This is a genomic window from Paenibacillus sp. 11B, assembly GCF_030487755.1.
In the GTDB taxonomy this organism is placed as follows: domain Bacteria; phylum Bacillota; class Bacilli; order Paenibacillales; family Paenibacillaceae; genus Paenibacillus; species Paenibacillus vandeheii.
This window is the reverse complement of sequence record NZ_JAUKNS010000005.1, coordinates 57,672-173,014: the sequence shown is the minus strand read 5'-3', so window position 1 is coordinate 173,014 and position 115,343 is coordinate 57,672. Positions and strand designations below refer to the sequence as shown.

General features: G+C 46.1%; 102 protein-coding genes and 2 pseudogenes (1 of these 104 only partly in view). 81 read left to right on the top strand and 23 right to left on the bottom strand.

The window, feature by feature from the left end; genetic code table 11:
* Nucleotides 1–21 precede the first annotated feature (21 nt).
* Entirely contained in the window at nucleotides 22–1,155 is a 1,134-nt protein-coding gene (locus tag Q0V21_RS22920) for a DctP family TRAP transporter solute-binding subunit (protein ID WP_301880763.1), read from the bottom strand.
* A 113-nt stretch (nucleotides 1,156–1,268) separates the two neighbouring features.
* Between Q0V21_RS22920 and Q0V21_RS22915 the strand changes: the two genes are divergently transcribed.
* The 14 genes from Q0V21_RS22915 (at nucleotide 1,269) to Q0V21_RS22850 (ending at nucleotide 18,242) form a co-directional block, all read left to right on the top strand.
* Nucleotides 1,269–2,906, top strand: coding sequence for an ATP-binding protein (locus Q0V21_RS22915; protein ID WP_301880762.1), 1,638 nt, complete (start codon nucleotides 1,269–1,271; stop codon nucleotides 2,904–2,906).
* On the top strand, nucleotides 2,866–3,582 hold the full coding sequence (locus Q0V21_RS22910) for a response regulator (RefSeq protein ID WP_079349963.1): 717 nt from the start codon (nucleotides 2,866–2,868) through the stop codon (nucleotides 3,580–3,582). Before Q0V21_RS22915 ends, Q0V21_RS22910 begins: the two co-directional genes overlap by 41 nt.
* Nucleotides 3,583–3,834: 252 nt before the next feature.
* Nucleotides 3,835–5,268: an NAD-dependent malic enzyme gene (locus tag Q0V21_RS22905; RefSeq protein WP_079349962.1), complete on the top strand. Its 1,434-nt coding sequence runs from the start codon at nucleotides 3,835–3,837 to the stop codon at nucleotides 5,266–5,268.
* A 25-nt stretch (nucleotides 5,269–5,293) separates the two neighbouring features.
* Complete coding sequence (gene dctA, locus Q0V21_RS22900) at nucleotides 5,294–6,598, top strand: C4-dicarboxylate transporter DctA (RefSeq protein ID WP_301880761.1); 1,305 nt, start codon at nucleotides 5,294–5,296, stop codon at nucleotides 6,596–6,598.
* Nucleotides 6,599–6,776: 178 nt separating this feature from the next.
* Nucleotides 6,777–6,941 (top strand): PadR family transcriptional regulator, encoded by a 165-nt coding sequence (locus Q0V21_RS22895; RefSeq protein ID WP_301880760.1) that lies wholly within the window; start codon nucleotides 6,777–6,779, stop codon nucleotides 6,939–6,941.
* Between the two features lie 1,196 nt (nucleotides 6,942–8,137).
* On the top strand, nucleotides 8,138–8,782 hold the full coding sequence (locus tag Q0V21_RS22890; protein WP_301880759.1) for a DUF4183 domain-containing protein: 645 nt from the start codon (nucleotides 8,138–8,140) through the stop codon (nucleotides 8,780–8,782).
* A gap of 82 nt (nucleotides 8,783–8,864) precedes the next feature.
* The gene (locus Q0V21_RS22885; RefSeq protein WP_301249277.1) at nucleotides 8,865–9,149 is read left to right on the top strand and encodes a DUF4183 domain-containing protein; all 285 of its coding nucleotides are present in this window, start codon (nucleotides 8,865–8,867) and stop codon (nucleotides 9,147–9,149) included.
* A 253-nt stretch (nucleotides 9,150–9,402) separates the two neighbouring features.
* The gene (locus Q0V21_RS22880) at nucleotides 9,403–10,629 is read left to right on the top strand and encodes a WXG100 family type VII secretion target (protein WP_301880758.1); all 1,227 of its coding nucleotides are present in this window, start codon (nucleotides 9,403–9,405) and stop codon (nucleotides 10,627–10,629) included.
* Nucleotides 10,629–11,441 (top strand): hypothetical protein, encoded by an 813-nt coding sequence (locus Q0V21_RS22875; RefSeq protein ID WP_301880757.1) that lies wholly within the window; start codon nucleotides 10,629–10,631, stop codon nucleotides 11,439–11,441. Before Q0V21_RS22880 ends, Q0V21_RS22875 begins: the two co-directional genes overlap by 1 nt.
* Nucleotides 11,442–11,754: 313 nt before the next feature.
* Nucleotides 11,755–12,237, top strand: coding sequence for a hypothetical protein (locus Q0V21_RS22870; protein ID WP_079349957.1), 483 nt, complete (start codon nucleotides 11,755–11,757; stop codon nucleotides 12,235–12,237).
* 65 nt (nucleotides 12,238–12,302) lie between these two features.
* Nucleotides 12,303–12,785 (top strand): hypothetical protein, encoded by a 483-nt coding sequence (locus Q0V21_RS22865; protein ID WP_301880756.1) that lies wholly within the window; start codon nucleotides 12,303–12,305, stop codon nucleotides 12,783–12,785.
* Between the two features lie 454 nt (nucleotides 12,786–13,239).
* Nucleotides 13,240–13,719 carry a hypothetical protein gene (locus Q0V21_RS22860; RefSeq protein ID WP_301880755.1) on the top strand — a complete coding sequence of 160 codons (480 nt, stop codon included), beginning with the start codon at nucleotides 13,240–13,242 and terminating at the stop codon, nucleotides 13,717–13,719.
* Nucleotides 13,720–14,203: 484 nt separating this feature from the next.
* On the top strand, nucleotides 14,204–14,872 hold the full coding sequence (locus Q0V21_RS22855) for a hypothetical protein (protein WP_301880754.1): 669 nt from the start codon (nucleotides 14,204–14,206) through the stop codon (nucleotides 14,870–14,872).
* Nucleotides 14,873–15,104: 232 nt separating this feature from the next.
* Nucleotides 15,105–18,242 (top strand): DUF3427 domain-containing protein, encoded by a 3,138-nt coding sequence (locus tag Q0V21_RS22850; protein WP_301880753.1) that lies wholly within the window; start codon nucleotides 15,105–15,107, stop codon nucleotides 18,240–18,242.
* 309 nt (nucleotides 18,243–18,551) lie between these two features.
* Here the strand turns inward: Q0V21_RS22850 and Q0V21_RS22845 are convergent, their stop codons facing one another.
* Nucleotides 18,552–19,550 (bottom strand): hypothetical protein, encoded by a 999-nt coding sequence (locus Q0V21_RS22845; RefSeq protein ID WP_301880752.1) that lies wholly within the window; start codon nucleotides 19,548–19,550, stop codon nucleotides 18,552–18,554.
* 162 nt (nucleotides 19,551–19,712) lie between these two features.
* On the opposite strand from Q0V21_RS22845, the pseudogene Q0V21_RS22840 reads away from it, so the two are divergent.
* The 3 genes and pseudogenes from Q0V21_RS22840 to Q0V21_RS22830 all read left to right on the top strand — a co-directional run.
* Nucleotides 19,713–20,810 (top strand): annotated as a pseudogene (locus Q0V21_RS22840) (DUF3427 domain-containing protein); the annotation flags it as partial.
* 46 nt (nucleotides 20,811–20,856) lie between these two features.
* A complete protein-coding gene (locus Q0V21_RS22835; RefSeq protein ID WP_301880751.1) occupies nucleotides 20,857–21,666 on the top strand; it encodes a hypothetical protein in 810 nt (269 codons plus the stop codon).
* A 17-nt stretch (nucleotides 21,667–21,683) separates the two neighbouring features.
* A complete protein-coding gene (locus tag Q0V21_RS22830) occupies nucleotides 21,684–23,543 on the top strand; it encodes a DUF2075 domain-containing protein (RefSeq protein WP_301880750.1) in 1,860 nt (619 codons plus the stop codon).
* A 68-nt stretch (nucleotides 23,544–23,611) separates the two neighbouring features.
* Here Q0V21_RS22830 and Q0V21_RS22825 read toward each other — a convergent pair whose 3' ends face one another.
* Nucleotides 23,612–23,953, bottom strand: a complete 342-nt coding sequence (locus Q0V21_RS22825) for a helix-turn-helix domain-containing protein (protein ID WP_301880749.1) — start codon at nucleotides 23,951–23,953, stop codon at nucleotides 23,612–23,614.
* Between the two features lie 141 nt (nucleotides 23,954–24,094).
* Here Q0V21_RS22825 and Q0V21_RS22820 point away from each other — a divergent pair, with 141 nt between their 5' ends.
* From Q0V21_RS22820 to Q0V21_RS22780, 9 genes are all read left to right on the top strand, one after another.
* Nucleotides 24,095–24,610: a HEPN domain-containing protein gene (locus tag Q0V21_RS22820; protein ID WP_301880748.1), complete on the top strand. Its 516-nt coding sequence runs from the start codon at nucleotides 24,095–24,097 to the stop codon at nucleotides 24,608–24,610.
* 579 nt (nucleotides 24,611–25,189) lie between these two features.
* Complete coding sequence (locus Q0V21_RS22815) at nucleotides 25,190–26,305, top strand: WXG100 family type VII secretion target (RefSeq protein ID WP_301880747.1); 1,116 nt, start codon at nucleotides 25,190–25,192, stop codon at nucleotides 26,303–26,305.
* 12 nt (nucleotides 26,306–26,317) lie between these two features.
* Complete coding sequence (locus Q0V21_RS22810) at nucleotides 26,318–26,629, top strand: hypothetical protein (RefSeq protein WP_301880746.1); 312 nt, start codon at nucleotides 26,318–26,320, stop codon at nucleotides 26,627–26,629.
* Nucleotides 26,630–26,724: 95 nt separating this feature from the next.
* Nucleotides 26,725–27,174 (top strand): hypothetical protein, encoded by a 450-nt coding sequence (locus Q0V21_RS22805; protein ID WP_301880745.1) that lies wholly within the window; start codon nucleotides 26,725–26,727, stop codon nucleotides 27,172–27,174.
* A 47-nt stretch (nucleotides 27,175–27,221) separates the two neighbouring features.
* Nucleotides 27,222–27,458 (top strand): hypothetical protein, encoded by a 237-nt coding sequence (locus Q0V21_RS22800; protein ID WP_301880744.1) that lies wholly within the window; start codon nucleotides 27,222–27,224, stop codon nucleotides 27,456–27,458.
* A gap of 41 nt (nucleotides 27,459–27,499) precedes the next feature.
* Entirely contained in the window at nucleotides 27,500–27,718 is a 219-nt protein-coding gene (locus Q0V21_RS22795; RefSeq protein ID WP_301880743.1) for a hypothetical protein, read from the top strand.
* A gap of 228 nt (nucleotides 27,719–27,946) precedes the next feature.
* Nucleotides 27,947–28,273 (top strand): nucleoside triphosphate pyrophosphohydrolase, encoded by a 327-nt coding sequence (locus Q0V21_RS22790; RefSeq protein WP_301880742.1) that lies wholly within the window; start codon nucleotides 27,947–27,949, stop codon nucleotides 28,271–28,273.
* Entirely contained in the window at nucleotides 28,257–30,707 is a 2,451-nt protein-coding gene (locus Q0V21_RS22785) for a DEAD/DEAH box helicase family protein (RefSeq protein WP_301880741.1), read from the top strand. The genes Q0V21_RS22790 and Q0V21_RS22785 overlap by 17 nt, the downstream gene beginning before the upstream one ends.
* 547 nt (nucleotides 30,708–31,254) lie before the next feature.
* Nucleotides 31,255–33,168 carry a 3'-5' exonuclease gene (locus Q0V21_RS22780; RefSeq protein ID WP_301880739.1) on the top strand — a complete coding sequence of 638 codons (1,914 nt, stop codon included), beginning with the start codon at nucleotides 31,255–31,257 and terminating at the stop codon, nucleotides 33,166–33,168.
* A gap of 166 nt (nucleotides 33,169–33,334) precedes the next feature.
* Here Q0V21_RS22780 and Q0V21_RS22775 read toward each other — a convergent pair whose 3' ends face one another.
* The 3 genes and pseudogenes from Q0V21_RS22775 to Q0V21_RS22765 all read right to left on the bottom strand — a co-directional run bounded on the left by Q0V21_RS22775 (nucleotide 33,335) and on the right by Q0V21_RS22765 (nucleotide 35,480).
* On the bottom strand, nucleotides 33,335–34,099 hold the full coding sequence (locus tag Q0V21_RS22775; protein WP_301880738.1) for a MerR family transcriptional regulator: 765 nt from the start codon (nucleotides 34,097–34,099) through the stop codon (nucleotides 33,335–33,337).
* A pseudogene (locus Q0V21_RS22770) lies at nucleotides 34,074–34,999 on the bottom strand (DUF2268 domain-containing putative Zn-dependent protease). Before Q0V21_RS22770 ends, Q0V21_RS22775 begins: the two are co-directional and overlap by 26 nt.
* Nucleotides 35,000–35,201: 202 nt before the next feature.
* Nucleotides 35,202–35,480, bottom strand: a complete 279-nt coding sequence (locus Q0V21_RS22765) for a hypothetical protein (RefSeq protein WP_301880737.1) — start codon at nucleotides 35,478–35,480, stop codon at nucleotides 35,202–35,204.
* Nucleotides 35,481–35,792: 312 nt separating this feature from the next.
* On the opposite strand from Q0V21_RS22765, the gene Q0V21_RS22760 reads away from it, so the two are divergent.
* From Q0V21_RS22760 to Q0V21_RS22730, 7 genes are all read left to right on the top strand, one after another.
* Nucleotides 35,793–36,533, top strand: coding sequence for a hypothetical protein (locus Q0V21_RS22760; RefSeq protein ID WP_301880736.1), 741 nt, complete (start codon nucleotides 35,793–35,795; stop codon nucleotides 36,531–36,533).
* Nucleotides 36,534–36,560: 27 nt separating this feature from the next.
* Complete coding sequence (locus Q0V21_RS22755; protein ID WP_367620548.1) at nucleotides 36,561–37,328, top strand: hypothetical protein; 768 nt, start codon at nucleotides 36,561–36,563, stop codon at nucleotides 37,326–37,328.
* Nucleotides 37,329–37,494: 166 nt separating this feature from the next.
* Nucleotides 37,495–38,793, top strand: coding sequence for a galactokinase (locus Q0V21_RS22750; protein ID WP_301880734.1), 1,299 nt, complete (start codon nucleotides 37,495–37,497; stop codon nucleotides 38,791–38,793).
* A 286-nt stretch (nucleotides 38,794–39,079) separates the two neighbouring features.
* Nucleotides 39,080–39,361: a hypothetical protein gene (locus Q0V21_RS22745; protein ID WP_301880733.1), complete on the top strand. Its 282-nt coding sequence runs from the start codon at nucleotides 39,080–39,082 to the stop codon at nucleotides 39,359–39,361.
* Between the two features lie 339 nt (nucleotides 39,362–39,700).
* Complete coding sequence (locus tag Q0V21_RS22740; RefSeq protein WP_301880732.1) at nucleotides 39,701–39,952, top strand: hypothetical protein; 252 nt, start codon at nucleotides 39,701–39,703, stop codon at nucleotides 39,950–39,952.
* A gap of 66 nt (nucleotides 39,953–40,018) precedes the next feature.
* The gene (locus Q0V21_RS22735) at nucleotides 40,019–41,377 is read left to right on the top strand and encodes a Tle-like phospholipase domain-containing protein (RefSeq protein ID WP_301880731.1); all 1,359 of its coding nucleotides are present in this window, start codon (nucleotides 40,019–40,021) and stop codon (nucleotides 41,375–41,377) included.
* Nucleotides 41,378–41,417: 40 nt separating this feature from the next.
* A complete protein-coding gene (locus tag Q0V21_RS22730) occupies nucleotides 41,418–41,714 on the top strand; it encodes a WXG100 family type VII secretion target (RefSeq protein ID WP_079349939.1) in 297 nt (98 codons plus the stop codon).
* A gap of 92 nt (nucleotides 41,715–41,806) precedes the next feature.
* On the opposite strand, the gene Q0V21_RS22725 is transcribed toward Q0V21_RS22730, so the two are convergent.
* On the bottom strand, nucleotides 41,807–42,337 hold the full coding sequence (locus Q0V21_RS22725) for a hypothetical protein (RefSeq protein ID WP_079349938.1): 531 nt from the start codon (nucleotides 42,335–42,337) through the stop codon (nucleotides 41,807–41,809).
* 148 nt (nucleotides 42,338–42,485) lie between these two features.
* Here Q0V21_RS22725 and Q0V21_RS22720 point away from each other — a divergent pair, with 148 nt between their 5' ends.
* Nucleotides 42,486–42,857, top strand: coding sequence for a hypothetical protein (locus Q0V21_RS22720; RefSeq protein ID WP_079349937.1), 372 nt, complete (start codon nucleotides 42,486–42,488; stop codon nucleotides 42,855–42,857).
* 98 nt (nucleotides 42,858–42,955) lie between these two features.
* On the opposite strand, the gene Q0V21_RS22715 is transcribed toward Q0V21_RS22720, so the two are convergent.
* The 3 genes from Q0V21_RS22715 to Q0V21_RS22705 are packed head-to-tail and all read right to left on the bottom strand — an operon-like array spanning nucleotide 42,956 to nucleotide 46,711.
* Nucleotides 42,956–44,119 (bottom strand): Ger(x)C family spore germination protein, encoded by a 1,164-nt coding sequence (locus tag Q0V21_RS22715; protein ID WP_301880729.1) that lies wholly within the window; start codon nucleotides 44,117–44,119, stop codon nucleotides 42,956–42,958.
* Nucleotides 44,116–45,618 (bottom strand): spore germination protein, encoded by a 1,503-nt coding sequence (locus Q0V21_RS22710; protein WP_301880728.1) that lies wholly within the window; start codon nucleotides 45,616–45,618, stop codon nucleotides 44,116–44,118. The genes Q0V21_RS22715 and Q0V21_RS22710 overlap by 4 nt, the downstream gene beginning before the upstream one ends.
* The gene (locus Q0V21_RS22705) at nucleotides 45,578–46,711 is read right to left on the bottom strand and encodes an endospore germination permease (RefSeq protein WP_301880727.1); all 1,134 of its coding nucleotides are present in this window, start codon (nucleotides 46,709–46,711) and stop codon (nucleotides 45,578–45,580) included. The genes Q0V21_RS22710 and Q0V21_RS22705 overlap by 41 nt, the downstream gene beginning before the upstream one ends.
* A 196-nt stretch (nucleotides 46,712–46,907) precedes the next feature.
* Between Q0V21_RS22705 and Q0V21_RS22700 the strand changes: the two genes are divergently transcribed.
* The 5 genes from Q0V21_RS22700 (at nucleotide 46,908) to Q0V21_RS22680 (ending at nucleotide 54,002) form a co-directional block, all read left to right on the top strand.
* A complete protein-coding gene (locus tag Q0V21_RS22700; protein ID WP_285077690.1) occupies nucleotides 46,908–47,801 on the top strand; it encodes an NAD(P)-dependent oxidoreductase in 894 nt (297 codons plus the stop codon).
* A 244-nt stretch (nucleotides 47,802–48,045) separates the two neighbouring features.
* The gene (locus Q0V21_RS22695) at nucleotides 48,046–48,777 is read left to right on the top strand and encodes a nuclease-related domain-containing protein (RefSeq protein WP_094937141.1); all 732 of its coding nucleotides are present in this window, start codon (nucleotides 48,046–48,048) and stop codon (nucleotides 48,775–48,777) included.
* Nucleotides 48,778–49,161: 384 nt separating this feature from the next.
* Nucleotides 49,162–50,064 carry a hypothetical protein gene (locus Q0V21_RS22690; protein WP_301880726.1) on the top strand — a complete coding sequence of 301 codons (903 nt, stop codon included), beginning with the start codon at nucleotides 49,162–49,164 and terminating at the stop codon, nucleotides 50,062–50,064.
* 277 nt (nucleotides 50,065–50,341) lie between these two features.
* Entirely contained in the window at nucleotides 50,342–52,180 is a 1,839-nt protein-coding gene (locus Q0V21_RS22685) for an ABC transporter ATP-binding protein (RefSeq protein ID WP_301880725.1), read from the top strand.
* A complete protein-coding gene (locus Q0V21_RS22680) occupies nucleotides 52,161–54,002 on the top strand; it encodes an ABC transporter ATP-binding protein (RefSeq protein ID WP_301880723.1) in 1,842 nt (613 codons plus the stop codon). The genes Q0V21_RS22685 and Q0V21_RS22680 overlap by 20 nt, the downstream gene beginning before the upstream one ends.
* 105 nt (nucleotides 54,003–54,107) lie before the next feature.
* Here the strand turns inward: Q0V21_RS22680 and Q0V21_RS22675 are convergent, their stop codons facing one another.
* The gene (locus tag Q0V21_RS22675; RefSeq protein ID WP_301880722.1) at nucleotides 54,108–55,082 is read right to left on the bottom strand and encodes an NADP-dependent oxidoreductase; all 975 of its coding nucleotides are present in this window, start codon (nucleotides 55,080–55,082) and stop codon (nucleotides 54,108–54,110) included.
* Nucleotides 55,083–55,254: 172 nt separating this feature from the next.
* Between Q0V21_RS22675 and Q0V21_RS22670 the strand changes: the two genes are divergently transcribed.
* Nucleotides 55,255–55,818 carry a TetR/AcrR family transcriptional regulator gene (locus Q0V21_RS22670; protein WP_301880721.1) on the top strand — a complete coding sequence of 188 codons (564 nt, stop codon included), beginning with the start codon at nucleotides 55,255–55,257 and terminating at the stop codon, nucleotides 55,816–55,818.
* A gap of 123 nt (nucleotides 55,819–55,941) precedes the next feature.
* On the opposite strand, the gene Q0V21_RS22665 is transcribed toward Q0V21_RS22670, so the two are convergent.
* On the bottom strand, nucleotides 55,942–57,930 hold the full coding sequence (locus Q0V21_RS22665) for a DUF4832 domain-containing protein (RefSeq protein WP_301880720.1): 1,989 nt from the start codon (nucleotides 57,928–57,930) through the stop codon (nucleotides 55,942–55,944).
* A gap of 642 nt (nucleotides 57,931–58,572) precedes the next feature.
* Here Q0V21_RS22665 and Q0V21_RS22660 point away from each other — a divergent pair.
* From Q0V21_RS22660 to Q0V21_RS22640, 5 genes are all read left to right on the top strand, one after another.
* Nucleotides 58,573–59,673: a Gfo/Idh/MocA family protein gene (locus Q0V21_RS22660; RefSeq protein WP_301880718.1), complete on the top strand. Its 1,101-nt coding sequence runs from the start codon at nucleotides 58,573–58,575 to the stop codon at nucleotides 59,671–59,673.
* 11 nt (nucleotides 59,674–59,684) lie between these two features.
* Nucleotides 59,685–60,575 carry a carbohydrate ABC transporter permease gene (locus tag Q0V21_RS22655; RefSeq protein ID WP_079349924.1) on the top strand — a complete coding sequence of 297 codons (891 nt, stop codon included), beginning with the start codon at nucleotides 59,685–59,687 and terminating at the stop codon, nucleotides 60,573–60,575.
* Between the two features lie 12 nt (nucleotides 60,576–60,587).
* Nucleotides 60,588–61,421 carry a carbohydrate ABC transporter permease gene (locus Q0V21_RS22650; protein WP_285077710.1) on the top strand — a complete coding sequence of 278 codons (834 nt, stop codon included), beginning with the start codon at nucleotides 60,588–60,590 and terminating at the stop codon, nucleotides 61,419–61,421.
* 70 nt (nucleotides 61,422–61,491) lie between these two features.
* Complete coding sequence (locus tag Q0V21_RS22645) at nucleotides 61,492–62,835, top strand: ABC transporter substrate-binding protein (protein WP_301880716.1); 1,344 nt, start codon at nucleotides 61,492–61,494, stop codon at nucleotides 62,833–62,835.
* Between the two features lie 258 nt (nucleotides 62,836–63,093).
* The gene (locus Q0V21_RS22640) at nucleotides 63,094–64,122 is read left to right on the top strand and encodes a LacI family DNA-binding transcriptional regulator (RefSeq protein ID WP_301880715.1); all 1,029 of its coding nucleotides are present in this window, start codon (nucleotides 63,094–63,096) and stop codon (nucleotides 64,120–64,122) included.
* A gap of 137 nt (nucleotides 64,123–64,259) precedes the next feature.
* On the opposite strand, the gene Q0V21_RS22635 is transcribed toward Q0V21_RS22640, so the two are convergent.
* The 3 genes from Q0V21_RS22635 to Q0V21_RS22625 all read right to left on the bottom strand — a co-directional run bounded on the left by Q0V21_RS22635 (nucleotide 64,260) and on the right by Q0V21_RS22625 (nucleotide 66,780).
* Entirely contained in the window at nucleotides 64,260–64,865 is a 606-nt protein-coding gene (locus tag Q0V21_RS22635; protein ID WP_301880714.1) for a DUF4179 domain-containing protein, read from the bottom strand.
* Between the two features lie 97 nt (nucleotides 64,866–64,962).
* Nucleotides 64,963–65,544 (bottom strand): RNA polymerase sigma factor, encoded by a 582-nt coding sequence (locus tag Q0V21_RS22630; RefSeq protein ID WP_079349920.1) that lies wholly within the window; start codon nucleotides 65,542–65,544, stop codon nucleotides 64,963–64,965.
* A gap of 330 nt (nucleotides 65,545–65,874) precedes the next feature.
* Nucleotides 65,875–66,780, bottom strand: a complete 906-nt coding sequence (locus Q0V21_RS22625) for an AraC family transcriptional regulator (protein WP_079349919.1) — start codon at nucleotides 66,778–66,780, stop codon at nucleotides 65,875–65,877.
* Nucleotides 66,781–66,967: 187 nt separating this feature from the next.
* Here Q0V21_RS22625 and Q0V21_RS22620 point away from each other — a divergent pair, with 187 nt between their 5' ends.
* The 3 genes from Q0V21_RS22620 to Q0V21_RS22610 are packed head-to-tail and all read left to right on the top strand — an operon-like array spanning nucleotide 66,968 to nucleotide 69,574.
* Nucleotides 66,968–67,609: a carbohydrate-binding family 9-like protein gene (locus tag Q0V21_RS22620; protein WP_301880713.1), complete on the top strand. Its 642-nt coding sequence runs from the start codon at nucleotides 66,968–66,970 to the stop codon at nucleotides 67,607–67,609.
* A 50-nt stretch (nucleotides 67,610–67,659) separates the two neighbouring features.
* Nucleotides 67,660–68,508 carry a sugar phosphate isomerase/epimerase family protein gene (locus Q0V21_RS22615; RefSeq protein WP_053784037.1) on the top strand — a complete coding sequence of 283 codons (849 nt, stop codon included), beginning with the start codon at nucleotides 67,660–67,662 and terminating at the stop codon, nucleotides 68,506–68,508.
* A 55-nt stretch (nucleotides 68,509–68,563) separates the two neighbouring features.
* Nucleotides 68,564–69,574, top strand: coding sequence for a Gfo/Idh/MocA family protein (locus Q0V21_RS22610; RefSeq protein WP_079349917.1), 1,011 nt, complete (start codon nucleotides 68,564–68,566; stop codon nucleotides 69,572–69,574).
* Nucleotides 69,575–69,731: 157 nt separating this feature from the next.
* Here Q0V21_RS22610 and Q0V21_RS22605 read toward each other — a convergent pair whose 3' ends face one another.
* Nucleotides 69,732–71,405 carry a bifunctional metallophosphatase/5'-nucleotidase gene (locus Q0V21_RS22605; protein ID WP_301880712.1) on the bottom strand — a complete coding sequence of 558 codons (1,674 nt, stop codon included), beginning with the start codon at nucleotides 71,403–71,405 and terminating at the stop codon, nucleotides 69,732–69,734.
* 273 nt (nucleotides 71,406–71,678) lie between these two features.
* Between Q0V21_RS22605 and Q0V21_RS22600 the strand changes: the two genes are divergently transcribed.
* From Q0V21_RS22600 to Q0V21_RS22580, 5 genes are all read left to right on the top strand, one after another.
* On the top strand, nucleotides 71,679–72,629 hold the full coding sequence (locus Q0V21_RS22600; protein WP_443146440.1) for a phosphate/phosphite/phosphonate ABC transporter substrate-binding protein: 951 nt from the start codon (nucleotides 71,679–71,681) through the stop codon (nucleotides 72,627–72,629).
* 168 nt (nucleotides 72,630–72,797) lie between these two features.
* Nucleotides 72,798–73,598, top strand: coding sequence for a phosphonate ABC transporter ATP-binding protein (phnC, locus tag Q0V21_RS22595; RefSeq protein WP_079349914.1), 801 nt, complete (start codon nucleotides 72,798–72,800; stop codon nucleotides 73,596–73,598).
* Nucleotides 73,595–74,458 (top strand): phosphonate ABC transporter, permease protein PhnE, encoded by an 864-nt coding sequence (gene phnE / locus Q0V21_RS22590; RefSeq protein WP_236703666.1) that lies wholly within the window; start codon nucleotides 73,595–73,597, stop codon nucleotides 74,456–74,458. Before phnC ends, phnE (Q0V21_RS22590) begins: the two co-directional genes overlap by 4 nt.
* A complete protein-coding gene (phnE, locus tag Q0V21_RS22585) occupies nucleotides 74,455–75,261 on the top strand; it encodes a phosphonate ABC transporter, permease protein PhnE (RefSeq protein WP_301880711.1) in 807 nt (268 codons plus the stop codon). The genes phnE (Q0V21_RS22590) and phnE (Q0V21_RS22585) overlap by 4 nt, the downstream gene beginning before the upstream one ends.
* Before the next feature lie 238 nt (nucleotides 75,262–75,499).
* Nucleotides 75,500–75,913, top strand: a complete 414-nt coding sequence (locus Q0V21_RS22580) for a hypothetical protein (protein ID WP_301880710.1) — start codon at nucleotides 75,500–75,502, stop codon at nucleotides 75,911–75,913.
* Nucleotides 75,914–76,007: 94 nt separating this feature from the next.
* Here Q0V21_RS22580 and Q0V21_RS22575 read toward each other — a convergent pair whose 3' ends face one another.
* Entirely contained in the window at nucleotides 76,008–78,815 is a 2,808-nt protein-coding gene (locus tag Q0V21_RS22575; protein WP_301880709.1) for a chitinase N-terminal domain-containing protein, read from the bottom strand.
* A 205-nt stretch (nucleotides 78,816–79,020) separates the two neighbouring features.
* Complete coding sequence (locus tag Q0V21_RS22570) at nucleotides 79,021–79,497, bottom strand: RNA polymerase sigma factor (RefSeq protein WP_218671925.1); 477 nt, start codon at nucleotides 79,495–79,497, stop codon at nucleotides 79,021–79,023.
* Between the two features lie 206 nt (nucleotides 79,498–79,703).
* Between Q0V21_RS22570 and Q0V21_RS22565 the strand changes: the two genes are divergently transcribed.
* The 8 genes from Q0V21_RS22565 to Q0V21_RS22530 all read left to right on the top strand — a co-directional run bounded on the left by Q0V21_RS22565 (nucleotide 79,704) and on the right by Q0V21_RS22530 (nucleotide 92,648).
* Nucleotides 79,704–80,417 (top strand): response regulator transcription factor, encoded by a 714-nt coding sequence (locus tag Q0V21_RS22565; RefSeq protein ID WP_024628875.1) that lies wholly within the window; start codon nucleotides 79,704–79,706, stop codon nucleotides 80,415–80,417.
* Complete coding sequence (locus Q0V21_RS22560) at nucleotides 80,414–81,877, top strand: sensor histidine kinase (protein ID WP_079349909.1); 1,464 nt, start codon at nucleotides 80,414–80,416, stop codon at nucleotides 81,875–81,877. Before Q0V21_RS22565 ends, Q0V21_RS22560 begins: the two co-directional genes overlap by 4 nt.
* Nucleotides 81,874–83,031, top strand: coding sequence for a hypothetical protein (locus tag Q0V21_RS22555; protein ID WP_079349908.1), 1,158 nt, complete (start codon nucleotides 81,874–81,876; stop codon nucleotides 83,029–83,031). Before Q0V21_RS22560 ends, Q0V21_RS22555 begins: the two co-directional genes overlap by 4 nt.
* 246 nt (nucleotides 83,032–83,277) lie before the next feature.
* Nucleotides 83,278–83,982: an ABC transporter ATP-binding protein gene (locus Q0V21_RS22550; protein ID WP_079349907.1), complete on the top strand. Its 705-nt coding sequence runs from the start codon at nucleotides 83,278–83,280 to the stop codon at nucleotides 83,980–83,982.
* A complete protein-coding gene (locus Q0V21_RS22545; protein WP_301880708.1) occupies nucleotides 83,979–85,349 on the top strand; it encodes an ABC transporter permease in 1,371 nt (456 codons plus the stop codon). Before Q0V21_RS22550 ends, Q0V21_RS22545 begins: the two co-directional genes overlap by 4 nt.
* A gap of 73 nt (nucleotides 85,350–85,422) precedes the next feature.
* Nucleotides 85,423–86,514: an efflux RND transporter periplasmic adaptor subunit gene (locus Q0V21_RS22540; protein ID WP_301880707.1), complete on the top strand. Its 1,092-nt coding sequence runs from the start codon at nucleotides 85,423–85,425 to the stop codon at nucleotides 86,512–86,514.
* 556 nt (nucleotides 86,515–87,070) lie between these two features.
* Nucleotides 87,071–89,503 (top strand): glycoside hydrolase family 6 protein, encoded by a 2,433-nt coding sequence (locus tag Q0V21_RS22535; protein WP_301880706.1) that lies wholly within the window; start codon nucleotides 87,071–87,073, stop codon nucleotides 89,501–89,503.
* A gap of 727 nt (nucleotides 89,504–90,230) precedes the next feature.
* On the top strand, nucleotides 90,231–92,648 hold the full coding sequence (locus tag Q0V21_RS22530; RefSeq protein ID WP_483312384.1) for a rhamnogalacturonan lyase: 2,418 nt from the start codon (nucleotides 90,231–90,233) through the stop codon (nucleotides 92,646–92,648).
* Nucleotides 92,649–92,881: 233 nt separating this feature from the next.
* Here the strand turns inward: Q0V21_RS22530 and Q0V21_RS22525 are convergent, their stop codons facing one another.
* Complete coding sequence (locus Q0V21_RS22525; RefSeq protein WP_079349903.1) at nucleotides 92,882–93,484, bottom strand: histidine phosphatase family protein; 603 nt, start codon at nucleotides 93,482–93,484, stop codon at nucleotides 92,882–92,884.
* Between the two features lie 222 nt (nucleotides 93,485–93,706).
* Here Q0V21_RS22525 and Q0V21_RS22520 point away from each other — a divergent pair, with 222 nt between their 5' ends.
* Both Q0V21_RS22520 and melA read left to right on the top strand, forming a co-directional pair.
* Nucleotides 93,707–94,669: an AraC family transcriptional regulator gene (locus Q0V21_RS22520; protein ID WP_079350017.1), complete on the top strand. Its 963-nt coding sequence runs from the start codon at nucleotides 93,707–93,709 to the stop codon at nucleotides 94,667–94,669.
* A 180-nt stretch (nucleotides 94,670–94,849) separates the two neighbouring features.
* The gene (melA, locus tag Q0V21_RS22515; RefSeq protein WP_079349902.1) at nucleotides 94,850–96,355 is read left to right on the top strand and encodes an alpha-glucosidase/alpha-galactosidase; all 1,506 of its coding nucleotides are present in this window, start codon (nucleotides 94,850–94,852) and stop codon (nucleotides 96,353–96,355) included.
* Between the two features lie 133 nt (nucleotides 96,356–96,488).
* On the opposite strand, the gene Q0V21_RS22510 is transcribed toward melA, so the two are convergent.
* Complete coding sequence (locus tag Q0V21_RS22510; protein WP_301880705.1) at nucleotides 96,489–97,139, bottom strand: hypothetical protein; 651 nt, start codon at nucleotides 97,137–97,139, stop codon at nucleotides 96,489–96,491.
* A 71-nt stretch (nucleotides 97,140–97,210) separates the two neighbouring features.
* On the opposite strand from Q0V21_RS22510, the gene Q0V21_RS22505 reads away from it, so the two are divergent.
* The 8 genes from Q0V21_RS22505 (at nucleotide 97,211) to Q0V21_RS22470 (ending at nucleotide 102,538) form a co-directional block, all read left to right on the top strand.
* Entirely contained in the window at nucleotides 97,211–97,570 is a 360-nt protein-coding gene (locus Q0V21_RS22505) for a PadR family transcriptional regulator (RefSeq protein ID WP_301244364.1), read from the top strand.
* Nucleotides 97,567–98,259 (top strand): permease prefix domain 1-containing protein, encoded by a 693-nt coding sequence (locus Q0V21_RS22500; RefSeq protein WP_301880704.1) that lies wholly within the window; start codon nucleotides 97,567–97,569, stop codon nucleotides 98,257–98,259. The genes Q0V21_RS22505 and Q0V21_RS22500 overlap by 4 nt, the downstream gene beginning before the upstream one ends.
* Entirely contained in the window at nucleotides 98,256–98,813 is a 558-nt protein-coding gene (locus Q0V21_RS22495) for a DUF4825 domain-containing protein (RefSeq protein ID WP_301880703.1), read from the top strand. The genes Q0V21_RS22500 and Q0V21_RS22495 overlap by 4 nt, the downstream gene beginning before the upstream one ends.
* Before the next feature lie 132 nt (nucleotides 98,814–98,945).
* Nucleotides 98,946–99,716 carry an amino acid ABC transporter substrate-binding protein gene (locus Q0V21_RS22490; RefSeq protein WP_024628860.1) on the top strand — a complete coding sequence of 257 codons (771 nt, stop codon included), beginning with the start codon at nucleotides 98,946–98,948 and terminating at the stop codon, nucleotides 99,714–99,716.
* Between the two features lie 109 nt (nucleotides 99,717–99,825).
* A complete protein-coding gene (locus Q0V21_RS22485; RefSeq protein WP_113054586.1) occupies nucleotides 99,826–100,485 on the top strand; it encodes an amino acid ABC transporter permease in 660 nt (219 codons plus the stop codon).
* 62 nt (nucleotides 100,486–100,547) lie between these two features.
* The gene (locus Q0V21_RS22480) at nucleotides 100,548–101,303 is read left to right on the top strand and encodes an amino acid ABC transporter ATP-binding protein (protein ID WP_301880701.1); all 756 of its coding nucleotides are present in this window, start codon (nucleotides 100,548–100,550) and stop codon (nucleotides 101,301–101,303) included.
* A gap of 465 nt (nucleotides 101,304–101,768) precedes the next feature.
* On the top strand, nucleotides 101,769–102,257 hold the full coding sequence (locus tag Q0V21_RS22475; RefSeq protein WP_024628857.1) for a hypothetical protein: 489 nt from the start codon (nucleotides 101,769–101,771) through the stop codon (nucleotides 102,255–102,257).
* 11 nt (nucleotides 102,258–102,268) lie between these two features.
* Complete coding sequence (locus Q0V21_RS22470; RefSeq protein ID WP_024628856.1) at nucleotides 102,269–102,538, top strand: hypothetical protein; 270 nt, start codon at nucleotides 102,269–102,271, stop codon at nucleotides 102,536–102,538.
* 282 nt (nucleotides 102,539–102,820) lie between these two features.
* Here Q0V21_RS22470 and Q0V21_RS22465 read toward each other — a convergent pair whose 3' ends face one another.
* On the bottom strand, nucleotides 102,821–103,198 hold the full coding sequence (locus Q0V21_RS22465) for a hypothetical protein (RefSeq protein ID WP_079349895.1): 378 nt from the start codon (nucleotides 103,196–103,198) through the stop codon (nucleotides 102,821–102,823).
* A gap of 179 nt (nucleotides 103,199–103,377) precedes the next feature.
* On the opposite strand from Q0V21_RS22465, the gene Q0V21_RS22460 reads away from it, so the two are divergent.
* Nucleotides 103,378–103,719: a DUF4190 domain-containing protein gene (locus tag Q0V21_RS22460; protein ID WP_079349894.1), complete on the top strand. Its 342-nt coding sequence runs from the start codon at nucleotides 103,378–103,380 to the stop codon at nucleotides 103,717–103,719.
* A gap of 133 nt (nucleotides 103,720–103,852) precedes the next feature.
* Here Q0V21_RS22460 and Q0V21_RS22455 read toward each other — a convergent pair whose 3' ends face one another.
* Both Q0V21_RS22455 and Q0V21_RS22450 read right to left on the bottom strand, forming a co-directional pair.
* On the bottom strand, nucleotides 103,853–106,039 hold the full coding sequence (locus Q0V21_RS22455; protein WP_301880699.1) for a YhgE/Pip domain-containing protein: 2,187 nt from the start codon (nucleotides 106,037–106,039) through the stop codon (nucleotides 103,853–103,855).
* Nucleotides 106,040–106,126: 87 nt separating this feature from the next.
* Nucleotides 106,127–106,705, bottom strand: a complete 579-nt coding sequence (locus tag Q0V21_RS22450) for a TetR/AcrR family transcriptional regulator (RefSeq protein WP_079349892.1) — start codon at nucleotides 106,703–106,705, stop codon at nucleotides 106,127–106,129.
* Between the two features lie 261 nt (nucleotides 106,706–106,966).
* Between Q0V21_RS22450 and Q0V21_RS22445 the strand changes: the two genes are divergently transcribed.
* From Q0V21_RS22445 to Q0V21_RS22405, 9 genes are all read left to right on the top strand, one after another.
* Nucleotides 106,967–107,596, top strand: coding sequence for a TetR/AcrR family transcriptional regulator (locus Q0V21_RS22445; protein ID WP_301880698.1), 630 nt, complete (start codon nucleotides 106,967–106,969; stop codon nucleotides 107,594–107,596).
* Nucleotides 107,593–108,558 (top strand): alpha/beta hydrolase, encoded by a 966-nt coding sequence (locus tag Q0V21_RS22440; RefSeq protein ID WP_301880697.1) that lies wholly within the window; start codon nucleotides 107,593–107,595, stop codon nucleotides 108,556–108,558. Before Q0V21_RS22445 ends, Q0V21_RS22440 begins: the two co-directional genes overlap by 4 nt.
* A gap of 276 nt (nucleotides 108,559–108,834) precedes the next feature.
* The gene (locus tag Q0V21_RS22435; RefSeq protein ID WP_094939836.1) at nucleotides 108,835–109,044 is read left to right on the top strand and encodes a tautomerase family protein; all 210 of its coding nucleotides are present in this window, start codon (nucleotides 108,835–108,837) and stop codon (nucleotides 109,042–109,044) included.
* 56 nt (nucleotides 109,045–109,100) lie between these two features.
* On the top strand, nucleotides 109,101–110,018 hold the full coding sequence (locus tag Q0V21_RS22430; protein ID WP_053784167.1) for an ABC transporter permease: 918 nt from the start codon (nucleotides 109,101–109,103) through the stop codon (nucleotides 110,016–110,018).
* Between the two features lie 12 nt (nucleotides 110,019–110,030).
* Nucleotides 110,031–110,909 carry a carbohydrate ABC transporter permease gene (locus Q0V21_RS22425; RefSeq protein WP_024628844.1) on the top strand — a complete coding sequence of 293 codons (879 nt, stop codon included), beginning with the start codon at nucleotides 110,031–110,033 and terminating at the stop codon, nucleotides 110,907–110,909.
* 42 nt (nucleotides 110,910–110,951) lie between these two features.
* Nucleotides 110,952–111,989 carry a response regulator transcription factor gene (locus tag Q0V21_RS22420; protein WP_301880694.1) on the top strand — a complete coding sequence of 346 codons (1,038 nt, stop codon included), beginning with the start codon at nucleotides 110,952–110,954 and terminating at the stop codon, nucleotides 111,987–111,989.
* Nucleotides 111,989–113,824, top strand: coding sequence for a cache domain-containing sensor histidine kinase (locus tag Q0V21_RS22415; protein ID WP_301880907.1), 1,836 nt, complete (start codon nucleotides 111,989–111,991; stop codon nucleotides 113,822–113,824). The genes Q0V21_RS22420 and Q0V21_RS22415 overlap by 1 nt, the downstream gene beginning before the upstream one ends.
* A 30-nt stretch (nucleotides 113,825–113,854) precedes the next feature.
* Nucleotides 113,855–114,622: an SDR family NAD(P)-dependent oxidoreductase gene (locus Q0V21_RS22410; protein WP_024628841.1), complete on the top strand. Its 768-nt coding sequence runs from the start codon at nucleotides 113,855–113,857 to the stop codon at nucleotides 114,620–114,622.
* Nucleotides 114,623–114,656: 34 nt separating this feature from the next.
* Nucleotides 114,657–115,343: the 5' portion of a DUF4962 domain-containing protein gene (locus Q0V21_RS22405; protein ID WP_301880692.1), read on the top strand. Its footprint extends 1,683 nt past the window's final position; 687 of the gene's 2,370 nt are visible here — the first part of the coding sequence; its start codon is at nucleotides 114,657–114,659; its stop codon lies off the right edge, out of view.

The window sequence follows — 115,343 nt, the reverse complement described above, 5'->3', positions numbered from 1 at the left end:
AGTCCCGCACCATGTATCACGTTACTGTTGGTCTGACGCAGCCCAAAAGGAAGAAGGACTGACCGCAGAGGTGTCGGTGTCCATCCATTCGAGGGGCTGCGTTCCGTATTGCTTCTGAAGTCGTCTGACTTCATCGAGCAGCTTGCTTCCAATGGAGGTTTTGTACTGATCATACAAAGGCTCCCAAGCGGTTCGCCATTCCTGCAGCGTGGAGTCATCCAGCTGGATAATCTGCATGGCAGAGGACGTTTGGATACGGCTCCACTGCTTCCGATTCAGTTCGACGGCATTGCGATTGGCCCATTCGGTCGTTTCCTGCATAGCACTTTCAATCTGTTGCTGAAGCGGGTCAGGAAGCCCTTCCCAGAAATCCCGGTTCATCAATACGCCGTAACCCAGATAGCTGTGGTTCGTAATCGTCAGATGATGCTGTACCTCATAGAGGCGCTTGGAGTAGATATTCGAGATTGAATTTTCCTCGCTATCTACGGTCCCTTTCTCCAGATTTTTATAGATCTGATTGAAGGGGAAGGTGTACGTTGCAGCTCCGAGCATGCGATACTGTTCCTCAATGACACGACTGGGCTGAATGCGCATCTTGAGATTGCGCACGTCTGCCGGATGCACGATGGCCGAATTACTGGAGGTGAACTGGCGAAATCCGTTTCCCCAGAAGGCCATAGCGATCATGCCGTTATCCCCGGCTGATTTCCGAAGCTCTTCTCCAATCTTCCCCTGGAAGGCAGCCATGACGGCCTGTTCGTTTGGAAAAGCAAAGGGCAGGTCCATCACCATCCATTGCGGAATAATCTCGGAGATATTGGAGAAGCTTGGGGCAATCATCTGCACGTTGCCGTCCTGCAGCGCCTCCATCTCGTTGCTTTCGTTATATAACATGCCGTTGGGAAAAAGCTCCACGTGAACGCGTTTGCCTGTTTTTTGCTCAACCAGTTGCTTGAATTTCTCCGCAGCCTGTCCCTTGGGTGTATTTTCCGCTACCACATAACTGAATTTAATGACAATATCCTCATGCAACCCCGTTTGTTCATAGTCGTAGACGACGGGCTCGGCGGTTAAGTGGGAATAGAAGCCGATCACCGTCGCTGTAAGCAGCCCGAACATGACAAACAGGCCGATCCCCCAAAATGATTTCATAGTATGCATCCCTCCGGTTGCTCAGCAGGCTGTTTATAGTTTATCATACGCTAAAGGATTTGTTGCAAGCGGTATCAATTCTTATTCTGTTAATCAGGTACTGGAGGTACATCGTGCGCAAAGGACTCCGGATTAAAGGAAAGATTACGATTCTGTCGTTTGGCATTGTGCTGTTTGCCCTCTGCATCGGAGGCATTATTTTGACCGGACATATTGCTGCGTTAAAGGAGGATGAGCTGGGACAGCGTTTGCTGATTACGGCTCGCACCGTTGCGGAGCTTCCAGCTGTGGCGGAAGGTCTGGAAAAGACGGACAAGCGCCCGACGCTTCAGGATCTGGCTGAACGTATTCGAATTGTGAATCATATGGACTACATCGTCATTATGGATATGAATGGAACTCGCTGGACACATCCGGCAGACCGGATGATCGGAACCTCTTCTGGCGGAATGGATGAAAGGGCCGCCTTTGCCGAGCATACGTACCTGTCGAAGGCTCAGGGGGAGGAAGGTATTGCCTTGCGGGCATTTGCGCCAGTCATGAACGCAGAGCGAGAGCAGGTGGGTGTTGTGCTTGCCGGCAATCTGTTGCCGACACTGAGTGCCGTTATTCACGGAATGCGGAGTGAAATTTATGTCATTTCGCTTCTTACACTGCTGTTCGGTATTTGGGGCTCCTGGCTGCTTGCAATCCATATCAAACGGCGAATGTTCGAACTGGAGCCCGAGGAGATTGCGAGGCTGCTTGTTGAACGGACGGCCACCTTTCAGGCGATGCATGAGGGTATTGTGGCGATTGACAGCCAGGAAAAGATTACGATTTTTAACGACAAGGCCAAGGAAATGCTGCGTGTTGCCGGAGATGTCATCGGGCGTCCCGTTCAGGAGGTGCTGCCGGATTCAAGACTGCCAGCCACACTTCGGAGCAACCGTCCGCTTTATAACCATACGGATTTTGTCGGCCCTGCCCATATTGTAAGCACGCGGGTTCCGATCACGGTGAAGGGAAAAGTGGTGGGTGCGGTCTCGATCTTTCAGGACCGGACGGAGGTCACACGCATGGCCGAGGAGCTGACCGGGGTAAAAGAATTTGTGGAGGCGCTGAGGGTGCAGAGCCATGAATATATGAACAAGCTGCACACGGTTGGCGGACTGCTTCAGCTGGGGGATGAGCAGCGAGCTCTAGCTTATCTGTATGAGGTGGTCGAGCAGCAGGAGGGCTTGCTGCGTCTGGTGAATCAGCGCATCCGGGTGGACAGTATCGCTGGCTTGCTGCTCGGCAAGATCAGCCGTGGAAGGGAGCTGGGCATCGAGGTCCGTTTGGACAACCATAGCTGGCTGGAAGAATTGCCGTCTGCGTTGGATCATCATGACATGGTGGTCGTTCTGGGTAATCTGCTGGAAAACGCATTTGATGCGCTGCAATCTAATACAGATGGACATAGAGAAGTTTTTATTAGTATTGAACAAAATGAAGATGTTTGCTCCGTGCTGATTGAGGATAACGGCCTTGGCATGAGCAAGGAGACCCTGACGCACTTGTTCGAGCTGGGCTATACGACAAAGCAGGGCAATCATCGGGGCATCGGCATGCATCTGGTGCACAGTATTGTGGATGAGGCTGGCGGCAAGGTTGATATTGACTCCGCAGAAGGCGAAGGCACGAGTATTATGATTACGTTGCCCATGTGGCGAGATTGGGAGAAGGGGTATGATGAAGAAAAACAATCCAACAACCGTCGTGCTGATTGAAGACGATTCGATGGTGCTTGAAATTCATAGGCAATTTGTGGAGCGGGCAGGGCCATTTCAGGTCATCGGAACAGCCTCCAACGGACGGGAAGGCATGGAATTGATGCGCAGGCTGAAGCCAGACTTAGCGATTCTCGATATGTACATGCCTGTGCAGGACGGCTTGACCACGCTTAGTCAGCTGCGCAGCGAGGAACTGAATATCGACGTGATTGCGATTACGGCCGCTAATGATCTGGAGACGATTCGCAGGGTGCTGCAATTGGGGGCTGTGGATTATATTATGAAGCCTTTTCAATTTGAGCGAGTCAAGCAGGCATTGGAGCAATATGCGGCCAAGAGGGGCAGTCTCACAGGCGAGATCTCCCTATCACAGACCGAGCTGGACCGTTTGCTGTATGGACAGGAGGCAGTGGAATCCGTAGTGAAGTCGGAGGAGCAGGATCTGCCTAAAGGTCTTCAGGCCATGACGCTGCGTCAGATTGTTCTATATATGGAGGAGCAGACGGGTTCCCGCTCGGCGGAGGAGGTTGCAGAAGGCACAGGTCTTGCCAGAGTAACGGCACGCCGATATTTGGAGTATCTTCAGAAGCAAGGCCTGCTCTTGCTGGATGTGCAGTATGGCGGTGTAGGCAGGCCAATCAATCGTTATCAGTTCAAGGGCAATCCCCGGTAGGTGGGAAAGGCAACGCTCAACGAAGCATGAGGAAGGGGAAAGGTTAGGAGCAACAAGACACACAATATAATATATAGCGGAAATTACCTTCTCGGATATCAAGAATCGCCATGTGTGGCGGTTCTTTTTTTTTGTGATGCGAGCGAGACCAAAATAAACAAAAAGAACAAAAAGGTCAAATTATTCCCAACTCTTTATGTAAGCGATATCATTTTGTCAATGATATAGATCACAAAAGGAGATGGGCATGAGATGAGTATTCCGGCAGGTACCAACACAAGCATTATTCTACGCCTGGAGCTGGATCGGGGTATGGCCTCCTTCGGGGGAATTGCTACCGCAATCAGCGAAGCAGGCGGAGATATTATAGCTATTGATGTCGTTCGGAACGACAAGCTGACCACAACGCGTGATCTGACGGTAAATGTGACGGATAGCAAGCATAGAGAGCTGATCGTGGAATTGCTCGGCAAGCAGGAGGGGGTCAGGGTCGTTCATGTCTCGGATCAGACGATGCTGATGCATCTAGGCGGCAAAATTGAGATGAATCCGAAATATCCGATCAAAAACCGGAACGATCTGTCCCGTGTCTATACGCCTGGCGTTGCCCAGGTATGTACGGCGATTGCAGAGAAACCATCGCTGGCTCACCAGCTTACCATTAAGCGCAATACTGTAGCTGTTGTATCTGACGGTTCAGCTGTGCTGGGGCTAGGCAATATTGGGCCTGAGGCAGCTATGCCCGTGATGGAAGGCAAAGCGATGCTGTTCAAACAAATGGCGAATGTGGACGCGTTCCCGATCTGCCTGGATACGCAGGATACCGAGGATATTATCAAAATTGTCAAAGCGCTCGCCCCAACGTTCGGCGGGATTAATCTGGAGGATATTTCGGCTCCTCGCTGCTTCGAGATTGAAGAGCGGCTGATCGAGGAGCTTGATATTCCTGTCTTTCATGACGATCAGCATGGAACCGCGGTCGTACTGCTGGCGGGCCTTCTGAACGCATTGAAGCTGACGGGCAAGCAACTGGAAGCCTGCAAAATTGTTGTCTGTGGTCTGGGCGCTGCCGGAACCGCCTGCGCCAAAATGCTCGCCGCAGCCGGGGCCACGAACATCATTGGTGTCGACCGCGAGGGCGCGATCCAGCGCGGGGCACGTTATGAGAATCGGGGCTGGCAATGGTTTGCCGAGCACACCAATCCGTTCGGAGAAGCTGGAAGGCTGGCTGACGTAATTGTCGGGGCAGATGTATTCATCGGTGTCTCCGGGCCGGGCGTACTAAAGGTGAATGACCTGAAACGCATGGCCCCGGACCCGATTGTGTTTGCCATGGCGAACCCCACACCGGAGATTTCACCTGAGGAAGCCGAGCCTTATGTGCGGGTTATGGCAACGGGTCGATCGGATTATCCGAACCAGATTAATAACGTACTGTGCTTTCCAGGCATGTTCCGGGGATTGCTCGATTGCCGGGCTGCCCGTGTTACCGATGAGATGAAAGTAGCGGCAGCCAAAGCGATTGCTTCGGTTGTGAAGGACGAAGAGCTGAACGAAACCTATATTATCCCGAGTGTGTTCAATCAGGCGGTTGCTGAGCGGGTGAGCGAAGCAGTCATTGCCGCGGCACATGAATCGGGCGTAGCTCGCAGAAAGCATGACAAGGCCGTACCTGTGCTGAACTGACAGCGTGAACAAGGAGGTTGTAACGATGAAAAAGAAGAAGCTGTGGAAAAATCTGTCCATTCAGGTGCTGACGGCGATTGTGCTGGGGATTATATTCGGCATCGTGCTCCCGCAATATGCCAGCCAGATGAAGATCATCAGTGATATTTTTATCAAAATGATCAAAATGGTCATTGCTCCAATCGTATTCATGACCATTGTTATTGGCTTTGCCAATATGGGCGATATGAAAAAAATCGGGCGGATTGGCGGCAAAGCGCTGCTGTATTTTGAAATTGTCACCACACTGGCCATGGCCATCGGTGTCACGGTTATGTATTTGGTTCGTCCCGGCGAGGGCATGAGCACACAGGGAGTGAAGTCGGATGCAGTGGCCAAGTTTCAGGAGCAGGCCGCGGAATCCAGTCACGGCTTCCTCGATTTCCTCGTCGGCATCGTGCCGGACAATGCCATTGGTGCTTTTACCGGGGGGGATATGCTGCCTGTCCTGTTCTTCTCCGTACTGTTCGGTCTTGCTATGGCGGGAATCGGAGAGAAAGCGAAGCCGGTGACCCATTTTCTTGAAAGCGCTAACGAAATCTTCTTCCGCATTGTTGCGATGATTATGAAGGTGTCTCCGTTCGCTGCGTTTGGGGCGATGGCTTACACGATTGGCAATTTCGGTGTAGGCTCCCTGTTCTCCATCGGTAAAATGATGGGCTCGGTCTACTTGACCATGTTCCTGTTCATCGTTATTGTTCTTGGCCTCATTGCGCGAATGAGCGGATTCAGCCTGTTCAAGCTGCTGCGCTTTATCCGGGAAGAACTGCTGCTCGTGCTGGGGACTTCATCTTCCGAGTCGGCCTTGCCGCGTGTTATGAACAAACTGGAGAAGTTCGGGTGCTCCAAGCCGGTCGTCGGTCTGGTCGTACCCACCGGGTATTCCTTCAACCTCGATGGCACATCGATCTACTTGTCCATGGCGGCTATGTTCATTGCCCAGGCGTATGGGGTTGAGCTGACGATCACTCAGGTGCTGGTGCTGCTCGGTGTGCTGATGCTGACCTCCAAAGGCGCTGCAGGTGTTACCGGTTCCGGGTTCGTCACGCTGGCTGCAACGCTCGCGGCCATTCCGAACAACGTCATTCCGGTTGAAGGCATGGCTCTGCTGCTCGGCGTAGACCGCTTTATGTCCGAGGCCCGCGCCATTACCAATATCGTCGGCAACAGCGTAGCTACAGTCGTCATCGCGAAAAGCGAGAATGAATTCACCTCGCTGGAGGAGCAGGAACTGAAGCCGCGATCAGTGCCCTCGCTTAAAGGGGAAAGTAATACGGATGTGGCAATCTGATGAAGAAGTAGAGTTTACAATTAGGTATAGCAATGACAAAGCAGGACGTCGTATTTATTACGAGGTCCTGTTTTTTGGGGTTAGATGAGGTTGAGACGGTCGGAAGTAATGGAAAAAAATGATTTTTGCTATATTTGTTTTTTATGCTATTTACATAGAATTAAATAGTAGGTGGTGTGTGAAGCTGAGAAATGAAATGATTAAAGGTTACATTGATGGCATTGTACTGTCTGTTCTTAGCAAGCAGGACGCATACGGCTATGAAATTTCCAAAACGGTGCATGACGAGACCAGCGGACAGTTTGATTTGAAAGAGGGCAAGTTATGCCCTTTTTTATCGTGACACTTGTGGGTGACTAATAGCGAATCAATACGGCGTACATAACCGATATATCGAGCTTATGCTTATTGTTTTAATTACCGTGAGTGCATTTAAGCGCCTGTATTGTGTTTACACGCAAACATGTGGATCGCCTCTGCTTGTTATTTGTGCCGCTGTTATTCACTTTAGGATATCTGCAAGCTTACTTTCATGTGATGTATCATTATTGGGGTGAGGATTTACGTTCACTCTGTTTGAGAAGTTATTTTTTAGTGGCGTGCATCATTCGTCTGACGGGGTTGAGTTCACGTTATTCAGCGCTTTGTTCATGGTTGCGCAGGCGCTCGTCATTTTCGTTATAAGTAAAAATCGTTATATCTCCCTACTTCCGTTTGTCTTTTCCGCTTTGTATGCATTGGTTCATATGCCGATGTTCAGTCTTTATTATGCATTTTTTACGTCTGACCGGTTCAGTTCCTCGGTAACTCAGGGATACGGTGTATTCATGGAAGGCAATGTGCAGCGTTTGATGGAGATAGGGATGATTTGCTTATAGGTGCATTAATGTATGTGTTATTCAAGGTGTGGGGGAAGTTGATGGCAAAAAGGAAGTTAATTTCCACTTCATAGACGAGTATGCGGGGAATTGAACATGCACTGATGCACAAATCAGGTATCTAAAAGGATGTTGCACATCTATCAGATTACCTATGATCAAATGAATCCTCCGGTTGATTCCAATCACTCTGCTAACTTATTTCAACATAGGGATATATCCTCCGTTCAGGTTGATGGTAAAGATGGGATGCAGCGAATTGAGGTATGGACTATGGCAGAGGCTCTTGCCTCATTTTTATTGGGCTTCCATCATAGTCATTAGCACACTCTCCGAATGTGCTAATGACATATATATAGGGCATACACACTGTGTGCATCGGCCTAAGGGAGTGACTATTTTGAAGTATCTGAAAAAGAGGATAGCTACGCCTAAACGATTAAGATCCAGACGTTCAATATCGAAATGCAGAAACAAGTCCCCGGGAAAACGCAGGAAGTGCCATATTATCCGTAAACCCTGTCGGAGAAAGCGTCGCTCCCTCCGACCGAAGCGTCCAATTAGACAACTGAAAGTAGTCTGTGGCAAAAAAATCATTGCTTTGCCGAGGGGGATTGGCGTCAACCCGGTATTTCCGGAGCCTGGGTCCCGGCTCGCTCCGATGAGACAACATGAACCGGAGACGGTCGGACCGCCCGGAATGCAAGGTCTAGTGGGGGAGCAAGGTGCCCAAGGCCTCGTCGGTCCGCGCGGCGAACCAGGCCAGCCCGGTCTACCTGGAGCGCAAGGCCCCGCTGGCTCTCACGGCGAGCAAGGCGGACCCGGTGTGTCCGGAGCGCAGGGCCCCATCGGCCCTCAGGGAGAGCGAGGCGACCCGGGCGTGCCCGGAGCGCAAGGTCCTGCTGGCCCTCAGGGCGAGCAAGGTGAACCGGGTGTGCCCGGAGCGCAAGGCCCCGCTGGTCCTCAGGGCGAGCAAGGTCCGCCGGGCAGCATACCCGGAATTGAGATCATTCCTACGGTAAACCGTTACTTCTATTTTCCAGACACCGATCTTAATTTATCGGACTCGGTTACGATCCCCGTGGGGGAATTCGTGAATGACGATGGTCGGAGTGTATCCGAATTTGCAGGAATAGGACTTACCAGTATTTACAATCTTTATATCAACGGGATCGTACAGCCAGGTAACTCATATGACGTAAGTAAGGTTATGCTGTTTTTCCCTTCACAAGGTGGTGTGCTCTTTGCAGAAACGCCGATCATTCTGGAGATCATTCAACTAACGGCGCATGTAATAAATGGTTAAAATTGGTCAAACCTCCTCATGACTATGCCTTCACTACTTATGAATCTACCACATATACTATGTCAGGTAGGAGGTGAGAAACATGCCACTTGTGACACCATTTCAGAACAGTTTAAGATTTGCTGCAACCATTGGCGATGGAACGGGTACTGGAGCAACGTTTGCGATTGCTGCGACTGCTTTTACAAGCGACGCGGGTACAGCTGCAACGGCATTTCCAGGCACGTTCAATTATTACAATCTTTATATTAACGGCATTATGCAGACAGCAGATACTTCCACCGTTACAACCACTACAATTACGATTCCCGGTGGAGACGCACTGAATGCTGGAATTCCAGTTGTCGTACAATTCGTCGTGTCTTAATGCTTGCCTGAATCATGCTGCATCATTACCTTGTTCGACTTCTATCGCAGATAGAAGTCGTTCTTTTTTTGTACAAGGCAAAAGTCGACTCTAAGGGAAGTATGCACTAATGCGCAAAATAGCTGCCTAAGGGATGTTGCCTAATTACCGGATAACCTTTGAGAAAATGAATCCTCTGTTTGATTCCAATCCCCGTTCTGACTTGTTAAAATTTAGGTACATATACTACGGTCAGGTTGGCGGTGAAGACGGAATGCAGCGAATCGAGGTACATCCCGATGTATTAGAGGAAAAAGCTCGGTTGGTTCAGCAAAAGAAGCTGGAACTGGAGCGAATGGTCCGAGAGCTTGAAAAAGCAATCTACCTGTTGCAATCGGAGTGGTCTGGTGTGACAGGGGAACGTTTCTTTTGGGATTTTATGCAGGTAAAAGAAGTCTTCCCTGCTACACTGGGTCTATTAGATAAAATCCAGAATGAGTTTACCTTTATTGCAAGAAATTTCAGGACAGCGGATGGTTCGGGTGAGGTTGCTATATATATACCTGAAGAATTGAAACGAAATTTCGGTGTTGGACTGCTCGACAAGTCGGTTGGAGAGACCGTAACTGGAATTGGACAGACAGCAGAGGCGCTCTTCTATGATCCATTCGGCACGGTCGCCAGTGTGGCCTATGCTATGACCTTGGGCAGAGTGGTCGATGTTGGGCGAGGTATTAAGTTTGCTTGGGATGCAGCCTGGGGAAACGGAACAGCCAGGTCTGATGTAGGTCAATTTGTGGATGAGCAGAAGAAACAGGTGGATGAGAGTGGGGCCGGGTACTATAGTGGTTCTGTAATGGGGCAGGTATTGGCCTATGCCTTTGTTGGCAAGGCGCTTCGTTCGGTGGAGAATAAACATAGCGATCTGGGAGGATCGGGTAGAGGCAAGTCGAAGTCAGGTGGGATTTTTAAGTATAACGAAAATTTAAAACTTACTGAGATCCAACAAAAAAAGATATCTGAGTACATTGGAGTGAATTCCGATGAGCTTATAAGTTCAGGACTTGCCAGTGAGGACACATTAAAAAAGATTCTGAAAAATTTAAAAGAAGGATCAAAATCCGGTAGGGAAGGTTTTAGACTGGAAGCAAATACTGCTAAGTTATTACTTGATAATAAAATAAAAATAACAGAGGCTGGTACAACTTATAATGCTAAGGAATTAGGTGGTAGGATAGGGGAAATTGATCTGGGGACATCGAATTATATTATTGAATGTTTCAATGCTACTGGGGGTAAATCAAAATCAATAAGTGATTTTTATAAATACTTTGAAGGCGATGTTAAGCAGCCACATATAAATCCTGAACATAAAGGAGTTATTCTATATGCCCCAAATGGTATTGATACTGTGAAAGCAAAAAATATAAGTTCAATTGGTGTTCAAATTGTAACATCTCCAGAGGAATTAATTAATACCCTAAAAGGAGACAAAAGATAATGTCACAATCCAATATAGTAATGTACATGGAAGAAGAACTTAGTATTGAGAAATTAAACAGTGTGCTGTCTGAGTTTGGTGCCAAAGATCAAATATCCTCTTGGGGAATAGAAAGATCCAACAGTTGGATATGGGTTAACTATTATATTCTTAAAGATAATGATGAGATAAGGAATATGTGGTTTGATATTTCTAAGGATAAGGTTAAAAATACTAATCTGAAAACTGCATTATTTATTCAACCTAGCAAGGATCGGAATGCTGCCTTTTTAGCGTTATCTTTTTGTAAAGAGATTTACTCAATCCTTGATAAAAGCAAAGATGTGTTTATATATCATGGTGATAGTGGATTATTTGTTAATGATGAGATAGAGAATCTGAAATTTAAAAACACTCAACAATTTTATGACTCTAGACTAATTAATGATGAAATAATCGAAGGTATTATCCAATGTTTAAACGAAGAGTTTGTCGGTGGAATAGAGTGTATTGAAGAAGACGGTGGATGGGATGGAGAGGAGTTGCAATACTTAGATTTATTTAGGAACCTTTTTGAGATGAGAGACGATCTAAAAGTTCAATCTTTAAATAAGTCTCTTAAAGAAAAGATAAATCATGTAGATGAGTTGATTTTGAGATTATTGGTTATAGATGATGAAAAATTATTGATAACTGCTGGGGATGAGAATAGAGATTTACCTATTAACAGTTGGTGGTGGCATCTTGATAAAGTGGATTCAAGAATACTCAAAGTACATATAAAGGAGGGATTTGTTAGTTACCAAGGCCAAAATAATGATAATGATCGATAAGTATGTTCTAAAATCATTTAAATAGAAAAAAATGAAATACTTGAACCACAAAATGATTTTGAAAAGAGTTTTTTTGTTCCAGTTGCAACAGAATCTTTTTTTAAGGATTGCTGGAAACCCGCTGTTGAAGTATTAAATTTAAAATGGATAGATCCCTTTTCAACTGGTGTTTATGTAGAAGAGGAAGATGTTTGTTTATATAGGTTAGAGGATCTATATTTTATGAGTGTAGTGACTAAATAAACTAAGAAAATATATTTCAGGTATTTCATTAAATATCTAATCAAGAAGAATTGCAAGAGGGCTGTTTGAGATGAGTTCTGTCATTTTCCTAAAAAAGTTAGAAAAGTATTCACCTGAAAAAGCCATTGAGGATTTTAAGAAAGCAGCGCAAAAAGCGAATATGTTTTGCATCTTGATAAAAGATAAATACCGTGATGATCTCTTTATATCTGTTGAAGGGACTCTATCAGAAGTTGATGGATCTACTTTTAAAAGCATAGATAATAAAGACAACTTAAAGTATTTCACATTTAATGTTAATCAAGTAGAAGAAGACTCAATTGATAGTTTCACTTGGCTTACTCAAGACGAAAATTACTTCTGGGCTTTAGATATTGAAAATATAAATCATGAGTACAAGTTTATCTTTAGATTCGTTGTAGAGTATTTTAAAGATAACGGCGAGGATTATTTATGGTTTGATGATGCCGAATGGTACTACACGGCTGAGGATATTCTAAAATTAAGTCAGATGCCGTATGACTCTAAGTGGTGCAGTGAAAAGATTGTCTAGTTTTATACATTTAAAAACAACGGGGTATTAATAGGGATTAAACATCGGCAAGGAGTATTAAAATAGTGGGAACTTCCGCGTTTATATTAATGGATCGAAAAAAATATACAACTGAAAAGTTATTGTCAGATTCTATAGTTGCAGCTTTTAATGCAGATGCTATGCTCAACTTTCACAATAGTAAAAATTATTCAACAGATGGTCATTTTCTCTCAACTACCATGAACATAAGCCATAAATTAGTGAAAGAAAATAACTATTCGTTTATCTTCTACGTGGATGCAACCGATAATCCGGGATTGGAATTTTACTATAATGACGACGTTGGACTAGAAGCAGACAGAGATCTTTTTCAGGTGGGTTGCATAGAAGAAATATATGGTGTTCAGGAACTTGTTTTTGAGTTTATATACCACTACCTTAAGTTAAATCCTGATGATTATTTTTGGGTAGCAGACTATGACTGGGTTTACAGTTGGGAGGATATGAAAAAATTAAAGGTTCTACCGTACGACCCGGATTGGTGTTATAAGAATCCGCCATCTTAAAGAATATTAACAGGTAACACGTAGAGAAATATTAAACAGCCTATTCCAACTTAGTTACTAAGTTGGAACGGGCTTATTTACATAGTCTGATTCAAGGTTAGTTGCGTTTAATATGATTCCCTTGGTGATGGCGTTTACTCATAACCATCCAACTAACGGGCCTTTCAGTCTTGAAGATATAGCCACTGCAGTAGATTTTAATATGGCTGAAATAAGAGCTGTTTCACCGAATGGTACTAATTTGAGTATGAGGCGAGGGGCAGAATGATGGAAAGAAAATGCTGATGACATAGGGAATATATTCGCTAATGTTCAAAAAGAGTTAAGAAGTGATCCAAGAGCACAAGAATATTTCAAAACCGGTAATAAAGACGCAGTGTGGGATATGCTATTTAACAGAGTTGCCGAAAAAATAGGTGGGGAATACACAAAACATTAAAAGGTAGGTTAAAAAATGAATAAGGATTTTCTTTACACTAAGCCATATGTTCCAGGAATGATAGACGACACACCAGTGGACCTGGAATCGTGGTTTATAGATGATTCAAGAGAGAGGATGGAAGAGAGATTAAGAAGCATATCTCTGAATGATCTAATCATTGAGTTAATTAATATATTTAAAGATGGCGAGCCGAATTATCAAGTTCTCTTAGGTTTATTAGGTGAAAAAGTTGTTAAGGAAACTCGAGGAGAAAGTACAGTCTATTGCCTAGGTGATATTTTGCGTTCTAAGGACGATATAAAGAGAATTGAGATTGAAATTAGTGATGAGGGTCTGAATATAAAGAAAATGAATATGTTTGTTAATCCAGCCGTGCTTTTGATACTTCAAAAGGAGATAACTAACCTGCGTGTTGATATTCACACTCAAAAAACAAGCGATTACTTATCAATTTCTATTAAAGATAAGATGATCACCTTATTTTCGATTTAAGACAGAAGACCTTCATACTACCGTATAACCCTAAATGGTGCAGTGAAAAGATGGTATGAGTTGTACACATCTATGCATGATTTAAAGTCACATCATTGAGCACTTCTACAAGAACTATAAGTGGAAGTGTTTTTTCTGTGGACGGGAACATAACACATGTGTTTGGGGAGGAGAAATAAATGGACTACGAATTGTTTTTACAATCTAATTTGGATAAAAAATCAGTAGGAGAAATGCTAGAAAGATTTACTACTGATATCAATAGCAAATCCAACGTATGCGAACGATTTTTTTGTTATAGTTGGAAGGGAAAAGCTCTACTCGTCCAGTATTAAATAAGATATAGGCTAAGATGTTGAAAAGAGTTAACTCATGACAATCATGAATTAACTCTTTTTAGTTACCAGTTCAAATGAATCGAAATAGTTTGGAATGCTTTATAAATAACAAAAGGCGCTTCTTACTATTAACAAAACTAGGAGGAATGTATAACCATGAGACTAAAAAACGATTTATAATCGTTGGATGCTTAGCTTTTGCAGTTTTACTAGTTCTAACCTATAGCTTTTATAAAGAAAAAAGAATGTATGAAGAGTATTTAACGATGAATGTACGACAAGATATGGTTGATATGAAGAGTGCGATTTTAAACAATGAATCCTATTTTAAACGCATACTGGAGAAAGAGAAAATAACGAACGAGATGATAGAAGATGGAGAACAAGCGAGGCAGCTAACTTATAACTTGATGAATATGATGCAGAGTATTAATAAGAATAATTTGATGAATCAAAGCTTTAGTGAAGAGATGACTATGCTAACCAGACCTGCCAAATCATTAACAGGCGAAATAGATCGAAGTGACACGTTACCCCTAACGCTTCAACGTATGCTAATGACTTTCGACCGTTTGGATGCCACAAGTTACCCTTTAACACCGGAACTTAAAGCACGAATTGTGGAGTATCGACAGTTAAACAATCGATGGTTGAAAGTAGTTGGGGAACCTGAATCAACGGAGATTAATGAAAAAGATTGGCCACAATTTATGAGTGATCTTGAGAAGGAGAATAGAGTTTATTTTCAAGAACAAAGTGTGAATCACGTTGATGATATATGGAGAGACTCACTAAATCCGAGATATGAATGGTAATTAAGAATGAAACTTGAAACTAGATATCAGATGCAGATTCAAAGTGGAATACTCCTGCCGTTCAGAGGCAATAGGAAGAACTCCACTTTTTTAATATCAAATCAACTAATGAAATTTCTCCCATACTGGACGATAATATAGTAGAAGTAGTACTTACCTATACCGATTATATAGCTCACCATATACATAGAGAACTATCCACAACCATCCTACACCCACACGAGGTACATTCATGAAACAAGGCATATATGAACAGCTTATCAACACCATCACCAGGCAGGAGATTTCTGCGCTGGACCCGGATGTGTATAACATTGGGACTGAGAAGCTGGATGCAGAGGAAGCACGCAAGCTGCTGTCCACGTATTTGGCGGCGGTAACGCTGCGAGCGCTTAAGATTGTACGGGAAAAGACGGAAGATAAGACGGTAGTGTTGGCGCAGATCCGAACGTGTAATGAGATTATTGCTACCCTGAAAGGCACGCTGGGGGAAGAAGAGTACAACGAATTGCAATTGGATGAGCAGGGGGAAGTGTTGACCCATGTGTATTCCAAGCTGAACAGCATTCGTGCGGTCCGGGATACCAAGATCGTTCGTCCAGATACGCCCATCTCCCAAAGCTCTTTATTCACAGGTGCAAAGTCCGAGCCGAGTATGTTATTGGAGCTGCAAAAGGAGATCGTGACCGCCGACCGGATCGATTGGCTGGTGTCATTTATCAAATTCAGCGGGCTTCGCCTGCTTCTGGAACAGCTTCAACAATTTACCGCGGGCGGTGGGAAGCTGCGGATCATCACAACTACATACATGGAAGCAACTGACCTTAAGGCCATTACTGAACTTAGCAAACTACCTAACACCGAAATCCAGATTTCCTATGATACCAAAGTGACTCGGCTGCACGCCAAAACGTACATTTTTCACCGTGATACTGGATTCACTACAGCCTATGTCGGCTCTTCCAACTTGTCCAACCCGGCGCTGACCAGTGGGATGGAGTGGAACCTCAAGGTGACGGAGAAGGATTCACTCGACGTGCTGCGCAAGATTGAAGCGACCTTCGAGAGTTATTGGAATGACCGCGAATTTACGCGGTATGTAGCTGAAGATGAGGGACATGAGGCACAGTTGAAGGCGGCTCTGAATCGTAAAAAAGATCAGTCCAACCACTTTCACCTCGACATCCAGCCTTACGATTATCAAAAAGAAGTGCTGGAACAGCTGCACGCCGAGCGTACACTGTATGGACGAACCCGCAACCTCATCGTCGCCGCCACTGGCGTTGGTAAAACGGTCATCTCAGCCTTCGATTACAAGCGGTTCCGCGCAAGCCATGCGGGAGCCAAGCTGCTTTTTGTTGCCCATCGGGAAGAAATCTTGAAGCAAAGCCGGGACACATTCCGGTATATTCTGAAGGATATGAACTTTGGCGAGCTGCATGTCGGGAATCACCGAGCGGAGGCGCTGGATCACTTGTTTGTTAGTATTCAGAGTCTTAACTCCATGAAGCTGACGGAGATCACCAGCCAAGACTATTACGATTACATCATTGTGGATGAATTCCACCATGCCGCAGCGCCTTCTTACCAGAAGCTGTTGTCTCACTATGAACCTAAGATTTTGCTAGGACTCACTGCCACGCCTGAACGGATGGATGGCAAAGACATTACCGCTTACTTCGATCATACGATTGCCGCCGAGATCCGTCTAACCGATGCCATTGACCGCAAGCTACTGAGTCCTTTTCAATATTTTGGCGTCACCGATACTGTCGATCTATCTCAGGTAAAGTGGTCGCGTAAAGGCTACGATATGAACGAATTGGAGAAGCTCTATACCCATAACAAAATCCGTGCCAACCAAATCATCCAAAGTCTGAACAAATACGTAACCGATCTGGACGATGTGAAGGGGCTTGGTTTCTGCGTAGGGGTGGATCATGCAATGTATATGGCAAAAATATTTAACGAAGCCGGCATTCCATCCATGGCCCTGCATGGTGGGTCGAGCGAACAGGAACGTCATGCTGCAAAAGGACAGCTGGTTAACGGGGAACTGCGCATGATCTTTGTCGTGGATCTGTACAATGAGGGCGTGGATATCCCTGAGGTCAACACCATTTTGTTCCTGCGTCCTACCGAGAGTTTGACCGTATTCCTGCAACAGTTGGGACGTGGACTACGGATGGCGGATGGCAAAGAGTGCCTGACCGTGCTCGACTTCATTGGGCAAGCGCATCAGGAGTACAGGTTCCAAGATAAATTCAACGCCCTGATCGGCGCCACCAAACATTCCATCTCGTACTACGTCGAGAATGGATTTTCGAACCTACCACGCGGCACGTTCATTCAATTGGAAAAACAAGCGAAGGAATACATCATGCGCAACCTCAAGCAAATGAGTCGTAATCGCAGAGCGTTGATCCAGAAGCTGCAAACGTTCCAACAAGACACCGGACTGCCGCTGACCTTGGCTCATTTTGTAGAGCATCACGGGATGACACTCTATGAATTGTATGGTGGACGTACAGGGAAAAGATATTTCCGGGGCATGTTGGCCGAAGCCGGACTGACAGAGCCAATCGAGATTGAGCAGGAGGAGTATATCCGCAGACTGCCGTCTGTACTGACGATCAACTCTCGAAGCTGGCTGACGTTCCTAATTGACTTTATTGAAAAAGGCAAAGAATTTATTACAGCCGATGAACAGCGCATGCTCACCATGTTCTATTACACCTTCCATCGGGCTGCGCCCGAGAAGCTAGGACTGTGTAGCATCGAAGAGGGTGTGCGACGTGTGCTGTCTTGTGAGTCATTCCGAGCAGAGCTTGTGGATATTTTTAAATATAATTTGGCTCATCTGCGATTTGTGGATAAAAGTAATTCGTTCCAGTACACTTGTCCACTGGATATCCACTGTATGTACTCCATCGACCAAGTGCTCGCCGCCTTCGGCTACTGGAACGGTCAGCAATCACCCGCCTTCCGTGAAGGCGTGAAGTATTTTGCAGACGAACAGACCGATATCTTCTTCATTACACTGAACAAATCGGACAAAGATTTCTCTCCATCTACGCTGTATGAGGATTATGCGATCAACGAGCGTTTATTCCACTGGCAGACACAGAGCCGGGTGTCGGAGCATACAGCTACCGCGCAGCGATATATTAACCACCGCGAGACGGGCAACCGAATAGCCCTGTTCGTGCGGGAGTATAAGGAGGAGCATGGCTATACGTCTCCATTTGTCTTCTTGGGCGAAGCGGATTATGTGAGTCATGAGGGGAATAAACCGATGAGCTTTGTATGGCGGTTAAGGGAAGAGATGCCTTCGAAGATGGTGGCGGTGGCGAATAAGTGTATTGTTTGAGTGTGAAATGAATGGACCTGCTATATAAAACAGTTTTTTGATTGATATTTATAAGGGAGTTGAGTCCATCAAGTGGACCATATTGAGTATTTAATTTGATCTATAAAACAGACCTAAAGTCATAAATTTAGACTTTAGGTCTGTTGCGATAGGTGGTATTTATTTACGTTCCTTTTTAGTTTGTTCATCTCTTCGAAGTGCTTCTTCAACGTAGTTTCGTGGTGGAAGTTTTTCATAGATGACAAATAAAAAGATAATAATTACGATTAGAAGAACAATAATAATGATCTGCAATTAAATCTCACCTCATTAATATTTAAATGAAACGCCTGTTTGAATCGCAGCATCTTGTTTAACCGTTGGAGTTATTGAAAATGAGCCAGTACCTTTAGCATCAACACCTAAGGAACCAGAGATTCCAGACTCTGTATGAATATAGTGTCCTGAAAGATCGCCATGAGTAAATGAACTATTGTTTCTTATGGCACGATAGAGGACAGTCCCTCTGTGATTTTCATATTTATATTGTTTACCATTAGTCAGACTAGCAGAATCGTTTCGTAAAGGAAATTCAAATCCAATACCACCAGTCTTATCATTAGCCGAACCATAATTAATGTTTTTAATTCCTTCAGAAGTCCAAGGTCCAGCTCCAATAATAATATTCTTAGAATAATACGAGTCCATTGAATAGGTCAAGTATTCGCTATTTTGAATTGGTGTTAGACTAGTATGATGAGCTACACCGACTGCATCCTTATATTTGTAGAAGGGTTTTTTTAACCATTTAAAATCATGTTTAATTAAGTATTCTTGAGGACTGGTATTATTGATTTTTGAAATAGTTGTCGTTAACTGCATCCAATTGCTTGTAATTTCAGTATCAGGACAACCTGATGGAGAAATAGTACATATGCTATTGGCTGAAAAATAGCTCTCTACCTCTTGTTGTAAATTAATTTCGGCTTCATGTTGCTCATATTCTTGCTCTGTGATTTCTGAAACATCTCCACTAGGTTTAAATTCCATATACTTTCGATCTGCCCCAATTAGTTCTCCTTCTATATTATGCAGATAAGCGACCGTTTCGTTTGTGAGATCATTTACTTCTTCTGAAGAGTATCCTAACTGAGCATACTTTAAGGTATCAGAAGTACTTCGAATTGATAGACCTTCGTTTGAATACCCAATTATTCTCAGTAGTTCTTCATTTGAGTTCGTTTCTACTTCTTCTCCATAAACTTTTGTAATTGATACAGACGACAGGCAGAGTAAAAAAGTTAAAATAATTATCGAAGCTTTTTTCATTGTAAAATCCTCCTTTTATTGTTTGTACACTACTAAAACAACCTTAAAATGGGGTTGGTTGGACCGATTATGCAGGTAAATGTTACGGATTTGTGAATTTATTACAATTAAGGATTCCGAATTGTATCATCAAGAGTCAATTTCTAGTACATTTTAGGTAACTTGATTGGGATAACGAAACATTCTATCTCGCATTATGTCGAGAACGGCTTCTCGAACCTGCCTCGTGGCACGTTCATTCAGTTGGAGAAACAGGCGAAGGACTACATTATGCGCAACCTGAAGCAGATGAGTCGCAATCGAAGAGCGTTGATCCAGAAGCTGCAAACGTTCCAGCAAGACACCGGACTGCCGCTGACCTTGGCTCATTTTGTAGAGCATCACGGGATGACACTAGTTGAATTGTATGGTGGACGCACGGGGAAAAGGTATTTCCGCGGCATGTTGGCCGAAGCCGGATTAACAGCACCCATCCAGGATGAACACGAGGAGTACATCCGCAGACTACCGTCTGTGCTGACGATTAATTCTCGAAGCTGGCTGACGTTCCTGATCGATCATATTGAAAAAGGCCAAGAACCGACTACCGCCGATGAACAGCGTATGCTGATTATGTTCTATTACACCTTCCATCGGGCCGCGCCTGAGAAACTAGGACTGAGCAGCATTGAAGAGGGTGTGCAGCGTGTGCTGTCTTGTGGGGTATTCCGAGCAGAGCTTGTGGATATTTTTAAATATAATCTGGCTCATCTGCGATTTGTGGATAAAAGTAATTCGTTCCCGTACACTTGTCCACTGGATATCCACTGTATGTACTCGATCGACCAAGTGCTTGCCGCCTTCGGTTACTGGAATGCCCAGCAATCACCCGCCTACCGTGAAGGAGTGAAGTATTTTGCCGATGAGCAGACGGATATTTTCTTCATTACATTGAACAAATCGGATAAAGATTTCTCACCCTCCACACTGTACGAGGACTATGCGATTAACGAGCGCTTATTCCACTGGCAGACTCAGAGCCGGGTGTCAGAGCATACGGCTACCGCGCAGCGGTATATTCATCATCGAGAGACGGGCAACCGGATCGCGCTGTTCGTGCGGGAGTATAAGGAGGAGCATGGCAATACATCTCCATTTGTCTTCTTAGGCGAAGCTGATTATGTGAGTCATGAGGGGAACAAACCGATGAGCTTTGTATGGCGGTTACGGGAAGAGATGCCTGCGAAGATGGTGGCAGTGGCGAATAAGTGTATTGTTTAACGGATATTAGATTCGAAGTTAAATGTTAGAATGGAGTTGTTAGAAAGTGTGGAGTCAAATCGCTGAATGGTCTTTACTTTCAAGGTTAAGTGGTCTAAGTAGTATAATTATTTTTATCGGTGCTTTATATACATTTTTACGAAAAAATCAATTCATAACGACACTAACATCTACCAAGATAGAACAGTTATTTTTTTCGAAAGAAAAGAAAATGATTCTCAAGACTATATACTTTTTGTCCCAGTTAATCCTAGGCTTTGTTTTCAGTGTAATCTTAACAACTGTATATTATTTTATTGAAGTAGGTGAATATTTCATCCAATATGTTTCTATTATAGGTGCTTTCTCTTATCTACTAATCTTGTATATCTCTCTTAGGAAAAACAGCTATTTCGATAAAAATCTTTCTAGAGTACAGAATATTATATTGTGGAAATTCATGTTGTTAGTTCAAACTCTATGTATGTTTTCACTATTTCCAATTTCAGTTGCTCAATCAATATTATCAGGAAAGGTAAGCTTTTCACCTACTCCAAGCGATCAATTCATATTAACGATAGTTGCTGCTACCATAGTTTTAGGTCTATCTACTTTAGTATTTATGATTATTATAAAATTCAGTAACAAGAAAATTAATGAAAAATTTAGTGAATATGATTATGACTGTTTTTATATCACAGATAAGCATGATACAAGCTTAAAGTGGTTTGTTTATCACCTTATTGATAAAGAAAACTTTCTGTTAGGTAATTCAAAGATTAAAGAAGAAGCAGCTATTTATAGAGTTGAAGAGCGAAAAAATGTTTTAACAGAGAAAATTCATATATTGAGATTAAAGAAAAATTCTAATGAATAACGTATAGGCGGTGCATCATGATTATCTACAGCAGTAACGCATTAGCTTTCCGGGAATCTGTTGATAACAATCAAATTACAGTTCAGATTGAAGAAGCATTTATTAAAGGGATGGGGAAGAGACCTAATCAAGGGGAAGTGCGAGCCTGGAACAACTCTATGCAATTTATGGAGAAAATTATTCGTAATTCGAAGGTAGCAGATGACTGCGGCATATTAATTGAGTACAACATTCCTTCTACAAGTAAACGAATAGATTTTATCATTGCAGGTCAGGATGAACAGAGGAATGATAACTTTGTGATCGTTGAGTTAAAACAATGGGATTCAGTAGAAGCTATGGATCGCGAGGATGTTGTAAGGGCCTTTATTGGAGGTAGAACAAGAGAGACACCGCATCCTTCATATCAAGCATGGTCATACAAACAGTATTTGAGTGATATGAATGAGGCCGTATATTCCAAAGATATTAACGGATACTCATGTGCATATCTACATAACTACAGGACAGTACACCCGGACCCCCTTCAATATAATCAATATCAGGATATCATCCGTGAAGCTCCTTTGTTTCTAGCCGATGATGCTTCTAAACTTCAAAATTTTCTAAAAAGGCATGTAGGTGAAGGGAATGGAGTTAATTTACTTTATTTAATTGAGAATGGTAAGATTCGTCCTTCTAAGAAACTAATTGATCATATTGATGGATTATTTCAAGGGAACTCTGATTTTGTTTTACTTGATGAGCAGAAGGTCGCGTATGAGGCCATTATGAGCCTTGCCAAACAAACAGATGTAAAACGAACCATCATTGTGCAAGGTGGGCCTGGAACTGGTAAATCAGTGATATCTATGAATGCACTTGGTGGGTTACTTAAAAACAAGTTAAATGTTAAATTCATTGCCCCGAATGCTTCATTTCGGACGGTTATGGTAGAGACCTTGACTCAGCGACAAGCTAGAAACAAGACTAGGACAAAGATGTTATTTACGGGATCAAGTCAGTTTTACAAAGAGCCAGCTGATATGTATGACGTACTAGTTGTGGATGAGGCGCATCGATTAAAAGGCAAAGGAGCATATCAATATCTTGGAGAGAATCAGATCGAAGATATCATAAAGGCATCTAAAGTGAATGTGTTTTTCATAGATGATTTTCAACGTATTCGTCCTGAAGATATAGGTTCTATTGACGAGATTAGACGTTTAGCTGCCCTGTATGATTCGGAAGTGCATGAATACTCACTAGCAGCACAGTTCCGTTGTTCTGGAGCAGAAGGATTTTTGAATTGGGTTGATGATGCTTTACAGATTCGTCCCACCGCTAATTTCGATGGTTGGGATCAAGATTCTTTTGAATTTAAATTAGTAGACACGCCTAACGAAGTATACGATCTAATCAAAAGTAAAAACGATCAGGGGTATAAGGCGAGGATGTTGGCAGGTTTTGCTTGGAATTGGACAGCTGATAAAGAAGGTAATCGCAATGGGGAAATTCCGGATGTAACTATTGAAGAACATCGTTTTGCTATGCCTTGGAATGCTCGTTCAATATCAAGTACTTGGGCTATCCATGAGAGTGGTATAGACCAGATTGGATGTGTTCATACATCTCAAGGTCTTGAGTTTGATTATGTAGGCGTAATTATAGGGAATGATCTAAAATATGATTCGGATAAAATGGAACTTTATTCGGATTATGATGAGTACAAAGATAGAATGGGAAAACGAGGGCTTAAATTTAAGAATGAGGAACTAACAAAACTTATCAAAAATATTTATAAAATCTTGATGTCTCGGGGGATGAAAGGTTGTTATGTTTACTGTCGAGATCAAGATTTGATGAATTATTTATGTAGCAGAGCAAATTCAAAATAATGAGCTGTGCTATGCAAAGTATAGAGAAACCCTATCAATCCATAAATGGACGGATAGGGTTTGCTGTTTCACATCAATATCCCTTTAATAACATTTTTGGATACACGAATATTATCAGGAGAAGCATCTCTTAGCAGTTGTACAATTTCTTTGATTTGTTTCTCATCTTCAGTTACCTCAAACTCTTCTTCTATATAAGCAAATAATTGAACCAAATTAACATCCAGTGACTCAGCGATCTTTGCCAAGTTCACCAAAGAAACATTCTTTTCTCCACGTTCAATCTGTCCTATGTATGAAAAATGAAATCCACCTTTTTCTCCGAGGGACTCCTGTGAATACCCTCTTTCTTTGCGTAGTGCGCGAATTCTGGCTCCGACCAGCTTCAAAACTTCTCTGTCCTCGTTCATGGTATTCACCTCTCTATGTTCAAAAGTGTAGACAAGTTTCCTCAAGGTAAACACCAAACGAAGAATACAAATAATTTAATTGATTACTATAGGTATCATTTTGTTGTATAATACTGGTATTAACTCTTTGGAGGGATGGCAATGGCAAGAAATTGGTCCATAACCGAAGCACATTGTAATCACCAAGTAGATTTTACCCCACGTTCGCAAGACCATGATATCTCCATACAACCTAGGTTCAAACATGCTCCTGCCTACCACATGCTACATACGACAATAATGGACTATCACCAACATGCTCAATATCACATCAAACTTGCAGCCATCATGTGTAATCACAATCAGTTCAAAGCCTGCCTGATTCTCTGCGATTGGGCTCTATCCTCTATGATTAAGGCGCTTTATATCCATAAGTATCATTTAGTTAATCCACCCAAGGAGCTCACCATGAATGAAATCTTACCTTTAGTGCATACGGACATTGAACCCGGATTGGATATCGCTTTGTTCATCGGCACGATACAACATATGTCTTCCCTAGCAGATTACCCGTATGACCAACCCATACAACTAAACAACGTCGAAAAGCTTCTTCAACGAACAGAAGAGATATTGGACGAGTTAACCACTCGATTGAAGGATGATTCATCAGGGTAAGATGTTTTTTTAATTGATCATTTGGGTTAAATGTTTGATTTATCTGTGTTACGCTTACAAGATGACATCATCCAAATAAAGGATATATGATGCAGAGACTACAAAGGATTTTCTTTGCTTTGCATCTGGAAAGTAGGTGTACATTTTGAAAAGAGTAATTGCTATCGCGTTTTTCATATTATCTATAATGGAATTGGTTACATTAATCCTAATCGGTAAAAGCATGATGAATGGGTATATGGAACCGAGTACATTTAGCGGGATAATTTCATTCCCACTATGCGCTACGTATCTTTCGATATGGATGTTCTTTTCACGGCAAGAGTTTACCGGAGGACGAGTCACGGCACAGATCAGTTTTACAGCGACATTGTTGACGGCGTGCCCGTTGGTGTGTTTGTTAATTATTTTCTATTAAATCAAGAGATTAAGAAGATTTCCTTTAAATTAGGACCTATGAAGTACGTTGTTGGAAATATTATTATGGTGAGAAAGGAAAAATCAGGATGTTAGAAGGATGTATATACATCAAACTTCTGCTAACATGGTAAAATCCTAATTCTAACGGCGGAGAATGATATGAGTACAATTAAAGTAACACCGGAGGAGCTGCTGCATGTATCTAAACAGATCGAGCAGGGCAGGCAGCAGTTGGAAGGTATACGTAATGACCTGACCGCACGGATTGGATTTATCCAGTCTCAGTGGGCGGGAGCAACGCAGGAACGATTTTTCTACGATTTTCAGCAATCACGTCCTGTACTGGATCGAGCACTGGAAAGTATGGTGAAGTCATCCCAAGATCTGTCCGCGATTGCCGAGAGATTCGAACAAGCAGATCAGGAACAGGTGAGCCTGGGAGCCATTGCTGGACAAGTTGCTGCCCATGCAATGATGAACCATAATACAGGTAACACAGAAGACCAAAGACGAATGGTATATAATCCTTTGTTTGGAGTTGACATGCCTGCCAGTGAAGCGGAGGATGGGATGCCAGGGCAAAAAGAGTTTGTTCAGTATTGGGAAAATGGTGGCTCCTATGAAGAAATGAGAGCTGGACCGAAGCAACCGGAGTCTAGTGGCGGGGATATATATGATGAACAGATCAGCGCATTTAAGGAAGGTCTTCATCCCGTAACTGGAGAATCCATACCTGCATGGCAAGCAGCAGTTACTATAGGAGGTTTACAGACTGCTAAGCTCGTATTGGCTTTTACTGGAACGTATAATAAGGGTTATAAGGTTCCGAAAGAAGGATTAGGATTCCCAAAAGGTATGATTGGTGGAAGAATTACAGTAAGTAATGAAAGAATTCACCATGCTTCCCTTGGAGATTTTAATTCTAAAAATAGATTGATCAATGGTGGTCACGGTCAAGATAATATTAATTACTTACTTAAAAATAAGATCGCCTTTAACATTACTAAAGAATATCAAAACGGTGTACGGGTTGGTAATATACCTAATCACAAAAATAAAGCAAAGCGAAGTGGAGAGGGCCAAGCATGGTTCCCTAAGGAGTGGACATCGGAAGATATAAAAAAGTCCGGTGAGCATGTAGCAAATCTGCCTGAGAATAGAGTTAAGGGTGACGGTGAATGGATGTTTGGAAATTATAATAACGTTAGAGTAGGCGTAATCAAGAACGATGGACAGATCGGAACGATTACTCCAGATAACTCAAGACAACCGTGAGGAGAGTAAAACTTGGTAGACTACAGTGAAAAAGTTATCTCATTAGTAAAGAAGAGAAAAGATTTACACCCCGACGATCCAGCTATTCAAACGATATGGAATGAGATGGTAGATATTCTAAAAAAGAATGAGCAGAGTGCCATATCATTTCTAAATCAATGCGGAGAAGAAGATTTATATTGGCTCAGTGAGATATTTGAAGATTTATCTTCTGAATTCCAAAGTCGAGCATTTATAGATTGTCTTCTTCAATTGCAAACGAAGTATCCTGATCTGGATATGGAGCAAGACATAGAATATGCGATCCAATCAATGGAGGATTAATAATAAGATCATTGAAAGTAATCAGGAAAACATAGTTTTCAACAAATGAATAAACGGATTCTAAAGTGGGTGGCATGGTGTCAAAAAGTATTTATATGAAGAAAAAAGAAGAGGTGCTTGCACCGGAACTTATGGCGTATACCTTGGCCAAATTAGGTTCGTATAAATGGAATAGAACAGAGATGTATAATCCGAATCGGATATATGAGAAACCTGCGGGTTTTTGTTTTAGATTCCATAACGCTGATCAGCTTTACGAGGAATTAAAGCATTGTATTCAGCACTTTAAGGGTAACCTTGAGTGGACGATCTATGTAAGTCCTTTAACCAAAAATAAAAATTATGTCATTGAGCCTGCTGATGTATACCATGCGAAACAAACTGAGGCATATCAGGTGAATTTGGAACTTGAAGAAGTGCTTCAAGATTCATATAAAGAAATCTGTGAGCAAGCGCTTCAAGACATCCCATTGTTATGTAACCATATTGAGCAATGGTTTGAGTTGGAACATAAGCAACTACATCCGCCTACAATACCGAATTGAAAACATTGGGAAAATGAAAGAATTATATGATGTAAGAAGGTTTGGATATGGAAAGTTTAGAAATTATTTTGATTGATTTTAACAAAAATAATCTAGATCGATTCATTAAGAATGATTTGAACATTCAGTTGGATCATATCAAAAGTTCTCACTTTTATGATAACCGTAGTGAAAACGATATTGAATTTCAGCAAATAGAGAGCCTTGAAGAGATTCTTTCTCCTAAGGGAACGGGGAAATATTATTGTCTCAGCTTAACCTGGGTCATACCTTTAACGACGTGATGATTGTATTTTCATTCGATGAGGAATCTGGAGATATCGTTATGAATTTTCCTGAAGAGGAGTTGTTCAGCGGAGAAAATTCAGAGACAACGTTAAATGCTCAGAAGTTAATAGAGTATATTCTTGATATTATGAAGAAGTATGCAATTGAAAAAGTTAGAATCGGTTATGAACCAGCTATGGATGATGACACTTGTTTGGTCGAGATTGATAAAGAAACAACGAATATGAATGCTATTGTCTCAAAACTGTTGGCTTAGAATCCTTCTGAACCAGAGTTTGATGCAAAATAATTAGACATTAATAATGGCAGAAAGCCCATTTCAACTCGAATACGAGTAGTCATGGGTTATTTTTATTTCCTCATTCCATCCCAACCACTTTACAAAATCAACCCATCCCTCCCCATAGCAAATGGTATAATGGCAAAAAGGGAGATTCTGGCGCGAGGCTTGAAGGCTCTCATAGCAGAAAGGATGTTATACCACATGCCTACATACAACAAATTGGTGCGGGACAAGATTCCGCATATTATCACATCCAGCGGTAAGGAATGCCGTACACGCATTCTGGACCTGGAGGAGTATAAGCAAGAACTAAGAACGAAGCTGCAAGAAGAATCGGATGAGTACGTAAATGCAGCGAGTGATCAGGAAGCCCTAGAAGAACTGGCTGACATGCTGGAGGTGATCCGGGCGCTGGCGGAGGTGCATGGAGCGAATGCAGCACAGTTGGATAAGCTGCGGGCGGACAAGGCCGAGGAGCGCGGTGGATTCCAGGAACGGGTGTATCTGATCGATGTCGACGAAGCTTAACGTTAAACTCATTACAGATAACTTGGCAGACGAACTCATTTCCCGGATGCAGCATGCGTCCGGGATTTATATTATGACTTCCTTTATTATGCAGTCCGGGGTGAGACTGCTGGCCCCGCACTTAAAACGGGCGGCAGAACGTGGGGCAGAAGTACGGATGCTCGCAGGAGATTATCTGTATATCACACAGCCGGAAGGTTTGCGTGCGCTCTGTGAGGTTGATCCACGAATTGAGACACGTTTGTGGCGAAGTATGGGCACTTCTTTTCACCCGAAAGCGTATCTGTTCGATCATGACAATGGGGAAGGGCTGCTGATCGTTGGCTCGTCCAACTTTTCGTTCACGGCCCTGAAGACAGGGTATGAATGGAATCTGGCGATGAATGCGGAGGCGGAGCCGTATACGTTCCAGTCAGCTTTGGACAAGTTCATGCAGAGCTTCTACCACGAGACAACCTTGCCGGTGAACCTGGATTCGATTGCGCTGTATGAGGAAGAGTACCTCAAATATCACCAGAAGAACCCGGAGATGATCCAGCGGATCATGGAGATGGAAGAAGCGGAGTTCGGTACGGGGCTACCGGAGGAAAATGATGAAGAAACCTCCGCCGAGCTCTCGCTTGCGCCGATCCAGCCGCGTTTGGCTCAGTTGGATGCCCTCGAAGCACTCCATGGCACGATGGAGGAGCAGTACGACAAAGCGATGGTCGTCATGGCGACCGGGCTTGGCAAAACGTATCTGGCGGGTTTCTTCGCCCAACGGTTCCAGCGGGTGTTGTTTGTGGCGCATCGGGAAGAGATTCTGTTCCAGGCGAAGAAGTCTTTTCAACGGATTATGCCAGAGCGCAGTCATGGGATATATAACGGACAGTATAAGGATGGGGCGGCAGATTGTGTGTATGCTTCGATCTTTACGCTGAGTATGCAGAAGCACCGGGATGGATTTGCGGTGGATGCCTTTGATCTGATCGTGGTGGATGAGTTCCATCATGCGGCAGCGAAGACGTATATGTCGGTGATTGAGCATTTCCAGCCTAAGTTCCTTCTGGGCATCACGGCTACCCCGGATCGGCTGGATGGCAAGGATGTGTATGCGCTCTGTGATGGGAATGTGGCTTACCAGATGCATTTTATTGAAGCGATCCGGCGAGGTTGGCTGGCGCCATTTCAATATTACGGAGTATTCGACGATACGGACTATTCGCAGATCCGCTGGATCGGTACGAAGTATGATGAAGAACAGCTCATGGCTGTTCAGTTGCAAGAGGAGCATGTGGAGACCATTTATGAAGCTTGGCGGCGGCACAAGCAGACGAGAACGATTGGCTTTTGCTCGTCGATCCGGCAGGCGGACTATTTGGCTGCGTATTTTCGCAGTCAGGGCGTGAAGGTGCTCAGTCTGCATTCGCGCACATCGGAGATGTCGCGGGAGGAAGCCATTCGCCAGCTTGATGCGGGTGAGCTGGAGGTTGTGTTGACGGTGGATCTATTCAATGAAGGAACGGATATACCGCGTGTGGACACGCTTCTCTTTGTGCGTCCAACGGAGTCACTCACCGTGTTTACCCAGCAGGTAGGGCGCGGTCTGCGGCTGGCAGAGGGGAAATCGCATTGTGTGATCATCGATCTGATCGGGAATTACCGCAATGCGGATGTGAAGCTGAGTTTGCTGGATGTGCGCTGGGAGCTGGGGGAAACCGGGAAAGACCGAGATTCGGTTGTGCCGGAAGTTCCGGCTAACTGTGGGATTCATCTGGAGACCCGAGTGGTGAATCTGCTTCAGGAGCTAAGCCGCAAACGGCTGCCGCGCCGTGAGAAGCTGCATCAGGATTTTCTGAATGTGAAGCGAGAGCTGGGGCGTATTCCGACGTATCTGGAGCTGCATTTGATGGGACGTTCGAAGAGTATCGGGTACCGGAACGAATTTGGCTCCTATGTTGGATTTCTCTATTGGGCGGAGCTGCTGTCCCCGACTGAGGGAGAGGTGTACGTCCGGCATGAGGCGTGGCTGCGTGATGTGGAGAAGACACTCATGAACAAAAGCTACAAGATGATCGTGCTGCTGTACATGCTGGAGCGAGGCGAAGTGCACTGGATGGACCCAGTGACACCGGGGGAGATGGCGAAAATTTTCCATACGTATCTGACAGAGAAGGAATACCGGAAACGGAAGGACTTTTCAGACAAGGACAAGCTTGCGCTCTGGGAGTGGAATGAGAGGACAGCATCTGAAATAGAGAAGCTGATTGTTGATATGCCGATGTCCAAGTGGAGCGGGGCGAAGGGCAGTATGACTCGTTTCGAGGCTGGGGTGTTTTCGCTGGATGTGCAGGTGAAAGATTCGGAGGAACAGGCGCTGCTATATCGCTGGACGAAGGAGATTTGTCTGTATCGGTTGCATGCGTATTTTGAGCGGGGTAATCACTTACTATAAAGAATAGGATATGTTTTTAAATATAAGGTGCACCGAAGCTGATAAGACTCTGCTTTGTTGCACCTTTAACTGTTTTTGATCGATTCATAACGATTCATTTGCTTATCAATCTAGTTTTTAAATTCATAAATAGCCAGAATTATAATGGCAATAAGAGCTATGAGGAAAAAAATGGCCAGTGCAATTAAAAGACCGTAACCTAGTACAGAGGCTAACTTAGTGATTAATTTTTTCATAAATAGACAACCTTTCTGGCTCTCGGTAAAGTAATTGTTAGTTGGGTAGCTGAAAAAGTAAGCAGAAGTTGGAATTGGTACTTATTAGTATATAACAACTGGAAATGAGTTTAGTTTCCCATATTTAACAAAAGAGTGGCTCTGAACTTCGGAGTCTCTCTTTTTTGCTTTAGCGCCAGATAGATTCGTTTGCACCGAATACTGTTTCGAGAAAAGATCCATATATAAAATCATTGTGGAAAATTGTGGTTTTTTAGTGGATAATGTCTATAGAGTAATTATAGATATAACTAGAACTAGGAGCGGTTTGTATGGCAAATACAGTACCAGAAGTTATTCCAAAGAAAGCGACTGCAGGAGAAAGATTATTGTTTGAGACTTTAAAGAAACATCTCCCTGAAGACTACATCGTGTACTATGAACCTGATATTCGCGGAAGGCGACCGGATTTCGTTATTATCGGGCCAGATCTGGGCTTGCTTGTCCTTGAAGTGAAGGATTATACCAAAGGAACATTGCATCAGGTGAACCGGGATGAATGGATTTTACACAGTACGACAGGTGAGACGATTACTGAACCGAGTCCACTGAAGCAAGCAAGAGGTTATGCATTCCTCATAGCGGATCAATTGAAGAAGGATAAGAATCTGATCAAAGAGGGAACGCCAGGATATTTAAAATTCAATTATGGGTATGGTGTTGTTTTTGCCCGGTTGAAGCAAAAGGACTTTCTACATATGGATTTATACAGTGTTATTGATCCGGTGTTTGTGCTGACCAGAGAAGAGGTCAATCCGGAGGATGAAGATTTCTCGGAAGAAATCCTGATTGAGAAGCTTCTGCACATGTTTACGGTGCCTACCCGGAACCGATATAGCTTGACCCATGACGATATACAAGCAATTCGTTACCATCTGTTCCCCGAAGTGCGGATTAGTGCGGAGCGCAAAGAAATCGTACCTCATCAGGACCAGTTACTGTTATCCTTGCACAATATCAAGACGATGGATCTGCATCAGGAAAAGATGGCGAAGCAGGTTGGAGACAAGCACCGCTTAATCCGCGGCGTTGCGGGGAGTGGTAAAACGCTGGTGCTTGTCAGTCGGGCGCGGATGCTGGCGAAGGCCAATCCAGACTGGAACATTCTTGTACTATGCTATGGCTCAACTTTGTCCCAATATTTGAGGCAGGCCATTGTGCAGAAGATGGAAGAGCCTGAGGATTTACTTGATATTGTAGATAATGATGGGGTTTCTACGCTTGGATCCAATATTCAGGTGAGTACGTTCCATTCGTGGCTCGGAAAGCAGTTTCGGATTATGGACAAGAAGTTGCCAGCCTTGCTGGAGAAGATGGAGCAGGGCATACAAGAGTTACCGAAATATGATGCAATATTGATTGACGAGGGTCAGGATTTCGAACCGGATTGGTTGAAGTTGGTGAGTGCTTGTCTCAATGAGGAGACGCAGTCCCTCTTGCTTGTGGAGGATCGGGCGCAAACGATTTTCAAACGAAAAAAAAGTTTGGCCCAAGATACGGGACTGGACTTCCGTGGCCGCTCCAAAATTCTGACGATCAATTATAGGAACACGGCACAGATCGTGCAATTTGCGTGGGATTTTTACAAGGAACACTCCAGGTTACAGCACAAAGTCATTAGCACTGCGGCAGACGGAATCGAGATTATACCGCCTCAGTTCACAAAACGCAAAGGACCAGAGCCTCTTATCTATCGAAGCCAAAGCACGCAGGAGGAGATGGCGTTTGTAGCCAAGTCGATTGACTATCTGCGCCGGGAAAAATCGTTTGCCCTGAAAGATATTGCAATCTTGTATAGGGTACAGGAACATCAAGGAATTAACATTATTGGTGAGATTCAGCAAGCTCTAAACGATAACAGTCTTCCGTATAATTGGGTGACCAAAGATGAACAGAGCAAGAAGAGTTTTGATCGCGAAGAGGAAAGCATTCAAATGTTAACCATCGATAGCGCTAAAGGGCTTGATTTCAGGGCTGTGTTTATCATTGCCATTGAAACGATGCCACGTAAGGTGGGAAAAACAGATGGAATGGATGAACGGGAGGTGTCCCGTTTCTACATCGGTATGACACGAGCCTTGGAATGGCTGTTCCTGAGCTACTCTGGTGAATCCCGATTCACGCAATATCTGGATGAGGTTCAGCAGCAACGAATGGTGAAACAGAAGGATAAGGTTATAAGGTAATTTTAAATGCTCGTAAGTTAAAAAGAAGAAATAATTAATTAATTCATTCAGGTGAACGTGTGAACAACCGAAAAAAGCGTACCTACACCACATAACGTTGGGTGATGGAGGTACGTTTTTTTGTTTTGTGTTCTTTGCGTAATTTCCCACCCACACAACGCTAGTTCTATACTTCCTCACTCTCCACAAAAACCACAATCGCCCGATACAAAAATTCCAAGAATTCCGCATCGCCAAACTGATCGAAATAACCAGCATAGCGACGATCCGTCGTATAGGCTTCCGCGATACATCTCAAAATCTCAGCATCACAGACCATGAACTGTTCCAGACAACTCATCCATTCACGCACTAACGATTGCACCTCACCAGAAGCAGGGGACAGATCCTGATGCTTCGCCAGCTCACGAAATACCTGCTCCATGTTGACCGAGAACTGCTGGTAGGCTTGTTGTTGTTCTTCCGCGAGTTGGTTCACATTGGCTTCAAATTCATGATATTTCTCGGTATCTCCGTAGATGAACTTCGCCTCGGATTCATATTGCTCTTGAATGGACGGAATGGGAGAATCGCCAAACAGATTAAGATGAGAGATATCAGTTCCATCTACATACTCGTCCAACTGATCGATGATGGTTTCGAGCTTTTGTTTTTGTTGAACGAGTGTGCTGCGGTGCTCTCTTAGGATATCTTTTTGTTCATTTTTGGAGATTTGCATCATGGCTGCAATGTCTTTCAATGAGAAATTCATTTCTTTGAACAAGAGAATCACTTGCAGATTCCTCAGTGCCTCTTGATTGTAATACCGATAGCCATTGTCCTCGACTTTGCTCGGTTTCAATAGATCCGTTTTATCGTAATAATGTAATGCGCGTTTGGTTACGCCAGTAATCTGCATGATATCTTTAACGGTGAAATAGGGTGTCTTCATTCCAAAAGTCCTTTGTTTCAGCAAGGATGATACTTGCCGGAGTGATGGTTGCTTCGGTAATCGGTGTACCTGTTTTGTTCAGATAATATTGGATTAAATGATAACCGCAGGCATAGCCAGCCGCGTAGGGCATACCTACGGGAGTGAAACTTTGCATTCTCGCAAGTTCATCGCCGTATAAATACGGATTAATCTGGTCAAAACCTGTGACATGCAGCTGGTCTTTCATCTTCGGTTTGATTAGGGTATTCAATGTTTCCATATCCGTTTTAGCTACCCAAGGGCCTAGCAAATCTTCTCCATATAGGGACGTCGCAAAGCTCTCGGCCAACCCCTCGCCTATAATCATTTCTCCAAGCGTAACATGTGGATCCCACTGAATATGCTGGTACCTTACATTATGATTGCATTCATGAGCTAACACGGATTGGATACGAGGTAGAGTATACCTATTGGGGATCAGGTTAGCAATAATATAACCGGGAATACCGCCATCTCCACATATGCCTTCATTCATCTGTAACGTCGGGCTGTTCTTATCCCCTAACAAAATGGTGTACAGATATTCGGAAACGGATATTCAATCCCATCCTCCGTAAAGGTGGATAGACTCGTACGAACAGCTTCATGACACTGTTGCCAAAATGCTTCAGACGAAATCGCTGCTAACGATTCGTTAATCTCAGGTGTGATATCTGCTGGAGCGATATTCATAAAGTTATTCATCATGATCACGTCGAAGCCGTGAGGCTCATAAGATCGAAACGGAATCTGTTGAATGTTCCATTTGTTCATGAATGGACTCATCATGTACTTGCGGTATAACTCCAATTTTTCATCAGGTGCAGCCTGAATGATCTCTTCATAAATTTTATCTGAGCGTAACGCGGTAATCTTCACCATTAATCTCTCCTTCAGGTAAGCTTGAGTTTATTATCAAGTATGACCTGACGTAACAGTCAAGGAGGAATTTGCGATACGTTTAAGTGTGCATTAATCGATCCGATTCTAAGATAAGATGTAAAAAAACTTTGGCTGCACTCCAGATATCTATGGAGAAAACAACCAAAGTTTTTGAGCGTTTATAATCGCCTCACACACATTATCCAAGTTTTCTTAATCCCCAAACCACATATATGAACAACGCAGCCAATAGAAAAGCGGGTACGATGATTGGTTGCACCAGGTTGCCAACGGACATTGACGTCATTTGTGAACCAACCAAACTGAACGCCCCTACCCCAACAAACAAAGCGACATTCCATAAGGCAAAAGGGATCAATTTTCTTACATTTCTTCTATACCGCGTAATCATGATGATCATTACCAGTACGAACAGAACGAGAAACAGTGATTCAGTGATTGACGTCCATCTTCCCATTTGACTCAATACCTTGTTCGCTTATGAAACCACCAGAAGTCCACTGCTGTGATTGAACTATTCGATCCGATTCCAAGGAAATATAAATGCCATAAAATAAAATCATTAGTATGAGATACATAAGCATGGCTACGTTCATACGACGTTTATCTGGTTCTTTGTTTAGAATAACGTTCATAGATTCACCTCTTAACCTCAAAAATGGGTTTTCACATGAAACAACATTGAAACCGCTCCGACACCAAAAATGGATATCTTTGTAGTATAATCCATTTGATTCTGGATCGAAACCATGCGCGAAAGAGGAGTGCTATGAAAAAGAAAAGGTTCTTTTTGCTACTGTTTGTAATACTCGTTACTTCAGCGGTAATTACAATATGGTTTGATAGGTTAGAATCTTCCGCATATCAGACGAAAATGGGAAACGACGTCAACTCCCCAGGCTTGCCTAACCAAGCTTCATCATTACCCAATATCATTGATATCATGAATGAAGAAGCAACCCTACAATTATCTCTTAACGACGTCCCAGAGTATAAGCGCTACCTTATGAACGAACGGGACTTCCAAACTGAAATAGATCGTACACATGTGGAGGTATTGAAGGTGCCTTCTTCGGAAACATATTCGATGCTAAAGTATGGCTGTGGAACCAAAGCATGCTCTACCCTTTTGGTGAAAATTGATGCTAGAGGGACACATAGCTTGCCGATGCCTGAGGGCATTTTACAAGATTATAAACTTTCTTCTGATTATCAGCAGGTATTGATTCGGTATGCTTATGATGAAGGTGGTCTGGTCAAGAGACATATCCTTGTTTCCGTGGATCTCAAAAAATTAGAAATCATCCCATATGCATCAACTGATTTTGAAGAAACATTCATGTTGAAACCGACCTGGCCTATCATCTCTTATGATTGGATAGACAATATCCATTTCACGATTGAAATAGCAGCATTAGAAACAAGCGAATATAACGTACTTAAAGACTGGTTTGATGCCAATGATCGAGAAACGAGGAAGGTAACAATTCAGTTGAATTCATTGGATTAATTTTAGCTAATTAGATGAAAGGGGGACATGAATTTGATAAAAGAAATAGCTTCATTTATGTTGTTAAGTGCAGTTCTTCTTGCAGGATGCCAAACTGAATCGTTAGGTACTGTCCATCAGGAACGGGGCGAGTCTCCGACTAAACAGGTATCAACGAAGCCAGAACAAGAGACAAACTCAAAATTGAAATTAATCGGATCTTCTGAGGATGAACAAGTAAAACTTTATGCAGTTAAGGAAACGCAAGATGCAATTGAAAGAGTAACTCTAGATATAAATGGGCGCGCAAAAGATTTTGATTGGAGCATTTCTCATCATTCGGGAACGGAGCCGCAGTTATTTTATACCGATCTTACCGGTGATGGTAAGGAAGAGGCTATAATAATCATTCAGGTTGGACGAGGGACAGGCTTGGATATCTATGAAATTCATGTCGTTAACTCCGATAGCTTATCGGAAATTAAAGTACAGCGTTATGAGGATATTGTTGCTGAGCATATTGAATCGCGTGTTTCTAAAAATGATGATGGTACACTAGCGATTACAGTGAATTCACAAGGGCAAGTAGATAACTTCAATTATGATTTTGATCCAGCACCAGACTACCATCAAGATGAGCTTGTTTTCGGCGGTGTTGTTATTTATACATTGGAGAATCACAAAATAAAATTAAGTCTTCCCGGCTCTATTGGTATATCTCCTACATATGTGTGTGACTTCAATATCACGTATACCTTTGATAAAGCCGACAATGAATTTATTGTTGATCAGATTGAAGTTAAACCTGTTGAATAAAAAAATAAGAATGTCTTCAAAAAACGCTTACAAACTTTCAATTCTGCCCTACCTTTTCCGAAACGAAGCTGAGATAATGGGAGATAAACGGGCATGAACCGTTCCCCGAGTCGATCATCATACACAATAGAAAAATAAATGCTTTATTTCCATAGGAGGATTATTAATGACTACACAACCACTGGAACTGATTCAATCCACTCCAGGCCAAACGTTGCTTGTACAAATGTATGGTCAGCAGCAACTGGAAGAGCACACGGCACGTTACACGAAGCTCAATGAATCATTCGAACAGTATTTTGGCGTACAAGAGGGCAGCAAGTTATTCAGTGCGGCTGGACGCAGCGAAATTGGGGGCAACCACACAGACCATAACCATGGCAAGGTGTTGGCGGGCAGTATTACACTGGATACGATTGCAGTGGCTGCGCCAACGACGGATTCGGTAATTACCTTTTATTCAGAAGGCTATGACCAGAAATATTTAATCGATCTCACAGATCTGGCACCGAAGACAGAAGACGATGGCACAACGGCGCTGATTCGTGGTATGGCTGCTGGATTTGGAGAGTTTGGATACAAAGTAGGCGGATTCCAGGCGTACATCTCCAGTAACGTGTTCTCGGCGTCCGGGCTGAGCTCGTCGGCATCGTTCGAGATGCTGATCTGTACGATTCTGAATCATTTCTACAATGAGGGCAGATTAGATGTGGTGGTCATGTCCAAGATTGGTCAGTATGCGGAAAACAACTATTGGAATAAACCGTCCGGTCTGCTGGATCAGATGGCTTGTGCCTATGGTGGGCTGATTGCGATTGATTTTGAAAATCCAGCGGAGCCTGTCATCGAACCTGTACAATGGGATTTCCAACAAAACGGGTACTCACTGGTTATTGTAAACACAGGTGGGAACCATGCGGATCTGACAGAAGACTACGCTGCTGTTCCTTATGAGATGAGAGCGGTTGCTAAAGCGCTGGGCAGCGAATATGTCCGGGAAATTACAGCCGAGGCGATTTACGCTAATCTCAAGCAGGTTCGTGAATCGGCTGGGGATCGCGCCGTGCTGCGTGCATTGCATTTCCTGGAGGAAAACAATCGGGTGGATGGTCAGGTGCAGGCGCTGCGCGAGGGGCGTTTTGCTGATTTCCTGAAACTGATTACGGCGTCGGGCAACTCTTCCTGGAAGTGGCTCCAGAATGTATATCAGAACGGTTCGGTGAAGGAACAGGAGATTGGCATCGCGCTGGCATTAACTGAAAATTATCTGCAAAAGCTGGGTGATGGCGCTTGTCGTATACACGGCGGTGGATTCGCAGGCGTCATTCTGACGATTCTTCCCAACGACAAGGTTGAGGAGTATATGTCCTGGATGCACGGCATGCTGGATACGCCAATTATTGTGGTTAACGTGCGTGCACAGGGTGCGGTGTGCTTGAATGCGTTGATCGAAAACATGGGCTAATGTAGTCGTTGTAACACAATGCGATGTTTAATTCGTCCGAAAAGGATCAAACGGTACATTATAGCGGTTCTCCGACCTGACGCTGGTCATGCAAGAGGACCGCTTTTTGTTATCCTCTTGTGGCTTGATCCGGACTTCGGAGGGGAGCCCCGTTCTCAGAAATAACTTTAGATCAGGGATTGGCGAAGATGATTGTGGAACGTGAGTAGTCTTATGTTCATTTCCCTATAAAATTTCAAACTCTGGAGTCGTTACCGTGTTAATTAAGTAAGGGAGGGAATGCAAAATGACGACAAGCACAGTGGCCGAGCAGGAAGAGGCCCGTTTGTATGACGAGTTGCGACGTGCGCTGGAAGAAGTGGAGGAAGGAAAGCAGCGTCATAAAATGTTAAAACATATGATTAGGCAACTCAAGTTTGCCAAATGGCGGAAAGAACGATTTCACTGGTTTGATCAATACTTCCAGAATGTAAAGCCAGCAACACTTTGGATCATGTTAGCCACTGGGGCACTTATGCCAGTTGTGTTATTCAGCATATTTATATGGGTCTCCTTGTGGGTGGAATGAACGATGGAAGATGAGGGGAAATACCCTTGGAGGATTAGCATTTAAAAGCGAGGTCAGCGGGTGGGGAATAATCATATACACGCAAAAGTGTGAGGTTATTTCTGGTAACAACTGCCTAGGTACTTGAATGAGTCTCGCTTCCACTGCCTATGGGGGATAAAGACTTTTTGCTCATTTTTCAGTTGTTATATACAAGTTACACCGAAGATACACTATAATGATTCTACTTCTTTTGGAATAAGTTCACATATCTAGGGGGTGAAGAAGATTTATAAAAGGCTTAAATGTATGTCTATGATATCTATACTTCTATTACTTATCCTTGGAGGATGCAATTCTATGCCCAATCAAGACAAAATCATCGAACAGGCCACAGAAATTGGTCAACAGTATTTTATAGATCAATACAATACGGAAGTGGAGTTTACAGATCATAAATTCATGCCAAAAGACCTTAGTCACAATGTTAGTCTAAGCGGGCATGTCCAAGACGACAAAGACACGGAAATCTCTATTCTTATTGATTATGATACGTTTGAAGTCCAAACAGCAATTGTCCCCAAAGCACTGCTTAAACAAAAGAAAAATTAAGTTCCAAACGGACACTATATACTGGTTTTAACTCAACTCTTTAGAACAGTAAAACAAAGGAGAGCTATGGACACTTATATCACTGATAAAACGTATAAAGATATTTCGGAACTGGCTTATCTTGATTTAAAGGAAGGTGACTATCCCGATACACTGGATTCAGCAAAATGGCAAGTCATTGAGCCTGAAGGTGCCGAATTACATAGAAGGTCCGGTTTCGATGCTGTTGTATTAAAGAATGATTTAACGGATCAGATTGTCATTGGTTATCGCGGAACCGAACCACAGGGTAACTTTTTGGATAAACTTGCGGATTGGGAGACAGATGCCTTCGATGTGGTAGGTGGCAGAACCAGAAGGCTTGAGGATGCAATCACGGATCCAGAACGCCATAATATATTTAAAAATAGTCCCTTCAAGCTGATGAAGGATAATATGGATTGGGAAAATAATCAGTTTCACCAAGCTGAGGAATTGTATGAAGCAGTGAAGGTGGCGTATCCTGATTCAGACATTTCATTGACGGGTCATTCCCTGGGTGGCGGTTTGGCTCAATATGTAGCTGCTCGTCAGGATGTGTCTGGCATGACATATAGTGCTCCAAGCGTAACGAATCTTCTGGATGATGTAAGCTTAGCCAAAGTGAATGAGGGTCATTTTGATAACAAAATGGTTAACGTGGTTCATCCGAATGATTCTGTAGGGGCTGGCGGAATAAGTGAATATGACAGGCACGTAGGAAGTACCGTGTATAAAGGTCAGGACTTTGACACCGCTAATGCGATGTATCAGAATTGGAAATTTCAGTTTCAGTTAAAGGTTCCTTTTCAACCCCTGGGCGTAGGCTCACCCATGTTAGTTCATGATGTAAGAATAGGTGTGGATCTGGACAAGCTTCATGTAGGTGATATTATGAGATTTTTTGATTCATTCTCGAAGGACGAAGGCAAGGGATATCATTCCATGGATCAATATGAGTTTGATGAGAATGGAAATCTGAAAGGCCCGCTAATTGACCGGAGCACAGGGGAAACCATTGATATTTCTCCAAGATGGACGGCCCATCAGGAAGCATTAGCCACGTTCTCCAATTTGATGTCAGGCATTGTTCCTCCGTTGATCGCAGCGGCTACAGGAAATGTCAGTGGAATGGGCGGCAAGATTCAATTAACACCGGAAGAGTTAGCACAGGCTGCTCGGGAGATGAGGTTAAGTTTAAGTGGCTTCTCCAGTGATGCTCAGGCTTCAATTCAGATGTTTCAGACACATATATCCACGAGCGAAAGTCAGTCTTTTACGCCCATTGCGTACAACGCAACAGCAACACTGCAAGCAATTAATCGTTGGTATCAGGAATCCATCAGCGAAATTGCGGAGTATATCGAACGTAAAAGAGAGGATTTTGTACTCGCGGACCAACATTAATTCAACTTTACATAGAAGGAATAACAGGAGGAAATGGACAATGGGCAGAATATCCGTATCCTTGTCGGATTTAAGAAGGGCTGTTCAGCAATGTGAGCAGTTGCAGCAACGGCTTATGCAGCAGGAAAAGAAAATGCGCTCCATTCATGACCGTTTGCAGCAAGACTGGATTGGTACATCCGCAACAGAACTGACACATAAGATGCAGTCTTTTATGGAGGGGGCTTCTGCTAAGATGACAGAACTTGAAGCTCATAAAGAAGAACTGAAGCAATATATTCGTAAAATGGAGGAAGCCGACAGAGAAGATCGCCTGGATCGCAGCCGGATACAATAATACCTCTTCACAAGAAAATAGTTAGATAGGAATTAAACTTTCCCATCTAACTATGGTTGTTTTGTTTAGGCATTGGTATGAGCAACGTCAGATTAATGTGTGGCTGACTTCGCTTTGTTCAAAGTCTGGATTTTCTCTTGCATGTACTGGTGGTAATCGCGAAAACTGGCGATGTGGTGTAAGGAATCAGAGTTTTCGGATTGGATCTTAATTTTACCGTCCTGAGGCAGTTTTTTCATCTCAGCAACCACTTGTTTCGAGTTTTGGATATCTCCTGCCATCTCCTGAATCCGCTGTAGTAGCGTTGGATGCCCTTCGTGTTGAAGCATTTCAGCGAGCGGTCTCATTTCCTCCAGCTTTTGGGTCGACCGTTCCAGTGTGGTCATGACTTTATCTCCATCCAAGCTCGCATTCATTGAAACCATGCGGTGGATGTGATCCTTTTCCATCCGTTCCAGTGCCTCTAGGTGGGAAGCCTCCAGTCGTTTGGGATCCCTCCAGCTTTCGGATTGTACAGTATCCTGCTGCTCGGAAGCATGGTTCATATTGGCATTGCCACAGCCCCACAACAGTGTGGAGCAAGTTAACACCGTTCCAAAGGCAATAATGCTTTTTAATCTCATGTTGTCACTCCTTCAATCATTTCCTTACGGTAGTATGAGCCGTAAATTGGTAATTATGCATGCAAACCGAGTGATTGGAAGATCCAACATTTTAGTCGGGGTGTCGTTTATGTAGTAAAAGGGACGCTTGATACAAAGGGGGAAGCTTATGAAACTGTACACCAGCAACATCTGGCGATGGAGTACGACACTGTTGTATCCTCTGCTTATATTTTTAGATAGGAGCTGGACGGGCCAGCCCCATTCGTGGTTCATTTTAACCATTGTCATTATGTTCTGCTTTCTGTGGAGCGGGGTGAAGGAGTTGTTCATCTCTACCGGACTGACCTGGCTGGTTGCCATTCCGTGCTGGTGGTACTTCATTGAGCTTCCCAAACCATCGTTTGGCGCAGAAAATTTTGCCGCTCACCTGGTGCTGATCGTGCCACTTTTTATATTTGTAGTGCTGCTGCCACAGACCCTGATTCTGACCACACGCATGCGAGTAATGGAGTATTATAGGCAGAATGCTTCGAAATAGGAAAACCCTTCTCACCCCCTAAGCAAAATAATCGCATCATCAACCAAACAATCCCCTTGTCCGTTCAATACGGCAGGGGATTTGTTTTGTTGCGAGGGTTACACCTTCCTACGGAATTTACCCGTATATGGAATCGTAATATGAATGTTCAGCTTCTGAATGGAATCTTCCGTAAGGATCATCTTGGAGCCATCATGGGATAACTTACGCCACAGGCTCGGATTTTTGCGATAAAGCTTCTCCTGAAGTCCATAGATATCGACCCCTTTTTGCAGACCTGCGCGATATGTTTGCAAGATTTGATCCCGTAACGTTTTCTCGCTAATTTGAACCATATCATCATAGGAAATAGGGGTGAGATATTCATACAGGGCGGTCAGGTACTTGGCATCGATGTTGAAGCGAACCTCATTTCCACGAATGACAGGAACAATCTTGATGTTGGGCAAGCCGACACTGAGCACACCGTAAATGGTTCCTTCATTTTCAATAATCAATGGCGCACGCCGCATATCTTTAAGCAGCCAGTGGTAACCAGAGAGCTTGTTTTGGGGCAAATATTCAAAGTCATCCCCGGTTTTCTCAAAAAAAGCGCCGTCAATGATAAACAGTTCATGATTTTTTTTGTTCTGCGACCAATGCTCCTTGTTCATGGCGATGCAAGGCAGATAGGTTGTCGTGGATGCATCGTTATGTGTAGCAATGAGTTTGAAACTGAGCACCGGAGGAAACAGAGATTCTTCCAGAAATGAGGGAAGAGGGTTATGCAGAATGCTGTCCAGCGGCGACATATTGAAGATCGACGTGGCACTCAGAATATCCTCCAACGGATCGCGAGTGCCGTACACCCAGGTTGTGTAACGTGATTCCGGAAAACGTCCAAGCATGTCGAACACTTCCTTGATATGCTTGCTTGTCAGGATACTTTCGGCCATAACAATGGCGGTCACATGCCCCCAAGCAATATGAAGCTGGGAACTTCGGAACAGCTCGTTGACAGCCAGATTCAATGTTTTTCCCGATGCATGTCCAACCCATACCGGCGGGGATTCCGCCGTTTTGGCTGAACTTTCGCTTTTGGCTACACTGGCAAAGTCCATGCTCTGAACATACATATGGTACATTCCGTCCTTATAATCGATCCCAATCGCTTTGGCATAGTCCACCTGTTGAATCTCGTATGCACTCCAACATCCGCTGGTCACGAAACAAAGAGAGAAACTTAGCAGCCCTAGCAACCATCGTTGTATAGGCCGCTTCATTGATCATTCCCTTCTTTGCGCGGATTCTGCGTTTCCAGGTAGACAGGTCTGCGTTTCAGCCATCCCTTCGGCAGCTTGAATAAGGAGGCCACAGCCTGTTTGAAATGAAGCGGACTTAGCGGCGTCAGATAAGGAATGCCGAACGATTTCAGATCGGTCAGGTAGATCAGGAACAGGATGATGGACAGAATGAACCCGTATATGCCGAGGGATGCCCCCAGTACAAAACAGAAAAAGCGCAGAATCAGAACAGAACTGGTCAAGACCTGATTCACAATAGTAGCCCCGGCCACCACGGTTACGGCAATGACGACAATCATGAGCGGGGAAACCATCCCTGCACGGATGGCTGAATCCCCGATAATCAATCCGCCAACAACGGTCAGCGTTTGACCGATGGCGCTCGGTAGCCTTACCCCTGCTTCCCGGAACAGCTCCATGAGAAGCATAATGAGAAACATCTCAACCCCGGACTCCATGGGCAGCCCCATTCGTCCAACCGAGATCGTGGCCACCAACGGAAAAGGCAGCTGATCCATATGAAATGAAGTCAGCGCAATATAGAAGCCGGGCAGGAATATGGTCACCAATAGCCCGATAAAGCGCAGCATGCGGCCCACATTCACCGGAAGGAACGGAAAACTGGCATCCTCAGGGGATTTGAGAAGGAGAAACAGATTCACCGGGCCGATGATGGCGCTGGGATTGCCATCCACGATGAGGATGAAGCGGCCGTTCAGAAGACATTCCGCTGCAAAATCGGGTCTGCCTGTGTAATGGGTGACCGGAAACAACGTGATTTTGGAAGGAGACAATAATTCCTCCAGTTCATTCGCGGTCATGACTCGTTCCGTGTCGATTTTGCGCAGCCGATCCTTGACATCATCGATCAGCTCGGGATTGGCAATATTTTTGATATACATCAGGGCTACCTTGGTCACGGAACGCGAACCCATCAATTCGATGTTACAGGCCAGTTCGGCTGTGCGCAGCCGTGTACGAATTAAAGCGATATTAACGGACAGGCGTTCGATAAAGCCATCCCGGGCTCCGCGGATGGATACCTCCGTAGTCGATTCATCCGGCGAACGGGTAGGAATGTTGGATATATCCATGCTCCACATCGATTGAAGCGAAGGGATGCAAATGAGCAGATGACCTTCAAATACCCGCAGGGACATGAGGTCCGTTCCCAATGCGGGGTCCTGTAAATCCATCCGGGACCATTGAAGGGAGATGGACTTCTCGATATCCGATGTACGAACGAACTGAGTAATCTCGTAGGTACGGGCCAATTCGGGAAGAATAATATCGTAGATGGATTTGCTGTCCACCATACCACTGCAATACACAATGATAATCTGTGTGGGAGACTCCCCCATCATGTGCCTGCTAATAATGACGTCATCCGATCCGGCAAAAAAGGTCGTTAGATTATGCTGATTGATCCGGAATGGTTCAGTCCGATGAGGGCTCTTTGGTGTGGTTGTGAGCGGCATGAGCAGGAGCCTCCTTGTCTTTTTTGTGAATAAGTGCGGCCAGGGTCAACAGGATGGTGACGACAGATACATAAGCCAGCATGACGGGAAATTGGATATGGTTTACATAATAGTCGACGTAATCAATTCTCCACCACTGGACCGCTATGGAGCACATGATGAAAGTGACGATGAGAACAGCAATGTATCGTTTCTTCGGTCTGCGAAAATTGAGCAGATCCACAATAAGATAAATAGAGATGGCCACTCTGGCAAAAGAACCGCTCAGCCATTGGTATATGGATAGGAAATCCACGTGCTGAAGCAATTTCCCGATATTCACCAGCTTCCATTGCTCATAAGGGGTATTTCGTTGTTTCGCGGCTTCCTCCGGACCAAACTCAACGATGGCTCCCAACGTTGGGCCAATGGCCATAGTGAGCATGAATAGCCCGAGCAGCAGAAGATGCCACCAGCGAATTTTGCTTTTGATATCATGTTGAAACAGCATCAAAATCCAGATTTCCATCAGTCCGGCAAGCGAATAGACCATGCCTCTCAGGACAGGACCGGTACCATATTCCATAATCGGGAACAGCTGTCCATAGTCTTTATATTTCATGTTGGCTGACATCACGAAGTATCCAAGCAGGATCACGAAGGGAAGCAGAAGGCTGGAGGTCATGGCAATGGAACGTATGCCTTTGGCAGCCGCCCAAGCAGCAACCAGTGCACCGCCGCCTGCGAGCACGTAAGGTGGGGTGAATTGCAGGTAGGTGGATACCGTCCAGTTCGTTGTTTCATATAGGGTATGTGAGCCAAGTGAAAGCAGCAAAATTGAAGCAGTAATGCGGAAAATCCATGAAGGAATTGCACCAAATTCCCGCGTAATCCAGTCCGTCAAACGCTGTCCGCGTACCCGTCGGATGATCACAAACATCATACATAGAAACAACATGAAGAAAGGGGCAGCAGCCACGACCGATAGCCATCCATCTCTGCCTGCATAATCCAGAATCGCCGGAATGGATAGAACATGGCATACAAGTCCTGCACTTAACAAAATAATGGAAAAGGACAGCCATATCGTGATTTCTCCCTTTTCACGGCTCATGGGAATCCTCCTTTCCGTTCAAGGAAGTTTCCGTTAGGTTGTACAACATATGGGATTTCGATTCCTGTTTCATTGTTTTTGGACAGAAATGCGGAAACAGATAGACGGCCGCGCGCGAAAGCATTAACATACAGATATAGCAAGTTTAGAAGACAAGTTCCAACTGGAGCAGAGAGAAATAAGGAGGAGACCTACGATGACCAATACGACAAAGGCACCTGCAGAGACGAAAGTTGGCTTTATCGGTACAGGCGTGATGGGCAAAAGCATGGCAGGTCACATCCAGCAGGCAGGTTACCCGCTTCATGTCTATACGCGCACAGCAGCCAAAGCGGAAGCGCTCGTGAAGGAAGGTGCTGTATGGCATGACACCCCAGGCAAACTCGCAGCAGAGTGTGATGTCATCATCACAATGGTGGGGTATCCGAAGGATGTCGAGGAGATTTATCTCGGTGAGAATGGTCTCGTGGCGAACGCCAAACCAGGCTCGTACCTGATTGATATGACTACATCCAGTCCGCTGCTGGCTGCACGGATCTATGAAGCCGCTGAAGCCAAAGGACTGCATGCATTGGATGCACCAGTTTCCGGTGGAGATATTGGAGCACGGGATGGCAAGCTGTCCATCATGGTGGGTGGTAGTTCGGAGGCTTTCGAAGCAGTTCGTCCGTTGTTCGAGCAGATGGGGACCAATATTGTGCTGCAAGGCAAGGCGGGAGCGGGGCAGCATACCAAAATGTGCAACCAGATCGCCATTGCTTCAGGCATGATGGGTGTATGCGAGGCGCTTGCCTATGCCAAGACATCAGGTCTGGACGCGGAGAGTGTGCTGAAGAGCATCGCTACCGGTGCAGCCGGAAGCTGGTCGCTTAGCAATCTCGGTCCGCGCATGATCGCAGGCGATTATGAGCCTGGATTCTATGTGAAACATTTTATCAAAGATATGGGTATCGCTCTTGAATCCGCCAAAGCGATGGGCATGAAGACGCCAGGACTGGCACTGGCCGAATCTTTGTATCAGGAAATCTCAAGGAACGGTCTAGATGAGAAGGGTACACAGGTGCTTTACACATACTATTTACAGGCTTAATCGCCACAACCAGAACACAGCGCGTTCTTTTTCTTCCATAGAAAGGAATGCGCTGTTTTTTTAAAATCTCCCCTTCTATGCGTCTAAAGTCACAGGATTGGTTAATAAACTGTATATACTTTAGGTTAAGCCGTGTATTTTTGGTCCTCTTCCCTTTATTTTTGCCCCTCTTTATCCGACATAAGTAATAGAAGTATACATAATGGATGTGCGAAACCCACACTACATAGAACGGAGCTTGCCCATGTTCAAAAAAATCCTGTCTCTGTTCAAGTCACAGCCAGAGCTCGCGAACCAGATCACAGCTTCCGCTTCATCTTTGCCCTCAACGGCGCCTATTCCTACACGTATGGTCCGCAGTCGACGCAAAGCAAAATCCGATGGGGATTGGACCCGTCAGCCAGAGGAACCTACCACTGCCCAGCAGCTGCATGGACTTCCGGGTGAATACAAAGTTCTCAATGACTTGCTCGTTGCCAATACCAAGTCCCGATCGGGTTATTCATCCATTGATCATGTCGTCATTGGTCCCCGGGGGATCTTTGTAATTGAGACACGAAACCTGACAACGGGTGAGATCCGCGGCGGCCGAAGAGAGGCCAACTGGACCGTCAGCAGCAGCCGAATCAAGATGTATAACCCACTGATGCAGCACCGTGGGCATGTAGAGGCCATTCAGGCACACCTCGGTGATTATAAACGAGTTCGTCTCGTCTCGATGGTGACTTTCACCAATCGCTGTCGGATCAGCGTTGATCCTGCAGTGCGTTATGTCAATTCGGATGAACTGATTATCTATGATCATGAACTGGTGGAGACGATTCTGCGTAAAACGGAAAGGCTTGAGACAGAGGTCCCCGAAACGTTATATAAAGAGCAGGATATTCAGGCGATCTACAACTTGTTGTCCGCAGTTAATTCCACGGATCCCCAGATCCGGGCTGATCATATGGAGAAGGCCAAAGGTATCAAATAAGAGGTACCTGAACCTGCTGCATCAATCAAGCGCGACAAAATGGGAATGCATGGGTTTTGGTTTGTACTCTTCGTTTCGGTCCATCACTTGATATAAAGGGTGGATGTAATGAAGTACACAGGATACACATAAACACGGTTGTCCTTTCAGGGGTGACCGTTTTTTTTTGTGATTTGTCTGTGAAATTAGGAAATAGGTGAGGTTACATAAGGATGCAGGCATATTGTCGTATACACCCAGTATTTAACTTATGATAAAATAAAGACCAGATTATATGCTGAATAATCCATGTTATCGGAAAGGGTCTTTATGAACCAGGTTGTTCATGCAGTAAAGTAGAGGTTAACGTAGTCGGATACATACATAAGACAAGGGGAAGATTACATGATGAGATGGAACCATAGAATCAAGATGTTTACAGCCATTTTCAGCTTGGCAGCTGTTCTGACCGCCTGTGGTGGTGGGGCGAAGGAAGCAGCAACGAAGGATTCTGCCCAGGATGCTGGTGCCTTAGCCACAGCGAACCATAGCACCGACACTTCAACGACTGAAACGTCGTCAGCAGATACGAATGAAGCTGACGATGCGGACACATCCTCGAATTCGGCTGCAACAGGGTCTTCATCGGATGAAGGCAAGATTGGCTTGGACTCGACACTCCAAGAGTTACAGCAGAAGTACGCCGACAAGCTTGGCTATATTCGGATTCCGATTAAGGATCATCCGGTGCGCCGGGTCAGTGAGGAAGGCTCCAAAAATATTAATATTGCCAACTACAGTGATGCAGTAGTGAACATGAACACAGGTATTCCGATCCATTCCGATTCACAACGTCTGATCGATGATGCCTTTCCTTTTTTCACAACCGTTCAGGCACCAGAAGTGTCCTATGTATCATGGGAAGAAGCAACCAACCTGGAGCGTGCCATGGTCAAGACGTTGTTTATCTCCCGTCAGGCGCTGCTGCTCACGGAGGACGCCATGAAGAACAAGGATTACACAAGTCAGACTTTTACGGACTCAATGGATTTTTTCAAGACGGCCGCGGAGTTCGACTCGATGGCACCTGTCGCGCAGCATACGTATGACATTACCTTAACGAAACTCTACGATAAAGCCCGCGACGTGTGGGGCAAGCTGGCTGCCATCGATCCGGTCCAGGACGAGGCGGCATTTGCCGAGATGTATAAGTCAGCCAGAACGGAAGCGAATAACACGATGGGGCTGCTGAACATTTTGCTGTCCACCAATGAAGAAGAACGACTGGAACAGACCTACGGCAAATAAATGTGATGCTGATGCTATCGTATGAAAAATCAACAAGCCTGAGCAATCTGTTCAGGTTTTTTTGTACCCGATGATTGTTCCCTCACCGTCCATTTCAGGTTAATAAAGAAAAGGAATGAAGATATTAGCGATTTGAAGGTTCAAAATGCGATATAATAAGCGTATTGGATACGTGAAATTTTACATAGAGTTATTGAAAGAAGAGACTAACGGAGCTGGCTGCGTGAACATACCCAATCGTCACGAACATATAGCGCTCCGGGCCGGAGGAATGATTATGATCAAGCTGTTGTACTACTTGAAGAAGTACCGAGTCGCCGCCATCGCAGCACTGGTCATGATGCTGATTGAATTGACGGTCGAATTGGCACAACCCTATTTGATCTCGAAAATCATTGATAACGGTATCCAGCAGGGCGACCTGTCAGTGGTTTGGCTATGGGGCGGGGTGCTTGTGGGCAGTGCCGTTGTGGCGTTTGCCGCGGGTATTGCGAGTTCGTTTTTTGCGTCACATGCGAGTCTCGGCTTCGGTTACGATCTGCGGGAGAAGTTGTATGATAAAGTGCAAGCGTTCTCTTATGCGGTGTTTAACCGTTTTACAACATCATCCCTTATTACCCGATTGACCGGGGACGTCACACAGGTGCAGGACACGGTGTTTATGAGCCTGCGTTTCATGACGCGTGTGCCGCTGGTCGTGATTGGCAGCATGATCATGGCGGTGGTGGTGAATCCGAAGCTGGGTCTGCTGCTCGTTGTCATGGTGCCTGTGCTGCTCGTGTTTGTGATCTGGATGATCAAAAAGGCAGCGCTGCTGTTCCGCAATGTGCAGCGCAGACTGGATGCCGTCAACGGAGTCATCCAGGAAAATCTGACAGGCATTCGGCTGATCCGTGTCTTCGTCCGGATGGGCCACGAGATTGAACGCTTTGCCGGATATAGCGGCAAGCTGATGAAAGGCACGATCTCCGCGCTGCGCCTGACGGAGACAACAATGCCATTCATGCTGCTCATGATGAATGGCTGTATCATCGCCGTTCTGTGGTTCGGACGGCGTGATATCGTCACCGGAAGTGCAACCGTGGGTGAAGTGGTCGCTGTCATTAACTATTTGCTTCGCACCATCGGTGCCATGTCTGCGCTGTCCTGGATTCTGGTGACCTTCTCCAGAGCAAGCGCTTCGGCGCAGCGGCTTAATGAAGTTTTTGATACAGAGGATGTATCAGAATCAGCACATGATCAAGGATCAAGAAAAGCTGAACAAGTAGGACCGCAATCAGGACAACCAGAACAACCAGGACAATCAGGGAAATCCTTGAGTGCAGGTCATTTGGCGCAAGCTGGAAAAGGGAGTCCTGTTATCCAGGGTGCAGTTGATTTTCAAGGTGTAGGGTTCAGCTATCCGGGCAGTGAAATTACCGTGCTGGAGGATATTACGTTCTCAGCCAAACGAGGCGAGCGTATTGCCATCATGGGGGCTACAGGTTCAGGTAAATCCTCCCTGGTACAGCTCATTCCAAGGCTCTATACCGAAGATCAAGGCGAAGTGCGTATCGATGGCAATGATGCAGAACGGTTGGATATTTCCACATTGCGCGGAGCTATCGGTTATGTGCCACAGGAGGTCGTTCTTTTTACCGGATCGGTAAGGGATAACATTGCTTGGGGCCGGGAGGACGCCACGCTGGAAGAGATTAAGGAAGCAGCAAGGCGTGCCCAGATTCACGAGACTATTGAGAAATTACCGAATGGCTACGATACACAGCTGGGTCAGCGGGGAGTCAATCTGTCGGGTGGGCAGAAACAACGGCTTTCGATTGCCCGTGCATTGATTCGTCGTCCAAGCATTTTGATTCTGGATGATAGTACAAGTGCTCTCGATGTAGCTACAGAAGCAAGGCTGCTGGATGCACTGGAAGAGCTGTCATGTACAACGTTTATTATTACGCAGAAGATTAGTTCAACCACCTCTGCTGATTTGATTCTGCTGCTGGACGATGGGCATCTGATTGGACAGGGGAAACACGAGGATCTGATGGATTCTTCCCAACTGTATCGCCGAATTTATGAATCACAATACGGGGAGGGTACACCACATGTTCAAAGCATTCATTGAACCTTTCCGTCAGCCTCCACCGCCGTTAGATCCCGAGACGCTGAAGGCAGGTGGAGGTCGCAAGCCGAAGGCACGGGCGAAGAACTGGTCCGGTACGTTAGGTCGGATCTGGACGTATCTGGCTCGCCGCAAGGTCAAGCTGACGATGGTGCTGCTGATGGTATTTTCCAGTTCCGCACTTGCTTTGCTGGGGCCTTATATGGTCGGTGTAGCGGTGGATAAATTCATCGATGGGGAAGCGACGAGTTCCAGCTGGACGACATTTTTATTCGGTCTGGTGGCAGTCTATATTTTCTTTTCCCTGACATCATGGCTGCAAAATATATGGATGATTGAAATTGCCCAGGAGACGGTATTCCGTATGCGGTATGATCTGTTCTCCCATCTGCACAAGCTGCCAATTCCTTTCTTCGGCAAGCGACAACAGGGTGAGATTATGAGCCGGGTTACCAACGACATCGAGAATGTCAGCGGTACATTGAACAGCTCGGCCATCCAGATATTCTCCAGTGTGTTAACACTGATCGGAACGTTTGGCGTGATGCTCTGGTTAAGTCCGCTGCTGACCTTGCTTACATTTATCGTTGTACCGCTGATGGCGATTGGCATGCGTTGGATTACACGCAGAACCGGGCCGTTGTTCAAGCAACGTCAGCGTAATCTCGGCGAACTCAATGGGTACATTGAGGAGACGTTGTCCGGACAGAAGATTATCAAGGCTTTCTCCCAGGAGGAGCGGGTCATTCGCGGGTTTGAGGAACGAAATACGAAAATCCGGTTGTCCGGTTTCTGGGCGCAGACGATCTCTGGTTTTATTCCCAAGCTGATGAATGGTCTAAATAACCTTAGTTTTGCAATTGTTGCAGGCATCGGCGGGATCCTGGCGATTCAAGGTTCCATTACAGTCGGGGTAATTATCATCTTCGTGGAATATGCCCGTCAGTTTACCCGTCCACTTAATGATCTTGCGAACCAGTGGAATACGTTGCTGTCTGCAATTGCGGGGGCAGAGCGAGTGTTCGAAGTGCTGGATGAGGATGAGGAAGCGAAGGATGAAGGCGCAGCAGTATCTCTCGAAAAGGTGGAGGGAGCCGTTCGCTTCGACAAGGTATCCTTTGGATACGATGAAGGACGCAATATTTTGCATGAGATTAACTTTGAAGCGAAGCCGGGTGAGATGATCGCTTTGGTAGGGCCGACGGGGGCCGGGAAAACAACGCTGATTCAGCTGTTATCCCGCTTCTACGATCCTACAGCCGGTACGCTGACAGTGGATGGACGTGACATTACGACTATTCGGCGTGAGAATTTGCGCTCACATATGGCATTTGTACTCCAGGATTCATTCCTGTTCCAGGGCACGATTCGGGAAAATATTCGTTTCGGGCGTCTGGATGCGACCGATGAAGAGGTGGAGGCTGCTTCAAGGCTGGCGAATGCACACTCCTTTATCATGCGGATGAAGGACGGGTACGACAAAGTGCTTCAGGCCGACGGAAGCGGCATCAGCCAAGGGCAGAAGCAGCTGCTTGCCATTGCCCGGGCAATTCTGGCCGACCCGTCCATTCTTGTACTGGACGAGGCGACGAGCAGTATTGATACCGTCACGGAGATCAAAATCCAGGAAGGGCTGCAGCGCCTGATGCAAGGCCGCACCAGCTTTGTCATCGCCCACAGGCTGAACACGATCCGCCAAGCCGATCGCATTCTTGTACTGAAGGATGGTCAGCTGCTGGAGCAAGGCTCGCATGACGCATTGCTCGAACAGGGCGGCTTCTACAGCGAGCTGTATTACAGTCAGCTGCGAAACAAGGCGCAATAGTATAAAAAAGAGCAAGTAACGGAACCTTGAAAGTGTTCAGTACTTGCTCTTTTTGCTGCTGCAAGTGGGACATCCCAGTTTCTTGAGCAACAATAGAGAGGTAGATTATCTATTAATAACATCCCTCTGAATAACTATTTTGCCTCTCTTATTCCGTGTGTCGTAATATTTATGAGCTTCGGCTACACCTTGGCGGGTAAAGGGGAATACGTTGTCTACATGTATATCGAGCTTATTCGTCTGAATCCATTGGATAAACGCTTCCCAATCGTTAGCATTGGGGCTGATCAAGGCAAACTGGGCATCAATTCCACGGATGAGAGGTCGCGTCGCAATCACCGGATTTACAAGGGAAATGAACGTCCCATTATTCTTTAATATGCTGTAATTTTTCAGTTCTGTTGCTCCGATTCCCGTGACTTTATCGACAACCGGGTCACGAACCATATCCAGCACGACATCAACAGGACTCAAAGTCTCAGCAAAATCGGTTGTTGTATAATCAATCACTTCGTCGGCACCGAGCTGAAGAACAAATGAATGATTATGGGCTCGAGCCGTGGTGATCACATAAGCGCCGTGTTGTTTGGCTAATTGTATGGCGATGTGTCCTACGCCACCTGCACCGGCGTGGATCAGAATACGCTGTCCCGCCTGCAGTTTCCCATAGTGAAATAAGGCTTGCCAGGCCGTCACGCCGGACGCAGAGACCGAAGCAGCTTCTGCATCGGAAAGGGACTGTGTTATCACAGCAAGATCGCATTCTTCCACAGCGACATGTTCGGCGTAACCACCGCCTGTACGAGACACCGCAATAACGCGATCCCCGATTTGTGCACGCGTAACCTTACTCCCTGTGGCCACGACGATTCCGGTTATATCGACTCCAAGAACATGAGGGAATTGCACGGGCATGAAATGCCGGAATGCTCCGGTTCTGATCAGTTGATCCGCTGAGGATACGGTGGTTGCCCTCATCTCCACGAGCACCTGTGTATCACTAATATGTGGTATATCGCGCTCCTGCTCCGCAAAAACTTCTGAGCCTCCATAATTCTCTATCACTACTGTTTTCATCATAGGCCTCCATTCGGTATTGCTGGCTGTCAGTTGATTTGTTCCCAGCCGTTCAATATAATGATCGTACTTATAATGGGATTGGACGACAATTGTTAAAACAGTGGAATGTGTATAATAATGAACACAATTCACTGTTTTGTTTAGCTCAGATCCGATAATAAAAGGAGTAGGTATGGACAGAAGAATACAAAAATCACGTGAATCGATTATAGAGGCTTTTATTCAACTGCTGTCCGAAAGAAAATTCGAGCAAATCACGATTAATCAAATTGCAGAGCGAGCCAATGTAAGTCGCGGAACGGTTTATTTGCATTTCATGGACAAGTTTGATTTGTTGGATCAGTGTATAAAATCCCATTTGGTGGAAATGATCGAGAGCAGTCTCTTCTGCGGAGTCACTGGCATATTTCCTTCCAAAGAAGCTCTGCTGCACAGTTTTCGGTATCTGAAGGAACATGCTCTATTCTATGGTGCAGTGCTGGATGATCAAAGTGTCCCGGAATTTCGAACTCGCTTGCAGGCTGCTCTGTTGAGAGGACTGGATAAACAAATCGACATGACTGGCATCAATCAGGGAAGGAACAAGGAGATTATGCTTCAATTCCTTGCTTCCGCGCTGGCTGGCATGATTGAATGGTGGATTACCTCAGCCGAACCGTACTCCGCAGAAGAATTGGTTGATGAATTATGGATTCTGATGGAACGCAATCAAATGACACCTGTGCCTCACGTATAGGGGAGAGTTGCTGGGGCTTACTGATTGTTGTGTTCGGTTGATAGATAGTTATTATCCAAAAAAGAAAGAGCAGGAACGAAGGGCGCTGTGGCCCTTATTCCTGCTCTTTTCATGTCATGCCGTTTACTTCGTTACACTGCTCAGCTTGAACGAACCGTCGGTGAGCTTGTTCGTATTGGCAAAGTCCACGCCAGGTTTATTCGTTTCCGGATCAATGATCGCAATCGCAATATCATAGGTTCCGGCAGCAAGACCAGAGACCGGAATGGAGTCGGTCAGGGTGTAGGTACCCGTTTTCCACGTGGTCAGATTAACGGTTGTTGTTTTCTTGGCGACCACGGTATTGCCGCTGCGCAGTTGAATTTCAACCGGCCAGGCAAATGGGAAGTGCTGTACACCTTTGTTTTCTACTTTGATCGTCGTCGTAAACGTGCTTCCGCTAATGGTGGACGGATGCGAGATTTCCTTCACGACAAAGTGGTAACCCATTCTTTTCTTGAGTGCATCGATGTTGGCCTGCAACGCATGATTCAGAGGAAGCGAGGCAGGGGAATTCGGTCCCAGCCAGCTTGGTTTGCTTAGCTCCGTTTGACGCAACGTTTCCGTAAATCCGCTACCCGTGGTTAATGCCGCAAGCATGCCGGAAGCGCCCCCGTAAAATTCGCCGCCGGAGATGCGTGTCTCCCAGAAGTTCGCATGTGCTGGCTGCTGCTGGCCGATATCATCCCAATAGCCATTCTGGGTGCCTGTGTACCAGCCCCAATCGGCATCGAAGCTGTCTTTATGTCCAAACACATCGTTGAACATGCCCATGACCATGCCTTTGTTATTGGTTTTGGCAAGGGCAATACTGCGCCGGATCAGAACCTGCATTTTGTCCTCTTTGCCGGCAAAGGCATCGATATAATGCTGAACAAACTTGTTCGAAATATCATTGGTAGGGAAAGCACCTGTGTAATTGGTCTCGCCATTCGGTCCGACATACGGCCAAGTGTGGAACTCGCCCCAGTGTCCGAGAGAACCGATCTGGATAAAAGCAACGGGGCGATCATTCGTGTTGTACCTTGTCGCAATGGCCTCGATGGCTAATTTGTGCCGATCTTGCAGATAGGTGGAATTGTAGTTGGGAGAGAAGCCCATGTTGTTGCCTGTACCCATGCCTCCGGTTGTATCGTTATAAGCTGTTCCGGGTGATTCTCCGCGGGCAATCATGTCATTGTAGAGCCAGTCTGGAATATCCCGATGAGCCTGTCCTGTTGGGCTGTCCAGAATGAAGCGAAACACCACTTTGACGCCTTTACTTTTCCAGTAGGCGAGATTGTTGGCAGCTTCAATCGCGCTAAAATCATACGACCCTTTGGTAGACTCAAGTTCCTTCCAAGTTACTCCGGCATACACGAGCCTGTGCGGTTGTGCATATGTCGTGCTCTTGGCCGAAGGCGCCCAGCCTTTGAACGGATTGTTAAGTGGGCTGTCAAGCTCAACGGGATTCACGACGGTGTTCCCTGTCCCGCCGCCCGATCCAGCCGAAGTCAGAAGGTAAGCAGGCAGCGTTTGTCCCGCCGCAGGCAGTCTCGACGTATCCGAGCTATTGTCGATATACCCGACCCGTACCGTGCTGCCTGCACTGATTTGCAATGTAGCGAGAGGAATTGCCACCTCAATGACGGAAGCGCTGCGATAGAATTGGGAAGTAGTCAATGTGCTGTTAGAACTCCAGCTCCAGTCTGTACCGCTGCCACCATAGCGATATAATCCTGTATTTTCAAGCAGCCATTCCACACCTGTAGTTCCCCAGCCCGCTGCCTGGTAGCCGGTTGACGTATTGTTATCGGTATTGATCCAGAAGTTGCCCATCGTCGTACTCAGACCTGAACCTTGAACGAGCAGGTAGAGATTGGTTCCATCATTGGTCACTTTGAGCGTCTGGGCAGTGCCACTATTGGTCGTGAGAGCACTAACCCCGCTCCAGTCGCTGACATTGCCATCAATGGTGATGGTGGCAGCTGAGGCTTTTGGTAAGGCTCCCGCAGGCAATAGCAGGGTAATCGTAAGGACAAAAGCCATAAACAGTCCAAGGGTCAGCTTGCTTCGATCGAATAATCTTGTCACGGTATACCTCCTGAATAATGAAATTTTGGATGTTGACTTCATCTGCTCCTCCTCATGTGTCTTCATGAGAGGAGATAGGGAACCTCAGCTCCTTTCCAATCCACATTATCGCAGATCTATGACGTTTTATGTAAGAGTCATGGGAGTAAGTGAGAAATAAACAACTTAAAGGTTCATATTTTGGTTTGCGGCAAATATAAAAGTTGTTTTTATATTTGGAATCCCGCGTCTAAATTGCATTATAGGTGATGAATAAAGGAGATTCAACAGGTTTTTTCTCCAGGATTTATTGACTTTTTGATTGAAAATAAGAGTGTTTCATTAGATTTTGAACATGAATAATTTTAATTTCGTCATTATATTTGCCGCAAATAAAAATGAATACAAACTAAAGTATATGATAATAGAACAAAATTGTAAACGCTTAATTTATGATAAATAAAGAGTTATACTGTTTAGTAGTATGTAAAATAAATCACGAATATGTTGCCGCAAAATAATTTAAAATTTAGCCAAAATCAATTGACAAGCAACTAAAACTATTTTACTATCGTTACATAGTCACTATCCTGTTAGATTACTTAACATCGAATTGGCTTCATGGCATTTGCCGCAAATTTACGAGCAACGGAGAGTGTAAGCATGGGGAAGATAAAAATGGCTTTTATCGGTGTAGGAGACATGGGGTCACATCATTGCATTGGTTTTGATTTGCTCGAAGATAGTGAAGTTCGTTACATCTGTGATATGAATGAGGCGAATGTGGCACGTACGGTGGCTGAACTCAAGAACAGTAACCCCACCATCGTAAGCGATTATCGTGAACTGCTCACCAAGGAAGACTTGGATGCGGTGGTCATCAGTGTACCGAACTATTTGCACCGTGAAGTGGCGGTAGCTTTTCTGGAAGCTGGCAAGCATGTATTTCTGGAGAAGCCGGTTGCCCATACCATTGAGGATTGCGATGCCATTATAGAAGCTGCTGAAGCGTCGGGGCGAATATTGCAGATTGGGCTGGTCTATCGGTATTCGAATTTGTATCGCCGGATGGAGAAGGAATTGGAGAACGGACGTCTCGGCGATGTGAAATTAATGTGGTGCAAGGAATTCCGTGACCCGTTCCCACCTGCGGATTGGTTCTATGACAAGACCAAGTCTGGGGGAGCGATTGTAGAAAAGGATTGTCATCACTTCGATATTTTCAACTGGATGATTCAGGCGAAGCCAGTCCGTGTGTTTGCCTCTGGAGGGCAGCATGTCATGAAGCAAGGGGAGCCTAATCAGATTCAAAATTCATACAGTCACTATCCGACGAAAGAAATTTCGGACACCTCCATCGTCGATCACGCCTTTATCACCATTGATTATGATAACGGCAGCAAAGCCAATCTGGGTCTGTGCATGTATTTGAAGCCGCGCAATCTGATGGGAGAAGGGCTTGAGATCGGCCTGATCGGAGAGAATGGCGGTCAGATGGTGGCGCGGAATGACAAGACGATTGATATCGTTGGCGGGCAGGACTGGACGAAGGACCACCTGGAAATTGATGTGTCGTCGGATTCCATCATGGGTGGACATACCGGAGGACAGACCCAGCGCATTGATTTTCTAAAATGTGTACAGGAAGGCAGACAGCCTTTTGCGAGTGCACAGGTTGGTCGTAATGCGCTGCTTATTGCCCTGGCGGCAGAGAAATCCATTTTGGAAGAACGGTACGTTTATTTAGAAGAAATTTCAGGCTGAGGGGTGTCATCATGAACAGGTTGAGAAAATATGACACACTGCTGTTTTTTCTCTTCATTTTGCCTTGGATCATCGGATTTATTACCTTTTTCCTGTTTCCTTTCGGAACCTCGGTTTTCTACGCCTTTACCGATGCAAGGCTTCCGGGAGCAACCAATTTCAACTTTGTCGGCGTTGATAATTTTACACACATGATGGACGATCCTATCTTTTTGAAAAGCTTGATGAACACGATGTTTTTCGTTGTATTCGGTGTTCCGATCGTTACGGCGGGTATGCTCGGTCTGGCGATGCTGCTTAATTTTAATGTCAAAGGTATTGCCTTATTCCGCACCTTCTTCTATTTACCGACCCTGGTGCCCATCGTGGCAACGGTTATTATCTGGCGGCTGGTATTCAATTCCGAATTTGGCATCCTGAATGCCGGACTTGGTGCGCTCGGTATAGGCAAAGTGGACTGGATTGGCGGCGAACATACGATCAAGCCGGTCATCATCATGCTTCAGGTCTGGATCTCCGGCAGTGGGGTACTCATCTTCCTGGCTGCACTGAAAAATGTACCCAGACATTTGTACGAAGCTGCTGCAATTGACGGGGCAAGCGGGATTCGCCGATTTTTCCAAATTACGCTGCCGATGATCAGTCCTTCTATCCTGTTTGTCATCATTATTCAGACGATGTATAACTTTCAGATGTTTACGGAAGCACTGCTGCTATCCAAGGGTGGTCCGAACTACTCCGCCTATACGTTTGTCTACAACATTTATAAATCGGCCTTTACCGATCTGAAATTCAGCATGGCGATGACGCAATCGATTTTCTTGTTCGCTGTGATCTCGCTAGTCACCCTGATCCTGATGAAAGTATCGAACCGCTTAGTGTATTACGAGGGAGAACGATAGGAGGAGAGTTACATGAACAGCCGAAAAATAGCGGTAAAAGCGTCCCAATATACCATGCTGATCGCAGCATTAATGCTGTTCGCAGGGCCTCTGGTATGGATGCTCTCGACCATGCTGAAAACCAAAGCGGAAACCTACAAGGTCCCTCCAACCATTTTGCCGGATACATTCAGTCTGGAAGCCTTTGAACGGTTATTTGCTGTACAGCCGATGATGTGGCAGTGGATTCAGAACTCATTTATCATTTCCTTTTTTGTGGCGGCAGGCGCGGTAGTTTCGAGCTCACTTGTCGCTTACGGTTTTTCCCGCTTTGCAACCAAGTATCGGAATATTCTGTTCCCAGTGGTGCTGGTTACTTTGATGATTCCTCCATCCATTATGATGATTCCCTCATATGTCCTTTTTTCCAAGCTGAACTGGATCGACACCTGGTTGCCGCTCATTGTGCCAGCCTGGCTCGGAGGCGCCTATTATATCTTCCTGTTCCGTCAGTTTTTCATGACCATTCCCCAGGAGCTGGACGAGGCTACCTATCTCGACGGCGGCAATCGCTGGACGGTATATGCACGCGTCATTATGCCGCTGTCCAAACCGATTATTATGACGACTATTATTTTTGCCTTTGTGAATTCCTGGCTCGATTTTCTGGGGCCGTTCCTGTATATCAAAAACCCAGAGATGTTCACGCTGAGTGTGGGCTTGCAGCTGCTGATTGGTCAGACGAGTCAGGATCTGCCGGCACTTGCTGCCGGGGCATTCATCAGTATTGTGCCTATTGGTCTGCTGTATCTGTTTGCACAACGTTATATCGTCGAGGGGGTGGTGCTTACGGGCACCAAAGGGTAAAATGGCTGCCTGCTTTCCGGTTTTCAGGTGAACAGGACTTATTGATATGACTTAAAGGGGAGCTGTGTATATGAGAGCGAAGAGTAAACGGCTATTCAATGTATGGGCACTTGTGCTTGCAACGATGGTGGTGATCAGTGGATGTGGAAACGGGGGATCTTCCGAAAACGCCGACTCCACGGATTCTGGCAGCAGCCAGAACGAGCCTGTAACGATTACGTACTCCCAATGGGGAACTGCTGAAGAGCTTCATCGTACACAGGAACTGCTGGATCAGTTCATGAAGGCGAATACCGATATTAAGGTCAAGTTAGAAGGCAAGGATTGGGGCAGTTACTGGGATGGACTGACAGCCAATGCAGCTGGGGGCACTCTTCCGGACGTTTTCAAAACGAGTTATGCATACGTAGAGAAATACGCCGAGCTAGGCATTTTTAAGGAATTGGACGGCTTACTGGCGGAAAATCAGTTTGATCTGAACAATGTGGACAAAAGTCTGCTGGGACTTCACCAATATCAGGGCAAACAAGTATCCTTGCCGATCGATGCCAACGTTATCGTATGGTATTACAACAAAGCGATCTTTGAGAACGAAGCAACCAATCCTCATAAGGCCCCGGTTCCATCGCTTGAACCAACATGGGATGAAATTACCGATATTGCAACCAAGCTGACGCTGGATAAGAACGGGAAAAGCGCAGACGAAGCGGGTTTTGATGCCGGTAACATTGTGCAGTGGGGCTTGTCCATTTCACCAGGATCAACGATGGATTGGTTCCTGGAGCCAGAGCTGTGGTCCAACGGAGCGAAGCTGGTGAATGACGATGGTTCCCTTGCGCTTGAGACACCTGATGCGATGGAAGTGCTGAACTATTTTATCGATATGACCAAAAACAAAAAGATTAACACCACACCTGCACAGATTGAAGGTTTAGGTGGACAGGTGAATCTTGCGATCACTACATCCAAAGTAGCGATGAATCCGGGTGGCAGCTGGAATACAACCAACTACCAAGAGGCTGGCGTGGATTACGGTATCTCCTATCTGCCAAAATTCAAAACCAACCAGACCGTTGTTCAGCCAGCAGGTCTTGCAATCAGCTCTAACACCAAGCATGAAGAGGCGGCCTACAAGCTGCTCGCTTGGCTTGCGGGTCCGGAAGGACAGACTGAACTGGCGAAGCAGGGATACTCCATTCCGGCTAACAAGGCCGCAGCGGATGCCTATATTGCTACTGTAGGCGAAGATAATAAAATCTTCCTGGATGCACAGCAGTATGGTATTGTATCTCCCTTTACAACCAAGAAAACCGATCTGGTCTGGACGTATGGTGAGCAATCACTCAAACTTCCACTTGCCGGGGATGGTGACCTGAACGCAGCGCTGAAGGATTTGGCCTCCAAGATGCAATAAGCAGATAAAGAGGCGGAAGAGTTCCATACGTTCATGCGTTTTCTTAAAAGGATTAGAATTGCGGCAGTTATGGGGGATAGTAAGCTCCCTGACTGTCGCTTATTTTTATAAAAGGCTGCGTCTGTGCACCATTTCATTGACTTCTGCCCAGTAGAAATATAGAATTATATTTGCCGCAAATTTGTGTTAGCTGAGATAAAATTGCCCCAATATGAATGGGGTTAAAATACATAGGTAAAGGAAAGGTGGGGACTTCACATGGCAAAATTGAAGGATATTGCAGACCGCGTTGGTGTATCGATCTCTACCGTTTCACGTGTGATGAAGAACGATGTCAATCGATCGGTCAGCGATGAAACCCGCAAAAAGATCTGGGATACGGCCGAGGAGTTGGGTTATCGCTCACAGCGTCCCGCCAAGAAAAAGAAGATTGAACCTAAAACGGCTTATGCCATTGGTTGTGTGGTCGCCATTCCGCAGAACAAATACAACAGTCCTTATTTTTCAGTCATTATGGAAGGCATTGAGAAGCAGCTTGCCGAAGCGGGCATGCGGCTGGAATTTGTATATAGCATTGAGAATGACGGGGATATCGTGCAGCTGCAGTCTCTGGTGAAGGAACACCGGATTGACGGTATGATTGTCGTAGAACGAATTGATCCGGAAGCTTATCGCTGGCTCAAGGCCAATGTGCGGACTGTTGTGGGTGTAGATATCACGGACCCGAACATTCCGGTTGTCGGTTATGATCGGGAAGAGGCGGCCAGAGAGGCGACGAATCATCTGATTGCCCAAGGCCATCGGATCATTGCCTATATTGGCGGGGCAGAATTCAAGAATGATTTTTTGGAGGAAAAACGTTTTCTTGGTTATCGGCGTGCAATGACTGACGCAGGGTTGACTATTGATAATGACTGGGTAATTGATGTGAAATGGGATGTTTCGCTAAGCTACGAATTCACCAAGCAGGCATTTACCAACAATGCGAACAGACCTACAGCCATATTTGCAGCCAGTGACATGATGGCGATTGCGGCCATGCGGGCTGCAACCGAACAGGGACTCCGCATCCCGGAGGACATCGCCTTTTTTGGTGTGGATAACATTGAAATATCCGAATTCACCTCTCCGCCGTTATCCACAATCCATGTGCCTAAGCTGGAGATGGGCATGTTCGCGGTTAAACTGCTGCTCGATTATTTGGATCATCCATATGAAGTGGCTGTCAAAATGATCGTTCCGTACCGCTGCATATTCCGCCAGTCTTCCAATGGCAAAATAGAATAGAATAGCTTTTGGCAATTCGATTGATGCTGAAATCAGTAGAATTTTTTATGTTGCATTTGCTAGGTTTAAGTATAAATCAATTCGTGCAATAAAAACCCCCTCTGCTGTTTGTTCAGCGGAAGGGGCTGTGTACTAAGTTATTGTGCTACTGCCTTGCTCACAGGCACTTGGAATTCATAAATATCATCGATCCCTGCCAGTTTAACCTGGAGAGTTAATTCAAATTGATCCGGGAGCGGCAGCGCGTCGTTATCGGTTGATAGTTCCAGCAACGCTGCATTCTTTTGTACAGTATGATCGGATTTGATCAATGGCATTATGCTACTTGGTAGGACTTGTTCGCCGTTAACCAGGACAATAAGCTCTTCTGTCACGAGCAGGCCTTTTTCCCTATTTTCCGAGGGGCCAATTAACCGATCCTCTGTCGTGGTTACTCCTTCGCGTTCAAGGGCAATCGACAGGCTGCTTCCATCGTGGTAAACCTCTGAAACTCTCAACGTTACGCCTTCATGGACGTCGCTTATGTCAAGCTTGGTAATAAGGCCATTCTCTGCAGCAGACTTCAGTCCGTTATCCACGTTATTATGGAATAGACTACCGATCATAGGGATTTGGCCCAGCGCATCTGCCATTACCGGTGAGATAAAGCCAGTACTGATGATCCCTAGTCCAAGTGCTGCTGCAGTAGTGCCGGCGATCAATGTTTTCTTAAGCATATTTCCTCGTTTGGTAGTCTTATTCATGGAATTCTCTCCTATTCGATTCATAATTTGTGTACTAAGACTAAACTGTGGCGTCTCGGTTTCTCGGATTATGCCTTCAATATGCTCCATTTGCTTGTCATTCGTTTGATTGCGCAAATAATCCACCTACCCTTCGTTGTTTGGTGGCTTGTTCCATGAGCTTCTGGCGCAAGCGTTGATATTTTTTTCGCACGGTTGCTGGTTTACCGTCCATGATTTGGGCAATCTCTTCAAAATTGTATTGCTCCACTGCTTTCAGCAGAAGAATGTGTCTTTCCTCCGGAGTGAGATAGGTCAGCAGCTCAGTTATAGCCGATTTCTGCTCTGGAATGTGCTCCTGGGTTTCCTCCTGTTGCTTGAAGTGTGCCATAATTCTTAACCTTCGATGCTGTTTCTTTAGTAGGTTGAGGCTGTGATGATAGGCAAGCTTGTACAACCATGCTGAGAAGGAAACAGTAGGCTGGTACCGGTGAATATCCTGATAAGCCTTGATAAAAATCTCTTGAACGGCATCTTGAGCTTCTTCCCTATTTTTGAGCAAATGATAGCAATAGATGTACATGGGCTTTTCAAATCTGTGAATGATAGAGGTATAAGCTTCATGATTTCCTGCCTTCACCAATGCAACAGCAATCTCTATTTCCTCTGTAGCTGCGGTACTAGGTCTCGCTTCTTCCAAGCGATCACCTCCTTTGCTTTTCGTCTATATAACAATCTCAAGTAGTCGTTTTGTGACATTTTTTTTGGTGTAGTCCAAAACCCATATAGTCTTGAGTTCATTCGGCTCCCTCTCGGTAGAGAGGTCGATAGTGATTCATTGTTTAACCTCGTCAAGCAGTAGTTCTGGTATGATTGCCAGCAATAGTGCAAGCCCATTAAACACATGGGAATTACGCTAATGATTGCTTACGAGGACTGGATATGGTTTTTGATTATTGCATCATTTAACTAATGGGAAACATTAGTTCAAAAAGCATGAGCAGCCTGCCGGTTGGCAGGCTGCTCTTTTTTATAGCATTCTGGACAATTTCCGGTATTCCCGTGGTGAAATGCCCTCATATTTGCGGAACATGCGGCTGAAATAGTGAATGTCCGGGTAACCGCTTTGTACACCCACAGCCTCAATGGAATGATCCGTTTCCCGCAATAGTTTGCGTGCCTCGCTCAGGCGGATGGATTGAATATATTCGTTGGGCGGTATGCCCGCCATCTGTTTGAACAATTTGGCCATGTGATCCACACTCAGATTTAATTGTTTGGCGATGCTCGAATTGGTCCACGGGTCGGATGGGGCGCCCTCTATGCGTTTCATGAGTTCCAGAAGCTTATCTCCGTGCACCGAATCATGGCGTGGCGAACTTCGCCAGGATGAACGTAGCAGGTGGGTCAATAGTTGTAGCATCAAGGCTTTACATACCAGTTCATATCCCGGTTGGCGCATCGTAAATTCATGAACCAATTGCTCCATAAGCTGTACGGCAGCTGGAGAAGGGGTATACACCGGGTTGTTAGATAGCGGCGTCATGCCTTCTGCGCAAGCTTCCACTCCGAATTTATGATGCTGAACCGTCTCCTCGTTCACAACCATGTCTGCCTCGGTCTGAATGGTCAATTCGTTGAAAAAATCAAAATGAATGCCAATAAAACGTGCTTCCGGGCTGGAGACCACTTCATTCTGGTGATAGACCCCGGCAGGTAGCATGATGAGCTGACCTGCCTTCAAAATATGATGTTTATCGTTCATATAAGTTGCGGCTTCACCTTGAGAGACGTACAGAAGTTCAAAATCATATAGACGCCGCTTGGCCAGCTTGCCGGGAGGAAGGCTCTGAAACTGAGCGTAATGCACGTTGGGAGACCATTCCTTGTAATGGGCGGTTCGTTGCAGAGGATATATCACTTGTTGGAGAGACATGAAATCCCATCCCTTTCTCTATGAGATTGGACAAAAATATATCTAGTTAAAACTGAACGGAATTGTGCAAATAATCTCTTTATCTCCTAAATAAATGATCACGTAAGTTATTTATAATATGTGTATTATCACATGTTCTTACGAGAGAGACAACATCACGGATTAAGCTAAAAAGGAGAGGATAACGATGCGCTCTCTCCCTATGGAACGGAGCACGAGTTATTGCTGCGAACCACTCAGGTACGTTGCACAGAGTGGATTCCCCTCGGCTGAGGATTGGGAGCGATGTGTTCCATTGAAACTGGTCGACACCGTAACAGGCAGACCACCGCATCAATCCACGGAAGTCCGTTTTGGATGGAGCCCGGAATATTTGCATATTCGCTTTGTATGCCAGGATGATCACGTCGTATCTGATTTCACGGAAAGGGATCAGCCGCTGTACGAACAGGATGTAGTTGAACTGTTCATTGATGAACAAGGGGATGGCAGGAACTATATCGAACTGGAGGTCAGTCCGCACAACGTGGTGTTTGATGCACTCATCCACAATAACGGCGCCGGTTCCGAATTGAAAGCCGATGTAACCTGGCAGCTGGAAGGTTTGCAAACGGCTGTAGAAGTGGACCGCCAGGGCAATCGGGTGTATTTGATTCATATTCCCGCCAGTAACTTCAAGTCCCCCCTAACCAAAGGGGTATGCTGGAGGGTCAACGTTTACCGAATTGACGAGAATGTGCAAGGAGAACGGGAGTATCAGGCATGGCAGCCTACGGGCGCTGTAAACTTTCATTTACCTGCCCGATTTGGATATTTTCGATTGGGATAGTTATGCATTGCTGAAGAACAGGTTTTTAAATTTTGAAGGAGGGTATTCGGATGAAAAAAGGGATTAATATATGGTCGTTTCCAGGAGATGCCTCTATTGCGGATTGTATTCAGACGGCGAAGCAAGCTGGCTTTGAGGGAATTGAACTTTCGCTTAATGGAGAAGGAGAGTTGAGTCTGTCTGCCACGGATCAGGAGGTTCGTGATATTCAGGGGCGCCTCGAAGAAGCCGGACTTGAGATTGCGGGACTTGCAACCGGATTGTACTGGGATTACCCGATGACGAGTGCCCGTCCGGAGATTCGCACGAAAGCATTGGATGTATGTAAAAAACAGCTGGAGCTTGCCTCCGCCTTTGGTGTGGATACCATTCTGGTCATTCCGGGTGCTGTAGGTGTGGATTTTATTCCAGACAGCGAAGTAACAGATTATGAAGTAGCCTACGAACGGGCCCAAGAAGCTATAGCGCATTTGCTGCCATATGCGGAACGTGCCGGCGTATCGATTGGCATTGAGAACGTATGGAACAAATTTCTGGTGTCGCCGTTAGAGCTGCGTACCTTTATTGATTCTTTTAACTCCAATTATATAGGTTCGTATTTTGATGTGGGCAATGTGGTACAGAACGGTTACCCGGAGCAGTGGGTTCGCATTCTCGGTCATCGGATCAAGAAGGTGCACTTCAAGGATTATCGTCGTCAAGCGGGTGGACTTCACGGATTTGTGGACCTGCTGGCTGGAGATGTGAATTATCCGGCGGTGATGGAGGCATTGCAGGCTATTGGTTACGACAACTATGTGACGGCCGAGATGATTCCGCCATACACTCATCATTCGAAGCAGATCATATTCAACACATCCAAAGCAATGGATGCCATTCTTGGACGTTCTCAGGAATAGAAGATACAGCTAACACTGTTTATGCAAATACAACTTTTATTTGGGAGGTAGAAACATGTTAAAAGTGGGATTGATCGGTTTTGGATTTATGGGACGTATGCATTTTGATAACTATGTGCGCCTTGCTTCCGAAGGGGAGCCCGTGGAATTGGTAGCCATCTGTGATCTGAGAATTGAGGAACTGAAGAACGGTAAAGCAGCCGGCAATATGGCGACAGAGCAAGAGGTATATGATCTCACACCTTATCGTTTGTACGACAACATCGACGCAATGCTGGAGCAAGAGGAGCTGGATATCATTGATATTACACTGCCTACGCCATTACATGCTGAACTAACGTGTTCCTTGTTGGAGAAAGGCATGCATGTCCTGTGCGAGAAGCCGGTTGCACGTCATTCGGCGGAAGGCTGGAAGATGGCAGAGACCGCTAAAGCGACCGGAAAAACACTGATGATTGGTCAATGTTTACGCTTCTGGCCAGCCTATAGCTACCTGAAATCTGTTGTAGAAGATGGTCGTTACGGATCGGTAAACGCAGGTTATTTCTTCCGGGGTTCAGGTTTGCCTCAGGAGTGGTTCCTGGATGGGGAGAAAAGCGGTGGCTGCATATTAGATATGCACATCCATGATGCGGATATTATTCACTGGCTGTTTGGTAAACCGGATCACGTATCTACGCTGGCTCGCAACGTCATTCCGGGAAGTGGTTATGATACGGTGTCCACCAACTATGTATACCCTGACGGAAAAGTGCTGAATGCCCAAGCCGACTGGACACTGGGGGGAGACTATGGCTTCTCGATGACGTATCGCGTTAATTTGGAGCAGGGGAATCTGGTCTTTGAGAATGGTGAACTGAAAGTAAATCCGAATAATGCTCCCGGCTTCGTTGCCGAGCTGTCACCCGACTCGGGATACTATCACCAGCTCAAATATTTTATCCAGTCTGTTCAAGCAGGTGCACCTGTATCTGTATGTACACCGGAGAGCGCAACGGGCACGCTTGAGTTAATTGAAGCTGAGATGCGTTCGGCGGATGAGCGCGGGGCATTGGTTTCATTGTAGTAGAAAGAGCAGAACCTGTGATACGGGTTCTGCTCTTTTCATTTCTATAGATTAACTATAATCATACATAATTTAGGAGGGGAATGATGAAGAAAATTAATTTTACTATTCTAAGGAAATCATATTTACCCTTTTCAATGAGAGAAATTACTAAGCACTATTCAACAACCCGCCAGTTATTCGCCTGCTCCACGGTCAGTGGTTGATGCCTGCGAATATAATCCTCCACCAGTGCCGCCATATCCGTGGCGCCTTCGTGAAGTACCTTTTTGCCAGGATACATTGCATAATCACCGCCACCTGCTGCGCGATAACTGTTCATCACTACAGAATACGTCGCGTCCATTGCTACAGGTATGCCCTCACGTTCCAGCTTCACCACACGACTTCCCGCAGGTTTGGAGATATCCAGCTCATATTCAATGCCTGCCCACATGTCGTAATTATAATGCTGTGGTTTCGGCTGCATGTAAGCGGGATTGACGATAACTTCGCCCGAAGCCTCCACTTCAAAGTAACGCGCCGTTTGCTCCAACGCATCCCGAATGTCCTGACCACGAAGCTCCAGCACCGTCAGTGTGTTGGGATAGATAAAATTGGACAACACATCCCGAACGGTAATGAGGGAGCCGAAACCACGGGCTTCTTCGCTGAGTAATGCGGTATTGGAGATTTGAGCCCCCGTCGCTTCCATCTGCACCTGATGTACAAAAGCAATGAAGGGATGTGCCGCGAGCCGCAGTGCGGCAGGATCTGCGATGGACAAGTCTCCCGCTACCTCGCCAATCGGCTGGTCCAGCCATGCCTGTGCTTTTGCTTCAAGCTCGTCTGTCAGTTTCATAACAGCCGCATCAGGCTGAACGTCACTATTTTCATCCAAAAGCAACAAGCGAGCCTGTTTGCCTGCAATCCACCACTTACCATTCGCTAATTGCTCCAACTGGACGGATACATGACCCACACCGTTCCCACTAAATCCAGGCTGGATTACAGTCACTCCATGAATGTCTGCGGTAAGCTGACGGTGTTGATGCCCGGTGAGCAGAACGTCAATTCCATCAATATCACGGCAGATGGCGTACGCTTGATTTTCCCCGGTTAACCGCTCGGCAGGTTCGCCTGTCTCCAGATCACTCTCAAAACCACCATGATAACTGACAACAAGCACATCCGGTTGTTCATGTTCACGAATATAGCCAACCCATGCGCGAATGGTCTCCAAAGCGTCAAGGAAATGTAATCCTTCTATATTCTTCGGATGCTCCCAGTTCGGGATATAGTGGGTCGTTGCACCCAGCAAAGCGATTTTGACGCCTGAAGCCAAGGTTTTGATCAGATAAGGAGGACCGAAGGCGGGTATGCCTGTACCTGAGGGTGAAACGGGCCGTATTTCTTCGTCATGCTTCCCTTCATTTAAATGGTTCATGATGGTGTCGTCCTGATGTTCCACTACAATATTGGCGGACAGCCAAGAGAAGTGGGAGTCTTCAACTGCTTTACGCAGCAAATGCTGACCGTAATTGAATTCATGGTTGCCCATCACGGCAGCATCATAGCCCAGTTCATTCAGAACATTAATGAAGGGATGCACTTCATGATCTGAAATGAAGGACGCAGCATAGGAGGCCAAAGGAGAACCCTGCAACAGATCGCCGTTATCCACGAGCAGCAGTTCGGGTGAACGCTCCCGTTCACGCCGGATCAGCGAAGCGAGCAAAGCAAGTCCGGCTGGACGATAGGCATTGGTATTGTAATGTATGGGTCGAATGGCCCCATGCAGGTCACTTGTTACCATGATGTCGAAGCTTGACGTAGTTGTTATGGATGTCATTTTACAATCTCCTCTAAATATATAAGTTTAAACATATCAAATCACAGCCGGAGTACAAAGGAATTCACTGATTCTACTAGTATCATCAACTGTAATGAGGCTATTCTAACAGATCAAAGCCGCTCTGACAGCCTGACAGGAAACTTTACAAAACTCCAAATTTCGTTTCACATCGCGCAAATATTCGAAGACTATAGTAGACAAGTAATGAAAAATAGAAATCCTTTGGAGGGTGTTCGCTTGAAGAAGTCTGCTTTATTTTTACCATTGTTGATTTTGGTTCTGTTTCTAAGTGCATGTGGGTCTAACAGTAGTACAACAGGTTCGGCTAACGGGGCTGATACGAGCTCTAGTTCATCCAGTACCGACACGGCAGAGACAGATAAAGCCGCTGAAGGTTACGTGCCGACTGAGCTGACTGTACAATTCGTTCCATCACAAAATGCAGATACACTCGAAGCCAAAGCAAAACCGCTCGAGAAACTGCTGGGTGACAAATTGGGTATCCCGGTGAAGGTCAGCGTATCCACAGACTACAACACAATTATTGAAGCAATGGCTTCCAATAAAGTGGACGTAGGTTTCCTGCCTCCGACGGCTTATGTACTTGCCAAAGAAAAAGGCGCAGCTGAAGTTATCCTTCAGGCACAACGTTTTGGTGTAAATGATGAGACTGGCGCTCCTACTGAGCAACTGGCAGATTCGTATAAATCCATGATTATTGTGAAGAAAGATTCACCGATCCAATCCGTTGAAGACCTGAAAGGCAAAAAAATCGCCTACCAAAACGTAACTTCTTCCGCTGGTTATGTATGGCCGGCAGCATTGTTGCTCGACAGAGGTCTTGATCCTTTGAAAGATGTACAGCCAATCACGGTTAAAGGTCATGACCAAGGCGTATTGGCAGTACTGAACGGTGACGTTGATGCCGCAGCGATTTTCCAAGATGCTCGTAACACTGTAGCAAAAGACTACCCGACTGTATTTGAAGATACTCGTGTACTCGCGTTCACTGAACCGATTCCTAACGATACAATCGCAGTACGTACAGACATGAATGCAGATTGGACAGCAAAAATTAAACAAGCATTTATCGACATCGGTAAAGATCCACAAGGTCACGAAATCATCAAAGAAATCTACACACACGAAGGTTATGTAGAATCAGATGACAGCAAGTTTGATATCGTTCGTCAATACAACGAGAAAGTAAAAACCGAGTAGTTTTCTGTTAAAAGAAAGATAGTTAATGATTGCATTGCTTATCTTTTCATTGGATAACTTCATCGTATTAGCGGACAGGCCAGTTCAGCGTGACATACGCTGCGCTGGCTTGTCCCATTACAGCGTGAACCTGCGAAATACCATATTAATGAAAGAAGGACTACTGCCATGATTGAGCTTCACAATGTAACGAAAACATACGCTAACGGCACTAAGGGCCTGAATAATATTAACCTGAAATTTAAACAGGGAGAGTTTATTGCCGTAGTAGGTTTGTCTGGTGCGGGGAAATCGACGCTTCTGCGTTCCATTAACCGACTTCATGATATCAGTGAAGGGGAGATATTGATTAATGGCAAGTCGATCACGAAAGCCCATGGCAAGTCACTTCGCATGATTCGCCGGGATATCGGCATGATCTTCCAGAGCTTCAATCTCGTGAAGCGTTCCAGTGTGCTTCGCAACGTGCTTGCTGGACGTGTGGGATATCATTCCACCATGCGTACTATTTTGGGCCGTTTTCCAAAAGAGGATACGGAACTTGCATTTGGAGCACTGGAGCGGGTGAACATTGCCGAGAAAGCCTATTCCCGCGCGGATCAATTGTCCGGTGGTCAACAGCAACGGGTAGCGATAGCTCGCGTACTTGCACAGGAAGCAAAAATCATTCTGGCAGACGAACCTGTCGCTTCACTCGATCCGCTGACAACGAAACAGGTTATGGATGATCTGAAACGCATCAACCAGGATCTTGGCATTACAACCATCGTTAACCTTCACTTTATTGATCTGGCCAGAGAGTATGCTACCCGTATTGTGGGATTGCGTGCAGGCGAAGTGGTGTTTGATGGTCCGGTATCCGAGGCAACGGATGAGCGTTTTGCCGAAATTTATGGCAGACCTATTCTGGCAGATGAGCTGCTGGATAAACAGGCTGTACAGCAACAGCGGGGAGAAGTTCTGGTATGAAGCAACCCGTAAACGTATCGATAGATGGATCATTACAGAACGAATCAGGGAAGGGCAAGCGTCCTGGCACAGGCTCAGGTTCGACTATCCACCGTCCCAAACCACCAGGGCGCACCAAACATTTGCTCACCTTGGTCATCATCTTGTTGTTGCTGTGGGCAAGTGCCAAACAGACCGATGCCAGCTTCAGCGAACTGATTGAAGGTTTCCCGAACATGCTGGACCTGCTGAAGGAGATGTTTCCTCCGCGGTGGACATACTTTGATAATATCGTTCAGGGCATGCTGGAGACCATTCGAATGGCACTGATCGGAACAACGATCGGTGCGATCATCGCGATTCCGGTATCCATCATCTGTGCAGGTAATTTGATGCCCAGCCGCTGGATCTACTATCCGGCCCGCTTTGTACTGAACTTGATTCGTACTGTGCCTGACCTGTTGCTGGCGGCGCTGTTCGTTGCTGTATTTGGACTGGGACCGATTCCTGGTATCTTGGCACTTGCTGTCTTCTCGGTGGGACTGATTGCCAAGCTGACTTACGAAACGCTGGAAACGATTGATCAGGGACCGCTTGAAGCGATGACCGCTGTGGGCATGAACCGGATTCAACTGATTATTTATGGTGTAGTGCCACAACTGGCTGCCCAGTTTACTTCTTATGTGCTGTATGCCTTTGAGATTAATGTGCGCGCTGCTGCGATTCTTGGATTGGTCGGTGCAGGGGGTATCGGACTGTACTATGAAGCAACCCTTGGATTCCTGGAATATGACAAAACGAGTGTAATCATTCTGTTTACCCTTGTTATTGTTCTGATCATTGATTATGTAAGTACTAAGCTGCGGGAGAAATTGTTATGATGAAAAATGAAACGAGCGTAATCCGGCGCAAACCACGGAAGAACCCGCTTCGCTGGGTCATTGTAATCTTACTTATACTTGTGTACGCTTGGGCACTTGCTGGTATACCGTTTACCGGTTTCAAGGAAACAGCAGGTCAGATCATGAAGGCGATTGTCGCCGGGATTTTCTCCCCGGATTGGGACTTTGTCTATCTGCCTGAGGGAGAGGATTTACTGCGAGGATTGCTGGATACGCTGGCGATCTCGGTGCTGGGTACCGTCATTTCCGCTGTACTGTGTATTCCTTTTGCTTTCTGGTCTGCCCGGAATATGAGCAGTTACCGTCCTGTATCGGGTACGGGCAAAATGGTGCTCAGCTTTATCCGTACGTTCCCGGAGATCATCATGGCTTTGCTGTTCATCAAAGCGGTAGGACCAGGTTCTTTTGCGGGTGTACTTGCACTTGGACTGCATTCCATCGGGATGCTTGGTAAGCTATTCGCTGACGAAGTGGAAAATATTGATTATGGTCCTTCTGAAGCGTTACTCGCTTCCGGTGCGAATCGTATGCAGCAGCTGTGGTTTGCTGTACTGCCACAGGTTTTGCCTGGATTCCTTAACTACACATTGTATCGGTTCGAGATTAATGTACGCTCTGCAACCATTCTGGGGGTAATTGGGGCAGGGGGGATCGGTACACCACTGATCTTCGCACTCAGCACACGGAACTGGCCGCGAGTAGGGATTATCCTGCTGGGTATTATCGTGATGATTACGATCATTGATCTGATCTCGGGATATATTCGCAAGAAGCTGGTATAAAGAAGAAAAGAGTAAAGTTTGCTTGCTAATAAAAACGAATATTATAAAAGACTTGATGGAAAAGTTTCAATCCATTGTTGATCTATCGGAAGAGCAGCCCATGCAATAGCAGGTGCTGCTTTTTGTATTTATTTCATAATCTTATATGTAAATATATGATCGTAAATGAAATTACTGTTTAGAAGTAGGTTCATATTATGATACTGTATAGTTATAAATGTAGTAATGGAGGGAGATTATGAGAAAAAATAATAATGTGTTATGGGTGTCGATACTTATTTTAATAGTCTTTTTTACCATATCCCTTACTGGTTGTTCAAAATTGCAGACAAGAATTAATCTCATGGGAGAGAGTGAAAATTGGAGTGCCGAATTAGATACTACAGTAACAAATGAAAGAGCAGAAAATGGAGCATATACTGTATTTTATAAAAAAGATAATTTAGAAGATATTAAAGGATATAAAATCAATATAAATGAAGGAAGCATAATTAGACAGGATAGTGATTTAACTTCGAAATCTATAAGTTTTCCTATAATGCGAACACAAGGTTCAAGTGTTAGTAGAAATGAAGAGCAAGCAGTTGTCATTGAGTGGACAGATATTAACGGTAACAACTTTGAAGAGAAACTGATCTTAAGAGAAAAGTAACAGAAAAAAACCGAAGCAAGCTTGCCTGGAATCCGGCGATCTCGCTTCGGTTTTTTCTATGCTTGGTTAAACGTTAGGCATTCCTTACTAAGACTTAGCTTGCTGCTGGAAGAGATACCGATTTGGTAACCTTAACCGTAATGGTTTCAGTGCTTGTCACACCTGCTGCATTGATCAGCTCGGCGCGATACGTGTACGTTCCATTCGCGTGACCGGATACATCTGTCACGGCGCTTTGTGCATTAGGTGTTACTGCGTTCAGCGCTTTGGTATCAATCAGTTGATCATTCTCATAGAGACGGTATTCTGTTGCATTCGTTCCCCACCACAGATTCATCGTCACTTTGTAGTTACCGTCCCCATCCCAGTTGTCTTGGGAGAGAACAGCTTTGCCAGGGGCAGCATTTGCAATTTTTACTGTGAGTACTTCACTGCTAGTTGTACCCTTGGAGTTCGTCAGCTCGGCTACATAGGTATAGGTACCATTAGCTTTGCCAGAAATCGTTGTTTTGGCTGATTGTGCCATCGGGGAAGCATCTGTCAGTTTTTGTGTGTCAATCAGCACGCCATTTTCATACAGCTTATAGCTTGTGCCATTGTTACCCCACCAGAGATTCATGCTGATAGTATACGATCCTTCAGACAGACCGTTGCTATAACCATTGTTGGAGGTAAGCGCAGGTTTACCCGGTGCGCCAACAGCTGGCGTAGATGGTTCTTCTCCGCCGCCTTCCTCAACTTTTACAAAATCGTTCAAGCTTCTAGGTTTTAGTTGGAATACGTCTTTGAAAATAGCGGCAACACCGGTCACGCTGATTTTATCGCCTGCCGCATAAGGGAAGGACGTTTGCGTTACACCTGTGCGTGTATCCACACGGACATGCGTGCTAGTTCCGTCCGCTGCAACCGCGTCAAATTCAAAGGAACCTACAGGTGTTGCACTAATGATATTTTGAACAGTTACTTCTTTCAATTGAACGAGTTGACCCTGGTTTGCAGCCGTTACTGCTGGAACCTCAACGGCAGCAGGGATGGATGCTGTACCTGTTTTCTCAATTGCTACGATATCTGTAAGCTCGAATTCACTGTTGTACAGCGCCGTTGCTGCGGTTACTTTAACCACATCTCCGGCATGGAAGCCGCCAGTACTTTGGAAAACATAAAGGCCGCCAGTTGTGTCTTGAAGATAGAAGGATTGTCCACCAAATGCACCGGGCTCTGTTGTAACTACACCCTCAACCGTAACGGTTGAACCAGCTGCTTTGGTACGTGCATCAGCGATGCTGATCGTTGCCGGGATTGGACCTTCCTCTTCCGGAAGCTGCTCAGCCGGAACATTGCCGACTGTAACTGCATTGGTAATCAGGTTGCTGCCGTTCAGACGCAGACGCAGGCTGGCAGCGCCCGTAGTACCTGATTTAATGCGGACATTCAGGTCCTTGGTGGCGCGACCTTTGCTGTCGGAAGTAACGCTAAAGTTGGAGCTATAGCCGTACGAAGTCGGCCATGTGCCACTTTCGTTCTGAATCATGGCTACTTGTGTTCCGCCTGTCAGATAGATCCCTGCACTGTAACCGGAAACCGTTGTGTTGGCAGGCATGTTCTCTACAACTACGCGGATTTGGAAATCCTCCGCATTAGGCAGGGTTTCTTGCTTCACGAAGCTGTAGGAAGCGTTCGCGCTTGAAGCTGGTCCACCATAAGAACCTGCTTTGAACGTGGAACGATCATACCATTTGTAGCCTGCAGCTGGTGCAGCCCAAGGTTCAGCCTGTGGTTCTGTAGTAGCAGCAGGTTGTTCAATTGGAAGCAATGCTGTTGCATTATCCAGTTGAAGTCCGTTCACTTGGGTCAGGCTAGTGTAACTTTCCTGATTAGCAAGCCAGTTGACTGTATTCACCAGCAATTTGCCGTCATCAACTTCTTTGAAGCCGTCATACGTTGTTTTGCGAGCGCCAGTCTCTTCGCGCAAATACTTCGGTGAAGCATCTTCAACAGGAGAGGAGTCCCCGATAAATGCTGCTTTACCAGCACCGAGCTTGGATACGGCTACGTAAGGACCTTCCTCAACGCCGCCACCGTTGTACACGCCTTGGTCAACTGCATTGGGCCAAGCCGCATTTGTTTTCGGCAGGTATACAATACCTTTAGCCTTTGTTGGATCAGTGATCGCAAGTGTGGACCCTGCATGCATCGCTACAGCAGATACACCTTCCGTGATGCCAAATGCTTGTCCAGCAGGCACAATGTTAGTGGCGTTAATATCGCCTAATGCGTTGTACCGGAAGCGTACACCGAAATTATCGGACAACCAGTCTGTGCTGCTTACATTTTGCATAGCCTCAGAGTTACGCTCCTCTGTGCTCATGCCTTTGGCTGGATCTTCGAATGCGCCACGACGATAGCCGTTAAACGCTTCGGAACCGTCCCAGCGGTTTTTGTTACGGTCAGCATTGTAGTGATCTCCAATGAAGAAGATGCTGCCGCCTTTTTCTACATACTCTTTCATGGCTGCCTGTTCTGTCGTTTTGAAGGGAACATTGGGTTCAGCGATGACAAACACGTTATATTCTTTCAGATCGTCATAGGTAAATGGAGTCGTCTTGCGCAGTTCCTTAACATAATATCCATCATTCGCGAGTGCATTACCGAAGTCAGAGAAACCTCCGTCAATGACCCAGTCAGCCGCTCCGGCTGTCTGTGCATGAGTATTGTCGAACAGTACTTTCTTGCCTGCATTTCCGTTAACAACCTTCGCCTGTATGAACGGCGCAGGGTCGGTTGCCCATTCTGCCTGAACCGATGCATCTCCGTTCCATAATCCGATCTGAAGCGGCAATGCCATGGACAATGCCAGGAGTGATTTTACCCATACTCCTCGCATACGTGTCAATTTACCCAACCAAATCCCTCCCAAATAATAGTTACTACATGAGTTCGTCCATATCTTATCACACCAAAATCTCACCTAGTCATAACAATTTGTAAAAACGAACTCGACTTTTGTAAAAATGAGTCCTTTGTCATGCTCGATACAAGAAATTTTGATACTTTCTAACATCATATGTTGATTTTATGGCCCTTCTGCTGATGAAAAAAGCCATCTCTTAGGAGATGACTTTGGCCCGAATGCGATTAACAGCATGGAATACCGAGGATTTGATCATGCCTTCACTGCGGTTGACGAGCTGTGCGGTTTCCTTGATGCTGTAACCGTGAATCACGCGTAATTCAAGAATTTTGCGATGCTCTGTATTGTTGATGATCGACACAAGGTCGTTAACACCTTCGGAGATTTCCAACTCGGATGCATCACAGTGATAGGTTTGCATCTCCAACTTACTGTCTCGCTTCAGTGTACGGGTTCGCTTTCGGAATGTATCCATAGCGAGGTTGCGGGCAATTCTTTTGAGATAATAGAGAAGGCGTTCTTCCGGAATGTCTGCCGTTACATTCATCATTCGAATGAAGCACTCCTGCGTGAGATCCTCTGCATCCTGTTGATTTTTGACGATCTGAGATAGATACCGTGTCACTTCTGATTTATAGTTTACATAGGCATTATGAATGGCTGTTTTGTTCACGTGATGTTTTCCCCTTTGGATACCGATCTGGCCTTTTCCGGTCTGGTTTGTTCTCAATGATCCAAGTATATCGGGATGATGTTTCCAAAGACGCCAGACTTGTATCCGAGTTGTAACATTTCCCGTGAACCTCTGTTCAATCCTGGAGCAGAGATACAAAATATAAGGCAGATGAAATTCATAGAGCAGGGAGATTAAGATTCATCATGAGACCGAAACAGATTTTGATTATTGAGGACGAAGAGTCCATTCGCGACATCCTATCCTATTCTTTGCGCAAGGAAGGATTTGAGATGACAGAAGCGGCAACAGGCAGAGAGGGACTGGATTTGCTCAGGGAGTCCAGACCAGATTTGATCCTGCTCGACCTGATGCTGCCGGACATGAGCGGGTTCGATGTATGCAGACAACTTTCCGTGAATTCAAAGATTCCCGTGATTATGATTACGGCGAAGTCCGATATGCTGGACAAGGTGCTGGGCATGGAGCTGGGGGCGGACGATTATATTACCAAGCCATTCGACATTCGTGAGGTCGTTGTACGCATTCGGGCCATTTTCCGCCGGATTGATCTGATCAGCGAGACGCTGGAGAACCAGTCCTATGAAGTGGTACGGCTTGGCAGACACATTGAAATTCGCAAGGATGAGCGTGAAGTCTGGAAGGATGGGGAACGCGCCGGACTGACCAATAAGGAATATGATTTATTGCTGTATCTGGTCAACCATCACCGGAAGGTACATACGAGGTCTGAATTGTTGGATAAAGTGTGGGGATTTGATTTTCCCGGAGATACCCGGACGGTAGACATTCATATTCAGCGCATCCGCAAGAAGCTGGATAGCGGGGAGCAGGGGATTTCACTTATTGAGACGGTCTTCGGCGTGGGGTACAAACTGAATATTCAGGTGCATACATGAAGTGGACGATTCAGTTCAAAATGGTCGTTCTTTTCTCGGTCATCGTATTTATCGGTTTTTCGGCCTTGCTCATTATTTCGAATAAAGTGGGTGAGGAGAACATGTACAGGGAAGTACAGGAGGACATGGTACAATCCAAAAAAAATCTGGATATCGCGCTCAATCAATACTTCCTGATTCATAACAAACGGATTAGTGAGGACTCCCTGGGAACAGGGAATCGAGATCTCGCAGAACAGATCGGTTCCGCTGTAGGTGGCAAGGTCATAGTCTATCGATCTGATGCTACACCGTTTAGTACCGTGGGTGCGGAGGCGAAGCCGGGTGCTGCCAAAACCTCTGACCTACAGGCTGCCATGAAGTCAAAGATTGCTTATACAACAGTGGTGGATCAGGGCAGAGTAACAGGGAATCTGTCTTTCCCTGTGCTGTCGGAGGGGAGCATTCTTGGCATTATCCAGCTGGAAAGGGATTATACGGACCTGTTCAAACGGCATCTGCGTTTTCAGAACACTATCAAGGGCTTTGCAGCCGTCATTTTTGTGTTTGTTTTCATTGGCTCTGTCTTTATATCACGCCAGATTACGAAGCCCATTCGTGTTCTGACGAAACGTTCAGCCGAAGTTGCACAAGGCAGCCTGAATGCAGACATCCACATCTCAACGAAGGATGAGATTGGAGAGCTGGCTTCCAGCTTTACGGTCATGATCGATCGGGTAAGGGAGCAGATTGATGTGATTGAGAGAGAACGGGATGAGGTCAAGCATTTGCAGGCACGCAACAAGGTTTTTTTTGACAATGTGACCCATGAATTAAAGACACCGCTGACTACGATACTCGGGTATGCCCAGATTTTGCGGGATAATGGCTTTACGGATCAGGCATTCTTCGAGAAAGGGTTAAAATATATTATCAATGAGAGCCAGCGCCTCAACGTCATGGTTGCCGATATCCTGGAAGTGACCGTATCGTCCACACCGATTCAGACCTATCGCTTTGAGCGGGTGAATGTATCGAATATTATTCGGGAAGCTTGCGAAGATATGTCCATTAAGGCGGGTAAGTACAATATCGGTATTCGTTATGAGCTGGAAGAAACGCTGTATGTTCAGGGGGATTGGAACAAGCTCAAAGAAGTCTTCCTGAATGTACTGGATAACTCCGTCAAATACGGAAATGTGAATTCCATCATTCAAGTCCAATCGTTTCGACTGGGGGATTCGGTAGCCATACTGATTCGCGATGAAGGAGAAGGCATCCCGGAGGAAGCTTTGAAGCATGTATTTGAACCCTTTTACCGGGATAACGGGATGAACAGGACAGAGAAGGGAAGCGCAGGACTGGGCTTGTCCATTGTGAAAAACACGGTAGAGCAGCATGGGGGAACAGTTGAAATGAAGAGTATATTGAACAAGGGAACACAGGTGAATATCAGTCTGCCTGGGGAATGGAACGTATGAAGAAACGAGGATTTTGGAGCAGACATCGCGATATGCTCATGTTATCCGGTTTGCTAATTGTATTTGTCGGAGGCATCTTTGGAATTGGCAGTCTCTTCAGCATTGGACATGCGAAGCCCAGAACCGTCATTCTGCCGGATAAACAGTTCAACAGTCGCTTGACCCCACCGCCGAGCAGCACGATTCAGATTGAGTCGGCTACCAAGCTGCCCAATGACTTTGCCATCTATGATTTTGAGGTAGCTGATCCCAACACGGTGATATTGAATCGGCCGGATCGTTCCTATACCGGGATTAAGCTGTCACAGCTGCATATGGATGATAATCGGTTGAAAGACATCGCTACGAATACAGAGTATGGCATTACTCTGAGTCCGGATCAGAACAAGCTGATCTATTCCCAGTATCGATCGACTCAGGCGCAGAAGACAACCTATAAATATGATTTGAAAACTGGAGAACATCACAAGTTGAAGAATGACAACTCCTATTCACGCATCTTTGTAGGCGATGAATCCTACATCGGATATGATGACCTGGTATTCAACATGGTGGATCTGAATACAGGAAAGAAACGCGAATTGTACAGTTATGATGAGTTAGTTGCCATGGTTGCACAGAAAAGCAACATTTCAAGTCAGGATGATACCCTAATCATGCTGGATTCGTATGAGATCAGTCGGGATCTGACCAAGGTGTATGTGCTGGTCAAACTGAAAGAAAATTACGCAGTGTATAGCTTCTCTCTTAACGACAAAAATGATATTACCGCATACCCCCCTGCCCAGGATATACAGCAGTTCAAAGTATTGAAGAATGGGGATATGCTGATTCAAGGTATGATGAACAACGAACAGGGATTGTACAGGTACCGAGCGGATACCAAGAAGTTTGAACTACTGGTCAAAGGGCCCATCTGGAGCTTCGATCTGGATGAAGAGGAGTCCCGCATTGCTTATTTTCTGACACTTGAAGGACAGAAGAATGAGGTGCACATTGCCTATCTGAATGATAGCAAGCTGGGGTCCGATACGGTTATCTACCGGAATATCGATTACTTTATCAAGTTGAAATGGAATGACAGCAATCTCTTTGTTGTTGGGAGCTCCATGGAAAAAAGCGAGTTATACCGATTTAGCTTCCGGGCGTGGTAAAGATGTGAATATGGAACGCTCAGACATGAGGGTCTTATGGAATGAAGTCGCTGCGCAAGGACTCAACCCATAGGGCCTTTTTGTGATTCGAGTATTTTGCATAAATCCAAAGAGGGCATTTCAATCGCATCTCGATCCAATGATGTAAAAAGGATGATTTTACAAATTGGATACAAGTCCAGATTGGACCGATACATCTGATGGCTATAATTACCTCTATTACATCGATGAGAGGAAGCCGGATTCATGCTGCGAGTAGAACAGGTGTCACACACGTTCCGCAATGCACAAGGGATCGTTCCCGTATTGCAGGACATTAACATATCCGTGGGCAAGGGCGAGATGGTTGCACTGCTGGGAAGCTCCGGTTCAGGCAAATCGACGTTACTGCACTTAATGGCAGGTCTGATGAAGCCGGACACCGGCAAGATCCTCATTGCGGATCAGGATATTGTGCGTATGAGTGAGAACCGGTTGGCTGAATTCCGCCGGACACATATTGGCTTTATTTTTCAGGCGTATGAGCTGCTGGCGAACCTGACGATTCGGGAAAATGTGGAGCTGCCGCTCGTATTTCAGGGCATTCGCCCATCACGGCGTAAGCAAAAGGCGATGCACCTACTGGAACAGGTAGGCCTTGTCGGCAAGTCCGAGTTATTCCCTTCCCAGCTATCGGGAGGACAGCAGCAGCGCGTCAGCATTGCACGTTCACTTATTACGGAGCCGTCTGTCATATTTGCAGACGAGCCTACCGGGAATTTGGATACGCGCACGGAGGAAGAGATCATTTCCATTTTGCAACAGCTGAATCGGGAGATGGATACGACATTTGTCATTGTTACGCATGAGGCGGAAGTGGCGGAGCAAATGCAGGTTGTCATTACATTGCAGGACGGATGCTTGGTGAAGGGTGGCCAGTCCAAGGCAGTAGAGCAAGGAGAGCGGTTGTGAGAATTCTGGATGTGTTGCGAATGTCATGGGGACAGATTGTACGCTGGAAGGTGGTTACCTTACTGTGCATGATTGGTCTGTCCATCGGATGTGCCGCCATGATTATTGCATTAAGCGTGGGGCAGTCGGTACAGGTCTATGGTGAGAAAACGTTAAACGAGAATTACAAAATGGATGAGATTACAGTATCTCCGAATGAAGGCATCAACTCGGGGGGGAGCGGGAGCAGTGGGCAAACGTCTACCTTTGAACGCGGAGCGCTAACGGCTCGGAAAATCGATATTATTGCCAGCCTTCCGCATGTCGTCGCCGTTGCTCCGATGCTGAAGCTGGATATGTTGGAGATGGCAACGCTGGATGGCAAGAGCTCCAATGTGGAAGTCATTGGTACAGAGCTTGGGTCATTAAGCCGTTTTGGCTACCGTTTTGACAAAGGGGGTGCATCGGGAATTAGCGGAGCCGCTATTGCAAATTACGGTGCAACCTTCGGACTTGTGGACGCCGAGGTCATACGTGAACTGAATGCCAAGCTCATGGAGGATTCGTTTAATGACGAGTTTCTACAGCAATACATGGCGTTGATGTCTACTCAAACGGAGCTGTTTCAGGCACAGTTTAATCTTAAATATCAGGACATGAATGATGCGTCCAAAGTCAAAACAAGCTCACCTTTGCGAGTGACAGGGGTGCTGAAAGTTCCTGGCGGCATGAGTGAGAATAATGCCATGTATGACAAAAAGGTCTATGTTTCCCTCGAAACCGCCCGGATGCTCGCCGAACAGTTCCAGAGCAGTCAGGCACAGGCCGCGGCGGCAGGACGACTGAACTCGGCGCTCGTAAAGGTGGAGGACAAGAAATATGTAGCACAGGTGCAGGAGCAGATTCAGAAGCTGACGCTGATGACAGACAGTAATCTGTATCAGGAGCAGGCAATGAAGGGACAGCTCGGTATGTACCAGAAGGCCGCTATGGGCATTGGAATATTCGTCATGCTGCTGGCTTCGCTGTCCATTATTGTTGCGATGATCATGTCCACGCATCAACGACGCAAACAGATCGGTGTCATGAAGGTGCTGGGAGCCAATCTGTGGCAGATCCGGCAGATGTTCATTACAGAGGCCGCTGTACTTGGCGTATTGGGCGGAATTGTCGGTGTCTTCATCGCTTATGGAGCCATCCAGGGGGTAAACGGACTGCTCCAAGGGCAAGTCTCGATGGAGGCAAGCACACCTCTCCAAGTGGTCATTCAGACGTCAGCTCTGCCTGCTGGAATAGCGTTTGCGGTATTAACCGGAGTGCTCTCGGGAATCTATCCGGCGATTAGTGCCTCGCGTACGAATGCGTTACAGGTGATTAAATCGGCATAAATGAAGCAGAGAGATACAGAGAATGCAAAGTTTAAAGATTGAACAGACAGATTCAACGAGGGGACATACGGCAATGAAGAATTCGGCAATAAGCAAATGGATAAAGAGAATCATCATGATCGGACTGCTCGCGGGTGTTGGATATTTCCTATACCAACAATATAAACCGGTACCCGAAGCGCCCATTGAGGCACCGCAGCCCATCACATTTGAAGTCACTCAGGAGACGGTCACGCAGGAAATTCAGGTCAAAGGCAAATCGGTTTATGCCAAGCAGACAGATGTTTATGCTCCTTTTGCCTCGAAAATAAAGCAGTGGAATGTGGAGAATGGGGAGCCCATTCGTAAGGGAGCCGTTATGTTCTCGCTTGATTCGAAAGCATTACAGACAGAAGTGCAGCAGTTGGAGACCGATATTGAGAAATCGAGGCTGGAAGCTCAATTGAATGAGATTGGTCTTAATCAGGGAAACGGTTCCGAGCCATTAGGGGTCACCGAAGAAGAGCGGAAGAAAGCCTTCGCCGAGCGGGAGACCAAACGACTGACCAACGAAATGAACAAGGAATCCATCGCTGTGAAGGAGCAGGAGGTTCAGGCAAAGAAGGCGGTTATCGGTTTATCCACCGTGTATGCGCCGGTATCCGGCGTGTTTCTGATGAATGATACGGAGACCAAGACACGTATGATGAGCGAAGGTCAGTATGTGGGTACTATTGTAGATACGGGCAAATTGCAATTTGTGGCGACCATTAGTGAGCAGGACATTTTCAAAATTCAAACTGGTATGCCTGTAAGCGTACATATGACGGGCAATAAGGAGGTTGCGTTAACCGGAAAGGTCAGCAAAATCTCCAAGTTTGCCAAAAAGGGAACGGAAACAGATCTCAAGCAGCCTTCCCAATTCGATATTGTCATTGATCTGAAGCCAAACGCCAAGTTGATCGGTGGATTAAGTCTGGAGGGCAAGATTGAAACGCTGCGCAAGGAGAAAGCGACGGTGGTTCCCACGCTGGCGGTCATGCGTGATCAGGATATGGCATATGTAATGCTGGATCAAGGCAACGGGCAATATGCTCAGCAGACGATTCAAACAGGAATCGAGACAGATGACAAGACGGAAGTACTGAACGGTTTGAAACCGGGGGATATTGTAGTGCTTCCATAGAAAGAGAGCATGAAAATATACGATGTGAATTAGCTCATTACGGGGGATAAGTCCGTGATGAGCCTTTCTTATGGCTTGGGCAGGCACATCTCAAAATCCCTGCCTGATTTATGGAATTAATTATAATATAATTTAATAAATTCAATTTACAGTAATATTTACATAGAGTATAATCAGATTCATAAGGAGGTGGACACGCGATGTGAGGTTTGTATCGAGGGTAGCCTTTTTTTAAAACCTCTAAAAGTAAGCGCTTACTAAATTGAAGTCTGAGTAAAGCTTTGAAAGCCGTTCACCGAAGATCACCCGCACACACCTACAGATGTTATCCCCCTTGATTTGTCACTTAACCTCAGTGTAAGACACAATCTCTGTTTCTTGTTACAGTTCAGGCTCTATTGTTGTTGACCTACGCTTGTCCCAATTTGACTGCATTCATGGAGGTGAAGTTCCAACAGCTCATCATTATGTTCTCTACCGTGCATAGCATCTTGCCGACACAGAGGATCAGACATGAGTATATACCCAATCCAACCACAGGAAAGGTGGAACCCTAATGACAAAATCGAAAACCTTATCGAGAGGCGGAAAAGTCCTTCGCAGAAGTGTGAAACAAATGCTGGCAGCAACGCTGCTCGTAGCGGGCATTTTCCCGGGCATGGCTCCAGGAGTGAGTCAGGCGGCTGAAGCACATGTGGATAATCCGTTTGTCGGAGCTACGGCGTATTTAAACCAGGATTATTCCGCTCTCGTGGATACGTCCATTGCTCTCACCAGTGATGCGTCGTTAAAAGCCAAGATGGAAACGGTCAAATCCTATCCAACGGCAGTCTGGATCGACCGTATTGCCGCCATTCATGGTGGAACAGACAATGCTGGACGCAAAAGTGTGGAGCAGCATCTGGATGCCGCTTTGGCACAAAAGAAAGCAGGCACTCCGATTACCGCTTCATTCGTTATCTACAACTTGCCTGGGCGGGATTGCCATGCGCTTGCGTCCAATGGTGAACTTCCACTAACACAGGCGGCGCTGCAGACGTATAAAAATGATTATATCAATGTAATCGCCGATATTTTTGCAGAACCTAAGTATCAGGACATTCGCATCATCGCCATCATTGAGCCGGACAGTCTGCCCAATCTGGTAACCAACCTCAGTACACCAGCCTGTGCCCAGGCGAGTTCAACAGGCATCTACGAAGCTGGCGTGAAATATGCCTTGGAAAAGCTGCATGCCGTTCCGAATGTGTACAACTACCTGGATATTGGTCACTCCGGCTGGCTTGGTTGGGATAACAACCGTACAGGTGCAATTTCGCTCTATACTAACGTTGTCGAAGGAACAACGGCAGGTCTGAGCAGCGCAGACGGATTCATCACGAACACAGCGAATAGCACACCGCTGAGCGAACCGAATTTGACCAACCCGGATCTGAACATCGGCGGACAACCGATCAAGTCCTCCAAGTTTTATGAGTGGAATCCGTACTTTGACGAAACCGATTTCACTGCGGCACTGTATAGCGGATTTGTACAAGCAGGTTGGCCGGCCAGCACGGGCTTCCTTATTGATACCAGCCGCAATGGATGGGGCGGGGTTAACCGTCCAACGTCTGCCACAGGCAGTGATATTAACACGTACGTGAACTCCGGGCGTGTGGATAAGCGGGATCACCGGGGGAACTGGTGTAACAACAGCGGAGCAGGCATAGGTGAAGCGCCAAAAGCAGCACCAGGACCAGCCCATCTGGATGCCTATGTATGGGTCAAACCTCCAGGGGAATCTGATGGATCCAGCTCGGAAATTCCGAATAACGAAGGAAAAGGCTTCGACCGGATGTGTGATCCAACATTCACGACTCGTGATGGTGTATTGACCGGTGCACTGCCTAACGCACCGGTGTCGGGTCACTGGTTCCATGATCAATTCGTCATGCTGGTGCAAAACTCATTCCCTGTTCTTCCTGCCAGCAATGGTGGAGGGGGTGCAACGACAGCTCCAGCAGCTCCGGCAACACTGTCTGCGACAGCGGGCAACGCACAGGTTTCCCTGAGCTGGACCGCCTCCACAGGTGCGACCAGTTATAACGTGAAGCGGGCGTTGAGTGCATCGGGTCCATTCACGACGGTTGCTGCGGGCGTGACCGGAACATCGTATGCCAACACAGGTCTGATCAATGGTACAACCTACTATTATGTGGTTAGTGCCGTAAATGCTGCAGGTGAGAGTGCCAATTCGGCTGTAAAAAGTGCTGTACCCATTGCAGGTGTGAATGCTCCTGCTGCACCAACAGCACTGACAGCTACGGCTGGCAATGCGCAAATTAGCTTGTCCTGGGCGGCTTCTGCAGGTGCGACAAGTTATAACGTGAAGCGGGCGTTGAGTGCATCGGGCCCATTCACGACGGTTGCTGCCAACGTGAGCGGCACCTTCTACACGAATACGGGTCTAACCAATGGAACGACCTATCATTATGTGGTTAGTGCCGTGAACGCTGCCGGGGAAAGTGCCAATTCTGCCGCAGCTTCCGCAACACCACAAAGTGTGGTTGTCCCGACCAGTGATCTGGTTCTGCAATATCGTGCGGGAGACACGAACGCAGCAGATAATCAGATCAAGCCGTTCTTTAACATCAAAAACGTAGGCAACACAGCTGTAAACCTGAGTGATCTGAAAATCCGTTATTACTTCTCCAAAGAAGGCACCGCAGCAATGGACTCTGCGATCGACTGGGCACAGGTGGGCGGTGCTAACATCCAGCGCACGTTCACCGATTCCTATGTGGAGCTCAGCTTCACTGCTGGAGCAGGTTCGATTCAGGCAGGTGCACAATCCGGGGATATCCAGCTTCGTATGTACAAAACGGACTGGAGCAATTTTGATGAATCCAATGATTACTCCTACGATCCAACCAAAACATCCTATCAGGACTGGAACAAGGTAACTCTCTATAAAGGCGGCACTCTGGTCTGGGGCATTGAGCCTTAATAGGAATGTTATGCAGTTGGTTCGGTTGTGAAAAATGAAGTTCGCTGATGGAAGCATGTAAGAGCCGCTTGAAGATCCGAAATTAGGGATGTGTAAGCGGACGAATGAAGCAGGGCTGTCCTCTGATCATGGAAATGATCTGGCGACAGCCTTCTTTCTTTTCTAACGAACAGAGTAGACGCTATATAGGTGATTTGGTGTAGTTGGAAATTCTAACGAATCCTAGACACGCTAATCAGTAAATTGGGGTGGATTTAGCCCCGCTTAGACCCGTTTTGGTCCGAATAAGGTTACTGAGGTTCGTTAGGATTCGTTGTTTGAGTTTTACGCCCTAATAGGGTGTGTGAGATTCGTTAGATAAGAATTGGCGGTAAGCCTGAGTCTTCCTTCGGACAGATTCGTTCGTCGGTTTGATTCCCTAAATGTCTTCTGAACAACACTGAATATTGATCGTTTTGGACGGATATTTGCCTTTGTCGCGGCAGGTAGGATGTCTATAATAATACCCGATGGGCAGGGCGGAGCTGCTCTGATGGAGAGGCAATGGAAGGGGGACGGAATCGAAGAAGTCTGAGAAGTCTGTTCAAGCAGATTATTCTCTCTTATTTTTGTAAGCGCATTCAGTTAAATTTGAAGGATATGAATGTCTGTAGGATTGAAGGATGCCGCAACGATCCAAACACAACCACAAGCATCACCCATTCTATCTCAAGGAGAGTGAAGGTCGATGAAATCCAAAACAACAGCGCCGATACATAAAGGATCGGTTTCAGGTATGCACTCCAATCGTAAAAAGGTACGTTTGCCACTTGCAGCCAAAATGCTGTCTTCGGCACTAAGCGTTGCTTTGCTGGTTGCGGGAACAGCGGGTGCGAGCGGAGCAGCAGCTTCCAATGAGAACAGAGCGGCTGAAGCCAGCCTGCAGTCACATAAGGGAGGTGGTTCTTTGAAAGACATTCAGCTTGAATATTTGGATCGCGGTCTGGTCGCGGCGTCTTCTTCGGAGGGTGTTTTTCTCAGTTGGAGATTGCTTGGTGATGAGGCCACAGGGTATAGCGATAAAGGTCTGACAGGTACAGACTTTAACGTATATCGTGATGGCAAAAAGATTGCTACGGTAACCGACAGCACCAACTATGTTGATGCCGCAGGCAAATCGTCGTCCCGTTATGAAGTGGCAGCAGTAAGCCAGAAGGGCAAGGAGAGCAAACGCAGTGCATCCGTCAAACCTTGGGCGAACGGCTACGTCGATATTCCTTTGCAAAAACCGGCCGATGGTGTGACGCCAGTGGGAGAAGCTTACTCGTATTCTGCGAATGACATGAGTGTGGGCGATGTGGACGGGGACGGACAGTATGAGTTTTTTGTAAAATGGGACCCTTCTAACGCCAAGGATGTCTCGCAAAAAGGCTACACCGGTAAAACGTACGTGGATTGTTACACGCTGGACGGACAATTGTTGTACCGAATCGATCTCGGGGTCAACATCCGTTCGGGTGCTCATTATACACAGATGCTCGTTTATGATTTTGACGGGGATGGCAAGGCTGAGATGATGTTCAAGACCGCTCCGGGCACCAAGATAATCCAATATAACAAAAAAGGAAAAGTGACGTCCGAGAAATACATCACCCTTCCGAAGCAGGATCGCAAGGCTGGTTACTCTAATGAAGATGATTTCCGTTTAAGTGCAGATGGCTACTATGATCATGTCGTGGATATGTTCAAGAATTGGCATAAGCATGAAGAGGTCGTGAAGGGCAACTGGCCTGCTACGCTGGAGGAAGCTTTTGGGATGGAGAAAAAGTATAGTTATCCTTTGTCTCAGAAGGATGCTGAGAGCTTGGCCGATTACTTCATCGATGTGTATGCACCAAGCCGCAGTGCCAAGAATGAGCTGCGCAAGTTCGAAGGCTTCATCGTAGATGGGCCTGAGTATGTAACGGTGTTCGAAGGAGGGTCAGGCAAAGAGCTGGAGACCATTCCTTATGAGCCGGGACGACAGGATGATGGATTGATGTGGGGCGATTACGCGATGGCGCGTATTGAACCGGCGAACCGGGTAGATCGTTTTCTGGCAGGCGTGGCATATTTGGATGGGAAGAAACCATCAGCAATCTTTGCACGCGGGTACTACACACGTTCCACACTGGTCGCCTACAACTGGGATGGCAAAAAGCTCAAACGTGAATGGAAGGTAGACAGTGGTTGGACACCGATGAAGAACCCGTTCAATGACGGTCCGCATGGGGTGGACGGTACAGATCCGGTGTATGGCTCAATTACAACGCAAGGCGCGCACTATTTCAGTGTGGCTGATGTGGATGGAGACGGCAAACAGGAGATTGTGTACGGCTCGGCCACGATTGATCATGATGGCAGTGTGCTGTACAGCTCCAAGGACCTGATGCCTGCGGAGAGCGCCGCTCCGGGAACGATTGCGCGTCTGGGCCACGGGGATGCGCTTCATGTAGCGGATATTGATCCGGATCGTCCGGGACTTGAGATCTTTATGGTGCATGAGGGTGGTCCTTGGGCGCCATACGGATATTCCCTGCGGGATGCGAAGACTGGGGAAGTGATTTATGGTGGATACACGGGCAAAGATACCGGACGCGGTATGATTGGTGATGTGGATCCGACCCGCCGTGGGCTGGAGACTTGGGCCGTGGGATTATGGACAGCCAGCGGTGAGAAAATAAGTGATAAAGCCCCTGGCACCAATATGAACATTCGCTGGGCAGGAGATATGACAACTCAGATCGTGGACGGTGCCATCGATGTCACACCTACGATCAAGGATTGGAATCGGGGCACGCTGCTGACCGCAACCGGAACATTGACCAACAATTATACCAAGGGTACGCCATCTCTCGTAGCGGATATCTTTGGGGATTGGCGGGAAGAGATGCTGGTCAGAACCGAAGACAGCTCGGCGATCCGCATCTATCTGAGCACCGAGAAGACAGATCGCAAACTGTACACGCTGATGCATGACGCGATGTATCGTGTCGGCATTGCCGGACAGAACAGTGGGTACAATCAACCGTCTTACCCATCCTTCTACATGGCATCGGATATCGACTGGTCTAAGGTTACACTGCCCAAGTTCCACACGCCCAAGTCGGGTAAGGGTGGAAAGTGAGAAGTAAGAGATGATAGATGATAGATGATAGATGATAAGTGATAAGTGATAAGTGATAAGTGATAAGTGGCCCAAAACGTAGATGATATGATCCTCTGAAGGTTGGGCTTGAAGAACGCAATACCTGTATGGTGATATAGCGGAACTCTGGAGTAACCTCGGTGCGTTTAGGCGTACGGGAGGTTACCCGGAGTTTTTTTGAAATGGCTAAACCGACGCGACTGACGGCATCATCATTCCAAATGTTTTACGGATGCAAAATCTTGAATGGTGTATTTCCCGTTCTCATGGATCAATGTGGTGATGGAGCATTCGGGAATCAGTTGACTTTGCATGGCTATAAAGTCAGGATGCCAGACATTAAGTTCCTGCTCTGAAAATGTGTTTACGAGAAAATCCGTAATTAACCCGCCGTGAGTAACGATAACGATATAGCTTTCTGGTGAATCTACATTCACCAATTCCGTTAGGGAAGAGGCCAAACGTTCGCCTGCCTGCTTAGATGAGTCGCCTACGGGTGGCAGGAAGTCTGGATCGGATGTGCATCTGTCCCACATCGCAATGAATTCTTCGAAGGTTTGTTCAGGCAGGTCACCCCAGTTGGCGCGTTCCCGCAGACGCTGGTCCTCAGTCACTGTCACGTTTGTTTGGAGAGCAATATGCGCCGCTGTGTCGATTGCTCTTCGAAGTGGGCTTGCGATGATCTTGGTGACAGGTACATTAGACAAATAAAGTGCTGTTGACTTAGCTTGTACTACTCCTTCGGATGTGAGGGGTACATCTCCAATTTGCTTTTCTTTGACCCCATGTCTCACCAGAAAAAATGTAGTTTTCATCCCTCAAGACCTCCTGCTTATAGATTGGATAAAAAAATGATTAGATTTATAGCTAATTATATAATTATCTAATTTATAATCGCAATGTTTTTCATTTACATGATGCTATACATCGCCAGGACTTGCTACAATGGAGAAAAGTGAGGATCGTTGAAGCAACGGAGGTGCAAGGCATTGGAAGCAAAACAGTGGACAGGCAGTCTGTTTCAGGAGAAACTGCGCATGGAGGACTATGGACCGCGTTTCTATGCGTACTATTACAAGCAATGGGACAACTACCAGATGTCCTATCACGATCATGATTCCACGGAGATCATGTACATCATTTCGGGAATGTGCCGGGTCGATGTACAGATGCCGAATGGGAGTTCGGAACAGGCTGTATTGAAAAAAGGGCAATTCATTCTGCTGGACGCGGGGGTTCCGCACCGTCTGCTGGTGAAAGATGGCGTCCCGTGCCGCATGCTGAATGTGGAATTTGGAGTTGCCAGATCGGAGCCAGGACAGCCTTCCATTCGCCAGATCGCGCTGGAAGAGGATGAAGTCCATGCTTTTCTAACACAAGACTCGCCTTATCTGGTCCTGCCTGACCCGGAAGAGGTGTATCACATTATGAAAAGCCTGGTGCTGGAGCTGGATCAGCGCGGTCTGATGGAGCAGGGACGACCTTCTGCACCCATGCGGATTATTCCGCCGGAGGAACGCTCACATCATCGCGAAGCCCGGGATCTGAAATCCCCTGAGCAGGGGACGCTGGTACGTACACTTTTTATCCAACTGCTGGTTAGGGTCGCACGACTTCGAGGGGAGATCAATCGAAGTGCGCTGGATCAGACGGAGCTGTACGTGAAACGTACGATTGAATTCATGCATCACAATATGGATCGCAATATTCAAATGAAGGATATCGCGGCAGCGGTGAATCTGCATCCGGGGTATTTGCATCGTATTTTTCGCCAGCACACGAAGCGCACACCTACGGATTATCTCACAATGCTTCGAATGGAAAAGGCGAAGATGCTGCTGCAACAGACAGATATTCCAATCTCCGAAATTTCCGATTACGTGGGGGTGGGGAGCAGACAATATTTTCATATGTTATTCAAGAAATATACGGGCCGAACTCCGGTTGAATTCCGTTCCTTGATGGAGCGACATGTCAGTCATTATCCCGCTGAAGAATAAATCGTGCAGTTTATCTGGATAGTAAGGCGCGGCGGATACAAAAGTGAGGATTTTTGACAACCTCGTGGTGAAGAGGTCATGATTTTGATAACGCTTCCTTATAGCCCGTTGCTACAATGATTTCATGAAGTGAGATCATTAACCGGAACGAATATACTCGGATTACGGGAGGAATTGTGCATGTCGTTTAAAGTGGCATTTATCGGGGCAGGCAGTATCGGCTTTACACGGGGGTTGCTGCGGGATTTACTAGCGGTACCGGAGTTTAACAATATTGAGGTTGCTTTCTGCGATATCAATCAGCACAATCTGGACATGGTTACCGAGCTGTGTCAGCGCGATATCCGCGAGAATGGACTGAATATTCAGATTCAGCCAACAACGGACCGGAGAGAAGCGCTCAAGGACGCGAAGTATGTACTGTGTACAATCCGTGTGGGTGGGTTGGAGGCTTTTGCAACCGATGTGGATATTCCGCTCAAATATGGGGTGGATCAATGTGTAGGGGATACATTGTGTGCAGGTGGAATTATGTATGGACAGCGCGGAATTGCCGAAATGCTCGACATCTGCAAAGATATTCGCAAGCAAAGCGCACCGGATGTGCTGCTCCTCAATTATTCCAATCCGATGGCCATGCTGACATGGGCCTGCAACAAGTACGGCGGTGTGCGTACGATCGGACTATGTCACGGCGTACAGCATGGGCATCACCAGATTGCGGATGCGTTTGGACTCAAAATGAATGAAGTGGATATTGTGTGTGCCGGAATTAATCATCAGACCTGGTACATCAAGGCGTCCCATGAAGGCAAAGACCTTACAGGCGATTTGCTTGAAGCCTTCGAGAAACATCCAGAGTACAGCCGCACCGAGAAAGTGCGGATCGATATGCTGCGCCGATTTGGTTATTACAGTACGGAATCGAATGGTCATCTTAGTGAATATGTGCCTTGGTACCGCAAACGTCCGGAAGAGATCATGGACTGGATCGACCTGGGCAACTGGATTAATGGCGAGACAGGCGGGTATTTACGCGTATGTACAGAGGGCAGAAATTGGTTTGAGACCGACTTCCCGAACTGGATGAAGGATGAGCCGATGCAATTTGTTGCAGAAAAACGCGGCGGAGAACATGGTTCCTACATTATAGAAGGGTTGGAGACGGGGCGCGTATACCGCGGACATTTCAATACCGTTAATAATGGTGTGATTTCCAACCTGCCGGATGATGCCATCATCGAAGCACCGGGGTATGTGGACCGCAACGGCATTTCGATGCCACATGTAGGTGATCTGCCGCTCGGTCCGGCTGCCGTGTGTAACGTAAGCATTTCCGTACAACGGCTTGCGGTTGAGGCTGCTGTACATGGTGACGACAAACTATTGCGTCAGGCGTTCATGATGGACCCACTCGTGGGTGCAGTATGTAATCCAAAAGAAATCTGGCAAATGGTCGACGAAATGCTGGTCGCTCAAGCCGAGTGGTTACCGCAATATGGTGATGCCATTGCCGCGGCAGAAGCAAGACTCGCTGCGGGCAACCTGATTCCAACGAAGGAATATGAAGGTGCTGCACGTCTCAAAGTGAAAACCGTTGAAGAAATGCAGCAGGATCGCGATGCTGCTAACAAAAATGCGGGTGAATCAGATAAAGGGAAAGATCGCGAGAAAGTGCAGCAATAGATAAAGGCAGGATGTACAACAACGGAATATAAATGGGAATATGATCGAAAGAAATAATAAATAAGAAATAACGAATCAGAAATATAAACAGTAAACAGGGCCCTCTCCGGTAGTGGAGGGGCCCTGTTTGGTTTTATTTTTTCTCCACAACACGAACTACAAACGCAAAAGAAGTATCTCCCAGGCTGATCTGCGAATCTTGAGGGGAAGACCAGCGGACAAATGCTCCGTAATAATATGTCCCTGGTTCCTTGGGAAGTTGGAAGGTCCCACCCGTTGAAGTAATGGGTTGGCTGCGGTTGTCCACATATTCAGAAATACTTATCTCATCCGGGGGGATATCTATGCCCATATCTATGGATACTTCCTCACCGGCAAGAACTGAGATCGGACTTTTGTCTTCAAAATTTAGGCTAGCGTAATCAACGCACGTTCCACTCCAACAATAACTGCCCTGTACAGAAGGAATGGAGATGCCGCTTTTGCTCTTAATAATTGGCGTAGGCAGTTTCTGAGGTAAGTTGGGCTCCGGTTCCTGAACCTGTTTTGATCCTATCTTGCCTTCCTTTGGATTAGTTGTTGGGGGCGAGGCAGTTCCGTTTGTACCGTTAATTGAAGTAGGATTACAGCCAGATAATATCAGCAAAATTGTAAGGAACAACAGTGAGAACAACGTTCCCATAGTATTGAAGATTTTTATTGTATCCACCTCCCTAATATCTTCCAGACGAGAAGTAAGAGAAAAATGTTGCTTATATAAATGAGTATTTACTACACGATACATATTACATTTACAGACATAGTAATATGTATTATAGTATACCCAGGATTGAAGAAAGTCGGTGAATCTGGCAGATGGATGAGCAAGCTATTAACAGTGATCTAATTCGAGGCAACATTGACCCCATTATTCTGAGTGTACTTATACTGAAGGATAACTACGGCTATAGCATTATTAAGGAAATTTATCGCAAGAGTGGAGAACGGTTTGAATTAAAGGAACCGACGCTATATTCCAGTCTGAAAAGGCTGGAGAAGAGTGGATATGTGGAATCCTACTGGGGGGAAGAGACCCAGGGAGGACGACGCAAATATTACCGGATTACAACGCAGGGCCAGGAAGCTTATACACAGCAAGTTCAAGCTTGGCACGCAGCCAAAACATTGATTGACTGCATGATTATTTCCGGGGAAAAGGGAGATGAAGGGATATGACATTAGAAGCTCGCATTACCCGCCATGTGAATCGTCTTTTCGATCGCGCGCAGGATACGTTAGCCAATCGGGAGTTAAAAGAAGAGATTCACAGCAATCTTGCTGCACGAATCGAAGATTATTTGGAGCAGGGAATGGACGAAGAGCAGGCTTTTCAGACCGCTATTCTGCATGCAGCTGGTATAGATCAGATCATGAGTGACCATCGCAGGGTACAGCGTGTTCCTTATTGGACTGCGGTGTTGCAGTCTGCCTTGATCTATTGTCTTATCGCCTGGATCATTACGATTCCAATGAGAGTCATGATCCAAGGTGCAACCATTAACAACTTGCTCATGCTTATGAGTGTGATTGTGGGTGGAATGTATGTATTTTATATGTTGAAAAATAAAAATACATCGGCTGATCCAGAGGACATCACCGTAATTCGAACACCTGTGTTATGGCAATGGACGCGCAGAGTGTGGTGGTTATGGGCAGGGCTCATCGTTGTGCTGTGGGGAACACAGGCTGCGCTGCGATTTGGAAGCAACATCTGGTATAGTCGTCCGATTCAGATAGAAGGACCCTATCAATTTACGGTAATCGCGATTGCTTTTGCCATACCTTTGCTAAGTATTATTATTCCTTTAATCGTGCAGAGGGCGTATCGGATTGTGGGCAAGTATGAGGTCGGTGATGTCATATGAGTGGAAAGAACAAATGGATTATTGCACTGGTCATTCTCGGTATTTGTGGTGTAATTGTAGTTGAGGGTGTCGTTAATCCGAGAATAGAGGCCAAGCAGACACAGTATGAGGCGGAGCAGCAAGATCCGTTAACCCATGATTTTGCGGCATTAGCGAAATATCGCAGTGCTTATATGGGAGACTTCTCCAATCTCAGCCATTTAAATCAGGCCTTGCCTCTAAGCGACCAGTTGAATGGGTATCAGTTGTATCCAGAGACATTTACGGCTCAGATTAAATACAGGATGAACGCCAGTGATATGAAGCCCGAAGAGTTGGAACAAATCCTTGTATATAATGCTGCTGCCAATTTTGTATGGATTGATAATTTGGAGCATGTGCTTTATTCATTTGAGGATGTTCAATATACTTTGAGCCGTGAAGCCGCCCGGCAATGGGCTGGAACGGAACTGAAGACTCTCCAGGAACCGGATAAGTGGGATGCATCGGTGCGTAAGAAGCTGGTGGAACCGGCGCAAGTGAAAGAAGCTTTTTCACAAATTGTTGACAATTGACCGGAATAGATATGAATGAACTTGGCAACATGCTCGACTCTTCTCCCATGCTATGTTATTATAAGACTCTGATAACGTGGTAACGAACTAAAGCGTTTGGGGTTTGGTTATAGACATGGAGGGGTTAGAGAGATGAGAAAACAAGCGATATTTCTATTATTGATCAGCATATGCATGATTGTTGTGGCGGGCTGTTCCAGCTCGGGAAGCAAGGATGATAATGCCATTATCGTGGGGATAGATGATAAATTTGCTCCAATGGGCTTCCGGGATGACAAGAATGAAATTGTAGGTTTCGATATTGATTACGCAAGAGCAGCAGCAGAGAAAATGGGGAAAGAAATTACGTTCCAGCCGATTGACTGGTCTTCCAAAGAATCGGAGCTGAACAGCGGCCGCATCGACCTGATCTGGAACGGGTACACGATTACGGATGAGCGGAAAGATAAAGTGCTGTTCACGAAGCCGTATCTGGAGAACAGTCAGGTTGCAGTTACACTGGCGGACTCACCGATTACGAAGCTGGATGAACTGGATGGCAAAAATGTAGGATTGCAGGCGCTGTCCTCGGCGGCAGATGCACTGGCGGCAAGTCCGCTGAAGGATAAAGTGAATGCGTCCGAGTTCCCGGACAATGTACTTGCGCTGACCGATCTCAAAACCAAACGTCTGGATGCAGTCATCATTGACGAAGTGGTCGCGAGATATTACATGTCCAAGGAAGAGGGCACATTCAAACTGTTAGATGAATCCCTTGCTCCGGAACAATACGGCATTGGTGTGAAAAAAGGCAATGAAGAACTGCTGAACCAGCTGCAAAAGGCATTGGATGAGCTGAATGCCGATGGAACAGCAGCCGAGATTTCCACCAAATGGTTTGGTGAAGATGAAGTTTTGAAATAGGATCAGGCCATTTGCCTGACATATGTAGTAAACAACATGACCCCGGATTCCAAAAAGGAGCAAGTCTCCTGCGGAATTCGGGGTTAACAGATTAGAGGAGCCGATTGCGATGAGCTGGGAGTATTTACTGGGCGTTATGAAGCCCATGCTTGAAGGGGCACAGACCACAATCTTTTTATTTTTGCTGGCAATTATAGTGTCTGTACCACTTGGATTTGGAGTAACCTTATTGATGAAAAGCCGGTTCAAGCCACTGGCGTGGATCGCTCATACGTACGTCTATGTGATGCGGGGAACGCCGCTGATGCTTCAGCTGTTGTTCTTCTGCTTCGGTCTGCCGCTGCTTCCAGGCGTAGGGGAGTATCTTGTATTTGACCGCTTCACGGCGGCAGCACTGGCCTTTATTTTGAATTATGGTGCGTACTTTGCCGAGATTTTCAGAGGTGGATTGCTTTCCATTGATAAAGGACAACATGAAGCTGCACAGGTACTGGGCTTAAGCAAATGGCAGACGATGACGAAAGTCATCATCCCACAGATGATCCGGGTTGTGCTACCTGCGACGGCGAATGAATCGATTACGTTAATCAAAGATACGGCGTTGCTGTATGCTGTGGCTGTACCTGAGCTGCTGCATTACGCACAGGCCGCGGTAAACCGTGATTTCCGTCTGACACCGTTCCTGATTGCCGGTATTATTTATTTGTTGCTGACCATGGTACTCACTTTGTTCTTCAAGGCACTGGAGAAACGTTATACATTTGAGTAAACGCGCACGGAACAGAAGTTTACGAAGTTATCTAATCTCATCAATTAAAGGACTGTCTGCATATGACACATATTATAGAAGTGAATCAATTAAGAAAATCATTCGGTACACTTGATGTGCTGAAGCAGGTATCATTCAACGTGGAGCCGGGTGAAGTGATCGCCGTGATCGGACCTTCGGGTTCGGGTAAAAGTACGATGCTACGCAGCCTGATTCATCTCGAGGATATTTCGGGTGGCACCATTCGCATTCAAGGCCAGACGCTGGCTGAGAACGGAACATATGCGGGCGGCGCGGATATACGGAAGATTACGGATCGCATGGGCATGGTCTTTCAGCATTTCAACCTGTTTCCACATCTGACGGTACAGGCGAATTTGGAACTGGCACCGAAGACGTTGAAAAAAGAAAGCTCGGCAATCATCCGGCAGCGCAGTCTGGAATTGCTCGGTAAAGTAGGGCTGTCCGACAAGGCGGATGCCTATCCTGCCAACCTGTCCGGCGGACAGAAACAGCGCGTAGCCATTGCTCGCGCACTGATGATGCAGCCGGATATTCTGCTGTTCGACGAGCCGACATCTGCACTTGATCCCGAACTGACGGGGGAAGTGCTGCGTGTCATCAAGCAGCTGGCGCAGGAGAATATGACGATGATGATCGTCACCCATGAGATGAGCTTCGCCCGCGATGTCGCGGATCGCGTCTTCTTCATGGATAACGGCGAAATTGCCGAGGCGGGACCTCCGGAGCAGATCTTTGGCAATGCCAAGCTGGAACGTACTCGCACGTTTTTGCAGCGGGTGGAAGTGGAAGGGTAGAGGATTGAACAGGAGTATGGGCAGGTGCGAATGCCAAGCTCCCATGAAACCCCCGGGAGATTCGCACCTCGGAATTTGTCGGAAATGTCATTTTGTGACCTTTTGGCAACAGATTACTTGAATATAATGGGTTTCGTATATTAAACTAAATATAGTAAATGACAATATGACCGAAAACACGTAATTAGTATATATACATATGCTGTTGTTACGTGTTTTTTTCGCTGTCGCACTCCGTATGGAATGCGTGGATTGAAATTACTTCAGAGCAGTAGTCGATGATATTTCTGAAGATACAAGCAGACGTTGCATGTCCCCTCTGTCTACACAAATATGCCCGTTCAGGTCTTTGTTATTATAAACACAATAATAAATATATAAAATTTATTACATATGGATATATTTGACATTATTTATAAGTATGTGTATGATTATTTCATACCAAATAAAGGAGTTGTTTGAATTATGAGGATGTTGAAAAACAAATTTTCTATCATTATGTTGGTGTCAGCAATGTTTTTTAGTTTAGTTGGTAGTACCTACGCTCAAGCTCAAAACTCTGTAGATGCGAATGGTATGACAAAAGAAGAAGTATTAGTTGCTAATCTGCTTATTGAGCATTTAAAAGTCGATGAAAAAACAGGGTTATTTTATTTCGTTGATGAAGCTCAGTTAAAGGAAACTATACTCAATCAAGCGCCTAATACCAGTTATGAACAGATAAGAAAAGATATTGACCAGGTTAACGGCCTCATTGAAGAAAACCAAAAAGACGGTCCAATTATTCAACCCTATGGCGCCTGTTCAACTGCATTGAGTCTAATCGGATTATTTCACGGCGTTCAAATGAATGCAGCAATGCTGATTTTGGGTGTTGCAACCACGCCAGCACTGTTCGCAATTACGGCGATAACAGGGGCTATATGGGTTGGAGGCTCCTTATTATGCCCATAGGGGGATAATTGATGAAAACATTCTTGGATCGTTATATAATTTCAACTAATTTCTTGTTATTACTAATAATACTTTCGCTGGCATACACACAATTTTACAGTAGTAATGTTTTACTGTATTTTTTCCTTGCAACTGTAACCAGTGCATCTACTTTTTTTGTTGAATTTCTATTTAACAAAGCAAATTATGAAAGAAAAATAAAAGCCAAAAGAATGGCCGTTTACATCATGCCCTTTAATATTATTATTTTTGCTGTAGCAACTTATTTTTTACAAGTTTGAAATCAGAGTTCGCTCGTTTCAATAACACTGCACTCCTTTATAAGAAATAGCTATACTTTTATGGCTTCAGGTTGTGGAGAAACCCCCTGTTTTTTTGAGGGGGTTTAAAATTTCCTTTTATTTCCTGAAAATAGGTAGATCGTTTAAAAACGTTGATTTGGTTCAAGATCATCTAGGTGCAGGAGACGAAGACAGCGATATTGATTTCTATTATTGGAGAGTTTAATGAAGGCCGAGTCAGTGAATTTATGAAAACTACAGCTATGGCTATCTCAAGATCAATTAAGAGACGTATCCGTCAAACAGCCAAACGCCTTCGGGCGAACGGACGAAAGAGAACTCATATGCGATATTTCCTTCCGAACCTTTTGTCGTGATGTATTTGGCTATGAACAGCATGAAGTGGTCCGAATCCTTCAGCTTAAACGTCATGTTTAGAGTTTCTCTTAAATTGTTTCTGAGCTCCTCGCTATGTACGTTCTCTTGAATTTGAGCGATCTGTTCCTGAAGGCGAGCGTTATCTTCACGTAATTCCTTGATGGTATGCATATTTTCCTGATTAAGTTCCATCGACTTCAAAGCTTCGACAGACTTATCCGATCCACTGCAGCCTGTCATCAAAAAAGTAACCGACAATAGTAAAGGTGCAAACTTATACATAATAAACCTCCTTATCCTTAAATTAGAATATCATAATTTTTGTGTTCATAGGTGCTCCGTGTTTCCGGTCAAATAAGTAAATATATTTAATAAAACCGGAATATTTACAAATAATGGCGCATATTTTCCCAGCTAATCAAGTATAATGAGACTACTTAATAAACAGGGAGGATTTACCTTTGGACCAACGTCAGCATGATGCAGATCGTTATTATAGCGATCCGCTTCCGCCACCACCTTATGTAGTACCCAAAACCAATGGCAAGTCTATCGCAGCGCTTGTCATGGGAATTTTGTCAATCATGATTCCATACTTGGGGTTTCTGATTGGAATTGTTGCTATCATATTTGCATCTATTTCTCTTAAAGAAATCAAGCTTCGCATGGAACAAGGAAGAGGACTCGCCATTGCCGGTCTTGTCTGTGGCATCATTGGCACGGCGATTTATGCAATTATCATTTTGCTCCTACTGGTTGCATTTGTCGCATTTTCTAGTGGCGAGATTTCTTCTACATATTAGGATCGAGGAATGAGGAAGGGCGATCTACATTTTTGTCTCTTCATAAAAAAGCAAGGCCGTGTATAAGCAAACACCCGCTGTTATTGAGGCGAGGGCGTTGCTTACAACAGGCCTTGCTTTTTATGTTTCCATCCTACACGTGAAGCACTGCTTCACTATTTAATTCCTCGCCTTCATTCGTACGATGCACCATGAAATACGTAAAGGTAGCCGCCAGACCAATCACGGCAAAGAGGCACAAAATTCCGATCTGATCCCAAGCCACACCGAACTGTCCACTCGAAATAACAGCTTTATACCCGGTTACCGAATAGGTCATCGGCAGCCATGGGTTGAAACCTTTCAGCCAGTTCGGAATGAGCTCCAACGGGAACGTACCTGCACTGGTGGTCAGTTGGAAGATTAACATGAGGATTGCCAGGAAGCGGCCGGGATTCTCCAACCAAGTAACCAGAGCCTGAATGATGTACATGAAGGTGAGGCTTGTAACGAAGCTGAATAAAAGGAACAAAGGCACGCTTTGAACTTCAAGGCCCAAGCCGGACAATACAAGCCAGGAGGCGAGCAGGGACTGCACGGCACTCATGATCGTGAACGTGAGTGTTCTGCTCACAAAACGATTCCAGCCAGTCGCATCGGTAACCGAGCTGCCGCGTGTGGGCACAACTAACGTTGCAATCAATGCCCCGACAAACAGCCCTAATGACAGGAAGTATGGCGAGAACCCTGTTCCATAGTTGGGCACTTCGTTATGTTTATGTTCATCCACCTGAACGGGCTCTGCGTACATCGTTACCAGTTCATCCGTCTTTTTCACACTGCCTGTTTGATCGGCGGCATCATTCAGTTTGGTGGCAAGCTCACCAGAGCCGTCGGTCAACTTGGCGATACCTTCTTTTAAATCTCCTGCGCCATTATCCAGCTTGCGGGAACCATCGGCAATGGTGGTGATTCCAGCTGAAAGTTGGTTCAACCCGTCAACCAGTTTCCCTGCACCTACGTTTAATTGACGGGAACCCTCTGAAAGTTTGGCTCCGCCAGCGGCAGCCTCAGACAATTTGGCGTTGAACTGCTGGAGGCCAGTCGCAAGCTGACCCTGTCCAGCGGACAACTGCGTTGCTCCTTCTAAAAGCTGCTGCTCACCCTGCACTAACTGGCTGCTGCCTTGATGCAGCTGCTGTTGTGCTGCTTGCAGGCTTTGGCTGCCTTCGAGCAATTGCTGTCCGCCTTGATATACTTGTTCGCTACCAGCGGCAACGGCCTTGCTTGCTGCCAGCAACTGCTGTACAGCCGGGTTAGCAGCTAACTCTGGACTGGCTTCAGCTAATTGGGCAAGACCTTGCGCAACGGCCTTGGCACCTTCACTTACTTTTCCACTGCCTCCGACTGTATTCTGCAATCCAACGGTCAGCTTGGCACTGCCTTCCTCGGCTGCTGCCAGTCCAGCGTCCAATTTTGCGGCTCCTTCCTGAGCGGATTGAATCCCAGCCTGCAATTGTTTGCCGCCAGCTTCAGCCTGTGCTGCTCCGTCACCGAGCTTCGTACCGGCTGCCGCCAATTGGGACAAACCATTGGAAAGGGAGCTGGCTCCCGTATGAAGCTCATCAATTCCCTGAGCCAAGGTGCTAGTGCCTTCTTTTAACGGGGCAATGCCTGTTTCGAGTTTGTCGGTTCCATCGGCCAGTTTGAATAGGTTCTCTTTCAACTTGGAGGCACCTTCATCCAGCTTGACCGCACCCTCGTTGATCTGACCTGCGCCATCTCCGGCATCTGCCAGACCGCTAGAGATTTTCTCCACCTGATCCAGCAACGTTTCGGTATAGGATTCCGTCACTTTGGCAGAGACTTTGGATTTGATCTGTTTGACCGCCGTCCCGCCAATCTGACCCGCGAGAAAGTTGTATCCTTCATTGGGTTCATAGATCAGCTCTGCCGGTTGGGGATGGTCATCCATTAGCGTGGTTGCTTTTGCAGAAAAGTCCTCTGGAATAACAATCGTCATATAATACGTGTTGTCTTCCATGCCTTGTTCGGCTTCTTCACGGGTCACAAATTGCCAGTTGAAGTCGTCACTTTTTTTCAATTCATCGACCAGATTCTGTCCGACTTCCAGCGATTTGTCATTGTAGGTTGCCCCCTGATCCGTGTTGACTACGGCGACAGGCAGTTCATTCATTTTGCCGTAAGGGTCCCAGAATGCATTGAGGAACAGGCCGCTATATAGCACCGGAATGAACAGCACCACGAGAATCGGAATAAATACTTTTGGTTTCTTGAAGGCGGACTTTAAGTCCTGCCCAAATACAGTAAATGATTTCATTATGTTCTCTCCCCATCATTACGCTACTATGTTGCTATATCTATCTCTTTCTCTAATTTATAAAAGGATTCAGCCTCACATCTTTCTTTATGTAGGGGATAATCCACTTTTGAGAAAGAGGCCCACGAAATCCTTGATCTGATCCTTGTGCAGTGAATGATGCGCTTTGTTCCAATCGGATGTTAAGGTGACATACAGCTTCAGCAGGACAAAAGACACCAGTCTGGGGTCGTCCTCGCGAATCTGCTGTAGTTCCATGGCACGTCTTACTTGGCGCTCTAAATATTCAAGAATTGCAGTCTCTACTTTTTGCAGGCCTTCTTTCGCCTGTGGCGTGCCGAACTCGTTCACCTCCTGAAACAGCTTGATCAATAGCTCATGTTCCTCCCTATACTCCAGCAAAGAGTCCATGCTTAGGTGCACGTTTTCCAGAAATGGTTTGTCGTCTTGAACAGTTTGTTCCGTAATCCGCTTCATATCAGCAATGATGGAGTGGAGGATCTCTCCGAACAGTTCTTCTTTGTTCTCGAAAAAAGTATAGATCGTACCTTTACCTACATTTGCAAGTCTGGCAACCTGCTCCATGGTCGTAGCCTTGTAACCAAATAACGCGAACGATTTCTCTGCTGAGTCCATCACCTGTTGCCTTCGATCGATTGTTTTCATAGCATATCCACCTCCTAGTCGTATGGAAAGATAAAAGATAACTGAGAATTGACTAAATTACTTATTTGGTCAATTGGTCGTTTATAACTGTAGCACTCGAACAGGCAGAGTGGATGTGATCTTTGTCATAATGTACATGGGGAGAGTGAGAAGGTTATTCAGGGGTAGCTGAATTAGCTCTTGCATTAAGTTGTAATTAAAGATATATTATTAATTAACTGATCAGTTAATTAACTAAATTTAAAGAGAGGGGAATTACATTTGGCAAGACCCATCAATGAAGAAAAAAGGCTGGAGCGTCGTAAAGAGATTCTAAAAGAAGCGGTTGTCCTGTTCGCAGAAAGTGGATATTCCAATACCACAACGGCTATCATTGCGAAAAGTGCGGGAGTGACTTCTGGAACCATTTTTCAATATTTCCCTAGCAAAGAAGCTTTATTCTATGCCGCTGTTCTTGAGCCGCTTGCTGATATTCAGAGGAAATCAATTGCTTGTCTACAACAAGAGGGAACGCCGGGCGCATTGATAAAGAACATGGTGAAAGAACAATTCAACCATATCTACTTCTATACCAATGAATTGCGGCTTGCCCAATCTGTCTTAGGACAACGAGAAAGATTCCCTGAACTTACACAGGAGGTCCTTGAGAGTATTAAGGTAATGACAGATGAAATCGAAGGTGTCTATGCCAAGGGACAATTAATGGGAGAGTTCAACAAAAGCTTTTCTCCAGCAATGATTTCTCGTGCCTATATCTCTTTCTTAAATGGAGTTGCCTTAACTCTTGGAGAAAGTATTGTTCATCATCCCGAGTGGGAAAATCTGAAGGCGCATGCCTTTTATTTGTTCGGACCCATATCACCTATAGAAAAACTGGAGGAGTCTGAATGAGTCAAACATCATTAGAGCCCAATCAGAACGTTCGTGTGAAAAAACGGAACAAAATTTTATGGAGCCTGGGAATCGTGTTTTTGCTTGTGGTGGCTCTTGTGTTTTTTATATCGTTTAAAGTAGTAGACACCTTGTTGCACCATCCTAGAGACACGAATGTTAGCTACGAACTGAATATCGATAAAACTCCCTACGAAGAGGTCGAGTTCAAGAGTTTAAAAAATGATAATACGATTAGAGGTACCTTCTTTCCTGCACATACTGGTGTTAAATCAAGCGATAAGACGATTATTATCGTCCATGGATATACGAGCAATCGTTTAGTCAAAGGACGGACACCGAAGTTAGTAGAGCATTTTGTTCCAAAAGGCTACAATATATTAGCATTTGATCTCAGCTCGCAAGGTAAATCCGATGGTGATTTGATTACACTGGGCCTCAATGAAAAATACGATTTGCTGGGAGCCGTAGACTATTTAAAATCCAAGGATCATGCGGGTGATAACATTGGAGTGATCGGCTTTTCAATGGGCGCTGCTACTTCATTGCTGGCCGCGAGTGAAAGTGATGACATCCAAGCTGTAATCGCGGATAGTCCGTTTCGCAATGCCGGTCTATTTCTGAGAGAGGGTCTGCCTTTCTTTTCAGGTTTACCTGCGTTCCCATTCAGTTATACATCGACCTGGATGGCCAATTGGGTCTATAAGGTTGATCTTGATTCCGTATCTCCTATGGATGCGGTAAAAAAGATGCAAGACAAGCCAGTTATGCTCATCCATGGTACTGGAGATCAGCAAATTAGTTATAAAAATACAGAAGTGATTTATGAGTCCTTAAAAGATAATCCAAGCGCAGAAGTATGGTATCCGGAAAATACGGAGCACATCGATGCGATCAACCACTACCCCACTGAATATTTCCAAAGAGTAGATCGTTTTTTGGATGAGTATGTAGGAAAATAAATATAGTCCTAGAGAGCTGACTAGTAGAAGGGCTCTCTAACGAGGTGAAAAAACCATAATCTCAAGCATGTTCAGCCTATAGTGGGAAAAACCGCTATAGGCTGAATTTACATAAACTACATTTTTTTAGCCCGGAAGCGTTGAACACCAGGGCTGCTCTCACCTAAAGAAAACACAAGTGAACGAAAAGACAGTCCATTGTTGCTCTCTCACAGGAACGCTAAGATGAAGTTGTTAAAGCGTTTACATTACGTGGTGAAAGGGAGCTGAACTCGGATGCCAGAAATTTCAATCAGGCTGTATGAAGGCAGGACGGATGAGCAAAAGCAGGAGATCGTGGAGGTGTTCACTCGTGAGCTTTCACGTATTATCGATCGTGAGCCGGAGTACATTTCCGTTGAATTCAATGAAATCCCATGGGACGAGAATGTTCCTGATAATTTGAGAAGCATGCAATCACAGAAGCAGGGAGGGGAGAAAACGTGAAGCCGGCGGATATCGCGCCGCCAAGCCGGGGAACAGCCAGACTTAATTCGTCTGGTATGGGCACTCGGCTCGGAGATGCGGGACGTTATCTGTGGCGATACCGGATACTATATCTGCTCTCGGTACCGGGCATCCTGTATTTTTTCCTCTTCAAATATGTACCTCTGTTCGGCTCGGTCATTGCTTTTCAGAACTACAACATTTTCAAAGGCATCACCGGAAGTGATTGGGTAGGTCTGGAGCATTTTCAGAAGATGTTCAGCCATTATGACTTTTTGCGGATTCTCAATAACACACTTCTGCTCGGACTATATGATCTGGTGATTGCATTCCCGGTTCCGATCTTACTGGCCATTCTGCTAAATGAAGTACGGATGATTGTGTTTAAGCGTTTGCTGCAAACGATTGTATACATGCCTCACTTTCTGTCCTGGGTCGTCATAAGTGGTATTTTCATGGGGATTTTCTCGATGGATGCCGGGGTGGTGAACAAGGCACTTGGATTTCTGGGGATGCAGCCAATCTACTTTCTTGGGGAAGACTCATACATTCGTTCCATTCTAATCGGTTCCGGAATCTGGCGCGACTCCGGGTACGGCACCATTATTTTCCTGGCTGCCATTGCGGGCATCAATCCCGATCTGTATGAGGCGGCAGAGGTGGATGGAGCCGGACGTTTGAAGCAAATATGGTCGATTACCCTGCCATCCTTGCTACCGACGATTATGATTCTGCTGCTGCTGCACATCGGGAAGTTCCTCGATCTGGGCTTTGAGCGGGTGTTCGTATTCCTGAATCCGCTCAATCTGGAATCCGGTGAAATTCTCGATACGTACATCTACAAAGCCGGGCTTCTCTCACAGCAATACAGCTATACAACGGCCATCGGGTTGTTCAAGTCCGTTGTTGGCCTGATGCTTATTCTACTGGGTAATTTTTTCAGCAAAAAAACAACCGGCGAAAGCCTGTATTAGGAGGCGAGATAGATGCGTACCCCCAGTGTCCGTTACCGTATATTCCGCATTGGAAATCTCGTTTTTCTTACGCTGCTCTCGTTGACGATGATTCTGCCTTTCATTAATGTGCTGGCCCAATCACTCAGCAGCTCGGAAGCGATCATGGGCGGAAAGGTCAGCTTCTGGCCTGTTGCTTTTACCTGGATCAATTATGAATATGTATTCGGCGATGCTTCGTTCTGGCGGGCATTTGCGGTATCGGTTGGGGTGACACTGTTCGGGACGCTGATCAATCTCGCCGCAACGGCATCGCTGGCCTATCCCGTTTCCCGTCCAGAGTACAAAGGGCGCTCGCTGGTTGTCATGTTTGTTCTAGTGACCGTTGTATTCTCGGCGCCGCTCATTCCGAACTTTATCCTGATGAAGGAACTGCATCTGGTCAACAATCCGCTGGTACTGATTGTGCCAGGAGCGATTAATGCCTTTAACTTTTTCGTCATGCGCTCGTTCTTCGCACAGCTGCCGGGTGAACTGATCGACGCTGCCCGCATCGATGGCTGTGGGGAATTCGGTATCATCTGGCGTATCGTCATTCCATTGTCCAAACCGGCCATGGCATCACTCGGCATCTTCTATGCGGTTGGCCACTGGAATGCCTACTCCACCGCGCTATATTATCTGAATGATCCGGCCTGGTGGCCGATCCAGGTAACACTTAAGAAACTGTTTGAAAGTGACGATATTTCCGTCGATCCGGGCTCTGCCGTCTATAGCACTCTTGCACATACATCGCCGGAAGGCATCAAAATGGCAACGATCATCATCGCCACCTTACCGATTATTATCATTTACCCTTTTCTGCAAAAGCATTTTGTAAAAGGAATCATGGTCGGCTCCGTCAAATCTTAAGTACAAGAAGCATACAGATCTGACGGAAACGGGGGAATGGCGATGTTCAGAATCTTGATTACGGACGATGAGCCGATGATTCGGATGGGTCTGGCGAAGATGATCAAGCAAGCGGGGCTGTTCGACTGTGAGATTCGGCAGGCAGCACATGGGGAAGAGGCACTGCAGGTGGTTGAAGCCTTTCGGCCACACATCCTGTTTACGGATATCCGCATGCCAACGATGGATGGTATCGAGCTGTGTCGACGTTTATCCGAGCAAGGAAGTACGATACGCATTATTGTGGTCTCCGGTTATTCGGACTTTGAATATGCAAGAGCCTGTATGGATTATGGGGTAAAGCGATATCTGCTGAAGCCTGTGGGACGACAGGAGCTTCATGAGCTGTTACTCAAATTGCTTGCGTCTGAAGAGGATAAACCTACAGTTTCCCTTGTACCCGTGAGGGAGCTGAATGATTGGGCGATGCGCCTGGAAGAGGCCATATGGGAGTTACGGCAGTCCGATGTGACAGAGCTGCTCGCAGCATGGTCTGGTCGTTATCCGGCATATTCCTTGATGCCTGAACAGACAGCGGAGCTTTTTCAGGAATTGCTCGAATTGATTGTGGCCCGAATGAATGCACGTGGCAACGGAACGATGAGTACGTCCTGCGAGATAAATGTAAGCGCTTCCTCTAAAGAATGCTTTGAGACTCTGGGCAACGAGATTCACAGATTAATGAAGACGATCAAGGAAAAGCGTAGCGGCAAGCGCAAGCATCCGGTAGAAGAAGCAAAAGCCTATCTGGAGAAGCATTTGCGCCGTGAAGTATCGCTGGATGAGATTGCAGCCAAGCTGGGGCTTAACCCATCCTACTTCAGCCAGCTGTTCAAACAGACGACAGGTCAGACCTTTATCCAATACCGGATACGCAGCAAAATGGAACTGGCCAAGCGCATGCTGGAACAGCCGGGTAACCGGATTACGGATATTTCCTACGAAGTGGGGTATGCGGATCATCCCCATTTTACGAAGACGTTCAAGAAGATTACCGGACTGACACCGTCCGAGTATCGCAGCAAGTTGGGCATTGAGTGATGAAGCGCAGCCTGTCGATCCGCCTGTTCTTTCATTTTGCGATCGTGATTACACTTTCTCTGTCCGCCATCGGCTTGTTTACCTATACCTATGCCTCAACCGAAATGAACGACCAGCTTGCGGACAACATCGCCCAGACGATGCGCAATACGGCGTACCAGACCGACCTGTATTTGCAAAATTATGATCGGGCCACGTACTCCATTCTGGCGAGTGGAAGTGTTAAGCAATTTCTGGACATGAATCCGGAGGATAGTTATGCCTATTACGAATACAGCCGTCAGATCAAAACGAACGTGTTCCCGCCTGTTTTTATGTTATATCCGCAGATCAAGTTTCTGTATGTTATCGGGGAAAACGGGCGTGTTGTCATTGATGACAACCAGAATTCAGCCGGTATACCGGATATGGACGCGGCTCTTCAATATAAGGAGCTACTGGCCGCAACGCCTGCAAACGGCGAATCTACATTGCTTACACGCAGTATTCGCAGCGAGCAGAGTGCCAATGTCATTACGATTGCGCGGCGGATCAGAGGAGTGTCCTCCTATACCCCAAACGGTGTACTGGCGATGGAAGTGAATGTGCTGGAGCTTGACAAAATATGGGGAGAACTCGATCTCGGCCAGGGCGGATATCAGTATGTGATAGATCAGAACGGAACGGTTATCTATACTCCCGGTGAGGCAGAGGCGCAGACAGCGATGCCATCCAGCAGCGTAAACAGACTTATGCAAATGGAGGCGGGCTCGCTTGAACTGAACACGGATGGCACCAAACGGCTGTCCATTTCGGAGCTTTCCAATTATTCTGGCTGGCGTTTTGTTGCTTCCGTGCCTCTGGAGGAGCTTCAACGACCGATTGCAACGATTCGCTCGACCACATTGTGGGTTGGTGCAGGAACCCTGCTGGCTGCACTGGTCGTGGCCTATCGAATCGGCGCTTCTCAGGTGGAACCGATTCGTGTGCTGATGAACGGAATGAGACAGACCGAGAAGGGAATCTGGAACAAGGTGGAGATGAAGGAAAGGCGCGATGAAATCGGCGTGTTGATTCGAAGTTATAATCTGATGGTCAGCCGCTTGTCGGACATGATTGAGCGTGTGTATGAATCGGAACTGCGCCGTCAGAAATCGGAGATCGAGCTTCAGCAGGAGGCGCTGGAACGGCACCGTGCGGAATTTCAGGCACTTCAGTTGCAGATCAATCCGCATTTCCTCTACAACACCCTGGAGACGATCAAATGTTATGCCGTTGTACAGGATTCAGAAGAAATTACGCAAATGGTGGAATCAATGGCCCATATGCTCCGTTATTCCATTCAGACGAACTTGGAGGAAATCACGGTTGCGAATGAACTGAAACATGTGCTGGCCTACCTTTCCATCATGAAGCATCGCATGGATCGGGAACTCGAAGTGGAGGTCATCATTAGACCGGATCTGTTGTTGGAGAAAATGGTTCGACTCACCCTCCAGCCACTGGTGGAAAATGTGTTACAACACGCTTTTCCGCGAGGCATGGAGCCCGGTCACTTTATCCGAATCGACGCTCGGCGTCTTGAAGATCGCTTTCTTGTCATCGTTCAGGATAACGGCATGGGCATGAGTGAGGAACGCTTGGAGAAGCTGCGTCGACGTCTGGAATTGAACCGCCTGGCAGGCGAAGATTCCGATGATGTGTACCATCGCGGGGGCATCGGGCTCATGAATGTCCATCGCCGAATTCAGCTGGTATTTGGAGAAACGTATGGCTTGATGATTGAGAGTGAGCAAGGATTGGGAACGACCATTACGATGGCGCTTCCGGCGGATCAGCATAGTAAGCGGATTTAATTGAACCTATAACAGGGAGGACGATAGAAAATGAATATTAACTTGCAGAACAAAATTGCGCTGGTCACAGGCTCTAGCGGAGGGATTGGGGCTGCCATTGCTGGGGCATTGGCTCGTTGCGGGGCAAAGGTGGCTGTGAATGGCCTGCATAATATGGATCGGGCTGAGGAGGTTGTGGCTGCAATTCGGGATGCTGGCGGTGAAGCAGCAGCATTTCAGGCAGATGTGACGAATACGGATGCGATTGAATCGATGGTTGGGGATATTACGCTCCGCTTTGGTGGTCCGATTGACCTGTTGATCAATAATGCGGGACATCTGGTGGAGCGGAGCCCCATTGAAACGATGAGCGAGGAGCTTTACAGCCGAATTATGGATGTGAATCTGAAAAGTGCCGTATTTGTCTCCAAAGCGGTCATTCCAGGCATGAAGGCAGCTGGAGGTGGTCGAATAATCAATTTGACTTCGGTAGCGGCTCATAATGGTGGCGGTCCGGGTGCAGCTATTTACGCAGCCTCCAAGGCAGCAGTCATCGCGTTAACTAAAGGGCTTGCCAAGGAGCTGGCTCCTGGCGGGATTACGGTTAATGCCCTCTCACCGGGCTTCATCGGGCAAACGGCGTTCCATGCAACGTTCACCTCGGAGGAAGGCCGATCTTCTGCGGTAAGCAGCATTCCCCTTGGACGGGAAGGCAGTCCCGAGGATGTTGCAGGTGCGGCGCTGTACCTGTGTTCGGAGTTGGGTTCTTTTATAACGGGAGAAACGCTTGAAATCAATGGCGGAATGTATATGCGTTGATGCTACACCATTGCGATAAGGAGGGGACGATACGATGGAAGTGAAGCGGAAACTTGCAGAAAGACCGTTATACCAACCAATCAGCGGGCCGTTCCATGTGGACTATGAGCCTGATGAACATACCGTTCTGGCAGAGAATCCACCGAGGTTTACCTGGATGGCGGCACAGCAGGAGGATGAGAATGCCTATATTCTACAGGTGTCAGTGGGGCCATCTTTTCAGGAAAAAGAGACGAGGACCTTTGCACCGCTTCCATATAATTTTTTTACGCCGGACCGGGTGTTTGAACCGGGGAATTATTATTGGCGATATGCGCTGCTTGTAGATCATCAAGTTCAGCAAGGAAGCGAAGCCGAAGTGGACGCCGTTCTGGGGAAGCAGCAGGAAATGTCGGCATGGAGTGAGGTGCGGCGGTTTACGGTACCAGCGGGATTACCCGAGACACCGATACCTTCTCGGGCACAGCGGTATGTTTCCACGGACACGGCTCATCCCCGGTTATGGCTCGGAGTAAGTGGGCTGCAGGCACTTGCAGATGACATTGCGTCCGATCCCTCATATTGCGGCTGGGATGTATTTATGGCAAATTCCGTTGAGCCGTGGGCAAACCGCGAGCCGATTAGTGAACCGCTGCCTTACCCGGATAACAAACGCGTCGCTCCGTTATGGCGTCAAATGTATATTGACTGTCAGGAAGTGTTATATGCCATTCGTCATCTG

Excerpts from the sequence above, each read along its gene's own strand:
- Q0V21_RS22560 (WP_079349909.1), top strand. The coding sequence starts at position 80,414 with ATGAAGTGGACGATTCAGTTCAAAATGGTCGTTCTTTTCTCGGTCATC.
- Q0V21_RS22670 (WP_301880721.1), top strand. The coding sequence starts at position 55,255 with ATGGACAGAAGAATACAAAAATCACGTGAATCGATTATAGAGGCTTTT.
- Q0V21_RS22550 (WP_079349907.1), top strand. The coding sequence starts at position 83,278 with ATGCTGCGAGTAGAACAGGTGTCACACACGTTCCGCAATGCACAAGGG.
- Q0V21_RS22695 (WP_094937141.1), top strand. The coding sequence starts at position 48,046 with ATGTTCAAAAAAATCCTGTCTCTGTTCAAGTCACAGCCAGAGCTCGCG.
- Q0V21_RS22660 (WP_301880718.1), top strand. The coding sequence starts at position 58,573 with ATGGGGAAGATAAAAATGGCTTTTATCGGTGTAGGAGACATGGGGTCA.
- Q0V21_RS22785 (WP_301880741.1), top strand. The coding sequence starts at position 28,257 with ATGTCGACGAAGCTTAACGTTAAACTCATTACAGATAACTTGGCAGAC.
- Q0V21_RS22890 (WP_301880759.1), top strand. The coding sequence starts at position 8,138 with ATGAGACAACATGAACCGGAGACGGTCGGACCGCCCGGAATGCAAGGT.
- Q0V21_RS22745 (WP_301880733.1), top strand. The coding sequence starts at position 39,080 with ATGACGACAAGCACAGTGGCCGAGCAGGAAGAGGCCCGTTTGTATGAC.
- Q0V21_RS22760 (WP_301880736.1), top strand. The coding sequence starts at position 35,793 with ATGAAAAAGAAAAGGTTCTTTTTGCTACTGTTTGTAATACTCGTTACT.
- Q0V21_RS22675 (WP_301880722.1), bottom strand. The coding sequence starts at position 55,082 with ATGATGAAAACAGTAGTGATAGAGAATTATGGAGGCTCAGAAGTTTTT.
- Q0V21_RS22565 (WP_024628875.1), top strand. The coding sequence starts at position 79,704 with ATGAGACCGAAACAGATTTTGATTATTGAGGACGAAGAGTCCATTCGC.
- Q0V21_RS22700 (WP_285077690.1), top strand. The coding sequence starts at position 46,908 with ATGACCAATACGACAAAGGCACCTGCAGAGACGAAAGTTGGCTTTATC.
- Q0V21_RS22465 (WP_079349895.1), bottom strand. The coding sequence starts at position 103,198 with ATGTATAAGTTTGCACCTTTACTATTGTCGGTTACTTTTTTGATGACA.
- Q0V21_RS22510 (WP_301880705.1), bottom strand. The coding sequence starts at position 97,139 with ATGTATCGTGTAGTAAATACTCATTTATATAAGCAACATTTTTCTCTT.
- Q0V21_RS22625 (WP_079349919.1), bottom strand. The coding sequence starts at position 66,780 with ATGTCTCTCCAACAAGTGATATATCCTCTGCAACGAACCGCCCATTAC.
- Q0V21_RS22850 (WP_301880753.1), top strand. The coding sequence starts at position 15,105 with ATGAAACAAGGCATATATGAACAGCTTATCAACACCATCACCAGGCAG.
- Q0V21_RS22790 (WP_301880742.1), top strand. The coding sequence starts at position 27,947 with ATGCCTACATACAACAAATTGGTGCGGGACAAGATTCCGCATATTATC.
- Q0V21_RS22520 (WP_079350017.1), top strand. The coding sequence starts at position 93,707 with ATGGAGGACTATGGACCGCGTTTCTATGCGTACTATTACAAGCAATGG.
- phnC (WP_079349914.1), top strand. The coding sequence starts at position 72,798 with ATGATTGAGCTTCACAATGTAACGAAAACATACGCTAACGGCACTAAG.
- phnE (WP_301880711.1), top strand. The coding sequence starts at position 74,455 with ATGATGAAAAATGAAACGAGCGTAATCCGGCGCAAACCACGGAAGAAC.
- Q0V21_RS22750 (WP_301880734.1), top strand. The coding sequence starts at position 37,495 with ATGACTACACAACCACTGGAACTGATTCAATCCACTCCAGGCCAAACG.
- Q0V21_RS22705 (WP_301880727.1), bottom strand. The coding sequence starts at position 46,711 with ATGAGCCGTGAAAAGGGAGAAATCACGATATGGCTGTCCTTTTCCATT.
- Q0V21_RS22860 (WP_301880755.1), top strand. The coding sequence starts at position 13,240 with ATGAATAAGGATTTTCTTTACACTAAGCCATATGTTCCAGGAATGATA.
- Q0V21_RS22530 (WP_483312384.1), top strand. The coding sequence starts at position 90,231 with ATGAAATCCAAAACAACAGCGCCGATACATAAAGGATCGGTTTCAGGT.
- Q0V21_RS22680 (WP_301880723.1), top strand. The coding sequence starts at position 52,161 with ATGTTCAAAGCATTCATTGAACCTTTCCGTCAGCCTCCACCGCCGTTA.
- Q0V21_RS22505 (WP_301244364.1), top strand. The coding sequence starts at position 97,211 with ATGGATGAGCAAGCTATTAACAGTGATCTAATTCGAGGCAACATTGAC.
- Q0V21_RS22620 (WP_301880713.1), top strand. The coding sequence starts at position 66,968 with ATGCGCTCTCTCCCTATGGAACGGAGCACGAGTTATTGCTGCGAACCA.
- Q0V21_RS22425 (WP_024628844.1), top strand. The coding sequence starts at position 110,031 with ATGCGTACCCCCAGTGTCCGTTACCGTATATTCCGCATTGGAAATCTC.
- Q0V21_RS22875 (WP_301880757.1), top strand. The coding sequence starts at position 10,629 with ATGTCACAATCCAATATAGTAATGTACATGGAAGAAGAACTTAGTATT.
- Q0V21_RS22815 (WP_301880747.1), top strand. The coding sequence starts at position 25,190 with ATGAGTACAATTAAAGTAACACCGGAGGAGCTGCTGCATGTATCTAAA.
- Q0V21_RS22555 (WP_079349908.1), top strand. The coding sequence starts at position 81,874 with ATGAAGAAACGAGGATTTTGGAGCAGACATCGCGATATGCTCATGTTA.
- Q0V21_RS22430 (WP_053784167.1), top strand. The coding sequence starts at position 109,101 with ATGGGCACTCGGCTCGGAGATGCGGGACGTTATCTGTGGCGATACCGG.
- Q0V21_RS22755 (WP_367620548.1), top strand. The coding sequence starts at position 36,561 with ATGAATTTGATAAAAGAAATAGCTTCATTTATGTTGTTAAGTGCAGTT.
- Q0V21_RS22730 (WP_079349939.1), top strand. The coding sequence starts at position 41,418 with ATGGGCAGAATATCCGTATCCTTGTCGGATTTAAGAAGGGCTGTTCAG.
- melA (WP_079349902.1), top strand. The coding sequence starts at position 94,850 with ATGTCGTTTAAAGTGGCATTTATCGGGGCAGGCAGTATCGGCTTTACA.
- Q0V21_RS22725 (WP_079349938.1), bottom strand. The coding sequence starts at position 42,337 with ATGAGATTAAAAAGCATTATTGCCTTTGGAACGGTGTTAACTTGCTCC.
- Q0V21_RS22450 (WP_079349892.1), bottom strand. The coding sequence starts at position 106,705 with ATGAAAACAATCGATCGAAGGCAACAGGTGATGGACTCAGCAGAGAAA.
- Q0V21_RS22490 (WP_024628860.1), top strand. The coding sequence starts at position 98,946 with ATGAGAAAACAAGCGATATTTCTATTATTGATCAGCATATGCATGATT.
- Q0V21_RS22580 (WP_301880710.1), top strand. The coding sequence starts at position 75,500 with ATGAGAAAAAATAATAATGTGTTATGGGTGTCGATACTTATTTTAATA.
- Q0V21_RS22605 (WP_301880712.1), bottom strand. The coding sequence starts at position 71,405 with ATGACATCCATAACAACTACGTCAAGCTTCGACATCATGGTAACAAGT.
- Q0V21_RS22455 (WP_301880699.1), bottom strand. The coding sequence starts at position 106,039 with ATGAAATCATTTACTGTATTTGGGCAGGACTTAAAGTCCGCCTTCAAG.
- Q0V21_RS22715 (WP_301880729.1), bottom strand. The coding sequence starts at position 44,119 with ATGAAGCGGCCTATACAACGATGGTTGCTAGGGCTGCTAAGTTTCTCT.
- Q0V21_RS22885 (WP_301249277.1), top strand. The coding sequence starts at position 8,865 with ATGCCACTTGTGACACCATTTCAGAACAGTTTAAGATTTGCTGCAACC.
- Q0V21_RS22685 (WP_301880725.1), top strand. The coding sequence starts at position 50,342 with ATGATCAAGCTGTTGTACTACTTGAAGAAGTACCGAGTCGCCGCCATC.
- Q0V21_RS22795 (WP_301880743.1), top strand. The coding sequence starts at position 27,500 with ATGAATTTTCCTGAAGAGGAGTTGTTCAGCGGAGAAAATTCAGAGACA.
- Q0V21_RS22690 (WP_301880726.1), top strand. The coding sequence starts at position 49,162 with ATGATGAGATGGAACCATAGAATCAAGATGTTTACAGCCATTTTCAGC.
- Q0V21_RS22655 (WP_079349924.1), top strand. The coding sequence starts at position 59,685 with ATGAACAGGTTGAGAAAATATGACACACTGCTGTTTTTTCTCTTCATT.
- Q0V21_RS22855 (WP_301880754.1), top strand. The coding sequence starts at position 14,204 with ATGTATAACCATGAGACTAAAAAACGATTTATAATCGTTGGATGCTTA.
- Q0V21_RS22610 (WP_079349917.1), top strand. The coding sequence starts at position 68,564 with ATGTTAAAAGTGGGATTGATCGGTTTTGGATTTATGGGACGTATGCAT.
- Q0V21_RS22420 (WP_301880694.1), top strand. The coding sequence starts at position 110,952 with ATGTTCAGAATCTTGATTACGGACGATGAGCCGATGATTCGGATGGGT.
- Q0V21_RS22480 (WP_301880701.1), top strand. The coding sequence starts at position 100,548 with ATGACACATATTATAGAAGTGAATCAATTAAGAAAATCATTCGGTACA.
- Q0V21_RS22720 (WP_079349937.1), top strand. The coding sequence starts at position 42,486 with ATGAAACTGTACACCAGCAACATCTGGCGATGGAGTACGACACTGTTG.
- Q0V21_RS22830 (WP_301880750.1), top strand. The coding sequence starts at position 21,684 with ATGATTATCTACAGCAGTAACGCATTAGCTTTCCGGGAATCTGTTGAT.
- dctA (WP_301880761.1), top strand. The coding sequence starts at position 5,294 with ATGAAAAAGAAGAAGCTGTGGAAAAATCTGTCCATTCAGGTGCTGACG.
- Q0V21_RS22825 (WP_301880749.1), bottom strand. The coding sequence starts at position 23,953 with ATGAACGAGGACAGAGAAGTTTTGAAGCTGGTCGGAGCCAGAATTCGC.
- Q0V21_RS22800 (WP_301880744.1), top strand. The coding sequence starts at position 27,222 with ATGGAAAGTTTAGAAATTATTTTGATTGATTTTAACAAAAATAATCTA.
- Q0V21_RS22740 (WP_301880732.1), top strand. The coding sequence starts at position 39,701 with ATGCCCAATCAAGACAAAATCATCGAACAGGCCACAGAAATTGGTCAA.
- Q0V21_RS22410 (WP_024628841.1), top strand. The coding sequence starts at position 113,855 with ATGAATATTAACTTGCAGAACAAAATTGCGCTGGTCACAGGCTCTAGC.
- Q0V21_RS22650 (WP_285077710.1), top strand. The coding sequence starts at position 60,588 with ATGAACAGCCGAAAAATAGCGGTAAAAGCGTCCCAATATACCATGCTG.
- Q0V21_RS22775 (WP_301880738.1), bottom strand. The coding sequence starts at position 34,099 with ATGAAGACACCCTATTTCACCGTTAAAGATATCATGCAGATTACTGGC.
- Q0V21_RS22525 (WP_079349903.1), bottom strand. The coding sequence starts at position 93,484 with ATGAAAACTACATTTTTTCTGGTGAGACATGGGGTCAAAGAAAAGCAA.
- Q0V21_RS22765 (WP_301880737.1), bottom strand. The coding sequence starts at position 35,480 with ATGGGAAGATGGACGTCAATCACTGAATCACTGTTTCTCGTTCTGTTC.
- Q0V21_RS22495 (WP_301880703.1), top strand. The coding sequence starts at position 98,256 with ATGAGTGGAAAGAACAAATGGATTATTGCACTGGTCATTCTCGGTATT.
- Q0V21_RS22710 (WP_301880728.1), bottom strand. The coding sequence starts at position 45,618 with ATGCCGCTCACAACCACACCAAAGAGCCCTCATCGGACTGAACCATTC.
- Q0V21_RS22780 (WP_301880739.1), top strand. The coding sequence starts at position 31,255 with ATGGCAAATACAGTACCAGAAGTTATTCCAAAGAAAGCGACTGCAGGA.
- Q0V21_RS22475 (WP_024628857.1), top strand. The coding sequence starts at position 101,769 with ATGAGGATGTTGAAAAACAAATTTTCTATCATTATGTTGGTGTCAGCA.
- Q0V21_RS22440 (WP_301880697.1), top strand. The coding sequence starts at position 107,593 with ATGAGTCAAACATCATTAGAGCCCAATCAGAACGTTCGTGTGAAAAAA.
- Q0V21_RS22645 (WP_301880716.1), top strand. The coding sequence starts at position 61,492 with ATGAGAGCGAAGAGTAAACGGCTATTCAATGTATGGGCACTTGTGCTT.
- Q0V21_RS22805 (WP_301880745.1), top strand. The coding sequence starts at position 26,725 with ATGAAGAAAAAAGAAGAGGTGCTTGCACCGGAACTTATGGCGTATACC.
- Q0V21_RS22870 (WP_079349957.1), top strand. The coding sequence starts at position 11,755 with ATGAGTTCTGTCATTTTCCTAAAAAAGTTAGAAAAGTATTCACCTGAA.
- Q0V21_RS22905 (WP_079349962.1), top strand. The coding sequence starts at position 3,835 with ATGAGTATTCCGGCAGGTACCAACACAAGCATTATTCTACGCCTGGAG.
- Q0V21_RS22640 (WP_301880715.1), top strand. The coding sequence starts at position 63,094 with ATGGCAAAATTGAAGGATATTGCAGACCGCGTTGGTGTATCGATCTCT.
- Q0V21_RS22535 (WP_301880706.1), top strand. The coding sequence starts at position 87,071 with ATGACAAAATCGAAAACCTTATCGAGAGGCGGAAAAGTCCTTCGCAGA.
- Q0V21_RS22435 (WP_094939836.1), top strand. The coding sequence starts at position 108,835 with ATGCCAGAAATTTCAATCAGGCTGTATGAAGGCAGGACGGATGAGCAA.
- Q0V21_RS22880 (WP_301880758.1), top strand. The coding sequence starts at position 9,403 with ATGCAGCGAATCGAGGTACATCCCGATGTATTAGAGGAAAAAGCTCGG.
- Q0V21_RS22415 (WP_301880907.1), top strand. The coding sequence starts at position 111,989 with ATGAAGCGCAGCCTGTCGATCCGCCTGTTCTTTCATTTTGCGATCGTG.
- Q0V21_RS22845 (WP_301880752.1), bottom strand. The coding sequence starts at position 19,550 with ATGAAAAAAGCTTCGATAATTATTTTAACTTTTTTACTCTGCCTGTCG.
- Q0V21_RS22540 (WP_301880707.1), top strand. The coding sequence starts at position 85,423 with ATGAAGAATTCGGCAATAAGCAAATGGATAAAGAGAATCATCATGATC.
- phnE (WP_236703666.1), top strand. The coding sequence starts at position 73,595 with ATGAAGCAACCCGTAAACGTATCGATAGATGGATCATTACAGAACGAA.
- Q0V21_RS22635 (WP_301880714.1), bottom strand. The coding sequence starts at position 64,865 with ATGAATAAGACTACCAAACGAGGAAATATGCTTAAGAAAACATTGATC.
- Q0V21_RS22500 (WP_301880704.1), top strand. The coding sequence starts at position 97,567 with ATGACATTAGAAGCTCGCATTACCCGCCATGTGAATCGTCTTTTCGAT.
- Q0V21_RS22820 (WP_301880748.1), top strand. The coding sequence starts at position 24,095 with ATGGCAAGAAATTGGTCCATAACCGAAGCACATTGTAATCACCAAGTA.
- Q0V21_RS22920 (WP_301880763.1), bottom strand. The coding sequence starts at position 1,155 with ATGAAATCATTTTGGGGGATCGGCCTGTTTGTCATGTTCGGGCTGCTT.
- Q0V21_RS22485 (WP_113054586.1), top strand. The coding sequence starts at position 99,826 with ATGAGCTGGGAGTATTTACTGGGCGTTATGAAGCCCATGCTTGAAGGG.
- Q0V21_RS22735 (WP_301880731.1), top strand. The coding sequence starts at position 40,019 with ATGGACACTTATATCACTGATAAAACGTATAAAGATATTTCGGAACTG.
- Q0V21_RS22910 (WP_079349963.1), top strand. The coding sequence starts at position 2,866 with ATGATGAAGAAAAACAATCCAACAACCGTCGTGCTGATTGAAGACGAT.
- Q0V21_RS22615 (WP_053784037.1), top strand. The coding sequence starts at position 67,660 with ATGAAAAAAGGGATTAATATATGGTCGTTTCCAGGAGATGCCTCTATT.
- Q0V21_RS22470 (WP_024628856.1), top strand. The coding sequence starts at position 102,269 with ATGAAAACATTCTTGGATCGTTATATAATTTCAACTAATTTCTTGTTA.